This window comes from Myxococcus sp. AM009 (assembly GCF_013372605.1).
GTDB classification, from domain to species: domain Bacteria; phylum Myxococcota; class Myxococcia; order Myxococcales; family Myxococcaceae; genus Myxococcus; species Myxococcus vastator.
In genome coordinates this window covers 1-81108 of the sequence record NZ_JABXEP010000013.1, presented here as the reverse complement: position 1 = coordinate 81108, position 81108 = coordinate 1, and the positions used below count along the sequence as shown (strand labels likewise).

Sequence of the window (81108 nt, the reverse complement as noted above, 5' to 3'; positions counted from 1 at the left end):
GCCCAGGCCCCGCCCCCTCCCCCGAGGCACCGGGGGCCGAGCCCCAGGCCCGCGCCGTGTCCATCATCGTGGGCGGCGACGTGACCCTGGGCCACAACTACCAGACACACCACGACGCGGAGACCGCCAAGGGCCGCCCCCAGGACGCCCTGCTGGCCTACGGGTTCCAGGAGGTGAAGCCCCTGACGGACGCCGCCGACCTGTTCGTCGTCAACCTGGAGTGCCCCTTCACCGAGCGCGGCGAGAAGCTGCCGAAGAACTTCAACTTCCGCGCGAAGCCGGAGCTGGTGGGCATCCTCACCGCCGGCGGCGTGGACGTGGTGAGCCTGGCCAACAACCACCTGATGGACTACGGCGCCCAGGGCCTGCTCGACACGCTGGACACCCTGGACGCGGCGCACATCCCCTACTTCGGCGCGGGCCGGAACCTGGCGGAGGCCCGGCGCCCCGCAATCGTCACCGTGGGCGGCCAGCGGGTGGCGCTGCTGGGCTACTTCTTCCTGGGCACGCGCAACATCGAACCGCCTGGAGTCCTTGCGACGGAGACGACCCCTGGGGTCGCCGGCCACTTCTCCGACGAGGCCGTCATGACGCGGATGCTCCGCGAGGACATCGCCGCGGCCCGGGCCCAGGCGGACCTGGTCCTGCCCTACTTCCACTGGGGGCGCGAAGGCACCTACACCCCGGAGCCCTACCAGGTCCGGCTGGCCCACGCCGCCATCGACGCGGGCGCCGCGGGGGTGCTGGGCGCCCACCCCCACGTCCTTCAAGCCATGGAGCTGTACCAGGGCAGACCGGTCGTCTACTCACTGGGGAACTTCGTCTTCGGGGGGAACTGGAACCCTCGCGACAAGCGCGGCGCCCTGTGGAAGGGCCACTTCGGGCCCGACGGCGGCTACCTGTCCAGCGAGATTCTGCCCTTGAGGACCGACCGCTTCCCGGAGCTGCCCTTCCAGCCGGTGCCCGTCACGGGCGAGGCGGCGGAGGCGGTGCTGCGGCTCCTGGCGGAGTCTTCAGAAGGCGTGGAGCGGATGCTGCCCGAGCTGGAGCCGTGGGCCCGTCCGCCTCCCTCCCCCGAACTCCGAGGGAGGGAGTCGCCAACGCACTAGACCTTGTTGTTGGACTGGCCCTTCTTGGCGCGGCTGCGGCGGCGCTTCAGCTGGGCCTTCCGGCCCTTGGCACGGTTGGCGACCTTCTTCTTGGAACGATTTCCCTTCTGGGCGGGCATGTGGAAGGACTCCGTGTAGGTGATGTGAAACCGACCGCTGAGCGCGGTGAGGGCGGCCCTTTTTTCATGCTCCCGCCCAAGCGTCCAAGGAATTTCTTGACTCCGCCCGCCCTTGCCAGAGGCCGTGCAAAGGGGCAATACCCCCCGGAACGACGATGATTGACAAACTCGAAGACGTCGAGCGCCGGTTCGAACGACTGACGGCCGACCTGTCGAACCCCGACGTACTCGCCGACTCGGCGAGGCTCCAGAAGGTGTCCAAGGAGCGCGCGGGCCTGGAGAAGCTGGTCGAGGCCTTCCGGGCCTACCGCAAGGTGCTCGCCGACCTCAGCGAAGTCGAAGCCTGGCTCGGCAGCAGCGACGCCGACGAGAAGGCCTTTGCCCGCGAGTCCCTGCCCGGCCTGAAGGAGCAGCGCGACGAGATGGAGGCCAGCCTCAAGATCCTCCTCCTGCCCAAGGACCCGAATGACGAGAAGAACGTCATCCTGGAGATCCGCGCGGGCGCGGGCGGTGACGAGGCCGCGCTCTTCGCCGAGGAGGTCATGCAGATGTACCTCCGCTACGCGGAACGCCGGGGCTGGAAGGCGGACATCCTGGACATGAGCCCGGGTAACGCGGGCGGCGTGAAGGACGCCACGGTGACGCTGTCCGGCGACGCCGTCTTCAGCAACATGAAGTACGAGTCCGGCGTACACCGCGTGCAGCGGGTGCCGGCCACGGAGACGCAGGGCCGCATCCACACGTCCACGATTACGGTGTCGGTGATGCCGGAGGCGGAGGACGTGGACGTGCAGGTGAACCCGGCGGACATCGAGATGCAGGTGATGCGCTCCACGGGCTCGGGCGGCCAGAGCGTCAACACCACGGACTCCGCGGTGCGCCTCATCCACCACCCGACGGGCATCGTGGTGAAGTGCCAGCAGGAGAAGAGCCAGCTGAAGAACCGCACCATGGCCATGCGCATGCTGCGGGCGAAGCTCTACGAAATCGAGCAGGAGCGCATCCGCAACGAGCGAGACTCCGCGCGCCGCGCCCAGGTGGGCACCGGTGACCGCAGCGAGAAGATTCGCACCTACAACTTCCCGCAGGACCGGCTGACGGACCACCGCATTGGCCTCACCGTGCACAACCTGCCGGGAGTCATGGCCGGCAACGTGGACGACGTCGTCACCGCCTGCCGGACCTACTACCAGGCCGAAGCGCTCAAGGCGCAGACGGCCGGCGGCCCGAAGCCCTCCGCATGAGCAGCGACCCCTGGACCATCCGCAAGGTCCTCACCTGGACGACGCAGCACTTCGAGAAGCGACAGGTGGATGCCCCGCGGCTCACCGCGGAGATCCTCCTGTCGTACGTGCTCAAGCTCAGCCGCGTCCGACTGTACGTGGACCTGGACCGCCCGCTCTCCAAGGAGGAGCTGGGCGCCTACCGTGCCCTCATTGAACGGCGCATGGCGGGCGAGCCCACGCAGTACCTGACGGGGGTGCGCGAGTTCTACAACCGCCCCTTCAAGGTGGACGCCCGGGTGCTGATTCCGCGCCCGGAGACGGAGCTGCTGGTGGAGGCGGCGCTGCGCATGCTCCCCAAGGACGCGCCCGGCCGCGCGCTGGACGTGTGCACCGGCTCTGGCTGCATCGCCATCAGCCTGGCGGCCGAGCGGCCCCTGGCCACCGTCATCGCCACTGACTTGTCGCCGGACGCCTGCGCGCTGGCGCGGGAGAACGCCCAGGCGCTGGGCGTGGCGGACCGGGTGACGGTGCTGCAGGGGGACCTGTTCGCCCCGGTGCCCGCGGGCGAGCGCTTCCAGGTGGTGGTCTCCAACCCGCCGTACATCGCCTCCGAGGAGATTGCCGGCCTGTCCGCCGAGGTGCGGCGCGAGCCGAAGCTGGCGCTGGACGGCGGGCCGGACGGACTGGTGGCGGTGCGCCGGGTGGTGACGGGCGCGCGCCAGTGGTTGGAGCCTGGCGGCCTCCTTGCAATGGAGATTGGTGAGGACCAGGGCCCCGCCGTCCTGGAGCTCCTGCGCGCCGCGGGTTACGCGGACGCGCGGGTGGAGAAGGACCTGGAGCGGCGGGAACGGATGGCTTTTGGGACACAGCCCGTGGCCAACGAGCCACAGGGCTGAAGACGCAGGGAACCATGGACAAGATCGTCATCAAGGGCGGCCAGGCGCTGCACGGCGAAGTGCAGGCCTCGGGCGCGAAGAACGCGGCGCTGCCCATCCTCGCCTCGGCGCTGCTGGCCGACGGCACCTCCACCTACCGCAACGTGCCGGACCTGGCGGACGTCGCCACCATGCTCAAGGTGCTGCGCACCATGGGCTGCGACGCGGAGCGCAGCACCGAGACGTCGGACGTCTGCCGGGTGGGCGTCAACGGCCACATCACCCCGGAGGCACCCTACGAGCTGGTGAAGACGATGCGCGCCAGCGTGCTGGTGCTGGGGCCGCTCGTCGCCCGCTTCGGCCGGGCGCGGGTGTCCATGCCGGGCGGCTGCGCCATTGGCGCGCGGCCCATCGACCAGCACCTCAAGGGGCTCAAGGCCCTGGGCGCGGACATCCACCTCACGGAAGGCTACGTGGAGGCCACGGCGAAGCAGCTCAAGGGCGGCACCGTCAACTTCGACGTCATCACCGTCACCGGTACGGAGAACGTGATGATGGCGGCGGTGCTGGCCAAGGGCCGCACCGTCATGGAGAACTGCGCCCGCGAGCCCGAGGTCGAGGAGCTGGCCAAGGTGCTCAACAAGATGGGGGCGCGCATCGAGGGCGCGGGCACGTCCATCATCACCATTCAAGGCGTGGACGGGCTGAAGCCGGTGGAGCACGCCATCCTCCCCGACCGCATCGAGGCCGGCACCCTGCTGGTGGCGGCGGCCATCTCCGGCGGCGACGTGCTGGTGAAGCACGTGGTGTCCGAGCACATGGACGCCATGGTGGAGAAGCTGCGCGAGGCCGGATGCACCCTCACCGCCGAGGGCGGCGGCCTGCGCTGCAAGGCGCCCCAGCGGCTGAACGCGGTGGACATCACCACCACGGAGCACCCGGGGTTCCCCACCGACATGCAGGCCCAGCTGATGGCCCTCATGTCCGTCAGTCAGGGGACGTCCGTCATCAACGAAAACATCTTTGAGAACCGCTTCATGCACGTGCCGGAGCTGCACCGGCTGGGCGCGGACATCACCATCCAGGGGCACACAGCGGTGGTGAAGGGTGTGAAGGGCTTGAGCGGCGCGCCCGTCATGGCAACGGACCTGAGGGCGAGTGCGTCACTCATCCTGGCGGGCCTGCGGGCGGAGGGTCGCACCGACGTCAGCCGCGTCTACCACCTGGACCGGGGCTACGAGCGCCTGGAGCGCAAGCTGAGCGGCCTGGGTGCGGACATCCGCCGCGAGAAGGCATAGGGCCGAGGGGCTCGGGGGGCGACGGGACGGCGCGTTGCCAACAGACTGCGCAAGGCGGGTTGCATCCAAAATTTCGCGCGACCTATCATTCTCCAATCGACTGGGGAGAACACCACTCCCCCCCAACAGGAGAATGGAACCGCCCCATGGATTGCCCCAGCTGCAACGTCGAGATGTCCGATCTCGAGGGGGATGACCAGACGTTGCGAAAGTGTGGAGATTGCGGCGGCCTCTGGATTGACGTCGCGGACCTCAACCGGGTCCTGCTCCACAACAACCTCCCCGGGCTGGAGAGCCAGGGCGGCAAGGTAGATGCGGAGGCATTGACGGGTCAGTGCCCCGAGTGCCAGGTCGACCTCGTCCGCGTGGACGGTGGCGACCGCCAGCATCCGCTGCACTACGACACCTGCGAGTCCTGCGGCGGCATCTTCCTGGAATCCGAGTTCCAGGACGCCACCGACGTGAAGATCGCGGTCGAGGAAATCATGGCGTTCTTCCGCCACTTCAGCGTGAAGCGGAAGATGGCCATCCTCTAAGGCGAACTGCCTCGCCTCCCGGGAAGCCGGGCGGGCGGCAGCCCCCCCGTCAGCTCACCGCTGGCCGCGGAACGCCTCGCCCCAGGCCTCGGCGACGGGCCCGTCGAACGCCAGCGACGCATCTGGCGGGCGCGTCCCCTCTGAGTCCCCTCGCGGGAAACGCACCGTCACCCGCCCGTGCGGGGGGACGTCCAGGGACAGCTTCTCCCCGGACAGCGTGTAGGCCCCGCTGACTGTCGTGGACACCTCGCCCTCCAAGGGCTCCTCGGTGAGGCTGTAGGTGCCGTCCAGGTAGAAGGACAGGAAGCGGTGCGGGGCGCCCTTCAGGCCACCAAACCAGGTGCCCAGCAGCGGCGCCAGCCGGGCGTTGTAGCGCAGCTTGGGCGCCAGCCAGGTGCCGTTGAGCGCCTTCCCCCTGGAGTAGAAGACGATGTCGGTGACGCAGACGGGCGCGTCGTCCTTGGCGCCCGGGAAGCGCTCCGACACCTCCAGCGTGAAGCGGGCGCCTCGAAGCCCTGGCTTGAGGGGCACCGCCTGGAGCCCCCGCTTGTCCTCCACGCTGACGCTGCGTGCTTCCTTGATGCCAGTCAGCGTGAGCTTCCGCGCCCGGGCGCGGGCCTTGAACGCGGCCCGGTCCGAGCCATCCCCCGTGTACACGCGGACCTCGTCCACGGTGACGATGTCCTTGAAGCCAAAGGTGAAGGACGCGGGCCCATCTGCGCTGACACACCACGCGGTGGAGTCGCGGCCGTCGAGCACGTTGAGGGGCCCATAGCGCTCCGGCTGGCGGGTACGGTCGAGCCAATCGGAGGCCTGGACGTAGCCAGGCGGGACATTGGATGCGGCGGAGGCCGCCGTGGCGGTCAGGAGGGAGGCGAGGAGCAGGCGTCGCATGTCCCCGCATCTTTGATCGCCTCGCGCGCGCGGCTCCAGTCCGAGCACGCACGGAGCGGCCGGGCGGGTGCGGATGAAAGCGCCCTCGCGGATGTTGGGGTGCTTGACACTCCGTCCCCGACGGGAAGGATGGCGGTTTGTGCTGGAGGAGACTGTGATGAGACGCTGGGGGTGGGCCTGTGTGCTGGGGCTGATGCTGGCCGGCTGCAAGGAAGACAAGGCGCCGGAAGCTCCGGACGCGGGGCCGGTGGAGACGGGGCCGGCCGCGCTCACGGAGCAGGAGCCCAACGACAGGCCTGACCAGGCCCTGGACCTCACCCGCAACAGCACGGTGAGCGCGGAGCTCACCGCGCAGCCGAACAAGGCGGACGAGGACTGGTACCGGCTGGCGCCTGGCGCGCCGCGCATCGCGGACGTCACCGTGTCCGGCCTGCCCGGCGGGGACATCACCCTGGAGGTGTATGACCGCGACCGCAACCGCCTGGTGGGCATCAACAGCGAGGGCGAGGGCAAGCCGGAGCGCTTCCCCAACCTCTTCGTGGAGAACGAGCGCTTCCTCCGCGTGGTGCCCACCCGCAAGGGCGTGGGCGGCGCGTACACGCTCGAGGTCCGCATGCGCGCGCCCGAGGACGGCGAGGAGCGCGAGCCCAACGACCGCGCCGTGGACGCGGTGAGTCTGCCGCTGGGCCAGACGGTGACGGCCTTCCTGGGCCATTCCGGCGACGAGGACTGGTACCGCATTGAGCTGCCGGACCCGGCGCTACCGTCGCCCCCGGAAGGGACGGGCCCAGGTGGGACGGCGGAGGACCCGGCGACCGCGCCCTTTGGCGATTCGCCAGCACGGGGCACGGCGCCCACCGAGGGCGGCGCTGGCGGACCAGGCGCCCCCCAGGGGCAGGACGACGCGCTGGGCGGCGGCCTCGCCGGCACACGGGGCACGAACGGCGCTGGCGCGCAGGACGGACAGGGCCCCTCCGGCGCGAGGCAGGACCTGGGCGGCAACGGCTTCGAGGCCGAGGAAGGCGCGGCGCCCCGGGGCCCGGAGGGGGATGGAGCGTCCGGCCTCATGGCGCAGGAGGGCATGCAGGGCGGGATGAACGGCTTCGGTCGTGACGAGGCCCCGCCCTCCCCCGCCGTGGAGGGCACCTTCGCGGGCAGCGAGCCGCCGCCCGTGGGGAGCCAGGCGGTGGGCGAGGCCATTGCGCGCGCGCTGGACGCGGGCACGGCGGTCGCCGCGCCCTCCGAGCCGGACGTGCCCCCCGAGCCGCCCGAGCCGCCCTCGGTGGCGCTGAAAATCGAGCTGACCGGCGTGGACGGCGTGCGGCCGGAGCTGTCGGTGCTGTCCGCGGCGGAGGCGCCGCTCTTCACCCTGCGCGGCAAGGAGGGCGAGACGCTGTCGCTGCGCAACATCGGCGTGCGCGCCATGGACCGCGTCGTCTACGTGGTGGTGAAGACGAGCTGGGTGGGCACCGGCAAGGAGGCCCGCCGGACCTTCAACACCACCATGCCGTACACGCTCACCGTGTCGCAGGAGGAGGCCGGCGCCAGCGCGGAGCTGGAGCCGAACGACGAGCTCCACAAGGCCACGACGCTCACGGCCGGGGGCTACCGCGAGGGCTTCCTGGCGCCCAGGGGCGACGTGGACCACTTCGTCCTGAAGACGTCCGAGCCGGTGCTGGCGAAGGTGGAGTTGACGGGCGTGGAGCGGCTGGACCTGGTGCTCTCCATGGTGGAGCCCCCGGAGGGAGACTCCGGCAAGGAGACGGTGCTGCTGCGCGCCAACGACGGCGCCATCAAGGAGCCCGAGCGCCTCAACAACGTCGCCTGCGAAGGCGCCTGCTATTTCCGGGTGGAGGGCGCGTCGCGCAAGGTGGACGGCAAGTGGGTGAAGGACTTCGAGAACGCCGAGCAGCCCTACCGCATCACCGTCACCACGGTGCCGGACAACGGCGGCGAGGAGCGCGAGCCCAACAACACCGCGGACCGGGCGCAGGACCTGACGCTGGGGCAGCCGATGCGTGGCACGGTGTATCCAGTCAAGGACACGGACTTCTTCCGGCTGGACCTGTCGGACCGGCCGGTGCGCACGCCCATCCGCGCCACGCTGCTGGGCATCCTGAAGGTCGACGTGGGGCTGTACCTGCACCGCGTGCAGCCGGACGGGAAGCTGTCGCTCGTGCAGACGGCGGACCGGGCCAAGGGCGACCAGCCGGAGCGCATCCGCTACAGCGCCGAGCCGGGCGTCTACCTCTTCGAGGTCCGCGACGCGCGCAACCGTGAGTCCAACTTCCAGGACGCATACCAGCTCACCGTCGAGGAGTCGGAGTAGCGCCGCACTTCCCGTTGACAAGCCACGGGGCGGCCCGTACCTTGCGCCCTGCTTCGCCCGCGGTGGTAGCTCAGTTGGTAGAGCACGAGCTTCCCAAGCTCGGGGTCGAGGGTTCGAATCCCTTCCGCCGCTCACTTACAAAGGCCGGTAGTCCTTGAGGAAACTCGGGACTGCCGGCCTTCGTGTTTTGCGGCCTCGGGCCGCCTCCCAGACTGTGTGATAGTCAATCGCACAGGCACCCCCGAGGCGGGGGTGGGAGGCCGAATGCGCACAACCCACTGGGTGACAGTGGTGGCATGCATCGTAGGGCTGACGTGGGCCGCGCCCGCGCAGGCGGGACGCCGCTCCTTCATCTGGACCTTTGACACCGAAATCGTCCCCAAGGGGGACGTCGAACTCGAGCAGTGGCTGTGGGCCCGCAGCCGCGCTCCAGCCGCCCCCCAGCGGCCATCGGTGTACTGGATATGGTGGGGGCCCGTGCTCGGACTGAGCCAGCACCTGGAGCTCGCGATTCCCTTCCAGGTGCGCGCCAACCAGACCGACACCCAGCTCGAGTCCTTCGAGGCGGACTTCCGCTACCGGCTCTTCCCCCGGGGGGACGACCGCGCCTTCCAGCCGCTCGTGCGCGCGGTGTGGCACCAGGCCATCAACACGCCGGAGCCCTCGCGCGTGGACGTGGACCTCGTCGGCTCGTACCAGTGGGACAGCGGCCTCCGCACGACGGTCGACCTGGGCGCGCAGGTGGGCCTCCCCGCGCTGCGCGGCGACGAGGGGCCGGCCCGCATCCTCGGGACGTACTCCGTCGGCGTGTCCTACCCCGTCATCGAGGACGAGCTGCGGCTGTCGCTCGAGTCCTTCGGGGAGTTCGGCCTGAAGGACGCGAACCAGGACCCGCACCTCTTCGTCGGGCCGAGCGTGGCGTGGACGTTCGGCCGGATGTGGGTGACGGCCGGCACCTTGTTCGGGCTGACGGCCGTGGCCCCCGAAACCCCCCGCTTCATGCCGAGGCTCATATGGGCAGTGGCGCTCTGAAGTCCTTGTTGCTGGCGCTCCTGCTGGCCGCATCGCCCGCGTCGGCGGAGCCGGGCAGCGTCCAGGGCGAGGTGCGCATCTCCGTCATCGGCGCGGACGGCGAGCAGCGCCCGAAGGCGGACCGCTCCGGCGTCGTCGTCTACCTCACCGGCTACACGGAGGAGCCTCCCGCCGAGGTGGCCGTGATGAGCCAGGCCAACAAGTCGTTCACCCCAGGCGTGCTGCCCATCGTCGCCGGGCAGAAGGTGGAGTTCCTGAACAAGGACGTGGTGCTGCACAACGTCTTCTCGCGCTCGGGGGCCCGCAAGTTCGACGCGGGCAAGAACCGGCCCGGCGAGAAGTACGTGGAGACGTTCAAGAAGACGGGCGTCATCGACGTCTACTGCGACATCCACGAGCAGATGGTGGCCACGCTGGTGGTGGTCCCCAACCGCGCCTTCGCGGTGACGGACGCGGACGGGCGCTTCGTGCTGCGCGGCGTGCCCCCCGGGCGCTACCCCATCTTCGCGGTCCACCGGCGGGACGAGAAGAGCGACATCGCCCGCGCGGAGGTCGTCGTGGAGGCGGGCCGCGCCAGCACGACCACGCTGACGCTCGTGGAGACGCGCACGGATGACACCCACCTGGACAAGCGCGGCAAGAAGTACACCCCCCGGCCCGACTACTCCGAGAAGGACCGCTGAGCGCCTCCCGTGACGCTCGCCCAGAAGCTCATCCTCGCCTTCATGGCGCTCGCGGGCGCGGCGCTCGTCACCGCGCTGCTGCTCACCAACCTCGCCGTGGAGGCGGCGGCGAAGGAGAAGATCGCCAGTGACTTGGAGCGGACGCTGCAGTCCTTCGAGCGGCTCGCCCGCGCCAGCCAGGAGCGCATCCGCGACGTGGCCGAGGCGCGCACGCTGGACCGCTCCTTCAAGGAGATGTCGCTGTCGGTGAACTCCGTCGACGCCGAGGCGGGGCTGGGCGACGCGAGCTCGGAGACGGACGGCATCATCAGCGCCCGCGAGGTCATCGACTCGGCGGACACCGAGGCCTTCGGCTGGAGCCGCGACGGCCCGCTGCCCTGGGCCTTCTTCAACGCCAGCGGGCGGCTCGTCTACACGCGCGCGGCACCGGAGCAGCTGAGCGAAGGCCCGGTCGACCTCCCCCTGCTCGCCACGTCACTCCAGCGAGGTCCCACCTCCGCGCTCTGGTCTCCCGCGCAGCTGCGCGCCCTGCCCTTCGTCTTCGTTCCTCCCGATGAGCTCCGGGACGGGGACCTCCTGCTCGTCCATGCGCAGCCCGCCTACGGCTCGCGGCGGGACCCGGTGGGCGTGGTGCTGTCCGGACAGTGGGTGCGGGATGTGCTGCTGGAGGAACCCCTGGCGCCCCGGGCCCCCGGGCCCCACATGGGGGACACCCGCGCCCGCTTCATCGTGCGCACGGAGGACGGGGCCCTGGCCTCGCAGCTCCCCGTGGGCGCGCTCTTCGACGGCGACGGCGTGCGGTCCGGACAGGCCCACGACGTGTACATCGAAGGCACGCACTACCTCGCGCGCGGGGGTGAGCTGAGCGGCGTGGATGGGACGCGCATCGGCCAGGTGTTCGTGCTGCGCGACTTCGACGCGGAGATCAACCCCATCCTCAAGCGCTTCCAGCGCTGGCTCATCCCCACCGCGTTGGGCGTGGCGCTGCTCGCGCTGGCGGCGGCCGTCTTCATGGCGCGGAGCATGGCCTCGCCGCTGGTGCAGTTGGAGGCCGCGGCCGGCCGCGTGCGCCTGGGGGACCTCACCGTCGAGGTGCCCGTGCGCGGCTCGGACGAGGTGGGCCGGGTGGCGCAGTCCTTCAACGAGATGGTCATCGGCCTGCGGCAGCGGGACCAGATAAAGGGCCTCTTCAAGCGCTACCTCGCGCCCCAGGTGGTGGACGAGCTCATCAAGCACCCGGAGAAGGCCGCGCCAGGCGGCGAGCGGAAGATGCTCACCGTGCTCTTCAGCGACCTGGTGGGCTTCACGTCCATGAGCGAGCAGATGAGCCCGGAGGACCTCGTCGCCGTCCTCAACACCTACTTCGAGCAGGCCACCGGCGTGCTGACGAAGCACGGCGCGACGCTCGACAAGTTCATCGGCGACGCCATCATGTGCTTCTGGAACGCGCCGCTGCCGCAGGAGGACCATGCGGCGCGCGCGTGCCTCACCGCGCTGGAGCTGGTGGCGGTGGTGGAGCGGCTCGCCCCCGGGTTCACGGCGCGAGGGCTGCCCCCGCTGGACTGCCGCATCGGCATCAACACCGGGCAGGCCGTGGCCGGCAACATCGGCTCCAGCGCGGCCCAGGACTACACCGTCATCGGCGACACGGTGAACCTGGCCTCGCGCCTGGAGGGCGCGGCCAAGGTCTACGGCACCCGCACGCTGGTGGCCGAGGAGACGCTCGCCGCCGCCCGGGGCGTGGTGCTGGCGCGAGAGCTGGACCTGCTGCGCGTCAAGGGCAAGCAGCAGGCGGTCCGCGTCTTCGAGCTGGTGGGCCCCGCGGGCACGCCTCCTCCACCGCACCTCGCGCGCTTCGCCGAGGGGCTCGCGCTCTACCGGGCCCGCCGCTTCGCCGAGGCCCGAGCCGCGTTCCTCGCCTCGCCGGAGGACGTGCCTTCGGGGCGGTTCGCCGCGAGGTGCGAGGCCCTGCTCACGGCGCCCCCTCCCGAGGATTGGGACGGCGTCTTCGTCCTCGACAGCAAGTAGCGGCGCCCCGGAGGCGTCTGCCCCCTCAACCGTCTTCAGGCGAGCGCTTCGCCGGACGGAAGTGTCTGCTGCATGGCTCCCACGCGCGCGCGGTCCCGCATGGCGCGGAAGGCGCTCTAAAGCAGGAGGCCAGGCCCCTGGGACTGGAGGAGTGAATGAACTACGCACGCTTTGGCGCGATGATCGCCGCGTCAATCCTGGTGATGTTCGGCCTGATGTACCTGAACACCTATGCACTCGACCACGTTCGCTTCAGCCAGACGAGGGCCTGGATGGCCGTGGTGATGGGCGCGACCATGGCCGTCATCATGCTGCTCTTCATGTGGTCCATGTACGGGAACAGGCGGGCGAACGTGGCAATCCTGGCTGGGAGCATCACCGCGTTCGCGGTGGCGCTCTGGCTCGTCCGCAGCCAGGAGACGGTGAGCGACGTCTCGTACATGAAGGCAATGATTCCGCACCACTCGATCGCGATCATGACGAGCAAACGCGCCCACCTCCGCGACCCGCGGGTGCGCAAGCTCGCCGATGGCATCATCGAGGCCCAGGTTCGTGAAATCGGCGAGATGGAGACGCTCATCGCCGACCTCGAGCGCAATGCGACGCCGGAGGGTGCTCCCGACCTTCCTCCCCATGATCCGCGAAGCCCCGCGCCCGCAAGATAGACAAGTGCCATGACGCACGGATGTCTGGCGCGGAGCCGTGTCCGGTAGCCTCGAAGACGGCAGCGGTGGGCGTGACGCGCTCAGGCACATGCCATGACGGGCATGACCGGTGAAGCCCCGCTCAGTTGCAGCTGCCCCCTGAGCACTTGAAGCAGGAGGTGGTGCGGGTGCCGGGGGTGCACAGGTCGATGCATTGGGGGTGGCAGCCGTTCTGGGTGATGTCGTGCATCATCCCCAGCTTGTATTGGTAGAAGGTGTTGGGCGCCACCGCGAGGCCAGCGCCTGAGTCACCGCGGAACCGGTTGAACCCCACGGAGGTGCTGCCTCCCGCGCAGTTCGCGACGCCCCAATGGGCGGAGTGAGCCGCGTGGGCGAAGTTGAGGGCCCCCGACCAGTTGGTGGCGCGGAGGCGGACGACCGTCGTCTCCCGCTCGACCCGGTTGCAGGGCTTGATGGCCGGCTGGCTCGGGTCACCGCACGAGGGGTTTCCATAGACGGATGCGACCCAGTCACGGAACGACTGCGACCAGTTGGGCGCCAGGGATTGAGCTTCGAGGAGGTGGTCCAGGCTCAAGCCAGCGAGCTCGTCCGCGTTCTCGCGCTGGAGGCGCGCCCGCGTCTCTTCATCCACCGAGAGCAGTTGCTCGCTTTCGAGCAACTCGGGCATGGCCTGACGCTCGGGTGCCACGGCGAGGAAGCGTTCAGACGGCGTGTGCGTCTGCATCAAGTGGGGGGCCATGACGGGGCGGTGCGGATAGGCCGTCGCGACGGCGACGTCCACCTCTCCGTTGGGCGTCTTGAGCCAGCCGACGTAGCTGCCACCCTCCCCGTTGACGCGGGCAAGCTCGCGCGGTTCGGTGGCCAGTTTCCTTCAGGTCACCGGTTTCAAGCAGTAGAGCGTGGTGCTCTCGCGAGAGCGCGCCATGTGCAGCGGGTCTGACGTGTCCTTCGCTTTCGAGTGCCGCGCCGGGGTCGACCGGGCCCACTGCACCGACAGGCCGCACCGCTCGAACTCCGCTTCGAGCCACCCGGGGGAGCGCAGGCCGAGCAGCACCGCGAGGTCCGACAGGAGCAGCAGGCCCACGCCGCCAGGCGCCAGCGAGGCGGAGAGGCCTTCGAGAAAGCGCCGCAGGAACTGGCTGTCCTCGTCGAACACCGCGCGGTCTACCCGGTTCTTGGGCGGCTCGGGAATCCAGGGTGGGTTGCACACCACGAGGTCGGCCGTGCCCTTCGGGAACAAGTCCGCCTCCGCCACCTGGAAGCGCTTGCCGAGCCCGAGCTGCTCCGCGTTCTCCCGGGAACAGGCCACGGCGCGCGAGTCACAGTCCGTCGCCTGCACGGACGCCGCGCCCCGCTGGAGGAGGATGAACGAGAGCACGCCGGTGCCAGTGCCGATGTCAAACACGCGCTTGCCCTTCACCTCCGTGAGGGAGAGCAGCAGCTCCACATAGTCCGTGCGGGTCGGAAGGTAGACGCCGTAGTGCGGGTGCAGCAGCCCTGTGAGGCCAGGAACGGCGAGTCCCTTGCGACGCCACTCCGCCGCCCCGAGCATGCCCAGGAGCTGCTTGAGCGGGACCACGGTGGTGTCCGTCGTGGGAGCCCCCCATACCTGCAGGCAGGCCAGTGAAGTGTCTGGCGCCCGCGCGAGCCCGAGCCGGTAGTCGCGGTCGAGGGACACCACGATGCGCGACAGCGTCTCGTGTTCGAGCTGCCGTGCCCGGCGCTCGGCGCGGAAGGCCTCCAGCGGCGAGCGCGCCTTCGCGGGCTGCGGGAGCCGTCGGCTCAGCGCGCCGAGGAGCTGCTTCGCGTTGTGGAAGTCACCGGAGTACAGCAGGAACTCGCCTCGGCGCACCCGCTTGAGCGCCGTATCCGCGCTGAGGCGGTCATTCACGGGAGACAGCCGAGCAGGCGCGGGCACCGCGCTCTCGGAGTGCCAGGTGAAGGCGGAGTCCGGCGACAGCGCGGACGGAGAGACGGAGGCGGACGGCCCCTCGGGTGAGGTGCCGGTTCGGGGAGCGCGGGACATGTCCCTGGGGTAGCACGTCCACGCACTCCCGTCGCGAGGGGAAACCACCGCCTCGCGTGGGGGCAGCGCATTGCCATTGCCGGCGCTCCGGGGGCGCGTAAGGTGGAGGGCACCATGAGCTCCCTTCGCGCTATCGCGCTCGCCTGCACCGTCGTGCTCGGCTTCGTCGCCGCTTGCGGCAAGGATTCTCCCCCTTCCGAAGGCCCACCCGACGCGTCCGTGCCCGAGCAGTGCGACAGCGCCGGCTTCGAGCTGTGCGACGGCACCTGTACGCGCATCGAGACCGACCCGGCGCACTGCGGCGGCTGCAACCAGGCCTGCGCGACCACGGAGGCCTGTGAGGGTGGCGGCTGCATCGCGGTCTGTCAGATTGGCGACCAACAGGTCGCCTCCGAGACTGTGAACGCGGCGAATGCGTGCGAGCAGTGCGTGCCGGAGACTTCCGCGACCGCATGGACGCAGCGCGTGGACGGGACGCAATGCAGCCCGGGACAGGTTTGCGCGGACGGCGTGTGCGGCCCGAAGTGCTTCATCGGTGGCACCCTCTATGCCGAGGGCGCGGTGAACCCGGAGAACCCCTGCGAAACGTGCCAGCCGTCGGCGTCGACGGCGAACTGGACGGCGCGCGCCAGCATTCCGCTGCTGCGCGGCGGCGAGGACCTCACGGAGCAAGGCTGGACGACAATCTCTCAGGCGCCGAGCACGCTCACGTATGGCGAGGACTTCGTTCGCCTCGCGACGTCGACGAACAGCGGCGCGCGGACGAGCGGGCAACTGCTCACCATACGGGAGAACGCGTTCGACGGAACGAAGCCGTTCACGCTCCGGGTGACGATGCAGGTCGAGTCGGTGCCCCCCCACAACTCGCTCGACAGTGGAGCGGCCATCCTGGGGAGCTTCACGGTGCCCTTCGGTAACGCCACGGACCGTTCGCAGATGATCTACCTCGACAGCGCGGCGATCGGCTGGGCGGATGATACGCAGTCCGCGGCGTTCTCCGTGACGGACGGCGCGTATCATGTCTACGAGCTCGCGGTGGATGCGGCGAAGGTGGCGACGGTGAGCATCGACGGCGTCGCGAAGCTCACGCGGAGCAACTTCACGACGACCGGCACCATCGCCATCGGCGACCAGACGAACGATCCGAACGTCGATGGCACGATGAGCATCAAATCGGTCGAGCTACTCTGTCTTTAGTCCTCCAGACGGACACAAACCAATGGAGGCGCCGTCCTGTGCGGGATTGAGCGCCTCCGCCCGTCGAGCAACTGCCCTGGATGACGAGCGCGCCTCGCGCCTGCGCTAGACTCGGGGCCTGCCTCTACCCTTTGCGCGCGGCTTCAATGAGCGCGAGCGCGGCGTTTCGCAGCAGCGGCAGTGCCTCCTTGGCGAGGAGGGTCTGCGAGCTCACGAACGCCCCGTTGATGAGGAGGGCCAACTGTCCGGCGAGCTCATCGGGGCGCCCGGCTCCGAGGCGCTCGGCAAGGCGCTTCAAGCGCCGCCGCAGCTCCTGCTTGTGCGCTGTCGCCACGCGGCGTGCCGGGTGGTCTGCGTCGGGGAACTCCGCGGCGACGTTCAGCTGCGGGCAGCCGCGGTAGTTCGTTCGGCCGGGCGACACGTTCGGCGATCCACTTGAGGTGAGCCTCCAGCTCCGCCAGCGACTCGTCGGCGTTCGCCCGCGCCACGCGTTCCCAACCGCCCCAGAAGTCCTCGTCCTCCCGTTGGAGGAACGCCGCGATCAGGTCGTCCTTCGTCCCGAAGTACCGGTACAGGCTGGTCTTGGCCACCCCCGCTTTCTCCACGACGAGGTCAACGCCCACGGCGCGGACGCCCTGTCGGTAGAAGAGCTCAGAGGCGGTCGCGAGGATGCGCTCCCTCACCTCCGCGAGCGCTTCCGGTGGAGAGGCTTTGGTTCGGGCTCGGGTCGTCGCCATTCAACGAACAGACAGGTCTGTTTCGTCACGACAAGAGGAGAACCCCCCTGACCGCTTCCAATCCTTCCCCAGGGATAAGGCATGCTTTCGCTGTCTTCGGCGCCAACGGGCACACGGGCCGCTTCGTCGTTGCCGAGCTGCTGCGGCGCGGCCATCGGGTCGTGGCCATGGGCAGGGACTTCGCACGGCTCTCCGCTGCGTTCGAGCAGACGGAGGTCGAGCTTCGCGCCGCCTGTCTCGAGGACTCCGACGCGCTTGGGCGGGCGCTCGCGGGAGTGGAGGTCATCGTCAACTGCGCCGGGCCGTTCCTCGACACCGCGGAGGCCCTGGTGGAGGCAGCGCTGCGCGCCAAGGTCCACTATCTTGATGTGAGCGCGGAGCAGGCCAGCGCGCAGGCGCTGTTCGAGCGGTTCTCAGTTGCCGCGAAGGACGCGGGGATACTCGTCCTGCCCGCGGTCGGCTTCTATGGCGGCTTCGCCGACCTGCTTGCCACCGTGGCAACCGATGGATGGGTGGAGGCAGCTGCGGTGAGCATCGGCATCGCGTTGGATGCCTGGTGGCCAACACCGGGCACGCGGAACACGGGCCGCCGCAACACCGTGCCGCGCGTGGTCATCGAGGCAGGCAAGCTCACCCCCAAGGGCGCTGCGGGGCCCGCCGAGTGGCACTTCCCCGCCCTCTTCGGCAGGCAGGAGATGGCCGAGGTGCCCTTCTCCGAAATCGTCCTCATCCACCGGCAGCTGCGAGCGATGCAAGTGCGGACGTGGCTCAACACCGGCCACTGGCGGACTTGGGTGATCCTTCCACACCACCGCCTGTGGCGACCGACGCGTCCGGGCGCTCCGCGCAGCGGTTCTTGGTGGAGGTGCGTGCCCGCCGGGGTTCAGAGGAACGCCGCGTCACAGCCAGCGGGCGCGACATCTACGCATTCACCGCTCCGCTGGTGGTCGAAGCCGTTGAGCGTATCCTGAACGGTGGCGCGCACGCGGGCGTTCGGTCGCCCGGCGAGGCCTTCGATGCAGCGGACTCCCTGCGTTCGCTGGCATCGCATTTCGACTTCGGCCCTTCGACCTTGGCGGCAGACGGCTCTATCCGCGCGCCAGTCGCTCGAGGACTTGGGTGACTCGCGCAGCCCTGGTGCCTTGGATGGGGAGCACCTCCACGCCCAACTCAAATGGGTCATCGAGCAGTATCCGGGCGAGCGCATCGTCCGCCGCGACTCTCGACTCGCGGTCTGCGCTCGCCGGGAGCCGGATGAAGTCGTGTTCCTCAATCGGCACGAAGACGATGAGTTCCAGCGTCTGAACGGCGGAGCGCACCTGGGGAAGCCACGCCTCCAGGTCGAACGAATCCGCGTCCTCATGCGTCTGGAGGTACCCCAGGAAGTCGAGCGGGCAGCGGTCAAACAGGATGTTTCGTGAGCACTTCTCGCTTTCGAGCAACTCCACCGAGAAACGGAGCTGCTCGAGGAAGTCCTCCAAGGAGGGAGGCGACGCGAACTCGTAGCCCTCCTCTTCGAGGAGGAAGTACGGCTCTTCGGCGAGCCGGTACCCCTCGAGTCGTTCCCCAAGCAAGTCAATCAGCGTCGACTTGCCCACCCGGTGTGAACCCGTCACGGCGATGCGCATGGTGTCCTATACCGCGCCTCCAAGCCATCGTACGACACAGGAAGCGGCGGAGCAGGTAGAGGCCGCGCTACCCTTCAACGCCCCCAAAGCCAGGAAGCAGCCCGCACGGCCTCTCGCAAGGCGCTTCCGCAGTCTCGCTCAGGCGCCGCGCAGGCCCTCCGCCATGCCCACCCCGTTGGCTCCTGACAGGATTTCAAGGGCGGCGCGTTGGCCTGACAAGAGCGCCCCCTCCATCCAGCCGGGCATGGGAGAGGTTTGGTCTCCGGCGAAGTGGACCCGGCCTTCGCGCGTTGCGAGCGCGCGCCCCCACTGCGTGAGTTGCGTCGGCCGGAACCACGCAAAGGCGCCCCGAGCCCAAGGATCCAGGTCCCATGCGTAGGAGGTTCCGCTCCGCACTTCAGAGGACAGCTCTGGCGCGAACTGGCTCAGTCCGCGAACAGTCATGGCGATGCGCTCATCCTCGGAGAGAAGGCCCGCCGCGCGGGCGCACGGGCCCACGCGATACGCTTCGAGGATGCCTGACGCCTGAGGTTGTGTCGGTGCGGCGTCGAGGACGTGCATGATGGGGAGGTCCGTCAGCCACCCATTCGACCACCCCCACTCTGTCCAGAGGCGGCGCTGGTATTGGATGAAGGTGCGCACAACGGACGCATGCTCGAGCTCGCGAATCGCCCGCATCTTCTCCGCCGAGAAGGCGGGGACGAGCTCAACGTCACGAAGGACCGAGAACGGGATGGCGCACACGAGCCGCTCCGCCGTGAACGTCCTGTGTTCTCCCGTGCTGCCACGGCAATACACGCGGACGGCCCCCTGCTCCTGCTCGATGCGCTTCGCGGCCCATCCGAACTGAATCCTTCCACCGAGCGCTCCCGCCAGGGCGACGGGAAGCCGGTCACTTCCGCCTCTCAAGGTGTAGGCGCTCGAGCCTCCTCTGCCGACCGTCAGCAACTCCCGTCGAAGAACGCCAAGCGCCGAGCTTGCGTCGATGCCATCACCCACCAGGTCAAACCGTCCCAGGCTCACCGCCTCGCTGGCCGCCGAAGAAGCGCCCCGCTCCGCGAGGGCCTCACGCAGGGTCAGGCCATCGAGGTGGGTCGCACCTGGACCGGGCCAGGACGCATGGAAGGGGTCGCCGACAGCCTCCACGAGGGGGGCCACGTACTTCCGATAGAGCCCTGAAAGGCCGAGCTGCTGCTCATCCGCCCTCACTCCCTGCAGGACGTCCGTCTCATCACCGGCGGGGGCCAGGATGCGACGTCCCCGAAGATGGAAGGGCCGCAAGGCCGACGTGTGAGGCGTTGGCAGCGGATCAAGCTCCAGGCCGAGTCTCCTCGCAAAGCCGAGGACCGTCGCGTGCCCGCTGAGGACATACTTCGCGCCCGCCTCGGCATACATTCCGTCCAGGAACGGCTTCCGCAGGGTCAGGACCCGGCCACCGACTCGAGCGCGCGCCTCGAGCACGACGACGTCCTGCCCCGCGAGGACAAGCGCATGCGCTGCCGCCAGTCCCGCGAGGCCCGCGCCCAGAATGATGACGCGTTCGCTCATTCGAGACGTCGCCTCGCGCCTTCGGTGCGGCTCATGCCAGCGGAAGCAGGTATGGGTTCAGCAGCCCTCGCCTGAGCTTGAGCGGTGAGGTGGGCAGCTTGGGATTCCGCGGGGGGAGGCGGCGCGGCAGCAGCCCACTCCCGAGCCGCAACAAGCTCGGACAGAACGCCAGAGGTTGCGTCCCAAGGACCAGCGCCTGGCAAGTCCGGAACGGAGAAGCCGCCTCCAGCGTGAGATTGATGACCAGGGTGCGCAGCCCATGCTGGCGGAACCTCGTGACGAGCGCCCCCGCCTCGTCGGGGACCCGAGCACGAGGGAGCGCCACCGGGGGGCCCTCCAGGAGCAGGTCGACAGCGCTCCGCATCGCGGGGTTCAAGTAGAGCAACGTGATGTCGAGGAGGGAGTCGATGAGCCAGTAGTTCTCCAGGACCGGGGGCCGCCGGAGCGCCTCGAAGTCAATCGCGAGCTGCCGACGGAGGGCCACCGCCTCCGTCAACATCCGCATCTCACGGAGCGCTCGATGCACGGCCACGGCCGGGTCCCCCGCGGCCGCGGCGGCGAGGAGCGTTCCTCCTTTGGGGAACGCGCCCGCGCCTGTCGCCTCTGCGATGAGCGCGACGACGTGAAGGCCGGCGCGACCGGGCAGGTACGAGAAGTGGAGGGTCCAACCCGAATCCTTGAAATGACGCGACACCCCCTCATCCATGCCGAGCGTAGCCGTGTCGAGGCGCCGCGCCCCTTGACCTCGGTACCAGGCGAGCTGGAGTGCATCGCGCTCGACCACCTCCAGCAGCGCGGACCGCAACGCGGCGTCATCGCTCGTATGCGTCGCGACGCCATTGGATGAGGCGCACAGAAAGCGCGGGCCCACGAGCCGCTCAGAGGTCGTGAAGGCCGCGGGAACGAGCAATTGCTCACCGGTCTCCGCATCGGTGGCCCTGACCCAATCCAGCGGCGTGTCGTGGGTGACTGGCGCGTAGGGGAACCCCGGACTTGCGTACTGCTCCGGCGTGTAGAGATCCCAATCACGCATGGGCAGGAATGGCTGTTCGAGCGCACGCGCCGGAGTCGCGGAGACATCGGGCACACGAAGAAGGGACGAGGCGCGCTCGATCGCCTCTGCTCGCGCGGTCAGCCTCCGCTCCTCCAGGGATGCTCCGACGCCCACCTGGGCCAGGAGATGGCCCGACACCACGGGCCGTCCTCGCTTCCGAGGACGGAGGGTGGCCACTCCCCAGGTCAGGGTGACAACGGGAGGAGCCCCCCGCCTGCCGCGGACAGTGGCTTCGCGCGTCGCGATTCCCATGCGCCCCAGCGCGGCGCCGGCCATCCGCGCCCCCTCCAGCTTGCCGATGCGGTTCGCCGCGCCCCGGTCCGCGGAGCACGCGCAACCCGCCGCGGGCTGGGCCCGGGTGCGCCTGGTGCCTGGTCGCCCGTAGGCGCCCTCTGTCCAGGCACGCGCATCGAATGAATGCGCCTTCAGGGCTTTCCGGAGGGCCGTCAGGTCGGCTGCCCCCAGCGCAATCACGGCGCGGCGCGGAATCGCGTTCGCCACCGCGGCGGCCTCGTCGGGTGCATCCGCGCGCTGGACCTCCCAGAGCAGACCACATGAGATACACACGCCACTGCCAGCGCTTCGCCAACGCGTGGCGCTCAGCTGGATGAGCGCTCCGCTGTTCTCGGAAATATCGTTTGCGCGAAGAGGCCCCAGTCGCAGCCTGCCGGTGATACCCAAGGCCTCGCGGAGAGCTTGCTCGTCCATCAAACGGGGAGCGCCTCGTCCCAGCGCCCCTTCCTCTTCGAGCCGCGCCCCGAGCTCCACGGCGCCGGCAGGGTCGACGCCCGCCTTCACCAGCGCGCGGACGACCGCGGCGCTCCCTCCGCGGCGAACGTCTCCGAGGATGGAGACGAGAAGAGCAAAGGGGAGGCCCCGTATCTCCATCAGCGCCCTCCGGGTCTGAAGGATGGAGACTCCCCTCGCCATTTCGAGGAGCACGACACCTGACTGAACGCCCATGTCGTGCCCGGGATGCCGCTACTTCGAAATGTGGGAGATGCTGGACACGTTGGTCTCAAACGCCTTGAGCGCGGACACCTTCAGAACGCGCACCGTGACCTTGAGAGTCTTTGAACGCTTTGTACGAGCAGGCTTCTTCATGTTCGGCCTCCCTGGGTGAAAGGGAAGTGTCCCCTCAAGTCACACTTTGAGTCAACAACAGACCAGGTACTTTGGGCCGTGATGGGGATTGACCTGGCCCACACTGGAGCTGGGGCATGAGTCTGCGGCTCCGTCAAGCAGACCGGGACCAGCAGCGCCTGTCGCTCACGGCCCGTCGAGCACGGCCAACATGCGCGGCAGCACGTCGAAGAACGCGTAGTTCCAGCAACTGAAGTTGTGTCCGCCGTCACAACCGAAGGGCTTCTGGCCCGGCGCGGGGCGGCCATACATCTCGTAGTGGTGCGGCACGCCCGCGGCATTCAGCGCATGGTGGAACCGGTCCGTGGACGCCCCCGGGACGCGTTCGAGCACATCCCCATCCCAGATGCCCGAACCCGCGTACAAGGCGACGGCCACGCCCCGCAGGGACGCCGCGCGAGGAATGGGGTTGTTCATGTTCCAGGCCTGGTCGAAGGGCCAGAAGGGAGCGCCGAACGCCCCATCCGGGTTCTGCAGCCACCGTGTCCCCTCCTCCGTGACGGTGGCGCGGATGGCGGCGTCACCAAGGTCCAGGGCCCCCGAAAAGCTGGCCGCATAGGCGAACAAGTCGGGGCGCCGCGCGGCGTAGCTGATGGCGCCGAAGCCGCCCATGGACAGCCCCGCGATAGCACGGCCCCGCTTGTACGCCAGCGTGCGGAGGTTCTGGTCCACCCACGGAATGAGCTGGTTGAGGTGGAACTCCTCCCAGGATTGATTCACGCCACGGGGAAAGACCCAGTTCGTGTACCAACCGACCTTGCCGCCATCCGGCATGATGGTGATGACGGGCATGTTCTCGGTAATCGCATACGCCGCACCGAACTCCACCCACTGGGCCGAGTTCGCGCCTCCACCACCGTGCAACAGGTAGACCGCGGGGTAACGCACGCCCGGGTTGTTGTAATACCCCGTCGGCAGGAGCACGCGGACATGGTGGCGTGGGTCATAGACCGCGTGAGGCGCGATCAACGGCGTGGAGATCTCCACATCAATGAGCCGATCCGTGATGTGCCGCACCGCATGAACCGTGATGCCATGCCCTGAATGGAAGTTCGGCGCGAGCGAGGCATCGGAGGCCTCCGCGCCGCCGGGCACGCCAAGGAGCAGGGCCACGAACAAGGCCCCCACGAGCCTGCGTGCGGCACGGGCCTGAGGCGAAACAAATACATCCTGGGGCAGCAATCCGCGCATCTCAACCTCGGAGAGTAGATGGGGCGACAACGGGCTCTTCATCCGCCAATGACAGGCGCGACGCTAGGGGCCGCATCTGAACATGGCAACGCCCACGTTGGAAGCGGCTGTGTAAATCCCCGACGAGGGCCGCTGCGGCTGTGTCTTTCCTGCGCCTGTGGACGCGAGCTGTCCATTACTGCTCGGAGGCATGAAGGCGGGAGCGGCGCCCAACGGTCTGGATACCGCCTGCCGACGGCTCAGCGCGCCATCGGTTCGCCACGACGCCGTCCACCAGCAGCTCGGTGCCAACGACGAAGCGCGACTCGTCCGAGGCGAGGAACACCGCGGCCTTGGCGAGTTCCCAAGGCGTGTCCATGCGGCTGAATCGCACCAGGCCACGGAGCTGCTCGCGCAACGCATCCTGTTGCTCGGGTGGCAGGCCCTGCCTGGCCATTGCCGGCGTCTTGGTGGGACGCGACAAGAGCCCGGGGCCCCGCGCAGGACGTGCGCGGGGCCTCTTCGTTTCGTCACGCAGCTACGTGAGTCACGGCGTGGGGCGTCACGGTGAGTAGATGACCGCGGTGTTGAGGTACGAGTTGCCCCAGTGGCCTGCGGCGACGAGCACCTTGCCCGAGGGGAGCAGGACACCCGTGGGGCCCTGGCGGCCCGACGGCATGCTCACGCTGAAAGAGACGGAAGCCGTGGCAGGGTCGTAGATCTCGGTGATGGCGCTGATGGCCTGCGAGCCACCGGTGACCAGCAGCCGGCCCGAGGCCAGCATCACGTGCGTCGGATTGTTCCTGGCGTGGGTCAGCGTGCCCGCGCTCGCCTGGAGGTTGAGCGCCGGATCGTACAACGCGAAATTGACGCCAGCGTGCAAGAGGACCCGCCCCGAGGGCAGCAGGTGGCCCTGACTCCAGCTCGTTCCGCTCGCCCCCGTCGCCGGCGCCCACGTATCCGTCGCGAGGTCATACATCTCGGCGGCGGAGCTACCGCCCGCGACCAAGAGCTTCCCGGAGGGCAAGAGGACCGCGGAATGCGAGGCGCGCAACGTGGCGGCCATGCTTGCGATGGGCACCCAGGTATTCGTTGCCGGGTCATAGACCTCGGGGATGCTGTTGACCGCGCTGGCGGCGCCTCCGATGACCAGCACCTTGCCCGAGGGCAGCAAGGTGGCCGTATGCCTCGCGCGCGCGAAGGTCAGAGGCGTGGCGGCACTCCAGGTGTTCGTCGCGGGGTCATAGATGTCGACGTTCCGGACCGACTGATTGCCCGCCTGGTCGGTGGAGCCGCCAATGGCCATGACCCTGCCGGAGGGCAGGCGCGTCAGCGTGTGGCTCCCGCGCGCGGAGCCCATGTTGCCCGCCGCGCTCCAGGTACCCGTGGCCGGGTCATAGAGTTCAGCCGAGGCCAGGGGGTCCGTGTTGTAGCCGCCCACGACCAGCACCTTGCCAGAGTCGAGGAGCACTCCGGGGGCCGCATAGCGGGGCGTGACCATGCTGCCGGTGGTCTCCCACCGCGCCGAGGCGCCGCTGCCGCAGTCCGTGCCGTTGAGGACGCTGACGCTGAAGGTGTGCGACGCGGAGAACCCCCTCGCGTTGGTCACGGTGACGGTGAGGGTCGGCGCGGCACCCGCGGGCACGCACATCGGAGCAGTCCAGCGGACCTCGCTGGAGGTGAAGCCGTTCGTCGGCGTCCCCACCGTGCCGGTGCTCGCCGTCCAGCCGAAGGTGAGCGCGCTGCCATCGCCATCCTCGGCAATCACGCGCAGCGTGGCGCTGCCACCGCCGGCCACCGATGTCGCGGACTGGTGCGTCAGAACGATGCGCGGCGGAATGCTTGCCCCCGTGCCCGGTCCCACGCAGACGCGCAGCATGCCCTGGCCCCGGCCGCCGTTCGGGTCCGTCACCGCGACGGTGAGCGGACAGTTCCCACACGGGTCTCCGGTAGGCACAGCGGTCGGGGTGAACGTCGCGCTGGCCGTTTCAGCCTCCGTCCACGTGCCCGCGCAGGCCGCCGTCCACTGGTAGGAGAGCGCGTCACCGTCGCCGTCCACGGCGTCCACCGTCACGGTGGTGCTCTGGCCCACCGGCACCGGAGAGCGGGAGATGGTGATGCCCCGCACGGACGGCGACGTGTTGAAGGACACGGTGACGCTGGCGCTGCCCGCCGTGCCGCCGTCCGTCGAGACGACATTGACAGTGAGGTTGATGCTGGCCGAGGCCCCGCGAGAATCCGTCACCGTCAGCGTGAGGACATATGCGCCCGACGTCTGCGGCGCCGTCCACGTCGTGGTCGCCGTCCCCGTGGAGCCGAAGGTGCCGCTCGCCGCCGACCACGAATAGGTAAAGGTGTCGCTCACGTCCGGGTCGTGCGCCGTGGCCCGCAGGGTGATGCTCCCGCCCGGGAGCACCGTGCTGGCCGCCGCCACCAGCGAGTCGATGCAAGGCACGGTGTTGTCGAAGGGCGGCGTCGTGTCGAGAGACTGCAGGGTGATGGCCACCACCGCGACCTCGCCCGCGGCGATGGTAACGCCCGTGGCCTGCCCCCGGTAGCGCAGCGCGCCCTCGGCGTTGAAGGCCTCCGCGGTGAAGGTGCGATTGGTGCCCGCGGGCACCTGATAAAGCGAGCCACTCCAGGTTCCGTTCGCCAGGGCCAGCGTCGTCGTGGCCGACGGGACTCCCGTGGCGCTCAGGGTGACGGTGACCCGGGTCACATCGTCCCCCGCGAGTGCCTGGGGAATGGAGCCCGCGAACTGGACGGAGCCCATGTCCGCCGGTTCCTCCACGGAGGCTCCGCACCCCCACGAGGAGGACAGCGCCACGGCGACAAGGCACAGCAGCGCCCACTGGGTCTTTCTTTGTCTTTGCATCTGGGAGGGGTCCTTGCCTGAGTCGTGAGCAGGGAACCACCTCCGCCCCGAAGCAGGGGCCAGCGCGACGAGGAGATAGGCGGAAGGACAATTCCTTGCACCCGCATTCCGTCAGGAACGGAAGGCGAGCGAACAAATTAAAGCACCTTTCTCAAAAAACGATATGACATTTCTACAAGCCCTTGCCGATCCGACCAAGGCTTGCCAGCGCGTGTCAAAACCAGACGCCCGTATTCACTTCCAGTCCATGGCGCACTTCGCCGCAGCAGAGGTGTCTGGACCGCCCCATTACCGGGTCCACGAGGTCACCAAGCCGACCCTTCATCCAGCTCATTGCCGCCACAGCCCGCTTTAAATGAATATCGAGATTTAGTGACAATAGCCGATTACTCATGTGATTGGGCTTGCGCAATGGCATCCGCGGGCTGGATGGCCTTCTTGAACGAGCGTCGACGTGGGTCAGGCATCGGCAATCTGGTTGCCCATGTAGCCAATTGCTGTCGCAGCCTCCGGCCCAAGCACCGCCGAGATTGCCGCCGCCACGCACCGGGCGACGGCGACCAGCATGGGCGCGTGCGCTACCGGGTTCGCCAGCGTGTGGGCCAGCGCCGCTGCCGCGTTCGCCGCATTGCGCACGCTGAGTTCGACGTTGGTGTGCAGCCCTCCGGGCGAAGCGGCCTGCATGTCCGCCAGTGTCGCGCCGCCGCCGATCAATTCCCGAATCGAGTGTAGGAGGGCCTCGGGATGCTTCAAGGGAGCTGCTGAGCGGACTGGATAGGGAGGGGATGGAGCAGGGACATGTCGAGGTAGCGGTGGTCTGCCCAAATGCTGGAGACCTCCAGCGCCACGGTGGTGATGAGGCGCAAGGCGCTGGCGCTGGCGGGGAAGGCGCCACGGAGCGGACTCCGTGGAAGCAGCGCATCCCAGAAGCCCCCCAGGGACGAAGCTAAGGTTCAACAGGCGCGCGAGCCCCCCGTCTCGGTGGGCGCGGGCTGCAGCGCGCCCATATCCACGGCGTAGTCCTCACCCTCTTCCACGGAGAGCCGGGCCTCGCGCGCGCCAGGTGACACCCAGTGCTCGAGCCAGCCGCCCCCGTCCGTGGGTGCCGTAGAGCGCCTCGCCGTCCACCACGAGGCGATAGTCCACGCCCACGCGAGGCCGGTCCTCATCCAGCAGCCGAAGCCGAACCTGCTCGCGCCGTCCCTTCACACGGAAGCGTTGGGTGGCTCCCGTGCCGACAGAAACGGTGCGGGGCTGCTTCGGAGAAATGGTGATGCGGTCAACCACGAGCAGGACGTGCGGACTGCCACGGGCGGCCCTGAGCGCCTGATTGTCGGGATGCTCTCACAACATGCGCCAGTGGAGCCCGGCCGCCTCGGCGATGGAGGACACGCAGTCGCCCTCCCGGACCACAGAGTCCCCCTGGCCCACCGGCGCTCGTGCCCCCTCCGCCATGAGCACCCTCTCGCGCCGTGCGCTCGCGACGAGACTGTTGAGGAACCTGCGTGCCTCCCCCCCGGGGCGGGGTGCAGCCAGCGTGGCCAGGAGGAAACACGGCGGGCCTGCGTGCTCACCGAACGCGCCTCGCGCCGGGCCGGGACGCGGAAGCTCGACTGCTTCACGGAGCATGAGCCCAAGACGGCCATGAACGTTGTCACCACCGATGTCGACCGGGGTATCGGCCTCGAGTTGGTGCGTCAGTGCCTCTCCCGCGGTGACGTGGTGCACGCCGGCGTGCGCGCTCCCGCGCAGACCGCGGAACTCACCGCGCTCATCCAGGACGCTGTCGGGAGACTCCATGTCCACACGCTCGACGTCGCGAATCCGTCGAGCGTGCGTGCCTTCGGGATGGGGCTCCCCGCCCCGTGCACGTGCTCATCAACAACGCCGGCGTGCGCAGCCGCCCGGACGCCCTCTCCGACCTGGACGGCGACGACCTCACCCGCACCTTCCAGGTGAACGCGGTGGCGGCGTTGCGCGTGACGGTGGCCCCGCTGCCGCGGTTGCGCGCGGCGGGCGGCGCGAAGGTGGCCAACCTCAGCTCGAACCTCGTATCCATCGCGGACAACAGTTGGGGTGGCGCCTACGACTACCGCATGTCCAAGGCGGCGCTGAAGACTCCGGAGGCTTCTTCGACTTCAAGGGCCAACGCATCGCGTGGTGACTCGCGCTGCTCCAGAAGGCGCTGCCCGTATGTGACGCGGGCCCTCGTCAAAATCGCCCTCCCCCACGCAACTCCGTGCGCGGATGAAGGACAATTCCTACAAAGGCATGCAAGAACGCACCTCATGCTTCAGACCAGGGGGGGTCTACAACATGGGTATCATCACGAAGGCAACGACGACGGTGTTGAAGCAGGCCGCGCGAGGCGCGTCCCACACGGGTGGCCACGGGGCACCAGCCCGGGTGCTGAAGCAGGTCGCTCATCACTCCACCAAGGCCCCGAGCCCGTCCCAGATTGCCAGTGAGACGCGGGCGCGGAACAACAGCCATGACCTGATGAGCGACATCATGGACGCCATGGACCGTCGCGATGGCGGCAACAACGCGTCCATGCCTCGTATCAAGCTGGATGTCCCGCTGTCGCGCCGTGAGAACTTCGCGTTCGACGCCATCCAACCGGGGTATGGGACCCCGAAGTCCGCCATCGACAAGCAGGGCAAGCTCCAGCCCGCGGGCGACAGCCCCACCGTCAGCGCCTCCGACCACGTCGATGGCGAGAAGTCCGTCAAGGCGAAGACGCCGTATACGTCCTTCAGCGGTCCGCCGGTGGGCGTGGACGGCAGGGCCACGGGACCCCGGGTCGACAACCCGCTCTACGGCAAGGACCTCATCGTCACCAACCCTGCGAAGGACCCCAAGAGCGGCGTGGTGCTCGACCAGTTCGACATCCAGCGGGACCTCCGGACGAGCACCAGGCCCGGCTTCGACGAGACCGCCGTGCTGCGCTCCGAGCCACGTCCGCAGCCGCTCTGGCAGCCCACCGCCGAGGAGCGCGCCATCATGCCCCTGGTCGGGGTAGACCCCGAGAAGCCCTCGTACTCGTTCCGTGAGCGCGCGATGGTGAACTCGGCGCGAGACGCCGAGTACCTGGTCAAGGGCACCATTCACGCGTTCGACTACTTCCAGGGGCTGCCGGACGGCTCGCTCAAGCCCCTCTCCAAGCAAGAGGTGATTGACGCGGCCGCGAAGAAGCTCTGAGCGGCCGGTTGCTTCACCCGGCGCCCGAACCTGCGCGGCCTACCCGGCGGCCACCTTCGTGGCCTGGAAGAAGTCCGCCGGCATGGGCCGCTCCAGCGTCCAGAGGATGCGCATGGGCCGCTCGGCTTCGTGACTCACGTAGCGGACCGGCCCCAGACACAGGTAGGGCATCGACTCGCCGCGGTCGTCCTTCCTCCGCTCGCGCACGAAGAGGATGACGCGCGTCCCTCTCTGGACGTGCTCCACGTACCGCCGGCCCGTGGGCGAAGCGGACGACGTGGCGTTCTGCGACTCCCAATGGAACAAGCTGGGCGACACGGCATAGTCCGCGTAGCGGGTGGTGGGCTTGAAGTCCGCGTCCGACTTGTCGAGGGTGACGAAGAGCAGGTCCGTCTTGTGCGCGTCCACCCACAAGACGCCCTCTCGCACTTCCCGCAGGCTCCCCTTCGTCCCCAGCACCCCGTAGGCGGCGATGATCTCGTAGAGGCCATAGGTCGCATGGCACGCGAGGGGCGCGGCCCCGACGGGGTCCAGCGGCGTGTGCACCCTGCGGCTCCGGTCCTCGAGCAGCTCCAGCAACTCCAGCAGCTCCTCGCGCAGGGCCGTGCAGGACCACAGCTCGGACATCGCTTGCGGCCACTCCGCCACCGCGCGGCTCCGGAAGCCCAGGGCGGCGAAGAGCATCCATTGGAGGCGCTGCTCCCGACTGCCGGGAGTCGCTGGGGGCGGAGGTGCTGGCAAGGACACCCAGGCACACCACTGCCTCAGCCGTTCTTCGTCTCCCACATGAAGCATGCGCGCCAGGGCCTTGGAGAGCGTGGCCTCGTGCGGCCCCACGGGGCGTTGCTCATGGCCGGCGTCGCGGCGCAGCGCCATGAAGGCGCTGCGCTCCGAGGGCCTGCCGTAAACCTCCTCCAGCTCATGGCCGGTGGCTTCCAGGAAGGCCTGGAGGCGCGTCTCGGGAGGCAGCGACTTGAGTTCCTCGAGCAGGATGCGCCGCGCATGGGAGACGGCCGCCTTGACGTTCTGCAGGACATGCTCGCGGGCAATCCTGTCCAAGCGGATGGCACAGCCGGGCGGCAGGCGTGGGAAGTCGTGCTCCAGCTCGGCTTCCAACTGCCGCCGCGTCCCGCCCACGATGGCCCGGTAGCGCACGTCGAAGCGATAGCGCTTGTTCGCCTGACCGATGAAGTCGAGCACCGTGAGGACGCTCTTGCCCGAGCCATGGGACCAGCGCAGCCCGCGGCCCAACTGCTGGAGGAAGATGGTGGCGCTCTCCGTGGGCCGGAGCAGGAGGAGCGTGTCGACCTCCGGGATGTCCACGCCCTCGTTGAAGAGGTCCACGGTGAAGAGGGCCTGGAGCTCGCCGCGCCGCAGCCGAGCCACGGCCTCACGGCGCTCACCGTCCGGCGAGCCGGAATGCAGGGCCGCGGCCTTGAGTCCCGCGGCGTTGAAGTGGTGGGCCATGACCTCCGCGTGCGTGACGCCAACGCAGAAGCCCAGGGCGCGCATGGCCCGCGGGACGTGGACGTATTCCTCCACGGCCTGGAGAATGCGCCGGGCCCGGAGGTCATCGCCGGTGTACAGGGCATTGAGCTCGCCCCTCGCGTACATGCCCCGTTTGAATGTCACCGAGGAGAGGTCAGTGCCGTCGTGCACGCCGAAGTACTGGAAGGGACAGAGCAGCCCCTGCTCAAGGGCCTGCCAGAGGCGGACGTCGCAGGCGATGCGGCCGTCAAACCAGCCCAGCACGGACTGACCGTCTCCCCGGTCCGGAGTCGCGGTGAGGCCGACCAGGATGCGCGGCCTCAGGCGCTCCAGCAGCTTGCGGTACGTGGGCGCCTCGGAGTGGTGGAACTCGTCCACCACCACGACATCATACGCATCCGGCGCCAGCGTCTCGAGCTGTCGCTGGAGAGACTGCACGGAGGCGAAGACATGGTGGCCCCCGTGGACCGGGCGCTCGCCCGCGACGAGCCGCTCGCCGAACGCGGCGTCCCGCAGCACCAACTGGAAGACCTGCTGGCTCTGCAGGAGGATTTCATCCCGGTGCGCGACGAACAGGAGCCGTTCATGCCCTTGGGCGCGCAGCCGCCGGTAGTCAAAGGCAGCCACCCAGGTCTTCCCTGTGCCCGTCGCGGCGACGACGAGGTTCTTCCGGTGCCCATGCTGGCGCTCCGCCTCCAGCGCTTCGAGCATTTGCCGCTGGTGGGGCTTGGGTTCGAACTCGATGTCGAGCGCCACGAGGCGCTCGAGCGAGGACGCGCCGGAGCCGCCCCGCTCCCGGGCGAGGGCCGTGGAGAGCCGCTCGCCATCACGCTCCGGGTCGTACGAGACGAACTCCGGCTCGCTCCAGTACTGCTCGAACGTCGCGCCAACCCGTTCGAGGATGCCGGCGTTGTCCGCCTGACTCACACGCACGTTCCATTCCAGGCCGTCCACCAGCGCGCTGTGCGTCAGGTTGGATGAACCGATGTAGGCGGTGTGCAGGCCCGTCTTGCGGTGGAAGAGCCAGGCCTTGGCGTGGAGGCGTGTCTGGTCGGTCTCGAAAGAGACCTTCACGTCGGCGCCCAGCTTCACCAGGTCATCGAGCGCGCGACGTTCAGTGGAGCCCGTGTACACGGTGGTGATGACTCGAAGCCGGCCGCCGCGGCGCACGAAGTCCTCGAGCTGCTTGCGAACCAGGCGCAGGCCCGCGAAGCGGACGAAGGCGCACAGGAGGTCGATGCGGTCGGCGCTTTCGATTTCCCGCGCGAGCTCGGGCCCCACCTGGTAGTCGCGCCGGCCATTCACCAGCAGCCCGCTCTCCGAGAGGGAGAGGTGTGGCCGGAGCGTTGGACTCCGCGCCGTGAGGGCGCTCCCGCCCCGTCGCGCCTCGCGCAGCAGGTGAGCCTCCTCGTACACCTGGTCCGTCATGAGGACGGTGTCGTCATTCCCCGCCTTGCTCAACAACGTGATGAGGTCATTGGCGAGCCGCACGCTGAGGAGCGTCTCGTAGAGTCCAGGCTCGAGCCCGGAAGGCATGCTTGGCATCAACGCGGAGCCTACGACAGACAGGACTCCGCTGAGGCCCCCTCCCCGCCCTGGATTCTCACAAACCGGGACCACCCACACGATGCGCAGAAAACACCACACGCAAAGTCCAATTTACCATGAAAATCATGTAAACCCTTCGAAACAAACAAGTACGCGGCCACGGGCTGCGCGATGGGGCGTATGCAAAAGCTCTCAATGGCAGTTGTGATGTTGTGCGGAACGCTGGTGTCCGGATGCCAGGGCGCGGAGGAGGAGCAGCAGCAGCCGGCCCTCGCGCAGCCTGACGGTGCAGGCAACGCGGCGTCCGTCGCCACCTCGCGCCAGGCGGTCATCTCCCCGGAGCTGGAGGCGGCGCTCGCGTGTGTCGAGACCTACGCCAACGCGGGGACCTGCGACTGGGCGCACTGGAGCGAGCTGTGGGAGGCGTGCCAGACCTACGAGCACCCGGAGCTGGAGGACGGCGTCTTCCTCGACGAGGTGCAGTCAGAGAATTGCACCGCGGCCAACTGGTCCACGCTGCGGGCGCAGCTCCTCGCCCCCCGCACGGAGCTCGTCCGCGTGCGCGACAGTTGCAACGGTGACGCCCAGGTGATTCAGGAGGCCGAGGCCAACGGCTGCTACACGCTCACGGAGACCGCGGGCGCATCCTACGTTGACGTGCCGCTCGGCAAGAGCGTGACGCTGCATGCGGGCACGAGCTGCAGCGGCGACTCGGTCACCGTCGAGACGGACTCGAGCCTCTGTGAGACTTCGTTTGACAGCGGCGCCAGCGCTGACGACAACGTGCGCGCATTCCGGGTCGAGGACGTCGTGGCCCCCTCGTCGCCGTACCGCTACACCTGCGCCGACGATGAGCCGACGTGCGTCCAGAACTTCAACAGCAGACTGGGCGCCATCAACAAGAAGCTCACCGTCAGGGTCGTCCGGATGACCCTGGCTGGCAGGACGACGCCTTCATTGACCGCCATCCGGAACAGCGTCCGCGACCTGAGCGACTACTACGCCACCGCGTCTCGCAACCAGGTGAGCCTGGAGATCATCGGTTCGCAGACCGTGCAGGTGACGAGCAGCAACTGCGGGAAGGCCAAACAGCAGGCCATCCAGAAGTCCCAATCCAACGCGTTCATGACCGTGTACGCGCTGCCCAGCGGGATGTGCTCCACCTCGAACGCCGGCGGGCGCCGCATCTTCCTGAAGGGCAACCTGTTCCGGGACTACGCTCACGAGGCGGGGCATGTCCTCGGACTCGGGCACGGCAACCGGCGCGACCCCACGACCGGCAAGCAAGTCCCCTACGGCGACTCGAGCACGTACATGGGCAGCAATGCGTCGGACAACTACAACCTCCCGCAGCTCCACTGGCTGGGTTGGACGAAGAAGGAGGAGCTCGTCAAGGTCAACTCGGCCATCGACAACGGAGGCTCCATCGACGTCACCCTCCGCCCCGTGGGCGCCAACGCCGACAGCACCAGCGACCTCCCGCTGGGCGCGGTCTGGGAGGTCCCTGGCACCGAACAACGGCTGTTCATCACCGTGCCCAAGCCGCGCGTCACCAACTCGAACCAGATTGAGGGCGGCACCGTGTTCGTCTACCGCGCCTCCAGGGCCGTGGGCTGCACGGGCATCTGCCTGGGGACGCTGCAGGTGGCGCGGTTCAGCGCCAAGTCCAACAATGAGCATGAAGCGAGCGGCATCTTCATCCAGCCGGTGACCTACACCAGCCACTTCGTCCAGTCAGATGGGAAGCGCGTCGAGGTGTTCACCTCCGTCACGCTGCGCATCAGGCGGTAGCGCCCAGCCTGTCGCCGGAGTCGGGCAAGTTCATGGAGGATGCCAAGAGGCGGCGCCAGTCGCTCTGACGACTGGAGCCGCCCTGCCCCACGGCCCCTGCACGGGGAAGCGGAGGCTCAGGCTACCCGAGGACGCAGACCCCCGACGAGCAGGTCTTCGCCGCCGGACAGACAACGCCGCAGGCGCCGCAGTTGTTCACGTCCGACGACACCTCCACGCACTGCCCGCCACACTGCACCGAGGGAGCCGGGCAGGAGCCACCCACGCAGTCATAGCCACCCGGCGTGTTGACGCACACCTGGCTGGGATTGCACGCGGCGGTCCCGTTCACGCATTCATCAATGTCCTGACACGTCCAGCCATTGCCCGAGTAACCAGGCCTGCACGTGCAAGTGTAGCTGCCCGGAGTGTTCGTGCAGAACGCATTCACCGAGCACTGCGCGGTGCCATTCATGCATTCACTGACGTCATGGCAGACGCTGGGCTGCGTGCCCTGACAGGTGTAGCCCGGCTCCACGTGGCAGGCGCTGCTACAGCCATCCCCCGGCACCCGGTTGCCATCGTCACACTGCTCCGAGGCGCCCACCCGGCCATCGCCGCAGGTGGCGCCCGCGCCGCCGCCCGTGTCCTCCACGGCGTCCAGGCCGTACAGCGAGGCCAGCCCGCCCCGCAGCCGCACGTAGCGGTACGGCGTGGCGCTGCTGAAAGGCACCAGCGTGGAGTGCGTACCCAGCCCCAGGTCCAGCAGGTTCGCCTGCCCCGTGCTGATGATGCTCATGTCCGCGCGAAGGAACTCCACCTGGGCAATCACCGCCAGCGAGATTCCCTGATAGTAGATGCGCAGCGGCCCCGTGCCCTCCTCGCCCAGCCCCATGTCCAGCAACAGGGAGCCTCCCAGGAGGCCCAGGAAGGTGGCGGCGCTCCCATCTGGCGCGCCCACGGCGTTGTTCGGATTGAGCACGGCGAAGACACCGCGCTGGACCACGGCGTCGGCGTACCGGTCTCCCGCCATCGCGGACACGGCGTCCGCTCCCACCTCGGCGCCCACCGGCACCTCTTCGGAGACAAGGGCCTCCTGCTCCAGCTCAGGACCACACGCACCCATCATTCCGAACGCCAGCGCCGCGCTCAGCCATCGCCACAGGGGGGTCACTCGACGGGTCTTCATTGTCTTGCTCCATTCCACTTGGACTTGGGGGTTGGCGGCCCGGCATGAAGACAACCACACCGGATGACCGCCAAGACAATGAACGCACGAAGGCCCGCCCCGGCTTTATACACACGCCTTCCGCCCCCCGGCGCGTGTGCCATTGGACAGCCTTTCCGCCAGATAGCGCCGCGACGAACGCCAGGTGACACCCACCCTGGACACGAAGGCTGAGACCTTCGTCCCAACACGCCTCAGCCTTCTTGATTCCTGGGAACGGAGAGAGGAAACGCGGCGTCGCGCACGCTCAATCCCAGCCGCGAAGCTGGAGGCGGACCCGATGCACGAGCAGCTCCCACTCCTGGCGCTTCAGAGTCGTCAGGACACGACCCCCAATGAGCGTGAGGCCAGCAAGCGTCATCACCACGAAGCCGATGCGGTGGTCCTTCAGCCCGGCGTCGAGCAGCGTGGCCGCGACATCCAGCGTGAGGAACAGGGCCCCCAACGCCAGGTAGGCGCGAATCTGGAACACCATGCCCGCCACGACGCCGAGCAGGCACACTCCGCCAAAGACGAGCGCATACATGCCGTCGGGAGACTGGCCCACCTGGACCGCCATGCGCGCGGCCGCGGGCACATACAGCAACAAGCCCCCGAGGATGCGCACCGTGTTGCGCGCGGCGTGCGGCAGGCTCTCCGCGAAGAGCTGGCCCAACATCAACAACAGCAGCCCCATGGGCGCCAGGTAGATTTCCAGGCCCTCCAACCCAAACGCCAGCGCGGAGATGAGCAGCGCGAAGTTGCACGCTGCCGCGGCGAACGCACCGAACAGCCGGCTGCGCTCCACCGCGCCCAGCGTCGCGTACAGGAGGCCGGAGCCGCCCGCGAGCAGCGCAGCCTCTTGCGTCGCCTCGCCTGGCAGCACCAGCGCCATCCCCATGGGCAGCAGCGCCGCGAAGCGTCGGGTCGCCGCCTCCACGGGCTGCACGCCTGCCCGCCGGGCCAGCACCGTCACGCCCACCAGGATGAAGCCCAGGGCCAGCGCGAAGAGCGCGTCGTGCTCGGCGCGCAGGCCCGGTGCATACAGATTACGCACCAGGGCGTAGACCCCGACCACCGCTGTCTGCACGAAGTAGACGTGCCGGCCGGTGTGCTGGCTCCAGGCGCAGTGCAGCGCCACCAACACCAGGATGCCGATGGAGGCGGCGGCCAGCGTGAGGGCGCTGTCGGAGGCTGTGCCCCCCACCGCCAGGGCCGCGAGCATCAGCCCGCTCACCACGAGCCCGGTGTCACGTCCCCACGCCAGGCCGCCCGCGACGTCCGGCCGGCGCCTCCGCACCCACTCCTGGGCGGCATGGAGGGCCAGCACGCCCACCGAGGCAGCCAGGGACAGGGCCGCGCCATGGACGATGAAGAGCTGGCCATAAGGCAGCGTCGGACCGACGCGGCCCGCGCGAATCGAGAGGACGGCCATGAGCGAGGCGACAAAAGTGCCGCCCACCCCCCAGGCCCCCAGCGTCGCGACGAGCGAGGCGAGCGTGCCCTTCCACTGAAACGCCGCCACGAGCACGGACGCGGCGACGAGCGCCAGCGTCACGGGCAACGCGGGAGAGACCATCCAGCTCCCGCCCATGCTCAGCAGCATCTCCCCCAGGAGGTTGAGCGCGGCCAGCGTCGACGACGGCGTGCCATTCGTCGCCAGCGCGTACACGAGCCCGGCCAGCAGGTAGATGGCCATGGCCTGGTGGATGCGCATGCGAGCGGCGCTCTCTGGCAGGCCCCTGCGCCGGACAAGCCACGGCCCCAGCGTCACCACCGCCAGCCCCACCAGCGCGAGCACCGGGCCGGGCCACACCTCGAAGATGTCCACGCGGTGCGCCAGCGCGTGGACCAGCAGGAGGATGCTCGCGCCAAGCACACCGCGTCCCTGCGCCCTGGCCCCTCCGAGGAACAGCACCAGGCCGGTGATGCAGACCAGGCCCGCCGCCGTGAGCCCGGGCTGGAAGAGGGCCGCGAGGAAGACCGCGCCCACACTGAGGACCGAATGGCGCCGCAACAGGTGCTGGAAGGACTCGGGCAGCCCCCGGAGCGAGGCCACGGCGTAGACGAGCCCCGCGGCGGCGATGCCCGCGAAAGCCCGCTGCCACAGCAGGAACACCGTGTCTCCAGGCGCGAGCCACGCGGCCTTGTCGAGCCAGTGCAGGGACTCGGCGCCGATGCGCACCCACATGCCTTCGGACGACCCCGAGGGCGTGAGCCTGGGCCCGAGCAGCGACTGCCTCGCGGCCCAGAGCGCCGCGCCGGGCAGGCCGAGCCAGAGCCCCACGCTCGCGAGCCGCACCGAGCGCGCGGACACCGAGAGCAGCAACATCAGCACCGCGGGCCCCAGCAACATCAGGGGCGGGATGAGGGCCAGCGCACGGGACGGACGGGGCAGGCCAACGAGGAGCGCGCCTTTCAGGAGCACACAGGCCAGCACCGCCACGCCCAGATGGGGAACCCAGTGGTAGAGCGTGCCGTGACGAGGCTTCTCCAGGAGCCTGGCGACCCAAGGACCGAAGCGCCGTGTCGCCAACGCGACGCCCCAGAGCGCGACGCCGATGAGCGAGGTCCGCAGGGCGGCGACGTCCGGCGGCGACGGTCGGCCCGCGCGGTTGACCAGGGCGGTGAGCGCGATGAGCCCCCCCAGCGACGCGAGCGTCACCACCGAGCCGCGCAGGTGCCAGGCCTCGAAGCCGCGCGACACGAAGGCCACGAGCGCGACCAGGAGGAGCAGACCGGCCGCGAGCAGGCACGTGGCGCGCTCGGCGTCCGTGGGCCTGGACAGCCACGCAGCCAGCGTGAGCGTGGCGACGAAGACCTGCACCAGCGCCACCGTGGCGAAGCCGTCCGTGAAGAGCGGCAGCCCTCGCGCCCCGAACGGGAGCCGGAAGAGGTCGAGCACCCGCCTGCTCCAGGGGCTCGGAGCGGCGCCCGTCGCGTCAGTGGGGACGGGCGTGCGGCCGCGAAGCGCCGCGAAGGCCGCGAAGCCTAGCGCCAGGGACGCGGCGACGAGGGCGGCTCGGGCGGACGCGAAGTCAGAGACGGTGCCCGCCACCTGGGACACCGCGAGCGCGAACCCCGACGCCGCGACGACCCCGACGAGCCGGCTTCCGTCCCGCCGGACACGCAGCAGCAGCCAGGCCGTGATGACGGCCGTGGGCAGCGCGGCGAGCACGCGGCCAGGCAGCCCGAAGGCGGACGACAGCACGTCCGGCGCCACCGGGGTGGCGTCCACGGCCATCAGGACTCCCGCCGCGGCCAGGCCGAGGGAGAGGTCATCCAGGGGCAGCAGTCCGTCTTGCCGCGAGCCCCGCCGGGCCCACGCGGCCTGGACGAGCCCCAAGGCACCGTAGAGCCCGCTCACGAGCGCGAAGACGGCCAGGCGGCCCCAGCTCCCCTCCAGGCCCGGAGTCCCCTGGGCGCAGGCGAGCACACCGAAGAGCAGACCCGCGCCGCCCAGGTAGTGCAGGCCCCGCCAGCGCCAGCCGCCAGCGACGTGCGCGGCCCCGGCGATGACGAGCCCCGTCATCACCCGGGCCCACGGCGACTCGGAGCGGCCCACCTGGGTCACCAGGGGCATCGCCACCAGCGCGCCGAGGACGGTCCAGGCGAGCAGGCGGATGCGCAGCCCCGGGAAGGCGCTCCACCGCGCCAGCAGCATCAAGCCCGCGACCGCCACCGTGCCGCCGAACACCCACCAGCCCGGGTCCGCGGGCGCCAGTGTGCGCGCGAACAGGGCTCCGGCGAGCAGCGTCGACATCACCAGGAGGTGCACCAGGGCCCGCCGCCGGGGCTCCAGCAGGAAGAAGACCCCCGCCGCGAGGAGCGGCGCGAGCGCCGAGGCGAAGTCGACCTGCAGGTCCCCTCCCGGCTGGACGGCGAACGCGCCCAGCGCCCCCGCGAGCGCGCCGCTGGCGAGCACCGCGCAGGCGACCACCTCCAGCACCGGGCTCACGCGTGGGTGGGACTCGCGCGCGGCGTCGGTGGTCGCGGCCACGACGATGACGGTGGCCAGCGCCTGCGCCCACAGCGTGAAGCCGGCGAACAGTGCGCTGCCCGGCTCCAAGGCGTCGAAGCCCGACGGCGCGCTCGCCACGCCGAAGACGGCGAGCCACAGCGCGCCATAGAGCGCGGCGCTGGCGCCCACGAGCGCCGTGTTCTCCGACGTCGGCCCGCGTGCGCGCCAGGCCGTGGTCCCCAGGGCCACCACGCCCACGCAAGCACACAGCGCGCGCAGCCAGGGCGCGTCGTCCAGCGCCATCAGCGGCAGCCCGGCGAGCAGTGAGGGCAGGAGCGCCACCGCCAGGGACGTCACCGGCGTGCCATGCAGCAGCCGTCCCGCCGACCGCAGCGGCACCAGGCCCAGCGCGGCGACACCGAGCGCCACCGCGGAGCCGAACCCGGGTGACAGCGCGAACAGCGACGACAGCGCGATGAAGGAGACAGGGAGCAGCGCGAGTCCGATGCCCGCGAGGACCCGGCCGACGGGCATGGAGCGCCGGGAAAGGAACACCCCCAGCCCGATGAAGCCCGCGTGATAGCCCCACAGCGCGCCCGTGACGAGGAGCTGGCGCGGAACCCCACCCAGCGCGCGCCAGGCCTCGCGCACGCCCATGAGCGAGCCGCCCAGCACGAGCATCGCGCCGAGGAACCACCAGATGAACTCCTGGAACCGGGGGGTGCTCTCCGGCTGCGCGTCGAGCGCCACGACGGCCTCGAGCCCCCCGCCGAGCGGGCTCGACGCATCCCGGGTGAAGAACGTCTGCCCGGAGTCCAGCGCGGCCCCCAGGTCATCCGCCCCCGCCTCCGGGTCATGCGGGTGCCCCCGATGCTTGCGCTCCTTCCGCGCCCGCTCCTCCTTCGCGGCTTCGTCCAGCGAGCGCGCGAGCGCCGCGCCCCAGCCCCACAGCCGCGAGCCTCCCGCGTTTCGAAGCGAGCTCGCGACACTGTCCGCCCAGGCCTCCGCGCGCGTCGCCGCGTCCACGGGAGGGGCGGACACTGGCGCTGGGAGGCCGTCAGCGGCAGCGTGTTCGACTTCCGCCACCACCGGCGTCCCGGCGTGAAGGTCGTTCGCGGCAGGCGTCAGGGACTCGGCGAGCCGGGCCGCGGTGACGCCATCAATGACGGCGCTGGCCTGCCAGCCTTCGATGTGCCGCCGCAGGGTCTCCCTCACGAGCGCGTCGAGCTGCGGCGCGGTGGCGGGCACGAGAGGGGAACCGCACTCCTGACACATGGCACCCGAGGCCACGTCGCGGAGCCGGGCACAGACTTGGCAGATCATGATGCGACAGCATAGCCTCAATCCCCCCCGCGCTCGGTGGATGCTCGCGAACAGAAGGAGCAGTCCCCCGAGCTACGGGGCGAGGACGGAGCAGCGTCCACCCGCTTCAGCAATCCCGGGGGCAGGTGAGCTCCTCGAAGGGAGCGCAGACCCCGTCACCGCAAGCGGTCGAAGGGTAGCAGTCCCAGGGACACGTGCTGGGCAGCTCGCGCCCGTTGCAGACGCCATCGCCGCACTCGGAGCCGCAGTCCACGGGGCAGTTCGCGGAGTGCTCGCCACCGCCGCAGATGCCATCTCCACACCAGGCGGGTATGCCGCAATCCTGGGGACAGGTGTTGGACGTCTCACCTCCGTTGCAAGCGCCATCGCCGCAGTAAGGGGGGCCGCAGTCCTCGGGACAGGTGTCCGCCGTCTCGGTGCGAGCGTCGCAGATACCGTCACCGCACAAGATGAGCACACCACAGTCCTGAGGACAGCTGCGGGAGGTCTCGCGCCCGGAGCACACATGATCCCCGCAGAAGTCGAGCGAGGCCTCCGACCGCGCCAACTCCTGCTCGGCCTCCACGGGCCCACATGCAGCGAACAACCCCAACGACATGCCAGCCACCAACATGACCAGACGCGCCTTCATGTGTGCCTCCTTGAAAAATGGAGCCGCACATATCAGCGCATCCTCAATCAATAGACAATGCCGAGCGGAGCGCGGCAAGCGCGGGCAACCCGGGAAGGCCCCTCGCCGCGACACATGGCGCGGCGAGGAGCCGGGGCCCATCAACGCATGACGTCAGCTACGGCACCCCGGGGTACGTGAAGGACGCGACATGCGACGGGTGGCCCGGGTAGCAGTCAGTCCCCGTGTCGCCGCTGACGACAGCGCCCCAGTAGATGAGGTACGGCTGGTCGAGCCGCAACACCGTGACGGTATACGAGACGGGGTCCGCCGCGCTGGGCGGAGGCGAGTAGCTGGCCGCCTTGAAGCAGACGTCGTAGGTGCCAGCCGGCGGGATGGCGCTGGTGCTCCAGATGACCCGCTCCGGCCCCCACCCCGATGACGCGGTCAGGTCCAGCGCACCGAAGTCCGTCCCAGCGTCGGGCCCGGGGTTGCCGCCGTGGATGACCTTCCCCGTGGGCGTCCGGACGACGAGGTTCCCATCGCCGAAGCGCGCCCACGACGTGGCGATCTGCAGCCGAAGGCCCTCCTCCACGCAGACGCCCTGCGAGCAGGTGTCCTCCGCGCCACAGACATTGCCGCAGGCGCCGCAGTTGGACGCATCAGACGACAAATCCACGCACTGCGCGCCGCACTGCACCGTGGGCGGCTGACAGGCGCCGCCCACGCACTCGTAGTTTCCGGGCGTATTCACGCACAGCTGTCCCGGCTGGCACACGGCGGTCCCATTCGCGCACTCGTCAATGTCATCGCACGTCCAGCCATTGCCGGAGTAGCCCGGCAGGCACGTACAGGTGTAGCTGCCCGGCGTGTTCGTGCAGCTCGCGTTCACCGAGCACTGCGCCGTGCCATTCGTGCATTCGTTGATGTCCGCGCAGACGCTGGGCGCGCCGGAGCAGGTGTAGCCCGGCTCCACCTGGCAGCCCCCGCTGCAGCCGTCTCCCGGCGCCACGTTGCCATCGTCACACTGCTCCCCTGCGTTCAGCTCGCCATCGCCACAGATGGCGCCGCCACCGAAGCCCGTGTCCTCCACGGCGTCCACGCTGAACAACGAGGCCAGCCCGCCACGCAGCCGCACGTACCGGTAGGGCGTCGCGTTGCTGAAGGGCACCAGCGCGGAGTGCGTACCGATGCCCAGGTCCAGGAGCGCCGCCTGTCCCGTGCTGATGAGGCTCATGTCCGAGGCGAGGAAATCCACCTGGGCAATCACCGCCACCGCCAGCCCCCGGTAGTAGATCCGCAGAGGCCCCGTGCCCTCTTCTCCAACGCCCATGTCCAGCAACAGCGCGCCCCCCAGGAGGCCCAGGAAGCTGGCGACGTTCCCATCCGGCGGTCCCACGGCATTGTTGGGATTGATGACCGCGACGATACCGCTCGGGACGACCGCGTTGGCGTAGGGGTCATTCACCTTCGATACCTTGCTCGAGGCCCGCTCGACCTCCGACTGCGCCTCCTCGGAGACGAGGGGCTCCTCCTCCAATTGGGGCCCGCACGCTCCCAGCATTCCGAACGCCAGGGCCGCGCACATCCAATGCCAATTGGGGGTCACTCGACTGCCATTCATTATCCTGCTCCATTCGATTTGTACTGGGGGATGGCGGCGTGACAAGCAGACAACGAAACAAGGCCGCCAACACCAAGCTAGGCACGAGGCCCCGGATGCAGCTCAAACGCACGCATGTCACCCCGGAACTCGCATGCCATTGAACAGCATTTCCGCCAGAGGCCGCCGCGACGAACGGCACGCGACACCCATCCTGGACATGAAGGCCGAAGCCTCCGCGCCCAGCGCGAGCAATGACTCTCAATTCTCAGGACTGGAGAGGCACCATTGAAGGCGCGAGTGAGGATACAGCGGCGGCACAACCGCGAGCGTCGAAGAGGAAGCCGTCCTTGATTCACGCGAGGAAGCGCGGCCCTTCTGCGACAACGAATCCTACTGGATTGACTTCTATTCGGACGCGAGCCTCACGTGTTGGGTCTGCTTCAAGCCCTGCGGTCGCAACGAGACGGCGCACATCACCAGGCGACAGACGGCTTTCGCCGTGACGGACGTCTACTCCGTCTGCCGTTAGCAGCCTTTGTCTCCGTTTCCACCAGGAACGCCGGCGGCGGCGCGATGCGTCATCCGGCGACGCAATCCATCCCAACCCACCGGGTGTCAAAAACACACCATTTACAATACGTAAAAACCCTCATACACACCGCACGTCTCCAATTCGGGGACAACTCGCAATGAGGGGGAAGTCATGAAGAAGTTCAATACGTTGGGAGTTGTGGGTCTGCTGTCTCTGGCCGCCGTGGGCTGCGGCGGGGAGTACACGCCGGAGGAAGAGCAGGCCATGCAGCAGCCGGAGCTGGGCGATGTGGCGCAGGCCGCGGAGTACGCGACCATCGACGCCATGCAGACACGTGATTTCTCGACGTGGCTGTTCGGCTCGACGCCGTTCATCATCGAGAACCTGTCCAGTACCCACTCGACGCCCTACTACGCGTACTGCGGTGGCAACTCCACCTCCGGCACCATCGCCGCGGGCGCGACCATCACCGGCAGCCTGATGTGCAACTGGCCCGGTTCGCGCCTGTACGTCCGCAACAACGGCACGCTCACCGGCAACCAGCGCCTCTACGTCACCACGTACTGAGCCACGTAGCCCCGCCATCCGGATGGCGCACTGGGGGAGCCCTCTGCAGGGGGTTCCCCTTTTTCACGTCCGCCCGGCCCTTGACTGAACGTGCATTCAGGCCCACGGTGCGCCCATGAAGGCGCGCCCCATCGACAATCCGCCCAACCCGTGGGCGAGCACCGAGGTGGAGTACCTGGACGAAATCCCCCCGTCCAAGCTGGAGGTCTTCGAGGACCATAGCCGGCAGGTGCTGTCCCACAACGACAGCCCGGACGTGGGGTTCAGCTGGAGCGTCAACCCGTACCGGGGCTGCCTCCACGCCTGCGCGTATTGCTACGCGCGGCCCACGCACCAGTACCTGGACCTGGGCGCGGGCACCGACTTCGAGACGAAGCTGGTGGTGAAGCCCCGGGCGCCGGAGCTGCTCCGCGAGGCCTTCGAGAAGCCCTCCTGGAAGGGCGAAACCGTCGTCTTCAGCGGCGTCACCGACTGCTACCAGCCGCTGGAGGCCTCGCTGCGCCTGACGCGCGCCTGCCTGGAGGTCTGCGCGGACTACCGGAACCCGGTGGGCATCATCACCAAGGGCGTGCTCGTCGAGCGGGACCTGGACGTCCTCCAGCGGCTGGCCCGGGACGCGCGCCTGTGGGTCAGCGTCAGCCTCCCCTTCCACAACGCGGAGCTGGCCCGGGCCATGGAGCCCCATGCGGCCTCCCCCAAGCGCCGGCTGCTGACCATCCGCCGGCTCACCGAGGCGGGCATCGACGTGGCGGTGTCGGTGGCCCCCATCATCCCGGGCCTCAACGACGAGGACATCCACCGCGTGCTGGCCGCGGCGCGTGAGGCCGGCGCCACCCGCGCGCATCACACGCTGGTGCGGCTGCCTGGCCCGGTGCAGGACGTCTTCGCGGAGCGGCTGCGCGCGAAGCTGCCCCTGCGCGCGGAGCGGGTGCTCCACCGTATCCGGGGGACTCGCGGCGGGGCGCTCAACGACAGCCGCTTCAAGCACCGCATGCGCGGTGATGGCCTCTACGCGGAGACCCTCCACCGCCTCTTCCACACGTCGGCGCGCAAGGTGGGCATCCGCGCCTCCTACGTCACCGAGGACGCTCCGGACACCTTCCGGCGCCCGGAGCGCAAGCCGCCGCCCACGCCGCAGCTCAGTCTCTTCTGAGCGCGCACGCGGGCGGCGGGCGTCATTTCCGGAGGGCTTGAACCACCGTGATGAGGATGACGGAGCCCACCGTCGCCACCAGCAGCGACCAGAGGTTGAAGCCCGTCACGCCGGTGCCGCCCATCAGACTGAAGACCCAGCCACCAATCATGGCCCCGACGATGCCGGTGGCGATGTTGGCGAACATGCCCATGCGGGCGTTGGTGCCCTTGATGATGCTGGCCAGCCAGCCCGCGATGCCACCCAGCACCAACCACGTACAGATACCCATGACGACCTCCTTCGTGCCCTCCGGTTGCTATCAGACCTCCCGCCCTCGCGCAGCGGCCGGCCGTCTTCCTCGTGTACGCACGGGCCCCGGAACCCATTGCCTCCGGCCCCTGAAACGGCGATGCCCCGTGCCTCCCAGGGAGACACGGGGCAGCCGCGGCGCTTCGGATTCGCGCGCCTGACGTCACTCAGTCCTTGCCGAGCATCCCGTCACGCAGGCTGCCGTCCACCGGGTTCTTGCCCACGAAGACGGAGAACAGCGCGTCGGAGAAGTCCTTGCCCTCGACGGAGATCTCCTTGCCCGTCTTGCTGGACACCTGCGTGCCCTGGCCGGGGACGTAGGTGAGGATGAGCTCGTCACCCTTCTTCACGTCCGGGATGGCCGCGTTGAAGGTGTCCAGCTTGGGCTGGAGCTCCGCCAGCTTGGCGCCGGCGTTCTTCTTGAAGCCGTCGCCAATGGCCTCGACGATGGTCTTCTTGTCCAGGTCCCGCAGCATGTACATGCGCACGCGCTTCACCTGGTCCGAGCTGATGATGGCCGCGCCGTCCTTGGACGGCGTCTCCAGGTAGAGCCCCGCAGTGTAGACCTTGAACACGAACTTGCTGCGCAGGCCCACGCCGTTGAGCTTCAGCTCCTTGCCGGCGACGGTGGCCGTCTCCGGGTACTTCACCCCCGCGACGTCCTTGGCGAAGGCCGGGGCTGCGAGCATCAGGGACAGCACGACGGTGGTCAGCGTGGCTTTCATGAATCCTCCGGGTGTGGGTAATCCGTGCGGTTGGACGCAGCCTACCCGCGCGTCTTCACGAAATGGTCCATGAAGGCGACCAGCGTGCGCACATTCTCCACGCTCACCGCGTTGTACATGGAAACGCGGATTCCTCCGGCCGTCCGGTGCCCCTTGAGGCCCACCATTCCTTGCTGCTTCGCGTCAGCAACGAAGGCCGCCTCCAGCGCCTCCGTGGGCAACTGGAAGACAGCGTTCATCACTGAACGGGACTCACGCTCCACCGGCGCGCGGTAGAAGTCCGGGTGCCGGTCCACGGCCCCGTAGAGCAGCGCCGCTTTTTCCCGGTTCCACTGCTCCAGCCGCGGCAGACCGCCGACGGAGTCGATCCACTCCAGCACGTTGCGCACCAGGTAGACGGCGAAGGACGGCGGCGTGTTGTAGAGCGAGTTGTTCTCCGCGTGCGTCGAGTAGCGGAAGATCTTCGGGATGTCCTTGCGCCCGCTGGCGAGGTAGTCCTTGTCGGCAATCACCACCGTCACGCCCGACGGGCCCAGGTTCTTCTGCGCGCCGGCGTAGATGAAGCGGAAGGGGCGCACGTCGAACTTCCTCCAGAGGAAGTCCGAGCTCATGTCGGCCACCAGCGGAACGCTTCCCACCTCCGGGAAGTCGTGCCACTGCGTGCCGAAGATGGTGTTGTTGCTCGTCAGGTGGACGTAGGCTGCCTTCGGGTCCAGCCGCAGCTCGTCCTGGCGCGGAATGCGTGTGTAGCGCTTGTCGGGCCCCACCATGCTGGCGGCCATCCTCGGGGCGCCGTAGTACTTCGCCTCGTCGAAGGCCTTCTCGCTCCACACCCCCGTCATGAGGTAGTCCGCGCTGGCGCCGGACGGCAGGAAGTTCATGGGCACCTGCGCGAACTGATGGGAGGCGCTCCCCGCCATGAAGAGAATCTGGTGGGTAGGGGGAACCTCCAGGAGCCGGGCCATCAGGGAGAGCGTCGCCTCGTGCACCGCCATGTATTCCAGGCTCCGGTGACTGTGCTCCATCACCGACATTCCGGACCCCTGGAAGTCGAGCAGCTCGTCGCGGGCACGCTCGAGCGCCGGAAGCGGGAGGCTCGCCGGGCCAGGATTGAAGTTGATGACGCGCATGAAAGTGTCCTTTAGGGAGATGAACAGCCGTGGGGGCATTCTTCTCCCCACCGCCCCCCTGAGTGCCAGCGGGAAGAAGCCCGCCCGCCTGCCCGCTGGGGGACGACATGGCAGCGGCCGGCTCTGTGGCCGGCGGGCGTTCACGAGGGTCAGGAGGACAGGTGGGTGCGTCGGAGGGACTGACGGAGTGGGTGCGGCGGGCATCGCAAGGGCAGGCGGCTGCCTACAGCGAGCTCTACCGTCGCACCCGTCCCCTGGTGACGCGGCTGGTGGGCGGCTTCTCCCAGCTGGACGCGGATGAGGTGGAGGACGTCATCCAGGAGACCTTCGTCCGGGCGTTCCGGGGGCTCCCCCGGCTGAAGGAGCCGGGGGCCTTCGAGTCATGGCTGCTGTCCATTGCCCGGAACCGGGCCAGGACGCGGCTGGAGCGGAAGTCCAGCACCCGGCGGCTGGAGGAGGACGTGGCGGACCCGGAGCCGGAGGCGGTCCCCCACCTCCCCGAGGCGCTGCAACTGGAGCGTGACATCGAGGTGGTGCGGCGGCTCATCGCGGAGCTGCCCGAGGGCGAGGAGAAGCGGACGGTGCACCTCTTCTACGTGGAGGGTGAGCTGTCCGCGCGGGAGATCGCGGAGAAACTGGGCGTGGGAAAAAGCGCGGTGACGATGCGGCTGGAGCGGTTCCGGTCTCGAATCAAGCGCGAGCTGCTGCGGCGAGTCCTCGCCGGCCGGTGGGAGTGAGGGTTCATGAAACACCTGGACGACGGCGCGCTGAGCGCCCTTTCCCGCCGAGAGCCCGAGGCCGTGGCGTACTTCGCCGGACACCTGGCGCACCCGTGCGAGACGTGCGAGGCGTTCCTCGCCACGCACCCGGGCCCGGGCCTGCTCGACGGGCATGTGGACGCGCTGCTGCTGGGGCTCGCGCCGCCCGGCGCGTCCGCCCCGCCCCTGGATGAAGTGGGCCTGGCGCGCGTGCGCCGCGCGCTGCGAGCGCATCGGCCCGCGGCCGGGCGCTGGGGCATGGTCGCAGGAGGGCTCGCCGCGTGCCTGCTGGCGGTGGTGTTGCTGCCCCGCATGCGGGCGGAGGCCCCCTCCAGCCAGGGAGGCACCGCGGCGGAATGGACGGGTGAGAAGGGGCGCCTGGCGCGCATCGCCCTGGAGCTGTCGGTGGTGGCACGCGACAGCGAGGGAGGCTTGCGGCGCCTGGACCCGGGCAGCCCGGTGAAGGATTCGGAGGTGTTGCTCCTGCGCTACCACGCCACCGAGGCGGGCACCGCCCTGCTCTTCGAGCAACGGCAGGGCGAGGCGCCGGCGCTGCTGGGCCGCTTCCCCCTGGTCGCGGGCACGCATGACCTGCAGGGGCCGCAGGGGCTCGCGGGCGTGAGCCTCGCGGGCGAGACCGGCCCGGTGACGCTGTGGCTGGTGGGCTCCGCCGGTTCGCCACCCGAGGCCGCGGCGGTCGGTGAAATGTTGGAGGGACGAAGGGGGGCGGGCTCCCAGGACCCGCTGGCCATCATCCGGTTCGACGTGAGCGTGAGAAGCAGCCAGAATCGTCCCTGAACGGTTCCACGTGAGGCGCCTCCTTCCCATCCTGCTGGCCTGTCTGGCCGCGTGCGCGACGCCCTCCTCCTCCGGAGAGAAGGGCGGGCTGGTGCCGCTGAAGCTCGATGAAGCGTCGCTGTCCAGCGCCTACAAGCCACGCCGGATGGCCCTGCTGGTGGGCATCGCCTCGTTCGACGATCCGCGCTGGAAGGGGCTGCGCTACACCGGCAAGGACGCTCGTGATCTCGGCGCCGCGCTGGAGGACCCCGCGCGCGGCGGGTTCGACCAGGTGCGCGTGCTCACCCGCCGCGAGGAGACGACCCGCGAGGCCATCCTCGGGGCGCTGCGGCAGCTCAAGAAGGAGGCGAACCGGCCCGACGACGTGGTGGTCGTCTACTTCTCCGCGCACGGAACGCTGGCGCGCGACGCGAAGGGCGAGCTGCGCCGCTACCTGGTCACCCGCGACGCGGCCTACCGGGACATTCCCCAGACGGCGCTGAGCATGGACGCGCTGAAGGCGGAGTTCGACGGGCTGGCCAGCCGGCGCCGCATGCTGGTGCTGGCCACCTGCCACAGCGGCAGCGGCAAGTCGTTGCTGCCCAAGGAACTGAAGGCGGAGCTGGAGGGCATCAAGTCCAGCTTCTACGCCCGGCCGCTGGAGGAGTCGTCGCGCGCGTCCATGGTGTTCGCCGCCTGCGACTGGGGCGAGACGGCGCGCGAGGACGAGAGCCTGCGCAACGACATCTACACCCACTTCCTCATCGACGGCTTGAGCGGCGCGGCGGACCGCAATGGTGACGGCGCCGTCACGGCCACCGAGGCGCATGACCATGCACGCCGCCGCACCTTCGCCTTCACCGAGGGGCGGCAGCGGCCGTCGGCGGAAATCCTGGAGGTGGGCGCGGACCCCGTGGTGCTCTCCGGCAGCATCACCCGGACGGGCCGCCCCGAGCTGTTCTCCTACAACCCGCGCCTGGATGGCTTCACGCTCAAGGTGGACGGCGAGGCGCGGACGGACCTGCCCGGCGGCGCGGCGGTGACGCCCGGCAAGCGGACGGTGGAGCTGACCAAGGGCGACGCTGTCCTCATGCGCCGTGACGTGGAGGTGGGCCAGGGGGACCGTCTGCCCCTGGAGCGCCTGCTGGCGGAGGCCTTCCCGCGGCGCTCGCTGTCGCTGCTGGGCGGCGTGTTCAGCTTCGCGGATGCCCGCAGCCGCACCGAGCTGCTGCCCATGTCCCCCGAAGTCGCCCTGTCACTGCGGCTGGAGGACCGGCCGCTCCAGGATTTCGGACTGCTCTTCGACGTGGCCTTCAGCACCGGCAACCGGGCCCTGCGGCTGACGCCGGGTAGCGAAGTGCCCTTCCGCTACACCACCGTCTCCGCGGGCGCGGCCCTCCCCTACCTGTGGCGCTGGGAGCGGCTGACGTTGTTCGCGGGGCCGCGTGTGGCCGGCCTGTACCTCAGGCGGTCCTTTGACGTAGAGGCTGCCGCCAACGGGCAGCGGTTCTTCACCGTCAGCCCCGGCGTGGTGGGCGGCATCGTATGGCGGGTGGGTGAGCGGCTGGAGCTGATGTCACAGGCCCAGTTCATGCTGACGTATGTCGTTGTGGATGGGCAGGGGCAGGCCGTGGGTTTCACGGGTGGCTGGGCCGGCGCGGGATATCGTTTTTGATGCGCTCAACATTTCACATCGCTGTGGCCGCGCTCGTGGCCTGCTGCGCCGCGGGCTGCGGCAACCTGGAGAACGCGCCCTTCCGGGTGGGCACCGTGCACGGGCAGCTCACGGAGAGCGACCCGTCGGTGGCCATGGTGTCGCTGGTGGCCCAGCCGGGAGTGAGCAGCCACGTCGACGCGGACGGGCGCTTCACCCTGGAGGACGTCCCCACGGGGCTGGCGGAGCTCTTCATCGTCGCCACGGCCGAAAAGGCCGCCCGCGTCCAGGTGCAGGTGCTGGGAGGCCAGTCCGTCCAGGTGCAGCCGGTGGCGCCCACGCCCGCGGGCTTCCTCGACCTGCGCGTGAGGGCGACCAACGGCTTCCGGCTGTCTGCGGCGGAGGTGTCCGTGGCGGGCACGCCCTTCCAGCGGCTGCTGCTGGACGCGCAGGGGCGGCTGCGCGTGGGGCCGCTTCCGGACGGCTGCTACTCGGTGACGGTGACGGCCCTGGGCTTTGCGGCCACCCAGGTCGAGGACTGCGCGGGCCCTGGCGAGAAGAAGCAGCTCAACGTCGACCTGGAGGTGGACGAGTCGCTCCTCGAGCAGGGCTGCCAGGAGATTGGCTGTGTGGAAGGCCTGGTGTGCGCGCCGAACAAGAAGTGCCTGGAGTGCTTCGGCAACTCGCACTGCGGCGCGGGCCTGACGTGCAGGGGCAACCGCTGCGAGGGCCCCGGCCCACTGTGCGCGCCCTGCACGGGCGACTGGCAATGCGCCGCGGGGACGCAATGCGAGGTGCTGCCCGAAGCAAGCGCCGCGTGCGTGGCCCTGTGTGGCGGCGACGATGATGACGACTGCCCCCCCACGCCCCAGGCCCTGCCGGCCGACGATTGCTCGGCGCGATGCGCGCCGGGCTTCACCTGCCAGTCCGGACGGTGCCTGCCGGATGCCGCGAACTTCGCGGGCTGCCATGCCCTGCGGCGGCTGGACGCGCCCTGCACCGACGACGCGAGCTGCCACGAGTTGGGGCTGCCCGGAGGGCGCTGCGTCAGCGGAGCCTGCACGGTGCCCTGCGCGACGGACCGCGACTGCCCGGGCAGCCGGCGGTGCGTGGCTTCATCGGAGGGCCCCGTCTGCCAGCCCGGAACGTGACACCGTGGCGCGCCAGGGACCGCGCTACGTGGGCACGGCGCCAGGCCTGGTGACGTCCCCCTGGCACTGAGCGCCCGGACAGCGCGGGCCCTTCAATCCCCGCCCCCCTCAGCCGGGAGGAGCACCAGGCCGTCGCGGCCGAAGCGCGTCACCGTTGCTCGCAGGTCGGCTTCCGCCGTGCCCGTGGCCGCCACCACGTCCGACAAGGCCAGCCCTTCCACCGCCATCTTCAGCACCAGCAGCGCCGGTGGCGTGGCGGCCATGTAGAGCGTCTTCAACTGCTCCGGGTGGCGCCACAGCAGCGCCAGCTCCGCGCCCGCCTCCGGTGACACCGCGGCGCCTCGAGCCCGCACGTACGCACACACGTGGAAGTCGTGCTCCAGCACCACCAGGGTGGGGTTGGCCGTCAGCCGCTCCACGCGCTCGGGAACAGGCTCCAGGGACGCGAACACCGCGAAGTCGGTCCACTCGAAGCGGGCCAGTGCGGGCACGAAGGGCGCCAATCCTCGCGAGGCCGCCGCGTCCGCGAGGAACTCGGGGAAGCCCTCACACAGGTGGTTGAGCTCATGGTGCCGCGCGGGCCGCGTCCGCGTGAAGGCCACCACCAGTCCGTCCCAGGCGTCCTGCCCCAGGGCCTGGCGCGTCAGCGGGAACACCTTGTCCAGCGCGGAGCGCACGTGGCCGCGCACGAAGCCGCCGTAGAGCGACACCCGCTCACGCGGCGCCTCCCACCCCGGGTGCCTCGCGTACAGCGCGGCCAGGGCCTCCGGGCCGGGCTCGGCGAGGTAGGCCCCCATGCTGTCGAAGAAGTCGCGCAGGGACGGCTTCATCGTCCGGCGACCTCTCGCAGCGCCGACCGCGCCACGTCCGCCTCGTCCAACACCGCGTCCAGGGAGGGAATGTCCTGGTCCCACTCGATGAGCGTCGCCACGGGGCCGGTGCGCGCCAGCACGTAGCGGTAGAGCGACCACACGTCGTCGCAGACGCGGTCGCCATGCGTGTCGACGATGACGTCCGGGTAGCACGTGTGGCCGGCCAGGTGAATCTGCACCACGCGCTCCAGCGGCAGGGCGTCCACGAAGGCCCGCGCGTCGTAGCCATGGTTGCGCGCGTTGACGTAGACGTTGTTCACGTCCAGCAGCAGCCCACAGTCCGCCTGCTCCACGACGTGGCGGAGGAAGTCCGCTTCGCGCAGCGTGCCGCCGGGCATCCGCGCGTAGTAGCTCGGGTTCTCCAGCAGGAAGGGACGGCCCACCCGGTCCATCACCTCGCGCACGCGGGGCACCACGTGGTCGACGGCGGCCTCGCTGAACGGCAGCGGCAGCAAGTCGTGCAGGTACACGCCGTCCAGCCGCGAAAAGCAGAGGTGGTCGGAGAAGAAGGGCGCCTCCACCCGCGCCACCAGCGCCGCCAGTCCCCGGACGTAGTCGTCGTCCAGCGCGTCCGGACCGCCGATGTTCAACCCCACGCCGTGGGGCAACACGGGCCACCGCTCCGCGCATGCGTCCAGCGCGCGCTGCGAGCGCCCACCCAGCGACAGGAAGTTCTCCGGGATGAGCTCCACCCAGTCGAGCGTCCGTCCGATGCGCGGCAGCTCCGCATAGAAGCTCCTGCGCAGCCCGATGCCCGCGCCCAGCGGCCTCAGCCCATGTCGCTGTGCGTACGTCACCACGGCGGAAGCCCTCTCGAGGCGTGGGAAACAACCCGGGCGGCGGTGGAGCTGCTCAGCCGCCCGGCGACGAGGGCCCGGGTTTCACCAGGCCCCCTGGGACTGCGGTCCGGCGGAACTACTCCTTCTTCTCGCCGCCGCAGGAGCCAGCGCCGCACGAGCCGGCGCCACAGCTACCCTCGGCGCCCTTCTCCTCGGTCGCGGCCGGAGCGGCCTCCTGCGCCTCCGTGGCACCGCTGCTCTCCGCGCCGGTCTCCTCGGCGGTGGCGGGCTCCATCTCCGCCGACTTCTTGGTCGCACAACCCGTGGCCAGCGCGGCCAGGGACAGGGTGCCGACAACCGCTGCAAGCGCCTTGACGTTCATGACTGAGACTTCCTTTCGGTACTGCGTGGGGGGTGCTGTGTGGAGGTCGCGGGTGCATTCAGGGTGTTTCGCCGTGGCTGCGCCGACCGACCACCGAATCACGCAACAGACTGTCTCGGGCGGGTACCAGCGAGACGCCGTTGGGTCCTTCCTGGACACCCAGCGCTTCTAGCAGACCGGCCTGCTCCGCAAAAGCGGGCCGCGGCAAGTGCCGCTCCAGCAGAGCATTGAACAGCGGCTGTCCCGCGACGGCATCCACCGCGGCACCAAAAGCCCCGAAGGTCGAGGAACTGCCGCGCGCCGCGAGCAACTCCAGCACGTCATCCAGCCCTTGCGTGTTTCCAGTGATACGGCGCAATTCCACATCCAGATGCAACGCGAAGAGCGCTCCCGTCCAATAGACAGCGAGTGAGAAGCGATCTTGAGACACGGCCTCCCGCATGGTTCGCGTGTCATTGCCCTCGCGCCCCCGAGCGAAGCCGCCCAGCAGTTCCTCCCAGGCGCGCCGCGAGTCCTGCCGTCCGGAGCGCGCACGCGCGACCTCCGTGTAGTAGGTGGCCAGTCCCTCCGACAGCCAGGACACGCGGGGCACGAAGACAGGATGGGTCAGGTGCAGCATCTCGTGGACGGCCACCCAGTCCCGCGCGAAGTCCTCCGGCCGCGCCTCCTGTCCCACGCTGATGGAGATGCTGGGCGGCGAGCTCCAGCGCACCATGCCGAAGACGCTGGGCCCCCGGTGCCCGGGCGCGGGGATGACCCGCACGGTGATGCGGGGATGCGGGAAGGCGCGCCGCACGGTGCGGACCTCCTCGGCGGCCTTGCCCAGCCAGGTGCAGACCGCCTCGTCGCGCAGGTGCGTGAAGTGCCCCAGGATGGCCACGTCCAGCACCGCGTCCGGCAGGCGCACCTGGCACCGGCGGCCTCCGAAGCCGTGGAAGCCCGAGTCCACCAGGTCCTCGCCGCGCAGCCGGTACACGCCATTTTCTCCCGGCTGCCACGGCAGCAATGCGTCGGTGCCCACCAGCGACAGCTCCACGCGCAGCCCCGGCTTCACCACCCGCGGCCGGATGAGGTACACGCGGCCCGCGACGTGCCGCGCATCGCCGTCCCCGGAGCCCTGGAAGAAGTCGGGGCCGCGCTCGCGAAGGGAGGCGTCCAGCGCGTAGCGGTAGCGCAAGAAGCGCGTCCCCCGCGGCAGCAGGACGCGGCCCTCCTGGACGGGCAACCGCTGGACGCCACCATCCTCCCGGTGCGCGGACACGGTCGTCACGGCGCCCGGCTGGCTGAAGAGGAACTCGCGCGGCGTGCCCCGCACCAGCACCACCTCCACGTCCACCGCGTGCTCGGGCTCACGCACGTAGGTGAGGTTGTAGCGCAGCGCCGCCGCATCCGCCCCAGGGTGGGGGCGCAGCGGCGCCTGACACGACAGCAGCGACAGACCAAGCAGGATGACGGCGGCGATTCGGGCCCGCATGCGCGGCGGCGCCCTCCTCCCCCTTCGCGGCCATCCATGCCCACCATCCATACGCGGCGAAGGTTCGCCTATCACGCGCCGGAGGTGAATCGTTCCCCGGCAGCAGGCGCCCCGCTCCGCCCCCCACCGTCGATCTGAAACCGAGCCCCGGGCGCTCCTTGTAAATCGGCGCTTCTTCCTTTGCCGAAACGTGACCCGAGCCCTGCCGCAACGCATCAGTAAATGCTTGACAAGGCGCTGCGGAGGAGGCGGCGGCAGGCTCCCCGCACGCCTCGGAGTTCAGCAATTTCAATAGGTTGAGCACACCAAAAGCCCCAGCTCCGACCGCAGTCCAGCCGGGCCGTCGCCAGGCCGACAGGGGACCTCCCGGATGAAAACGATCATTGCAAATCGGTAAATCGATTTGCAGAGTGGGTAAAGAGCCCGAGGCGCGCGCGGCCATTCGCGATCGCCTGGGGCATCAACGCATCCGGCCATGAACGACAACGCACTGAACGCCAACGTGGGCCTGAAGCTTCGGGGACTGCGCCTTGCACGGAACATCAAGCAGGCGGACGCAGCCAAGGACCTGGGCGTTTCCCCGGCGTACCTGAACCTCATCGAGAAGGGCAAGCGGGTGATGCCCTTCCCCCTGCTCTGGAAGGCCCTGCGCTACTTCGACCAGGACCCCGAGCAGTTCATGTCCACGCTGGGCGAAGGCCGCGTGGACGAAGCGCTCGCGAAGCTGCTGGACGAGCCGCTCCTCAAGAGCCTCGACATCGACCCGGAGTCGCTCCAGTCCCTCTCCGCGGAGCCGAAGCTCGCGGGCACGGTGGCGGCGCTCTTCAACCTCTACAAGAACACCCGCACGCAGTTGGAGAACGTGCTGGCGCAGCTCAACGTCGAGGAGCGCACGCGCGCCCAGGGCGGACTGGGCAACGGCGCCTCGCCCGGCGTGCGCTTCGACTACTCGCCCTTCGACGAGGTCAGCGACTTCCTGGAGAAGCACCGCAACTACTTCCCGGAGCTGGAGGAGCAGGCGGACGCGCTGCGCCGCGACGTGCGCCTGGAGCGGCAGCTCACCAGCGGCCAGCTCATCCGGCTGCTGGAGGAGCGCTTCGGCTACCGCGTCCTCTTCGACGACCCGTCCCCGTCCGGCTCGTCCGTGGTGCGGCGGTTGGACCCGGAGGAGCGGACGCTGACGCTGTCGCCCTTCCTCACCGAACAGCCGCTGAAGTTCCAGATTGCCGCGTCCATTGGCCTGCTGGTGATGGACCGCGAGAAGCTGATGGAGCGCGTGCTGGACGCGGGCCGCATGCGCCACGGGGAGACGCAGCGGCTCATCAAGGTGAACCTGGCCAACTACTTCGCCGGCGCGCTGATGCTGCCCTACGGGGACTTCTTCAAGGAGGTGCAGCGCACGCGCTACGACGTGGAGCTCCTGTCCAGCATCTTCGGCTCCACCTACGAGACGGTGGCCCACCGCCTGTGCAACCTGTCGGACCCGAAGCGGCCCGGGATTCCGTTCCACTTCCTGCGCGCGGACATCGCCGGCAACATCTCCAAGCGCTACAGCGGCACCGGCATCCGCTTCGCCAGCGGCGGCGGAAGCTGCGCCAAGTGGGCCGTGCACCTGGCGTTCCTCAACCCGTCCCAGCTGACGCGGCAGTACTCCATCATGCCGGACGGCACCGCCTACTTCTGCTTCGCCAAGGTGCAGCTCCAGCCGATCGAGGGCTCCATCGTCAAGGGCACCGCGTACTCCATTGGCCTGGGCACCCACGCGGAGAACGCCAAGTACCTGGCCTACGGCCTGCCCACGACGGACCTGCGCAAGGACGCCATTCCGTCCGGCATCTCCTGCCGCTTCTGCGAGCGCACCGACTGCAACCAGCGCGCGGCGGCCAGCTACCGCTTCGCCTTCGCCTTCGACGAGTACACGAAGAAGGACTGCTTCTTCTCCCCCATCCTCGTCCACGAGAAGGCCGAAAAGGCGGAGAAGGACCGGCACCCGGGCGCCCAGTCCCTGGCCGTGGCCGCCAACGGGACTGACGGGAGCGAGAAGGACGATTCGTTGGACAAGACCTCCCGCCGCCGCAAGGGTGGCGACGCCTGAGGCCCCAAATGCACCACCCGCCCGAAGACACCCAACGCACCCACATCCTCGACGCCATCCAGAAGCAGAAGAACGCGCTGGCGCCGCTGCGCATCACCGGCTCGCCCACCGAGGTGGGCCAGGGCCTGGTGACCCTGGCCGAGCTGCACGGCCTGCTGGAGGACCACGCCGCCAGCCGGCAGCTCTACGAAGAGGCGCTCGAGAAGTTCCTGGAGGCGAAGTACAAGCCCGGCCAGGCGCAGGCCCTGATGGGGCTGGGCGTGGTGAAGGCGAACTTCGAGGACCACCGGGGCGCCATCGAGCAGATTGCCCGCGCCGCCATGCTCTTCAACGAGTCCAAGGACCGCGAGGGCGAGGCCCTGGCCCGCGCCTGCATCGGTGAGTCCCTGCGCTCGCTGGGCCAGCCGGAGGCCGCCGAGGAGAAGTACCAGGAGGCGCTCATCCTCCTGCGCCAGACGCGCAACACGGAGCGGGTGGCGCGGCTGCTCATCGACATTGGCGACATCCGCATGGAGAAGGGCGAGTACGAGCCCGCCCGCAAGCGCTTCCTGGAGGCCGTGCCGCTGCTGGAGCAGGGAGAGGACCCGGAGGCGCTCGCGCTGGGCCACCTGCTGCTGGGCGAGTCCGAGGGACTGCTCGGCAACCACGAGGGCGCGCGCCCGCACCTGCTCCGCGCGGTGGAGCTGTACCAGGAGCTGCACGACCACGCGTACGAGGCCCGCGCCCGCTGGGACCTGGGCCTGTCCTGCTACTACCAGCAGGACTTCGCGGCGGCCCGCAAGCAGTTCGAGACGCTGCTTCCGCTCTACCAGGAGCTGGGGCAGCCGGGCGACGTGGCCAAGGTCCAGAACATCCTGGCCCACTTCACCGCGCGCGGCGTGTGAGCGCTCTTCCCTGACACCGGGGAGAGCGCCGTCACACGCGCGCTCCTCTAGGCTTGGATGCCGGCGCCCACGGCGACCGCGAGCAGCCCCAGCACGCCCGCGGCCATCGCCATGTAGCGCCACTCACCCCGCAGGCCCAGCAGCGTGCCCGCTACCGCGAGCCGCGCCACGGGCGTCACCAACAGCAGGGACGCGGCGCCCTTTCGCAATAAGTCGATGGCGACATGCACGCGCTCGGATTGGGGCATGACCTCCAGCCCCAGCGACACGACGAACATCCCGCCGCTGACCACCGCGCCGACGCGCAGCACCCGCGCAATCCACCGGTCGCCCACCACCGCGCGCTCACGGTGATGATGTTGCACCTGCTCCGCCGCCTCCGCGTCCGGTTGCGTCAGCGACGCGGCCCCTCCCGTGACTGCCACGTTGTGCGAAACGGCGGGATGCTCCGCCGCCACCGCCGACGCGGAAGCGCGTGCCGCTCGCGCCTCCTCGGGTTCACTCACTTCAGGATGCTCGGCCACAATCCCTCCCCTCCCTTCCACAGCATCTGTCCCGCGACCACCAGCAACACCACCGCGAACAAACGCTTGAGCACCGCCGTGGGCACCCTCGGCATCAGCCGACTGCCCACATATGCGCCTCCCAGGACACCCACCACCAGCGGCGACACCAGCGCCAGTTTCAGATGCCCCCTCAACGCGTACGCGGCAACGCTCGCGGCGCCGGTGACGCCAATCATCAGGTTGCTCGTCGCGCTGGCCACCTTGAACGGCACGTGCATGCCGTACGCCATCAACGGCACCTTGAGCGGCCCTCCGCCCACCCCCAACAGCGAGGACAGGCCACCGGCCACGAAGGAGCCGGAGATGCCCAGCGGGTAGTTGGTGGGCGCGTAGTCGTCCAGCGCGGCGGGCTCCTGGTGCGGCGAGCGCAGCAGCAACATCTGCAGCGCCACGTAGAGCGTGAAGAGCCCGAACACCACCGCCACCATCGCCGGCGCCACCATGGCCGCCACCAGGCCGCCAGCGATGGCGCCCATCACCGTGGCCAGCTCCAGCGACAGCCCCAGGCGGATGTCACTCAGGTGCTTGTGCACATAGCCCGCGGCGGCGGAGCACGAGCTGGCCACCACGCACATGAGGCTCGCGGGGATGGCCTGCTCCAGCGGAATGTCGAACCCCAGCACCAGCGCGGGCACCAGGACGATTCCGCCTCCGATGCCGAGCATCGCACCCAAGGTACCCGCGAGCGCGCCCACCGCGATGAGGAGTAGGACCGTCATTCCTCTTCGAGGATAGGAGCGGCCTCGCGCTTCGGACAGCGCCATTCCCCGGGAGCGCATGGCTCGCCAGGACGCCTGCTCCGCGGGTGTCACGCCGCCCGTGCGCCCAGCGTCCCTTCGGGGAAGGCCTCCAGGAAGCGGGCGCGCGTACGGGGCGTGAAGGTGCCCCTCGCCATGTAGCCGTGCAACCGACGCAGCACGCCACGCGCCGTCTCCAGCGCGCCTTCCACCTCCGCGGCGAAGTCGAAGGTGTCGTTGCGGTACAGCTCCTGGAACGACAGCCGCGCATAGGCCGGCAACGCGCGCGCCCGGCCCATGGGGCTTGAGAGGAAGAGACCTGAGACGTACAGGCCGCGCACCCAGCCATCCACCTCCGACTTGCCAGGCGCCTGGCCCACACGCTCCTGTGAGGACAAACGAACCAGCTCATAGAGCCCGCCGCCAATGCCCCGCCACGGGAAGCCCGGGCTCTTCACCACCTGACACTTCTCCCGCAGCCGCGGCGTGCCCAGCAGCTCCATGCCGTGCAGCTCACGCAGGTAGAAGAGCGTCTGCGCCCATTCGATGTCGCGGTGCGCCTCCAGGGCGCGCTCACCCCGGCGACGATGTCGCACCACCAGCCTGTCCACCACCGGATACAGCCGACGGTCCACGCACAGGTGCGTGAAGTAGCCCGCGAGCACCGCGAGGCCCGGCTCGGTGCCCACCAGCGCGCCGGAGGCCACCAGCTCCGCCATCTTCAGCCCGAAGCCCACGGGAGCGCGCTCGTGGTACAGCCGCGCGAAGTGCGGCAGCTCCCGTTCGGGCAGGAAGGCGGCGAGCCCGCCGCGGAGGCCTTGGCACAACGGGAGGTCTGGCAGCGCCGCGCCGAAGCGCGCGTACGGCAGGTCCTCTGACAACGCACGCACCCAATCCGCCGGCAGCTCACCCGGGTTGGCGGCCATCCGTTCAATGGCGGTCAGATGCATCAGCAGCGTGGGCATTCCCCACACTGCTACCCAGTGCAACGAAGCAATGCAATGCTCGAATGAAATCCAACGCTTTGCGTGTAACAAGGCGGGCGTTACAGTCCGCGCCCTTTGCAAAAGCCCCAGCCTTTCCACCGTTCAGGAGTTTCACGGCCCATGAACTTCAGCTTCGTCTCCGGCGATGCCACGCGGACGAGCGGCGACCTGCTCGTCATTCCCCTCTTCGAGGGTGAGCTGGGAGACAGCGCCCCGTCCTCCCTCTCCTCGGCGGATGGCGCCCTGGAGGGGCGCCTGCGCGGCGCCGCCACCCAGGAGGGCTTCAAGGCACGCGCGGACCAGAGCCTGGTGATGCACACCCTGGGGCGCACGTCGTCCGAGCGCGTGCTGCTGCTGGGCCTGGGCAACCGCGCCCGCTTCCATCCGGAGGTGCTGCGGCTGGCCGCCGGCCGCGCCGCGAAGACGGCGCAGCGGCTCAAGGTCACCTCGGTGGCGTTCGCCCTGCCGGCCACCGAGTCCGCGCAGGACGCGGTGCGCGCCGTGGTGGAAGGCGTGGCGCTGGGCGTCTACCGCTTCGACAAGTACAAGTCCTCCGCGCGCGAAGAGAAGAAGGGCGCCGCGAAGCTGGGCAAGGTGTCCCTGGTGCTCCCCGAGGGCACGGAGCGCACGCGCGAGCTGGATGACGCGCTGACGCTGGCACAGCGCGTCGCGGAGGCGACCAACTGGGCCCGAGACCTCGTCAACGAGCCGCCCAACGCGGTGACGCCCACGGTGCTGGCGGAGGCCGCGCGTCAGGCCGCGAAGGAAGGCGGGCTGAAGGTCACCATCGGCAACCGCCGCGACATCGAGAAGCTCGACATGGGCATGTTCCTCGGCGTCACCGCGGGGAGCACCGAGGAGCCGCGCCTCATCCACCTGACGTACACGCCCAAGAACGCGCGCGACGCCAAGCAGCCGCCGCTGGCGCTGGTGGGCAAGGCCATCACCTTCGACTCGGGCGGCCTGTCGCTCAAGCCGACGGACGGCATGGTGGACATGAAGACGGACATGGCGGGCTCGGCCGCGGTGCTGGGCGCCATGAAGGTCATCGCCGCGCTCAAGCCGCCCTTCCCCGTGCATGCGTTCATCGGCGCGTGCGAGAACATGCCGGCAGGCAATGCCTACAAGCCGGGTGACATCCTCACCTCGCGCCTGGGCAAGACGGTGGAGGTCACCAACACGGACGCGGAGGGCCGCCTGGTGCTGGGCGACATCCTGACGTGGGCCACCGAGCACCAGCCGGCCGCCATCATCGACCTGGCCACACTCACCGGCGCCTGCGTCGTCGCGCTGGGCAACTACATCGTCGGCGCCTTCGGCGACCACGAGGAGACGGTGGCGCAGGTGCTCCAGGCCGCGCGCGCCGCGGGCGAGGAGATGTGGCGCATGCCCATCAGCGACATGCAGAAGGACGCCCTGCGCTCCGAGGTCGCCGACATGAAGAACTCCGGCGAGCGCTGGGCCGGCGCCATCAACGCCGCCATCTTCCTCCGCGAGTTCGTGGCCGACACGCCGTGGGTGCACCTGGACATCGCCGGCCCGTCCAGCAGCCCCAAGGAGCGCGGCTACCTGAGCAAGGGCGGCACCGGCGTGGGCGTGCGCACCCTGGTGGAGTACGTCCGCCTGCGCGCGCAGGAGCAGGACACCGCGCCCGTTGAAGCGGCGCCCGCGCCCAAGGCCAGCAAGGCCAAGCCGGCCCGGAAGCGCGCGAAGTAGCGCGGCCTCCCCGCCAGAGGGCGTCCCGGAGGAAGGGGCGCCCTCAGCGCTGGGGCACCTTCCACGCCGTCGCCGGCCCCGCCAGCGGGCGGACGCCCTGGATGAGCGCATCCACGCTCTGGGGCACGTCCGCCGCGGCCTGCGCCGGCCAGGTGGCCAGCATCATCAACACGCGCCCGGGGATGCCTTCACGCACGGCCACCTTGCCGTGCACGCCATCCCCCACCTGGAAGTCGAAGCCCACCGCGGTGTCCGACAGCGCGATGGGCGCCGGGTCCGTGGTGGTGAAGCCCGGGTGCTGACGGAGCCCTTCGGTGAGCCGCTCCGCGAACTGCGTGGGCGAGGCCACCGCGGGCGCCACCTGCAACACCACCTGCGCCCCGGAGACGTTGTGGCGGAGGATGACGGGAATGGCGAGCCCCTCCGGCGTGCGCTCGTTCGTCTCGTCCAGCTGCCAGTCCGCCGTGGGCCGGATGATTTCGAAGCCCAAATCTTCGTCCACGTAGCGGCGCGTCGTCGAGCGGCGGTCCTCGCTCGCGGCCTCCACGGACGGGGCGGGCCCGGAGCCGCCGGTGCCCTCGTGTGTCACCGCCTGGCGAGCGCCGCTGCAGGCCGTCGTCAGCGCCAGGAGTCCCCACACCCACTTCCGCATCGCGCCCATGCCCGCTCCCCGCCCCAAACGCCGTGACGGCGAACGTGGACACGGGCGGCCCCCTAGGCCAGCCCTCCCTGGAGCGTGCGGTAGGTGTTGGACAGCCGCTCCGCCACCTCCGCGGGCAGGACGTTGCGCGCTGAAAACAACGCATAGGACACGAAGGCGTCCAGGGCCTCCAACGTGAGGGCCCGGCCCACCGCCTCGCCTCCCGAGGCGAGGTTGGCCCTCAGCCGCGCCACGTCCACGCGCCCGTCCGCCGCCAGCGTCACCCCGGCGTACGCGTCCTCCAGCCCCTGCGGCGGCGCGTCCAGGAAGCCGCGCAGCAGGTCCGTGTCCTCCCCGGCGTCGCCCAGGGCCCGGTGCACCAGGGACAACAGCAGGTTGTAGCGCTCCTCGGCGGACAGCAGCTCCCAGGCCATGCCCTCCACGGCGGGCGCCTGCGTCGGCGGCGGCGCGGGGTGGACGGCCACGTTGCCGCCGCGCACGGCCTCTTCCAGCCAGGTGTAGAAGGCGTGCGGGCCGCCCTCGTAGGACGCGCGCAGGCCGGCCAGCGGCAGCCCGTCCGCCAGCCGGGCGAACAGCCGCTCTTCACCCGGCAGCGGCCCTTCAGGGCCCAGCGTGGCGCGCATGTCATCCGGGAAGCGGCGGCGCAGGCGCGACACCAGCTCCGCCCGCTTGATTCCGGTGAGGACCAGGTCCCGCGTGCGCTCGGGCAGCTTCACCACGTCCGCCATGGGCGCGGGGCCCTCGACGAAGACGAAGCCGCCGTCCTCCAACTCGAAGAGGCTGAGCACCACCTCACGCACCACGTACGTCATGGCGCTGTACAGGTTGGCCTCGGAGACGAGCCCTTCGGACGTGAGCACCTGGCCGATGCGGCGCGACGGCGTCACGCGCGACAGGGCCTGCGTCAGCTGCGCCTGCGTCAGCAGGCCCAGGCGGAGCAGCGCCGCGCCCAGCCGCTCCCAGCGCTCCGTGGAGGTGGCGAACACCACCTGTCCGTCCCGGAAGGACACCGTGCGGCGGCCCGTGGCGTGCTGCACCGCCAGCAGGCCGCTGCGGATGCCAGACAGGACGTGGGCGAAGACCTCCTCCACCGACAGGGTGCGCAGGCTGCCGGCGAGGAAGCCAGCGAAGCCGGGCGGCTCCTGGAGGAGGACCATCCCCTCCGGCCCGTGGAACCAGGCCTGGAGGGGACGGGCGGGGGACAACCCCTGGGCGAGCGGCCGCTCCAGGTCGAGCGATGCCGCATCACCCGCGAGGCGGGGCGTGGCTTTGGGTCGTGTCGCCACTGCCCACCTCTCCGACTGCCGGGGACTACTTCTTCGGCGCGTTCAGCTCCGCGTCGATGATGCTCTTGAACTCCTCGAAGGGCTGCGCGCCGGACAGCATGATGCCGTTGATGAAGAAGGCCGGGGTGCCGGACACGCCCGCCTGCTTGCCCTCGGCCAGGTCCTTCTGGACGATGGCGGCCTTCTCGCCCGAGTCCAGGCAGGCGTTGAACTTCTCCGTGTCCAGCTTCAGGTCGGCGGCGTGCTTCTTCAGCGCGTCCACGCTCAGCGCCTGCTGGTTGGCGAAGAGCTGGTCGTGCATCTCCCAGAACTTGCCCTGGTCCTGCGCGCACAGCGTGGCCTCGGAGGCCTTCGGCGCCTCCTTGTGGAAGTCGAGCGGGAAGTGGCGGAACACGATGCGGACCTTGTCGCCGTACTCCTGCTGCACCTGCGCCAGCGCCGGGTTGGCGCGGCTGCAGAACGGGCACTGGAAGTCGCTGAACTCGACGATGGTGACGGGCGCGCCCTCCGGGCCACCCTTGGCGGCGCCCGTGGCGGCCACCTGCTTGCGGACGACGGGGGCCTTCGGCGGCTCCGGCAGCGTCAGCTTGACGTTGGCGGACTTGCGCAGCTCCTCGAAGAGGGCCTGCGCGCGCTCCTGCTTCGGCTGCTGCGTCAGGAACTCCACGATCTGCGGCTTCATCTGCTCGAAGGTGGAGCCCTCCGGCAGCTGACCGGCGGCGCCGTCGTAGACTTCCTTGATGCGCTCGTCGGTGGGCGCGGGGACCTTGTCGTCAATCTCCGCCTTCAGGTACGCCTCTTGGGTGAGGCCGCGCTTCTTGGCCTCGGCGTCCACGAGCTTCTCCGTCACCATGCCGTCCAGGCCACGCTTCAGGAGCTGCGACTTCTGCTTCTCCAGGTTGGCCAGCGGCTCCTGGAGGCGCTCGTTGAGCTCCTTGTAGGTGATCTTCTGCCCGTCGCCGAACGTCGCGACGACAGTGTCGGGCGCGGGCTCGCCCGCGGCCTGCTGCGCCGCGGGAGCGGTGGCCGGCGCCTTCTCCTTGTTACAGCCGGCGGTGAAGGTGGCCGCCAGGAACGCGGCGAGGATGACGCGGGTGGGACGGTTGAGCATAGCCCGCCCACTTAGCCGAGCCTTCCCGGACCTGCAAGTTAATGACGTCAGGCGACCAGCGGCTCGAAGTCCAGCGCGCCGGCCAGTCCGGAGAAGCCCAATCCCATGCCCTCCAGCTCACGGCGGCGGGCGGGAACGATGTCGTAGCAGCTCGGGTCGGCCATCACCTTGCGCACCAGCTTGTGGTTGAGCGCGTGGCCCGTCTTGTACGCCGTCATGTGGCCGATGACGGGCCGGCCGAACAGCGACACGTCGCCGATGGCGTCCAGAATCTTGTGGCGAACGAACTCGTCCGGGAAGCGCAGCCCGTCCGGGTTGAGGATGGAGACCTCGTCCACGACGATGGCGTTCTCCAGCGAACCGCCCCGGGCCAGGCCCAGCTGCTTCAGCTTCTCCACGTCCCGCAGGAAGCCGAAGGTGCGCGCGCGGGAAATCTCACGCGCGAAGTCCCGGTCGCCGAAGTCCAGGTCGAAGGACTGGCCCTGGATGACGGGGTGCTCGAAGTCGATGGTGCAGCTGATGCGGAAGTGCCGGGCCGGCGTGAGCGAGGCCTGCTTGTCGCCGTCCACCACCGACACCGCCTTGCGGATGACCAGCAGCTCCTTGGGCGCCTCCTGCTCCCGCACGCCCGCGCCCTGGATGAGCGCCGCGAAGGGCGCCGCGCTGCCGTCCATGATGGGGACTTCCGGACCGTCCAGCTCCACCCGGAGGTTGTCGATGCCCATGCCGGCCAGCGCCGCCATCAGGTGCTCCACCGTGCCCACGCGGACCCCGTCACGGCCCAGCGTCGTGGCCAGCGAGGTGTCCACCACGTACTCCGCCAGCGCGGGGATGCTCACCGGGCGGGCGAGGTCCGTGCGCACGAAGACGATGCCATGCCCCGGGGGCGCCGGGCGCAGGGTGAGCGTCACCCGGGCACCCGAGTGGAGTCCCACGCCCTGCAGGGAGGCGATCTTCGAGAGAGTGCGCTGGTTGTAGGAGGACGGTCGCATTGTGGGTGTCGCCTCGTGGCTTCTCGGTGCTGCGGAGCTTCCGCTCCAGTCCCGCCGGAGGGCTGGAAACGTTCATCAGTGGTCTGATGTGACGCGCGAATCGAGCAATCAGCATGCCACTTCTCCGTGACATGCCTGGCAGCGCCGCGGGCCTGGAATTCAGCTCCAACCCCTTGGAGTTGCTCGGCTTTTTCGCGTGCCTTCAGGGGCACCGGTTCCGGCCTGGCGCCCCTCCCCCCGTGGCGGATTGCTGATTCCCTCCTGAACCGCGACACCGATGTCCGGGATTTGTCATCCCCGTCCTTGGCATCCCCGCGCCCTGCCCCCCTCCTCGTCAACCCGTGTCTTCCATGCAACACGGGCGCGTCCATAGCGCAAGGAACTCAACGACGCAAACACTCGCAGTGACAATGCCCCATACACAGGGCCCGTCATGCGGGGTGGCCAGTAGCACCACGACAGGGCTGTATCAGCGTGCGGGGGTGGTGAGGAACCTGTCCCGAAGGGCCTCTGCGTCCGGCCGATCAAAGCCCCGGCCCTGGAGGTGGGTGCGGCGGCTGACGGCGTGGAAGGTGGACTCCAGCGTCTGGATGAAGCGCCGCAGGTCCTCGCCGAGCCGGGCGCGGATGCCAGGCCCCTCTGGCGGCCAGGGCAGCTCCACCAGCAGCGAGGTGAAGCGGTCGAAGGCGTCGTAGTCGCCGTAGCGCAGCAGCTGGTAGCCGCCGTCGTGGAAGTAGCCCAGGAAGTCCTTGAGGGCGTCCAGCGCGCGCTCGGCGGCGGGGACGTCCTCGGCGCGCAGGTGGGACTCCGCGGCGCGGCACAGCTGGGCGTACACCCACAGGTCCTTGCGCAGGCGCAGCGCCGCCTCCTGGGGGCTCATCAGCTCGTCGAAGACGCCGTCGGCCAGGCCCCCGTTGGGCGCGAGCGCCTCCACCAGCGCCACCACCTGCGCGCGCAGCACCGCCGTGAAGGCGGACGCGGCGCGCAGCGGGGCTTCCGCGTCGCGGTCCAGGTTGACCAGCACGTCGCGGGCCACGCGCTCCGTCTCCCGGGCGATGTCACGGGCGGCGCGCAGCGTGGCGGCCTGCAGGGACTTGGAGCCGGCCTTCGGAGACAGCTCCGAGTGCATCCACGACGCCAGCGCGGTGGCCTCGCTGCGCACCAGCGCCAGCAGCACGCGCACGCGGCGGGAGAAGGGCGGCTGCTCCTCCGCGTCCACGTAGGCCAGGTAGTGCAGCAGCCGGAAGAGGCCCAGGAAGGCGGTGGTGAAGGCGGTGCGCTGCTCCTCCTGGAGGGTGACCAGCGTGTCCAGCAGCCGCACCGAGCGGAGCCGGTCGTATTCGACGCGGAACTCCAGCGGGCGGAAGGGACGGAAGTAGCGGTTGAGGACGATCTCCCGCAGGGACAGCTTGCCCACGTCCTGGAACAGGCCGAGGTTCGCCGCCGGCAGCTTGAGCAGGTGGTCCAGCAGGTTCTTCAGCGCGTCGAAGGCCTCGCGCAGCACGAAGAGGCTTTCGGGCGGCGTCTCCTGGTCCAGCTGCTCTTCAATGAGCGCGCGCCGGACGCGGTCGTCCGCCAGTTGGGTCTCCACGTACTTGCGGAAGACCATCTTCTGGTCGCTGTCCGGGTCCTGCAGGTGGCGCGCGACGCGGATGGCGCGGTCCATGGCGTCGCGCACGTCCGCCAGCTCCTCGCGGAAGTCACGCGTGACGAGCGGCCTGTCGCGCGCGTCCACCACCGTGTTGAGGTTGAGGTAGCGCTCCACCGCGCGCAGCAGCATCTCGAACTCGAACAGCAGCTCCTCCCGCCCCTCCACGGGCACGCCCCGCAGCCAGCGCTCGCGTTCGGCGAGGAAGCCGGCGCGCGACGTCTGGGAGGCGCGCATCAGGTCGGCGTAGAAGTCGCGGGGGACGTGGGGCGACGAGGAAGGCGTGTCCTGGCTCATGGCATCTCAGAAGAGGCTGCCCTGGGGCGTGGGCGGTGGTTGCTTCTTGAAATACTGGTACGCGCGATGCGTGGCCATCCGGCCCCGCGGCGTGCGCTGGAGGAAGCCTTCCTGCATCAGGAAGGGCTCGTACACGTCTTCAATGGTATCGCGCTGCTCGCCCACGCTGGCGGCGATGGTCTCCACGCCCACCGGGCCGCCGCCGAACTTGTCGAGGATGGTCAGCAGGATCTTGCGGTCCATGGAGTCCAGGCCGCTGGCGTCCACCCCGAGCCTGTCCAGCGACTTCTGCGCCAGCTCCAGGGTGATTCTGCCATTGCCTTCGACCTCCGCGAAGTCACGCAGCCGGCGCAGCAGCCGGTTGGTGATGCGCGGCGTGCCCCGCGAGCGGCTGGCCACCTCGCGGGCGGCGTCCTTGTCCAGGGGAATGCCCAGGATGCGCGCGGAGCGGTGGAGGATGCTCTCCAGCGCCTTGGCGTCGTAGTACTCCAGCCGCTCCTGAATCTGGAAGCGGTCGCGCAGCGGCGAGGTGAGCAGGCCGGTGCGCGTGGTGGCGCCAATCAACGTGAAGGGCGGCAAATCAATCTTCATCGCCCGGGCGGCGGGCCCGGTGTCGATGGTGATGTCCAGCCGGAAGTCCTCCATGGCCGGGTAGAGGTATTCCTCCACGGCGGCGTTGAGGCGGTGGATTTCATCGATGAAGAGCACGTCGCGCGCGTCGAGGTTGGTGAGCAGGCCCGCCAGGTCTCCCTTGCGCTCCAGGGCGGGGCCGCTGGTGACGTGGATTCCCACGCCCAGCTCGTTCGCGATGATGTGCGCCAGCGACGTCTTGCCCAGGCCCGGCGGGCCGGAGAACAGGCAGTGGTCCAGGGCCTCGCCCCGGCTGCGCGCGGCCTGCACGTAGACCTTGAGCTTCTCGACGACGGGCCCCTGGCCCACGTACTCGTCGAACGAGCGCGGACGCAGGGAGGCCTCGAGCCGGACGTCCTCGGGCAGGACGTCTTCCGAGAGTGTGTCGGACTTCCTCGCCATGACCATCCGGACCCTATACAGGAAGGCCGCGCGTGTCGCCGCACATCTGGCGGCGATACACTCCGTGGGCCGCCGGGCCCGCCAGCCAGGCGGGCGCGGACAGGGGAAGGTGGGCCCCGCTCCCGACGTTCCTGGCACAGCCTCCGCCGACACTCCGAGGCGATTGAAGTGCGCCTGCCGTGTGCGAGAGTCGAGTCTGGAGACCGCATGAACCCGAGCCCCGCGTTTCGTCCCCTCCCTTCCCTGGCCGGTGCGCGCGCCGAACCCGTGCCCGGGCTCCGGCTCCAGAAGCTCCGCCGGGCCGCGCTGGATGCGCGGGAGGCCTTCGTGAAGGAAGGCCCGGTGGCCGCGGTGGCCACCTGCGACCTCGTCACCTTCCCCTACCCCGCCCCGTTCGCCTTCAGCGGCGCGGCGGCGTCTCCGGCGCCCTACGTCATGCTGACGAACCGGATGCAGGTGGTGCAGTTCGTGGACCGGGAGGGCGCGCGGCGCACGCTGCTGTTCAACCCGTCCGACTACGAGCGCGGCGTCTCCGCCCCCTTCTACCGCGCGCTGCGCGAGCGCTACGGCGCCTTCGTCTCCGACAAGGTGATGTCCACGCGGCACGGCTCGGTGCAGAGCCACCTGGCCGCGCTGGGCCTCACTCCGGCGGACGTGGACTACCTGGCCTTCGACCACCTCCACATCCAGGACCTGCGCGGCTGGCTGGGCGGTGACGGCATGCCCGCGTACTTCCCCCGGGCCCGCCTGCTGGTGCAGCGCGCCGAATGGGAGGTGGCCCTGGAGCCGCACCCCATGCAGGCGGTGTGGCTCGTGCCGGGCGGCGCCGACATCCCGCGCGAGCGCGTGGTGCTGCTGGACGGCGACGTGTGGCTGGGCCAGGGCGCGGCGCTGCTCAGCACGCCCGGCCACACGCGCGGCAACATGTCGCTGGCGGTGGCCACCTCGCGCGAGGTGTTCGTCACCAGCGAGAATGGCGTGGCCACGGAGAGCTACACGCCGCTGCAGTCCGCCATCCCCGGCGTGCGCCGCTTCGCCGAGCACATGGGCTGGGAGGTCGTCCTCAACGGCAACACGCGCGAGGACTCCCTGGACCAGTACTCCTCCATGGTGGTGGAGAAGCTGTTCGCGGGCACGTCCTCCGTGGAGGGCGCGTTCATCAACTTCCACCCGTCCTCGCAGCTCACCGCGCACGTCATGGCGCCTGGCTTGTCGCCCACCATCGTCCTGCCCGCGCCCAACTTCGGCGACGTGCGGCCCACCCCCGCGTCACGGCGGGCCGCGTAGCGCTCAGCAGTCCCGGCTGAGGCAGAGCCACCAGGGGCGGAAGGGCACCGCGTACAGCTCCTGGTCCCTGTCGCCGTCCGACGCGGCGAAGAAGATGTTGAAGCCGGCGCGCACGAAGTTGAACGGGTTCGACGACGCGGCCCCTGGCGCGATGTCCAGCAGCCGGCTCGTCACCCAGGGGCGGCCGGCGCTGTACCAGACCTCGCGCCCGTGCCCCGCCGTCTCCGCGGAGAAGAACAGCCAGCCGGACTCGGCCTGGAGCCCCGTGGGCATGCTGCCCACCGGCCCCGGCTCGATGTCGCGCACCATCATCGTGCCCTGCGCCGTGCCGTCGGTCCGCCACAGCTCGCGGCCGTGCACGCCGTCGTCCGCGGTGAAGTACAGCGCGCCGCCCAGCGCGACCAGCTCCTTGGGCATCGAACCCTGGGGACCGGGCCAGAGGTCCCCGACGAGCCCCGTGCCCTCCACCGAGCCGTCACTGCGCCACAGCTCGCCGCCGTGCACCGCGTCGCCTGGGTTGCCGTACCAGTCTGCCGCCCCCGCCAGGAAGTACAGCGTGTCATCCAGCGCGGCGAGGTACGCAGGGTAGTCGCCTGCGAAGGTCCGCACCCGCTCGGCCAACGGTGGAGCCGTGCGCGCCACCCACAGCTCGGCCTGCTCCGTGCCCGGGTCCAACAGGAAGAACAGGTGCCGGCCCGCCGGCGTCAGCCCGAAAATCACCCCGGCGCCCTGCTGGGAGAACAGCCGCGTCGGCCGGCCCTGGCGGTCCACCCACCAGAGCACCGTCTCCGCGGCGTTGGCGGACACCAGCGCCAGGCCCTTGCCCCACGCCGTCAACTGGCTCAGGGAAAGTGAACCCGCGCCGGGCAGGAAGTCATGCACCCGCTCCGTGCCCTTGTCCGTGCCGTCGGTGCGCCACAGCTCGCGGCCGGACAGCCCGTCATCCGCCGTGAAGTAGAGGGCGCCGTCCACCTCGGTGAGGAACTCCGGCGCCGCGCCCACCGTCCCATGCCGCACGTCCCGCACCAGCACCGTGCCGTCCGCGGTGCCGTCCGTGCGCCACAGCTCGGCGCCATGCGCGCCGTCGTCCGCGACGAAGAAGACCCAGGACCCCACCCGCGTCAGGTTCCGAGGCTGCGAACCCGCCGGCCCCGGCCGCAGGTCCTTCAGCCGGACGGTCTGCCGCGACCCGTCGATGCTGGCCCACAGCTCGCGGCCACTGACGCCGTCATCCGCGGTGAAGACGAGCACCTCGCCCGCTCGCGCCAGCTCCTGCGGATGCGAACCTGTCAGCCCCGGCCGGATGTCACGCAGCCGCTGGGCCGTGTCGCTGCACACCGCCCAGGGCTGCGGAAACAGGACGGGCCCCTTGCGCGCAGACGCCTCCGTCGACTCGTCGACAGGTGCCTGCGACCCGGGAACGGCCCGCGCCCATTCCTCCCCCGCCTCACCTTCCACCAGCGGCTCACACTCCGCCGCTCCCCCGCAAAGCAGCGACAGCCACACAGGAATGGCACGCCATGACGTCATGTATGCAACCCTCATCCTCGGCGCCGTGCCGGCCCTCGCCACTGGGACTGGAAAGTGTCACCCATGCCGGATGCTCCTACTCGGACTCGGGTAGGAAATCGCGTCTGCTGTCCGGCATCACGCGACGCCTGACGACTTCTGCAGACAGGGCAACACTGGGGCCTTCTGGCCCCAGCGACTTTCAAGCTCTCAACCCCAGAGAGGACAGTACGGCCCAGCCGTTCTCCTGGATTTTGCCGTCACAGCGCCGTCACACCGGCGTGTCGTAGCGTTCAGCCGCCGGAGCGGAGCGCCTTGAGGGCCTCGCGGAACAGCGCCTGGAAGGTGGCCTCCGCTCCCAACCGTTCGCCGGCCAGGTCCGCGGCCTTCTCCGCCTGGGGCTGCTTGTAGCCGAGGTTGAGCAGCGCGGAGACGAGGTCCGCATGGGCGCCACTGACGGCGGGCGGCGCGGTGCCACGGGACACCGCTTCCAGGTGAATCGTCTTCACCTTGTCCTTGAGCTCCAGCACCAGCCGCTCGGCGGTCTTCTTCCCCACGCCGTGAATCTTCGCCAGCCGCGCCACCTCGCCCCGCGACAGCGCCGCCACCAGTTCCGGCACCTCCATGCCGGACATCACCATCAACGACAGCCGGGGCCCCACCCGCGACACGCTGTTGAGCAGCAGGAACACCTCTTCCTCACCCTTCGTCAGGAAGCCGAAGAGGTCGAAGGCGTCCTCGCGCACCACGGTGCGCACGCGCACGTCCACCGGCTGTCCCTCCTCCGGCAGCTTCCCCAGCGTCAGCATGGAGAAGTTCACCCGGTAGCCCACGCCGCCCACGTCGATGGTGGCGTCCTCCAGGTCCTTCTCCAGCACCGTCCCGCGCAACCGCGAAATCATCTCGCCTCCGGACGCCGGTACGCGGGCGCCAGCCGGTCCGCCAGCAGCGACGCCGCGCCCTTGCGCTTCTTTCCCGATGCGGACGCCGCCGGTACCGCGGCCCGCCCATGGTTGAGGTGGCACAGCGCCACCGCCAGCGCATCACTCGCGTCCGCGCGCTCCAGCACCGACGCCTCCAGGTCCAGGAAGGTCCGCACCATCCGCGCCACCGCGCCCTTCCCGTCCGCGCCGCCCGCCCCCACCGCCTTCTTCACCTTCGCCGGGGCGTATTCGAAGACGGGCAGCCCCGCCTGCGCCGCCGCCAGCAGCGCGACGCCGCGCGCGTGCCCCAGCACCAGCGCGCTGCGCGCGTTGCGGAAGGTGAACACGCCTTCCACCGCCACCGCGTCCGGACGGTATTTCACCAGGGCCGCCGTCAGCGCGCCGTGCAAGTCCCGCAGGCGGTCCGACAGCGGCAGCGCCGGGTCGCCCTTGATGACGCCGTGGCCCACGTGCACCAGCCGGCCCCGCTTCTCCTCCACCACCCCGAAGCCCATGAACCGGCTTCCCGGGTCAACGCCAAGCACGCGCACGTTCCACTCCGTTCCAGGACTCCGCTACTGCAACAACGAATCCAGCATCGCGTCTTCGATTTCGTAGTTCCCGTGCACGTTCTGCACGTCGTCGTTCTCCTCGAGCGCGTCCAGCAGCTTCAGGAGCTTCTTCGCCGTGTCCACGTCCAGCGCGACGGTGTTCTGGGGGAGGAACACCCACCGCTGCTGCCCCAGCGGCAGGCCCGACTCCTGGAGCCGCCCCGCCACCGTGTGCAGGTCCGCCGCCGCGGTGCGCACCTCGGCGCCTTCGTCCCCCAGCAGGATGACGTCCTCGGCGCCCGCGTCGATGGCCTGCTCCATCAACTGGTCCTCGGAGGGTCCGGACTTCACGCTGATGACGCCCTTCTTCTGGAACATCCAGGCCACCGCGCCCTCGGCGCCCAGGTTGCCGCCGTACGCGCTGAAGGTGGAGCGCATGTCGGCCGCGGTCCGGTTGCGGTTGTCGGTGAGGCACTCCACCAGGATGGCGACGCCGCCGGGGCCGTAGCCCTCATACGTCACCTCCTCGTAGCTCTCTCCCTCCAGCTCGCCCGTGCCCTTCTTGATGGCGCGCTCGATGGTGTCCTTCGGGATGTTGGCCTCGCGGGCCGCGGCCAGCGCGACGCGCAGACGGGCATTGCCGGAGGGCTCACCACCACCGAGCCGCGCGGCGACGGTGATTTCCTTGATGACCTTGGAGTACAGCTTCCCCTTGGTCGCGCCCATCGCGGCCTTCTGGCGCTTGATCTTCGACCACCGATTGTGACCGGACATGGGGGGTGTGCCTCAGCGGGCGCCCAGCGGATGGAGCACCCCGCGCCGGGCCTTGTCCCCTACCGGGGGCCGCCGAGTCAAACCCTTCAAACGCCCGCGTCGTCGGACCGGACAGCCCCCGTCAGGCCCTCCGCGCCGGGGCCCTTCTCCCGCGCCTCCACCGGCACGGCGTCCACGGCGGGCGCGGGCTCGAAGAAGCCGGGCACCTTGGCGCCACAGCGCGCCCGCTCGCGCTCCTCCAGCAGGCACGCGGGCACCAGGATGCCCAGCGCGAACAGCCGCGTGGACGCCTCGTACGCCACCGCCTCCGGGAACTGGCACTCCAGCAGCATGGCGCGCAGCGTCCGGCGCCCGTCGAAGAGGCGCACCACTTCGCCCACGTCCTCCGGCAGCGACGCCAGCAGCTCCGCCAGCCGGGTGAAGTCCACCGTCAGCCGCGACGCCAGCGGCAGGCCTCGGGCACGCAGCGCGTCGAAGCGCTCCAGGCCCTGCAGCACCGTCTCACACAGGTACGGGCGGTCCATGGTGAACGAGCCCTTGTGCAGTTCGGGCCCCAGCACCACCGAGTAGTCCCCCGCGCCGAAGCAGAGCATCCTCCGGAAGGCCAGGCTGCCGCGCTCACCGTTGAAGACGGCGTCCACCACCAGGCCGTGCCGGAAGGCGAACCAGCCCTGCCCCTCCGCCATCACCACGCGGCCAGAGCGGCCGCCCGCCAGCAGCGCTCGCGCCACGTCCGTCAGCGGCAGCCGCCGCGTGTCCGACTCGAAGGCCGCGTCACCGCTGCACCGGCCCGCCTTGAGCCGGGCCAGCGCCACCACGTCTCGCGCCTCCACGGGATGGGCCAGATAGTCGTCCGCGCCCACGCCGCCCGCCAGGTCCCGATGGAAGTCCTCTTCACGCCGAGCCAGCAGCACCACCGGCAGGTGCGCCGTGCGCGCGTCCGCGCGAACCTGGCCACACAGGCTGAAGCCGTCTCCGTCCTGGAGTTCCACCTCGGTGACGACCAACTGCGGCGGCGTGCCACCTTCCGCCAGCGACGCCAGCGCGGCCTGCGCGCCCGCGACCAACAGGACCTCGAAGCCCGCCTCCGCCAGCGCGGCGGCCAGCACGGCCTGCGCGCCCGGCGCCGAATCCACCAGCAACACGCGGGGCCGGCCCCGTGACGCACGGCGACGCGCCCCCGCCTCGGCCAGGGCTTCCGGTCCGGCATACGTGGAAGGTTGTGGGAGCGCGGTAGCCATGAATTACTAAATCTTCGCGCTAAGCCGGACAAATACGCAAGGTGCCGACAAGCCCCTGGAATCGTTGGGGTTTCCGCCCGCCACGGTGCGGGGTAGGGTGTGCACATGATGCGTTCCGGCTGCTTCGGCCCTCTCGTGTCCGCGCTGTTGCTCGTCTCCCTGGAGTCCGCCGCCCAGGCGCCCGCCCCCGCCGACGAAACGCCGCGCGTCACGACGTCTGACACAGCGCTCCTGCGCGGCACGAGCGAGGACCCGCTGGGCGCGGTGCTGGCCCCGGTGACGCTGCCGGACGGAGCCACGGCGCTCTACGGCTTCGTGGGCGCGCCGGAGCTTGGCGTGGGCTTCCGGCAAGGCATCTCCGGCTTCGAGCTGGAAGCGCGCGCACGGCTCCAGTGGTTCCAGCTCTCCGCCTCGCTGGAGCTCGCGGTGCGGCGCAAGGTGCTGGAGCAAGGCATCCTGTCCCTGGCGCCCACGCTGGGCCTGGGCGTGGTGCTCAACTCGGGTGCCACGTACATGGACGACCGGAACTACTCCGGCGTGCTGCTTCGCGTGTCGCCCGGGCTGGTGGCGGGCTGGCGCGTCGCGGACACGGTGTCCGTGCTGGGGTTGCTGGACGTGCCGGTGGACATCGGCCTGTCCAATGGCCAGTCGCGGCGCATCCAGGCGCTCGGCGGAGGCGGCGTGGAGGTGTACCTGGGCAGCAACCTGTCGGCGCTGGCGGCGGGCCAGCTCGGCGTGGAGTCCTTCCAGGAGCGCTCGGGTGAGAGCCACACGCGCCTGGGCTACAGCGTCCGGCTGGGCCTGGGCGTCCGGCTCTTCTGACTCACGTCAGCCCGAAGCGCTCCAGCTTCTTGAGCAGGCCCTGGCGCGACAGGCCCAGCGCCTCCGCCGTATGCGTGCGGTTGCCATTCAAGCGCCGCAGGGCCTCCTCGATTTCACGCCGCTCCAGCGCTTCCACCTTCTGCGCCAGCGTGGTGGCGCCCGGCGTGCTGGAGGGCCGGAGCCGCTCGCTGCCGGTGAAGGACAAATCCTCGGGCTGGATTTCGCGCCGCTCCCCCGCCAGCACGGTGGCGCGCTGCATCTCATGGCGCAGCTCGCGCAGGTTTCCCGGCCACGCGTGGGCCAGCAGGGCCTCCGCCACGGCGTCCGACAACAGCCGGGCTCGGCCGTCCGGACACAGGTGCGCGCACTGGTTGAGGAAGTGCTTGGCCAACAGCGGCAGGTCCGCGGGGCGCTCGCGCAGCGGCGGCAGGCGGATTTCAACGCCCTTCACGCGCCAGAAGAGGTCCTCGCGGAAGGCGCCTTCCTGCAGCATGCGGCCCAAGTCCCTGTGCGTGGCGGAGATGAGCCGCACGTCCACCTGGACAGGCCGGTCCGCGCCCACCGGCAGGATGTCGCCCGACTCCAGCGCGCGCAGCACCTTCACCTGGAGGGACGGCGACATGTCGCCCAGCTCGTCCAGGAAGAGCGTGCCTCCGTCCGCCTCCGCGAAGAGGCCGCGGTGGTCCTTGGTCGCCCCGGTGAAGCTGCCCTTCACGTGGCCAAACAGGGCGCTCTCCAGCAGGGACTCCGGCAGCGCGCCGCAGTTGATGGGGACGAAGGGCCCGTCATGACGCCGGCTCTTGAGGTGGACGGCGCGCGCGAGCAGCTCCTTGCCGGTGCCATTCTCCCCCGTGACGAGCACCGGCAGCTCACTGGCCGCCACGCGCTCCGCCAGGGCCGTGGCCGCCAGGAAGGACTCGCTCTGCCCCACCAGCGAGACACCGCCCGCCGCGCGCGTCAGCGAGCTGCGCAGCGTCTCCACCTGTCGTTCCAACTGCACCCGCGCCAGCGCCCGCTGCACCACCACCAGCAGCACGTCCGGGTCCACCGGCTTGGTGAGGAAGTCGTACGCGCCCAGGCGCACCGCTTCCAGCGTGTGCCGCGTGTCCCCTGCCCCGGACACGACGATGACCTTCGTCCCGGGCTTCGCGCTCAACAGCGCCGCCAGGCCCTCCAGCCCCGCGGAGACGCTGCCGTCGGGAGGCAGCATCAAGTCGAGCAACACCAGGGGGAAGTCGCGTGCGTCAATGGCGGCGCGAGCGGAGGGCCGGTCCGCGGCTTCCACCACCGCGTAGCCCGCCTCGCGCAGCAGCCCGCCATAGACTTTGCGGAACGCGGCGTCGTCATCCACGAGCAACAGCGGGTGCGGTGTGGACATGCGTGTGGCCTCCGCGTCAGTCCGGCAGCGGCGCCTGGCGCGGCGTCCCCATCAGCTCCAGGGTGCGCAGGGCCACCTGGATGAGCGTCTGGGCGCATGGCTCACACCCGCCGCCACAGCACCGCGGCCAACGGCCTTCCGGGTTGCGCAGCAGCGGGCGCACACAGGACTGGTAGTAGCTGGGCAAGCCGAGCTCCTCGCTGGCGCGGACCAGCGCGGCTTCGAACGGAGGTGGCGTGGATGGGGTGACGTCGGACACGAGGCCGTTTTAACAGCCGCCGTGTCCGCTGCCCACTCGCCCCAGCCCGTGACAGCGCGAATCACAGCAGCGAGGCCTGCGCGGAGACTTCGGGCGCGCTCGTCATGGGCTGGCACGTGGCACACCAGTACGTGTTCCGCCCGCCGAGGCGTTGATGGGAAACGGGCGTGGCGCAGCGCGGGCACGGCGCCCCCGCGCGGCCGAACACGTTGCGCCGGTGCTTCGCCTGCCCCTGGACGCCAAAGAGGTCCCGCTGGGTTCCTCGCATGCGGAGCCCTTCATCGAGCACCGCCTGGATGGCGCGATCCAACCGGACCACCTCATCGGCCGTGAGGGACGACGCCAGCCGACGTGGCTCAATCCCCGCCTGCCACAGGCTCTCATCCGCGTCCCGGTTGCCGAGCCCCGCCACCACCCGCTGGTTGAGGAGCACCGTCTTGAGGGGGCTCTTCCGCCGCCCAAGCTGACGCGCCAGCACCGCTGGGGTGAACTCCACTCCCAGCGCCTCCGGTCCGAGTCCGTCCAGTTTCAAGCGCGCGGCCAGCTCATCGGAAGGGGCCAGGGCGAGGCGCGCGTAGCCGAGCGAGTCCGTGAACCGCAGCTCCTCGCCGCCCTCCAGTTCGAGCACCACCAGCGTCGAAGCCGGGCGCTCACTCCCCTTGGGGCGCAGCGCCAGCTCACCGAAGAGCATGAAGTGCAGCGCGAGCGTCGTCCCGTCATCGAGCGCGAGCAGGATGAACTTGGCCCTCCGGTTCGCTGCGGTGACCTGCCGCCCCTTCAAGGCTTCGATGAAGTCCGGCGGCGACGGGAAGCGGACGGCTGCGGAAACCAGGACCTCCGCCCCCACGAAGCGGCGGCCCACGACGGCCTGCCGCAAGTCCCGGGTGATGATTTCGACTTCAGGCACCTCTGCCACGCGGACGTCTCCTCCGCACATGCATGGTGTCGGCGCCTGGCGTCGTGCCACGAGGACGCCCTCGCGTCACGGCGCCCGGCTGCCCTCCGAGCGGAGCGCGCGACGCCGCGCCCCCTGGGCTCAGGCGCGGACTTCCACCTCGCGGACGTCGCGAGAGACCTCCCGCACCTCGACCTTCACATCCAAGAATTGGGCGATGGTGTGGAGCTGCGTCTCGGCATGTCCGTCCAGCGGCAGCGTGCGGAACGTGCCGCCCTTCGCCAGGGCCAGGAGGAGCAGCAGTTGGTCACACAGGTGCTCGCCCACCGGCACGCCCGCATCGAGGTAGCGTTTCACCTCTTCAACGACGTGTTCGGCCACGGCCTCCGCCCGCTTCCCCCGCTCACCGAAGCCGGTGAAGACCTCCGTCACGTGTTCACTCTCCACCTCGGCGACCAGCACGTTTCCGGGTCCCAGCGGGCGCTTCAGCTCCTCCGTCCGGAGCTCATCGGGCCGCCACTTCAGCGCCGCCCCCGCCGTACCCAGCTCGCGCTGCGCCACGTCGAACGGAATCATCGCAATCACAGCCTTCAGGTCGCGACGGACCACGCGCCCCCGCTCCAGCAGGTGCAACGGCTTCAGCGGCGCGGGCCGCACGTCGACCCGGAACCTCCCGCCCCCGGCCGGGAAGAAGCCAGCCCGCTCCAGCGTCGCCTCCACGGAAGGCCCCATGCGACGGACCAGCGGCAGATACGCCCGCTGGAGGAAGTCGAACGGTGGCGCCATGGGGTTGTGCGTTCCACCCTCCAACATCAACGTGGAAGGCCCGTCCGCCAGGAGCAGCGCCGGAAGCACCGTCTGGAGCACCAGCGTCGCGCTGCCCGCGGTGCCCACCGCGAAGTGGTAGTTCCCCGCGGCCAGGGCGCGCGGCCGGAAGGTCAGCTCGCGCGAGCCGAGCTCCGCGCCCGACACCTCCGCGGCCCCCACGGCCTCCGCCGCCTTCACCGACGTCAGGTGCTGACGCAGCAGGCCCGGCTTCTTCCGGCCCGCGCGGATGTTCTGGATGGTGAAGGGCGTGCCCGTCACCAGCGACAGCGCCAGCGAGGTGCGCAACACCTGCCCCCCGCCCTCTCCCTGTGAGCCATCAATGCGCACCATGACGTACTCCTCCTTGCTGCTCGCGAATCACGAACCACCCGGCGCGCACTGACACCCCCGTGAAAATAGCGGCGCCCGCGCCCCCATCCTGGCGGCCTTTCGGCCTCTTGGGGAGCGCGGGCGCCTCGGTGTCTTCATCCCGGCATGGTCACCTCTGGGTTTCACTAACCCTTCACGCACACGACCTGCTTCAGGGTGTGGACCACTTCGACCAGGTCCGCCTGCGCCGCCATCACCGCGTCGATGGGCTTGTACGCAGCCGGCGTCTCGTCGATGACGTCCACGTCCTTGCGGCACTCCACGCCCGCGGTCGCCTTCGCGTGGTCCTCCACCGTGAAGCGCCGCTTCGCCGCCTCACGCGACATCACCCGACCCGCGCCGTGGCTGCAGGAGTGGAAGCTGTCCGCGTTCCCCTTCCCTCGGACGATGAACGAACGCGCGCCCATGCTTCCGGGGATGATGCCGAGGTCACCCTCGCGCGCCCGCACCGCGCCCTTGCGCGTCACGAAGCAGTTCTTTCCGAAGTGGTGCTCACGGGCGATGTAGTTGTGGTGGCAGTTCACCGCCGCGTCCTTCAGCTCGAACGGAGGCAGTTCACCGCTCAATTGCAGCGCCTCCACCGCCTCATGCAGCATCAGCGCCCGGTTCGTGGCGGCGTAGTCCTGCGCCCAGCCCACCGCGAAGACGTAGTCCTCGAAGTGCTCCGTCCCCTCCGCCAGGTACGCCAGGTCTCCATCCGGCAGGTTGATGAACCAGCGGCGCATGTCCTGCTTCGCCAGCTCGATGAAGTAGCTCCCGATGCGGTTCCCCACGCCGCGCGAGCCGGAGTGCAACATCAGCCACACGCCCTCCGACTCATCGAGGCACAGCTCGATGAAGTGGTTCCCCGTCCCCAGCGTCCCCAGGTGCGACAACTCCGGCCCACGGCCGATGCGCGGATGCTTCCCGACGATGCGGTCGTACCCCTCCACCAACCGCGCCCACTCCTGCTGGTGCCGCGCGGGCGCCACACGCCACGCGCCCACGTCGTTGCGGCCACCGTTGTCGGAGCGGCCATGCGGCACCGCCCGCTCAATCGCCGAGCGCACCCCACGCAGCGAGTCCGGAAGCTGGTCCGCCCGCAGCGTCGTGCGAACGGCGATCATCCCGCAGCCGATGTCCACCCCCAC

At 69.7% G+C, this 81108-nt stretch carries 68 protein-coding genes, 1 tRNA gene and 1 pseudogene; 27 read left to right on the top strand and 43 right to left on the bottom strand.

Features of this window, described 5'->3' with window-relative positions:
* Positions 1-1109: CapA family protein (locus tag HV824_RS05655; RefSeq protein WP_176422841.1), on the top strand; the 1109-nt coding region annotated here is incomplete at its 5' end.
* Here the strand turns inward: HV824_RS05655 and HV824_RS37220 are convergent.
* Complete coding sequence (locus HV824_RS37220; protein ID WP_013941470.1) at positions 1106-1228, bottom strand: hypothetical protein; 123 nt, start codon at positions 1226-1228, stop codon at positions 1106-1108. The two genes, HV824_RS05655 and HV824_RS37220, sit on opposite strands and share 4 nt — an antisense overlap.
* A gap of 155 nt (positions 1229-1383) precedes the next feature.
* Between HV824_RS37220 and prfA the strand changes: the two genes are divergently transcribed.
* The 4 genes from prfA (at position 1384) to HV824_RS05635 (ending at position 5163) form a co-directional block, all read left to right on the top strand.
* Positions 1384-2472, top strand: a complete 1089-nt coding sequence (gene prfA, locus HV824_RS05650) for a peptide chain release factor 1 (RefSeq protein WP_176417748.1) — start codon at positions 1384-1386, stop codon at positions 2470-2472.
* Positions 2469-3350 carry a peptide chain release factor N(5)-glutamine methyltransferase gene (gene prmC, locus HV824_RS05645; RefSeq protein WP_176417747.1) on the top strand — a complete coding sequence of 294 codons (882 nt, stop codon included), beginning with the start codon at positions 2469-2471 and terminating at the stop codon, positions 3348-3350. Before prfA ends, prmC begins: the two co-directional genes overlap by 4 nt.
* A gap of 14 nt (positions 3351-3364) precedes the next feature.
* Positions 3365-4627, top strand: coding sequence for a UDP-N-acetylglucosamine 1-carboxyvinyltransferase (gene murA, locus HV824_RS05640; protein ID WP_176417746.1), 1263 nt, complete (start codon positions 3365-3367; stop codon positions 4625-4627).
* 146 nt (positions 4628-4773) lie between these two features.
* Positions 4774-5163: a zf-TFIIB domain-containing protein gene (locus HV824_RS05635; protein WP_176417745.1), complete on the top strand. Its 390-nt coding sequence runs from the start codon at positions 4774-4776 to the stop codon at positions 5161-5163.
* A 54-nt stretch (positions 5164-5217) separates the two neighbouring features.
* On the opposite strand, the gene HV824_RS05630 is transcribed toward HV824_RS05635, so the two are convergent.
* Positions 5218-6057 (bottom strand): hypothetical protein, encoded by an 840-nt coding sequence (locus tag HV824_RS05630; RefSeq protein WP_255207787.1) that lies wholly within the window; start codon positions 6055-6057, stop codon positions 5218-5220.
* Between the two features lie 157 nt (positions 6058-6214).
* Here HV824_RS05630 and HV824_RS05625 point away from each other — a divergent pair, with 157 nt between their 5' ends.
* The 6 genes from HV824_RS05625 (at position 6215) to HV824_RS05600 (ending at position 12794) form a co-directional block, all read left to right on the top strand.
* On the top strand, positions 6215-8386 hold the full coding sequence (locus HV824_RS05625) for an ABC transporter substrate-binding protein (protein ID WP_176422840.1): 2172 nt from the start codon (positions 6215-6217) through the stop codon (positions 8384-8386).
* Between the two features lie 59 nt (positions 8387-8445).
* Positions 8446-8518 (top strand) — tRNA-Gly (locus tag HV824_RS05620).
* Between the two features lie 132 nt (positions 8519-8650).
* Positions 8651-9418 carry a hypothetical protein gene (locus tag HV824_RS05615; protein ID WP_176422839.1) on the top strand — a complete coding sequence of 256 codons (768 nt, stop codon included), beginning with the start codon at positions 8651-8653 and terminating at the stop codon, positions 9416-9418.
* Positions 9400-10101, top strand: coding sequence for a carboxypeptidase regulatory-like domain-containing protein (locus HV824_RS05610; RefSeq protein WP_176422838.1), 702 nt, complete (start codon positions 9400-9402; stop codon positions 10099-10101). The genes HV824_RS05615 and HV824_RS05610 overlap by 19 nt, the downstream gene beginning before the upstream one ends.
* Before the next feature lie 9 nt (positions 10102-10110).
* Positions 10111-12129 carry an adenylate/guanylate cyclase domain-containing protein gene (locus HV824_RS05605; protein WP_176417741.1) on the top strand — a complete coding sequence of 673 codons (2019 nt, stop codon included), beginning with the start codon at positions 10111-10113 and terminating at the stop codon, positions 12127-12129.
* Between the two features lie 155 nt (positions 12130-12284).
* The gene (locus HV824_RS05600; RefSeq protein WP_176422837.1) at positions 12285-12794 is read left to right on the top strand and encodes a DUF305 domain-containing protein; all 510 of its coding nucleotides are present in this window, start codon (positions 12285-12287) and stop codon (positions 12792-12794) included.
* Positions 12795-12915: 121 nt separating this feature from the next.
* Here the strand turns inward: HV824_RS05600 and HV824_RS05595 are convergent, their stop codons facing one another.
* Together HV824_RS05595 and HV824_RS05590 are read right to left on the bottom strand one after the other, a co-directional pair.
* A complete protein-coding gene (locus tag HV824_RS05595) occupies positions 12916-13575 on the bottom strand; it encodes a hypothetical protein (protein WP_176422836.1) in 660 nt (219 codons plus the stop codon).
* Between the two features lie 90 nt (positions 13576-13665).
* On the bottom strand, positions 13666-14820 hold the full coding sequence (locus HV824_RS05590) for a class I SAM-dependent methyltransferase (RefSeq protein ID WP_176422835.1): 1155 nt from the start codon (positions 14818-14820) through the stop codon (positions 13666-13668).
* Positions 14821-14934: 114 nt separating this feature from the next.
* On the opposite strand from HV824_RS05590, the gene HV824_RS05585 reads away from it, so the two are divergent.
* Complete coding sequence (locus tag HV824_RS05585) at positions 14935-16017, top strand: hypothetical protein (protein WP_176422834.1); 1083 nt, start codon at positions 14935-14937, stop codon at positions 16015-16017.
* Between the two features lie 124 nt (positions 16018-16141).
* Here HV824_RS05585 and HV824_RS37215 read toward each other — a convergent pair whose 3' ends face one another.
* Positions 16142-16438 carry a hypothetical protein gene (locus tag HV824_RS37215; protein WP_255207786.1) on the bottom strand — a complete coding sequence of 99 codons (297 nt, stop codon included), beginning with the start codon at positions 16436-16438 and terminating at the stop codon, positions 16142-16144.
* Between the two features lie 124 nt (positions 16439-16562).
* Positions 16563-16754 (bottom strand): annotated as a pseudogene (locus HV824_RS38150) (helix-turn-helix domain-containing protein); the annotation flags it as partial.
* On the opposite strand from HV824_RS38150, the gene HV824_RS05575 reads away from it, so the two are divergent.
* Positions 16718-17725, top strand: coding sequence for a saccharopine dehydrogenase NADP-binding domain-containing protein (locus HV824_RS05575; RefSeq protein ID WP_217917121.1), 1008 nt, complete (start codon positions 16718-16720; stop codon positions 17723-17725). The pseudogene HV824_RS38150 and the gene HV824_RS05575 sit on opposite strands and share 37 nt — an antisense overlap.
* Positions 17726-17842: 117 nt before the next feature.
* On the opposite strand, the gene HV824_RS05570 is transcribed toward HV824_RS05575, so the two are convergent.
* The 7 genes from HV824_RS05570 to HV824_RS05540 all read right to left on the bottom strand — a co-directional run bounded on the left by HV824_RS05570 (position 17843) and on the right by HV824_RS05540 (position 26925).
* A complete protein-coding gene (locus HV824_RS05570; RefSeq protein ID WP_176422833.1) occupies positions 17843-18382 on the bottom strand; it encodes an AAA family ATPase in 540 nt (179 codons plus the stop codon).
* A gap of 138 nt (positions 18383-18520) precedes the next feature.
* Entirely contained in the window at positions 18521-19930 is a 1410-nt protein-coding gene (locus HV824_RS05565) for an NAD(P)/FAD-dependent oxidoreductase (protein ID WP_176417734.1), read from the bottom strand.
* Between the two features lie 31 nt (positions 19931-19961).
* Positions 19962-21236, bottom strand: coding sequence for a YcaO-like family protein (locus HV824_RS37210; protein WP_255207792.1), 1275 nt, complete (start codon positions 21234-21236; stop codon positions 19962-19964).
* A 1017-nt stretch (positions 21237-22253) separates the two neighbouring features.
* Complete coding sequence (locus HV824_RS05555) at positions 22254-23240, bottom strand: alpha/beta hydrolase (protein WP_368738024.1); 987 nt, start codon at positions 23238-23240, stop codon at positions 22254-22256.
* Positions 23241-23493: 253 nt separating this feature from the next.
* A complete protein-coding gene (locus HV824_RS05550) occupies positions 23494-23781 on the bottom strand; it encodes an SDR family oxidoreductase (protein WP_255207784.1) in 288 nt (95 codons plus the stop codon).
* Positions 23782-23859: 78 nt separating this feature from the next.
* A complete protein-coding gene (locus tag HV824_RS05545) occupies positions 23860-26070 on the bottom strand; it encodes a kelch repeat-containing protein (RefSeq protein WP_176422829.1) in 2211 nt (736 codons plus the stop codon).
* A 561-nt stretch (positions 26071-26631) separates the two neighbouring features.
* Positions 26632-26925, bottom strand: coding sequence for a hypothetical protein (locus HV824_RS05540; RefSeq protein WP_176422828.1), 294 nt, complete (start codon positions 26923-26925; stop codon positions 26632-26634).
* Between the two features lie 1112 nt (positions 26926-28037).
* Here HV824_RS05540 and HV824_RS38145 point away from each other — a divergent pair.
* Both HV824_RS38145 and HV824_RS05535 read left to right on the top strand, forming a co-directional pair.
* Positions 28038-28640, top strand: coding sequence for an SDR family NAD(P)-dependent oxidoreductase (locus HV824_RS38145; protein WP_368738023.1), 603 nt, complete (start codon positions 28038-28040; stop codon positions 28638-28640).
* Positions 28522-29373, top strand: a complete 852-nt coding sequence (locus HV824_RS05535; protein WP_368670931.1) for a hypothetical protein — start codon at positions 28522-28524, stop codon at positions 29371-29373. The genes HV824_RS38145 and HV824_RS05535 overlap by 119 nt, the downstream gene beginning before the upstream one ends.
* A 39-nt stretch (positions 29374-29412) precedes the next feature.
* On the opposite strand, the gene HV824_RS05530 is transcribed toward HV824_RS05535, so the two are convergent.
* Positions 29413-32397, bottom strand: a complete 2985-nt coding sequence (locus HV824_RS05530; protein WP_176422827.1) for a DUF3427 domain-containing protein — start codon at positions 32395-32397, stop codon at positions 29413-29415.
* A 207-nt stretch (positions 32398-32604) separates the two neighbouring features.
* On the opposite strand from HV824_RS05530, the gene HV824_RS05525 reads away from it, so the two are divergent.
* Entirely contained in the window at positions 32605-34200 is a 1596-nt protein-coding gene (locus HV824_RS05525; RefSeq protein ID WP_255207783.1) for a hypothetical protein, read from the top strand.
* 121 nt (positions 34201-34321) lie between these two features.
* On the opposite strand, the gene HV824_RS05520 is transcribed toward HV824_RS05525, so the two are convergent.
* The 3 genes from HV824_RS05520 to HV824_RS05510 all read right to left on the bottom strand — a co-directional run bounded on the left by HV824_RS05520 (position 34322) and on the right by HV824_RS05510 (position 42844).
* Positions 34322-35368, bottom strand: coding sequence for an EGF domain-containing protein (locus tag HV824_RS05520; RefSeq protein ID WP_176422826.1), 1047 nt, complete (start codon positions 35366-35368; stop codon positions 34322-34324).
* Positions 35369-35654: 286 nt separating this feature from the next.
* Positions 35655-40670 carry a hypothetical protein gene (locus HV824_RS05515; RefSeq protein WP_176422825.1) on the bottom strand — a complete coding sequence of 1672 codons (5016 nt, stop codon included), beginning with the start codon at positions 40668-40670 and terminating at the stop codon, positions 35655-35657.
* Positions 40671-41458: 788 nt separating this feature from the next.
* The gene (locus HV824_RS05510; RefSeq protein WP_255207782.1) at positions 41459-42844 is read right to left on the bottom strand and encodes an EGF domain-containing protein; all 1386 of its coding nucleotides are present in this window, start codon (positions 42842-42844) and stop codon (positions 41459-41461) included.
* A 745-nt stretch (positions 42845-43589) separates the two neighbouring features.
* On the opposite strand from HV824_RS05510, the gene HV824_RS05505 reads away from it, so the two are divergent.
* Positions 43590-43985, top strand: a complete 396-nt coding sequence (locus tag HV824_RS05505; protein WP_176417723.1) for a hypothetical protein — start codon at positions 43590-43592, stop codon at positions 43983-43985.
* A gap of 115 nt (positions 43986-44100) precedes the next feature.
* On the top strand, positions 44101-45138 hold the full coding sequence (locus tag HV824_RS05500) for a PA0069 family radical SAM protein (protein WP_176422823.1): 1038 nt from the start codon (positions 44101-44103) through the stop codon (positions 45136-45138).
* A gap of 22 nt (positions 45139-45160) precedes the next feature.
* Here the strand turns inward: HV824_RS05500 and HV824_RS05495 are convergent, their stop codons facing one another.
* The 3 genes from HV824_RS05495 to serC form a co-directional block, all read right to left on the bottom strand.
* On the bottom strand, positions 45161-45409 hold the full coding sequence (locus HV824_RS05495; RefSeq protein ID WP_176417721.1) for a GlsB/YeaQ/YmgE family stress response membrane protein: 249 nt from the start codon (positions 45407-45409) through the stop codon (positions 45161-45163).
* Positions 45410-45596: 187 nt separating this feature from the next.
* Positions 45597-46154 (bottom strand): chalcone isomerase family protein, encoded by a 558-nt coding sequence (locus HV824_RS05490; RefSeq protein WP_176417720.1) that lies wholly within the window; start codon positions 46152-46154, stop codon positions 45597-45599.
* 41 nt (positions 46155-46195) lie between these two features.
* Positions 46196-47284: a 3-phosphoserine/phosphohydroxythreonine transaminase gene (gene serC / locus HV824_RS05485; RefSeq protein ID WP_176422822.1), complete on the bottom strand. Its 1089-nt coding sequence runs from the start codon at positions 47282-47284 to the stop codon at positions 46196-46198.
* Positions 47285-47445: 161 nt separating this feature from the next.
* Here serC and HV824_RS05480 point away from each other — a divergent pair, with 161 nt between their 5' ends.
* The 4 genes from HV824_RS05480 to HV824_RS05465 are packed head-to-tail and all read left to right on the top strand — an operon-like array spanning position 47446 to position 51624.
* Positions 47446-48021 carry a sigma-70 family RNA polymerase sigma factor gene (locus HV824_RS05480; protein WP_176417718.1) on the top strand — a complete coding sequence of 192 codons (576 nt, stop codon included), beginning with the start codon at positions 47446-47448 and terminating at the stop codon, positions 48019-48021.
* Positions 48022-48027: 6 nt separating this feature from the next.
* On the top strand, positions 48028-48840 hold the full coding sequence (locus HV824_RS05475) for a hypothetical protein (protein WP_176417717.1): 813 nt from the start codon (positions 48028-48030) through the stop codon (positions 48838-48840).
* A gap of 10 nt (positions 48841-48850) precedes the next feature.
* Positions 48851-50494, top strand: a complete 1644-nt coding sequence (locus HV824_RS05470; protein WP_176417716.1) for a caspase family protein — start codon at positions 48851-48853, stop codon at positions 50492-50494.
* Positions 50494-51624 (top strand): carboxypeptidase-like regulatory domain-containing protein, encoded by a 1131-nt coding sequence (locus tag HV824_RS05465; protein ID WP_176422821.1) that lies wholly within the window; start codon positions 50494-50496, stop codon positions 51622-51624. The genes HV824_RS05470 and HV824_RS05465 overlap by 1 nt, the downstream gene beginning before the upstream one ends.
* Positions 51625-51716: 92 nt before the next feature.
* On the opposite strand, the gene HV824_RS05460 is transcribed toward HV824_RS05465, so the two are convergent.
* The 4 genes from HV824_RS05460 to HV824_RS05445 form a co-directional block, all read right to left on the bottom strand.
* Complete coding sequence (locus tag HV824_RS05460; protein WP_176422820.1) at positions 51717-52454, bottom strand: DUF2063 domain-containing protein; 738 nt, start codon at positions 52452-52454, stop codon at positions 51717-51719.
* On the bottom strand, positions 52451-53296 hold the full coding sequence (locus HV824_RS05455) for a DUF692 domain-containing protein (protein WP_176417713.1): 846 nt from the start codon (positions 53294-53296) through the stop codon (positions 52451-52453). The genes HV824_RS05460 and HV824_RS05455 overlap by 4 nt, the downstream gene beginning before the upstream one ends.
* Before the next feature lie 115 nt (positions 53297-53411).
* Positions 53412-53657: a hypothetical protein gene (locus HV824_RS05450; RefSeq protein WP_176417712.1), complete on the bottom strand. Its 246-nt coding sequence runs from the start codon at positions 53655-53657 to the stop codon at positions 53412-53414.
* A gap of 58 nt (positions 53658-53715) precedes the next feature.
* Entirely contained in the window at positions 53716-55131 is a 1416-nt protein-coding gene (locus tag HV824_RS05445; protein ID WP_255207781.1) for a hypothetical protein, read from the bottom strand.
* Between the two features lie 475 nt (positions 55132-55606).
* Between HV824_RS05445 and HV824_RS05440 the strand changes: the two genes are divergently transcribed.
* Together HV824_RS05440 and HV824_RS05435 are read left to right on the top strand one after the other, a co-directional pair.
* Positions 55607-57226 carry a short-chain fatty acyl-CoA regulator family protein gene (locus HV824_RS05440; RefSeq protein ID WP_176417710.1) on the top strand — a complete coding sequence of 540 codons (1620 nt, stop codon included), beginning with the start codon at positions 55607-55609 and terminating at the stop codon, positions 57224-57226.
* Positions 57227-57234: 8 nt separating this feature from the next.
* Positions 57235-58110 (top strand): tetratricopeptide repeat protein, encoded by an 876-nt coding sequence (locus HV824_RS05435; protein ID WP_176417709.1) that lies wholly within the window; start codon positions 57235-57237, stop codon positions 58108-58110.
* A 47-nt stretch (positions 58111-58157) separates the two neighbouring features.
* Here the strand turns inward: HV824_RS05435 and HV824_RS05430 are convergent, their stop codons facing one another.
* The 3 genes from HV824_RS05430 to HV824_RS05420 all read right to left on the bottom strand — a co-directional run bounded on the left by HV824_RS05430 (position 58158) and on the right by HV824_RS05420 (position 60378).
* Entirely contained in the window at positions 58158-58616 is a 459-nt protein-coding gene (locus HV824_RS05430) for a hypothetical protein (protein WP_176417708.1), read from the bottom strand.
* Complete coding sequence (locus HV824_RS05425) at positions 58613-59395, bottom strand: sulfite exporter TauE/SafE family protein (protein WP_176417707.1); 783 nt, start codon at positions 59393-59395, stop codon at positions 58613-58615. The genes HV824_RS05430 and HV824_RS05425 overlap by 4 nt, the downstream gene beginning before the upstream one ends.
* An 89-nt stretch (positions 59396-59484) precedes the next feature.
* Positions 59485-60378, bottom strand: coding sequence for a zinc dependent phospholipase C family protein (locus tag HV824_RS05420; RefSeq protein ID WP_176417706.1), 894 nt, complete (start codon positions 60376-60378; stop codon positions 59485-59487).
* 141 nt (positions 60379-60519) lie between these two features.
* Between HV824_RS05420 and HV824_RS05415 the strand changes: the two genes are divergently transcribed.
* Positions 60520-62115 (top strand): leucyl aminopeptidase, encoded by a 1596-nt coding sequence (locus tag HV824_RS05415; protein ID WP_176417705.1) that lies wholly within the window; start codon positions 60520-60522, stop codon positions 62113-62115.
* Between the two features lie 43 nt (positions 62116-62158).
* Here the strand turns inward: HV824_RS05415 and HV824_RS05410 are convergent, their stop codons facing one another.
* The 6 genes from HV824_RS05410 to ruvB all read right to left on the bottom strand — a co-directional run bounded on the left by HV824_RS05410 (position 62159) and on the right by ruvB (position 69148).
* Entirely contained in the window at positions 62159-62776 is a 618-nt protein-coding gene (locus HV824_RS05410) for a hypothetical protein (RefSeq protein WP_176417704.1), read from the bottom strand.
* Between the two features lie 53 nt (positions 62777-62829).
* Complete coding sequence (locus HV824_RS05405) at positions 62830-64062, bottom strand: DUF4388 domain-containing protein (RefSeq protein WP_176422819.1); 1233 nt, start codon at positions 64060-64062, stop codon at positions 62830-62832.
* A gap of 25 nt (positions 64063-64087) precedes the next feature.
* On the bottom strand, positions 64088-65173 hold the full coding sequence (locus HV824_RS05400) for a thioredoxin domain-containing protein (protein WP_176417702.1): 1086 nt from the start codon (positions 65171-65173) through the stop codon (positions 64088-64090).
* Positions 65174-65220: 47 nt separating this feature from the next.
* Positions 65221-66165, bottom strand: a complete 945-nt coding sequence (gene lpxC, locus HV824_RS05395) for a UDP-3-O-acyl-N-acetylglucosamine deacetylase (RefSeq protein ID WP_176417701.1) — start codon at positions 66163-66165, stop codon at positions 65221-65223.
* Between the two features lie 469 nt (positions 66166-66634).
* Positions 66635-68110, bottom strand: coding sequence for a hypothetical protein (locus HV824_RS05390; RefSeq protein ID WP_176417700.1), 1476 nt, complete (start codon positions 68108-68110; stop codon positions 66635-66637).
* A 6-nt stretch (positions 68111-68116) separates the two neighbouring features.
* Positions 68117-69148, bottom strand: a complete 1032-nt coding sequence (gene ruvB / locus HV824_RS05385; RefSeq protein WP_176417699.1) for a Holliday junction branch migration DNA helicase RuvB — start codon at positions 69146-69148, stop codon at positions 68117-68119.
* A gap of 201 nt (positions 69149-69349) precedes the next feature.
* Here ruvB and HV824_RS05380 point away from each other — a divergent pair, with 201 nt between their 5' ends.
* Positions 69350-70429 carry a hypothetical protein gene (locus HV824_RS05380; RefSeq protein WP_176417698.1) on the top strand — a complete coding sequence of 360 codons (1080 nt, stop codon included), beginning with the start codon at positions 69350-69352 and terminating at the stop codon, positions 70427-70429.
* 3 nt (positions 70430-70432) lie between these two features.
* Here the strand turns inward: HV824_RS05380 and HV824_RS05375 are convergent, their stop codons facing one another.
* From HV824_RS05375 to HV824_RS05355, 5 genes are all read right to left on the bottom strand, one after another.
* On the bottom strand, positions 70433-71959 hold the full coding sequence (locus HV824_RS05375; RefSeq protein ID WP_255207780.1) for an ELWxxDGT repeat protein: 1527 nt from the start codon (positions 71957-71959) through the stop codon (positions 70433-70435).
* 272 nt (positions 71960-72231) lie between these two features.
* Positions 72232-72840, bottom strand: a complete 609-nt coding sequence (ruvA, locus tag HV824_RS05370; RefSeq protein WP_176417696.1) for a Holliday junction branch migration protein RuvA — start codon at positions 72838-72840, stop codon at positions 72232-72234.
* On the bottom strand, positions 72837-73412 hold the full coding sequence (gene ruvC / locus HV824_RS05365; RefSeq protein ID WP_176417695.1) for a crossover junction endodeoxyribonuclease RuvC: 576 nt from the start codon (positions 73410-73412) through the stop codon (positions 72837-72839). The genes ruvA and ruvC overlap by 4 nt, the downstream gene beginning before the upstream one ends.
* Before the next feature lie 24 nt (positions 73413-73436).
* A complete protein-coding gene (locus HV824_RS05360) occupies positions 73437-74186 on the bottom strand; it encodes a YebC/PmpR family DNA-binding transcriptional regulator (protein ID WP_176417694.1) in 750 nt (249 codons plus the stop codon).
* A gap of 86 nt (positions 74187-74272) precedes the next feature.
* Positions 74273-75427: a PleD family two-component system response regulator gene (locus tag HV824_RS05355; protein WP_176422818.1), complete on the bottom strand. Its 1155-nt coding sequence runs from the start codon at positions 75425-75427 to the stop codon at positions 74273-74275.
* Between the two features lie 105 nt (positions 75428-75532).
* Between HV824_RS05355 and HV824_RS05350 the strand changes: the two genes are divergently transcribed.
* Positions 75533-76249: a hypothetical protein gene (locus tag HV824_RS05350; protein ID WP_176417692.1), complete on the top strand. Its 717-nt coding sequence runs from the start codon at positions 75533-75535 to the stop codon at positions 76247-76249.
* 1 nt (position 76250) lies between these two features.
* Here the strand turns inward: HV824_RS05350 and HV824_RS05345 are convergent, their stop codons facing one another.
* The 5 genes from HV824_RS05345 to HV824_RS05325 all read right to left on the bottom strand — a co-directional run.
* Positions 76251-77627: a sigma-54 dependent transcriptional regulator gene (locus HV824_RS05345; protein WP_176422817.1), complete on the bottom strand. Its 1377-nt coding sequence runs from the start codon at positions 77625-77627 to the stop codon at positions 76251-76253.
* Positions 77628-77643: 16 nt separating this feature from the next.
* Complete coding sequence (locus HV824_RS05340) at positions 77644-77886, bottom strand: hypothetical protein (RefSeq protein WP_163783905.1); 243 nt, start codon at positions 77884-77886, stop codon at positions 77644-77646.
* 61 nt (positions 77887-77947) lie between these two features.
* Positions 77948-78802, bottom strand: a complete 855-nt coding sequence (mutM, locus tag HV824_RS05335) for a bifunctional DNA-formamidopyrimidine glycosylase/DNA-(apurinic or apyrimidinic site) lyase (RefSeq protein WP_368738022.1) — start codon at positions 78800-78802, stop codon at positions 77948-77950.
* A gap of 120 nt (positions 78803-78922) precedes the next feature.
* Positions 78923-79939 (bottom strand): RNA 3'-terminal phosphate cyclase, encoded by a 1017-nt coding sequence (gene rtcA, locus HV824_RS05330; RefSeq protein WP_176417689.1) that lies wholly within the window; start codon positions 79937-79939, stop codon positions 78923-78925.
* Positions 79940-80103: 164 nt separating this feature from the next.
* On the bottom strand, positions 80104-81108 hold a 1005-nt coding region (locus HV824_RS05325; protein ID WP_176422815.1), incomplete at its 5' end, for an RtcB family protein.

Bases quoted from the DNA above. Each gene is read 5' to 3' on its own strand.
- HV824_RS05590 (WP_176422835.1), bottom strand. From the start codon at position 14,820: ATGTCCCGCGCTCCCCGAACCGGCACCTCACCCGAGGGGCCGTCCGCC.
- HV824_RS05390 (WP_176417700.1), bottom strand. From the start codon at position 68,110: ATGAGCCAGGACACGCCTTCCTCGTCGCCCCACGTCCCCCGCGACTTC.
- HV824_RS05505 (WP_176417723.1), top strand. From the start codon at position 43,590: ATGAAGAAGTTCAATACGTTGGGAGTTGTGGGTCTGCTGTCTCTGGCC.
- HV824_RS05570 (WP_176422833.1), bottom strand. From the start codon at position 18,382: ATGCGCATCGCCGTGACGGGTTCACACCGGGTGGGCAAGTCGACGCTG.
- HV824_RS05400 (WP_176417702.1), bottom strand. From the start codon at position 65,173: ATGCTCAACCGTCCCACCCGCGTCATCCTCGCCGCGTTCCTGGCGGCC.
- HV824_RS05615 (WP_176422839.1), top strand. From the start codon at position 8,651: ATGCGCACAACCCACTGGGTGACAGTGGTGGCATGCATCGTAGGGCTG.
- HV824_RS05510 (WP_255207782.1), bottom strand. From the start codon at position 42,844: ATGCTGGGAGCGTGCGGGCCCCAATTGGAGGAGGAGCCCCTCGTCTCC.
- HV824_RS05410 (WP_176417704.1), bottom strand. From the start codon at position 62,776: ATGGGCGCGATGCGGAAGTGGGTGTGGGGACTCCTGGCGCTGACGACG.
- HV824_RS05440 (WP_176417710.1), top strand. From the start codon at position 55,607: ATGAACGACAACGCACTGAACGCCAACGTGGGCCTGAAGCTTCGGGGA.
- HV824_RS05545 (WP_176422829.1), bottom strand. From the start codon at position 26,070: ATGGGCTCCGTCCAGTTCGCGGGCTCCATTCCCCAGGCACTCGCGGGG.
- HV824_RS05420 (WP_176417706.1), bottom strand. From the start codon at position 60,378: ATGCCCACGCTGCTGATGCATCTGACCGCCATTGAACGGATGGCCGCC.
- HV824_RS05565 (WP_176417734.1), bottom strand. From the start codon at position 19,930: ATGAGCGAACGCGTCATCATTCTGGGCGCGGGCCTCGCGGGACTGGCG.
- HV824_RS37220 (WP_013941470.1), bottom strand. From the start codon at position 1,228: ATGCCCGCCCAGAAGGGAAATCGTTCCAAGAAGAAGGTCGCCAACCGT.
- HV824_RS05500 (WP_176422823.1), top strand. From the start codon at position 44,101: ATGAAGGCGCGCCCCATCGACAATCCGCCCAACCCGTGGGCGAGCACC.
- HV824_RS05375 (WP_255207780.1), bottom strand. From the start codon at position 71,959: ATGACGTCATGGCGTGCCATTCCTGTGTGGCTGTCGCTGCTTTGCGGG.
- rtcA (WP_176417689.1), bottom strand. From the start codon at position 79,939: ATGGTGCGCATTGATGGCTCACAGGGAGAGGGCGGGGGGCAGGTGTTG.
- ruvB (WP_176417699.1), bottom strand. From the start codon at position 69,148: ATGGTCATGGCGAGGAAGTCCGACACACTCTCGGAAGACGTCCTGCCC.
- murA (WP_176417746.1), top strand. From the start codon at position 3,365: ATGGACAAGATCGTCATCAAGGGCGGCCAGGCGCTGCACGGCGAAGTG.
- ruvA (WP_176417696.1), bottom strand. From the start codon at position 72,840: ATGATTTCGCGGTTGCGCGGGACGGTGCTGGAGAAGGACCTGGAGGAC.
- HV824_RS05445 (WP_255207781.1), bottom strand. From the start codon at position 55,131: ATGCGGGCCCGAATCGCCGCCGTCATCCTGCTTGGTCTGTCGCTGCTG.
- HV824_RS05515 (WP_176422825.1), bottom strand. From the start codon at position 40,670: ATGATCTGCCAAGTCTGTGCCCGGCTCCGCGACGTGGCCTCGGGTGCC.
- HV824_RS05450 (WP_176417712.1), bottom strand. From the start codon at position 53,657: ATGAACGTCAAGGCGCTTGCAGCGGTTGTCGGCACCCTGTCCCTGGCC.
- HV824_RS05465 (WP_176422821.1), top strand. From the start codon at position 50,494: ATGCGCTCAACATTTCACATCGCTGTGGCCGCGCTCGTGGCCTGCTGC.
- HV824_RS05460 (WP_176422820.1), bottom strand. From the start codon at position 52,454: ATGAAGCCGTCCCTGCGCGACTTCTTCGACAGCATGGGGGCCTACCTC.
- HV824_RS37210 (WP_255207792.1), bottom strand. From the start codon at position 21,236: ATGGGAATCGCGACGCGCGAAGCCACTGTCCGCGGCAGGCGGGGGGCT.
- serC (WP_176422822.1), bottom strand. From the start codon at position 47,284: ATGCGCGTCATCAACTTCAATCCTGGCCCGGCGAGCCTCCCGCTTCCG.
- HV824_RS05635 (WP_176417745.1), top strand. From the start codon at position 4,774: ATGGATTGCCCCAGCTGCAACGTCGAGATGTCCGATCTCGAGGGGGAT.
- HV824_RS05610 (WP_176422838.1), top strand. From the start codon at position 9,400: ATGGGCAGTGGCGCTCTGAAGTCCTTGTTGCTGGCGCTCCTGCTGGCC.
- lpxC (WP_176417701.1), bottom strand. From the start codon at position 66,165: ATGCGACCGTCCTCCTACAACCAGCGCACTCTCTCGAAGATCGCCTCC.
- HV824_RS05495 (WP_176417721.1), bottom strand. From the start codon at position 45,409: ATGGGTATCTGTACGTGGTTGGTGCTGGGTGGCATCGCGGGCTGGCTG.
- HV824_RS05475 (WP_176417717.1), top strand. From the start codon at position 48,028: ATGAAACACCTGGACGACGGCGCGCTGAGCGCCCTTTCCCGCCGAGAG.
- HV824_RS05415 (WP_176417705.1), top strand. From the start codon at position 60,520: ATGAACTTCAGCTTCGTCTCCGGCGATGCCACGCGGACGAGCGGCGAC.
- HV824_RS05425 (WP_176417707.1), bottom strand. From the start codon at position 59,395: ATGACGGTCCTACTCCTCATCGCGGTGGGCGCGCTCGCGGGTACCTTG.
- HV824_RS05490 (WP_176417720.1), bottom strand. From the start codon at position 46,154: ATGAAAGCCACGCTGACCACCGTCGTGCTGTCCCTGATGCTCGCAGCC.
- HV824_RS05625 (WP_176422840.1), top strand. From the start codon at position 6,215: ATGAGACGCTGGGGGTGGGCCTGTGTGCTGGGGCTGATGCTGGCCGGC.
- HV824_RS05520 (WP_176422826.1), bottom strand. From the start codon at position 35,368: ATGAAGACCCGTCGAGTGACCCCCCTGTGGCGATGGCTGAGCGCGGCG.
- HV824_RS05380 (WP_176417698.1), top strand. From the start codon at position 69,350: ATGAACCCGAGCCCCGCGTTTCGTCCCCTCCCTTCCCTGGCCGGTGCG.
- HV824_RS05600 (WP_176422837.1), top strand. From the start codon at position 12,285: ATGAACTACGCACGCTTTGGCGCGATGATCGCCGCGTCAATCCTGGTG.
- HV824_RS05525 (WP_255207783.1), top strand. From the start codon at position 32,605: ATGGCAGTTGTGATGTTGTGCGGAACGCTGGTGTCCGGATGCCAGGGC.
- HV824_RS05630 (WP_255207787.1), bottom strand. From the start codon at position 6,057: ATGCGACGCCTGCTCCTCGCCTCCCTCCTGACCGCCACGGCGGCCTCC.
- HV824_RS05360 (WP_176417694.1), bottom strand. From the start codon at position 74,186: ATGTCCGGTCACAATCGGTGGTCGAAGATCAAGCGCCAGAAGGCCGCG.
- HV824_RS05530 (WP_176422827.1), bottom strand. From the start codon at position 32,397: ATGCCTTCCGGGCTCGAGCCTGGACTCTACGAGACGCTCCTCAGCGTG.
- HV824_RS05435 (WP_176417709.1), top strand. From the start codon at position 57,235: ATGCACCACCCGCCCGAAGACACCCAACGCACCCACATCCTCGACGCC.
- prmC (WP_176417747.1), top strand. From the start codon at position 2,469: ATGAGCAGCGACCCCTGGACCATCCGCAAGGTCCTCACCTGGACGACG.
- HV824_RS05345 (WP_176422817.1), bottom strand. From the start codon at position 77,627: ATGTCCACACCGCACCCGCTGTTGCTCGTGGATGACGACGCCGCGTTC.
- HV824_RS05585 (WP_176422834.1), top strand. From the start codon at position 14,935: ATGAGCTCCCTTCGCGCTATCGCGCTCGCCTGCACCGTCGTGCTCGGC.
- prfA (WP_176417748.1), top strand. From the start codon at position 1,384: ATGATTGACAAACTCGAAGACGTCGAGCGCCGGTTCGAACGACTGACG.
- HV824_RS05355 (WP_176422818.1), bottom strand. From the start codon at position 75,427: ATGGCTACCGCGCTCCCACAACCTTCCACGTATGCCGGACCGGAAGCC.
- HV824_RS05350 (WP_176417692.1), top strand. From the start codon at position 75,533: ATGATGCGTTCCGGCTGCTTCGGCCCTCTCGTGTCCGCGCTGTTGCTC.